We start from the raw sequence: 115,343 nt of genomic DNA on the forward strand, positions 1-115,343 counted from the left end.
CCCCGCGGAGCGGGTACTGCAGCGGCAAGCCGCTGCAAAGCGAAAGGCTCCGCTGACGCTCCGCCAAATTCCCGCGCAAGCGCGGGAATTGAATTCCGCAAGCGGAATTCTAAACGCAATACAATTCCCGCAAGCGGGAATTGTAGGCGCCCGCGCTTGCGCGGGCGCCTACGCTGGCAGCAAGGGGCGAGTGCATCACGTGCGGCACTGTGTAGCGATTGAGATTCCAGCTCACTACCCCAAGAGAGTTGACGGACCATCAGTGCGAACCTCGCACCCCCGACACCGTAACGGGCTCCGCTACGCTCCACCCGAACCGATTCCCCAACTCCCCCGCCCCCTAGCGTCATCCTCACTCATATCCAGTAGGCCTACACGCCAACCCGTCGCAATCATGCAGTATGACGACACATCAACCCGACACCGCATCCCCGCCGCACCCGAGATGCATCATACACAGCACTGTGTAGTGATTGGGAACAGAGGCACGCCACCCTCTGCCCCCAAGAAAAGCCCGCAGAAAAAATCCGAAACGCAGGAGTCGGATACCCCGGCCGCAGAACAGAACCCAGAATTCAGAACACCCGGAATACAACCAATGGAGGTACCGGAGCCGAACGGCCCCTAGGGCCGGACGGCGAAACCCACCACCAGGATCGGCCACGCCTCCGTGCTTTTGAGTGAACGTGGGTCCGAGGCATCCGTTCCTCCCCTCTTGCTGCCCCGATCGAATGGCCGCGCGTCGCCCCTGTAGCGGCCAACTCCACCCCATCCCCAGGCCCGGTGCCCCGCCACCGGCCCAGCGCGGCGGCGCCAGCCGACGCGCAGCCGACACCAGGCCGCCCCCGATCCCCGAAGCCGCCGCCCCATCCGCCCCGCACCCATTCCTCACTCATCCTTCAACCGGCGCGGGACAAGTGGCAGCAGAGGGGATGTCAGACCCCCGACCACGGGCATAACCCTTTATTGACCAGCGGGAACGTCGCCTCTCTCCGAGAGACTCGCGCAAGAGATGTTGCAAGAGAAGGCGCAGGAGTAGCCGCAAGAGAAGGCGCAAGAGATGTTGCAGGTTCCGGCGTGGGGGGTGCCCGGAACTCGTGAAGAGTGTATTATTGATTTCGAGTTCAGGCGGCAACCTGACTCAGGCTCAATCACCAACACGAGGAGCTCCCTTGGACACGGAGACCGTTGACGCGGTAAGCCGCCTCACGATCCACCTTGCTGGCGAGCACGAGACCGACGCGCATATCGGTCTGACGCTCATTCCCCTTCTCAAGATCCCTACGGCCATCATCGAATTCCGGCACCCTACCGGCGCGCGCGTTTGGTGGGAAGGCTGGTGCGAGGCCGCCGCAATGCTCGACCGGATTTTCCCCGAGCAGGTAGACGCAGGCGAATTGCGTGAGCCCGAACTCACCATCAATTCATTTGTGATCCTGGACGACGCGCCCCGCCGCGCGAAGGTCCGGGCCCGGAGTGCGGCAGTCAGCCCGGACGGAATCGGCGCACTGTCGGTGACGGTCGGAGGTCTGACGATCGCGTGCGCGTCCCGCGCCGCCGTCGAGTGCCAGGTACGCGGGTGGCGCGAGGCGTACGAAGTGCTCGCCCTTGACGGGGGGTTCGGACTGCCGTCCGCCGACGAGGTGGCCGAGCGCGTACGGGCCGACCACGCCCGCCACGGGGTCACCGAGCTGGCCACGGCCGCCGAGGAGCAGCAGGCAGGCCGGAGGCGGTAACGCGCCCCCAGGGGGCGGCCCACGGCCGCCCCCTTTCCCGGAGTCCAGCCACCGCAGAAGGGACAGCATGACCGCCACAGGACCGATCAGCCGAGGGCAGCGGGTACGGGTCGAGCGCCGACCGACCCGGAGTCTGGCCGCCATTGCGCGCGCCAGGACCGCGCATCAGCCCGAGCCGTGGCCCGAGGTGTGGGAAGGCACTGTGTTGCAAGCGGCCTACGAGGACGACGAGTTGACCGGCGTCGAGATCTACGGCAAGCGCGAGAGCACCGGCGAGACCAAGCGCGTCATGTTCCACCTCGGCCGGAACATGTTCTTCCGTACCACGGTGACGCACGCGGGTGGAATCGGCGTAACTCGCCACGTCCGGGGGGTGATCGAGGGTTGAGACCACCCTCCGGAGGGCGTATTATTGATTTTGCGGATGAGCGGCAACTCACCCGCCACCAACTCGGCAACCCAAGGCAGGGAACATGAGCGAGTACCACGACCACGTACGGCAGACCCTCGAAGGACAGAACGTCGAGCCGGGCGAGGATCTCAGCTTGGACGCGATGCGGTGGAGCCCCGCACCCGTCAGCGACGCTGAGACGGACGACGGGATGCAGTCCGCCGCCGACACGGCGCACGCGTTGCTCGACCGCGCGGCAGACGCCTACCTGTCTCTCCTGAACGCCGTTCTCGGTGACGGGACGCACCGCATGGTGGCCAACGCCAGCACGCCGCACGGCGACCTCACCGAAGGCCAGGAACTCACCGTCATCGGTGACGCAGTGGTCATCAACGAGGCCGCATCCATGCGCGTGTGCGCCGTACTCGCCGCCGCCATGGTCGGGTGCGCGACCGGTGCAGTGGTCGTGCGCACGTTCGGCCCCGACGGGTCGGAGTTCGTACGCGGCTGGAGTGTCCGCAGCTTCTGGCTTCGGCCGATCACCGCCGAGGAGATCCGGCAGGCGTACAGCGTCGACCCCGCCACCGGCGCGCCGATGACCCCCGAGCCGGGAGTCGAGTTCCGGCAGGCCGAGCGAGTACCCCGCCCCGAGGACGAGGCCGAGACGGACCGGGAGGCCAGCCGCATCGCTCCCCGGGACAACCGGCCCCCGAACCGCCGCAACTGAGCACCACCCCGCCCGGGCCGGTCGCCCGACCGGCCCGGGCGGGACCTCCCCTGCCTGACCCTGCCCTGCCTCCCGGTGTGAGCGGCAACTCACCCGGCGCCAACCCGACCAGGAGTGACCCGACATGACCGCGACCCCGCACCCCGCCAGCAGCACATACGCCCCTGCCCAGGAGCCGGCCCCGACCCCTGCCGAAGTGCCGGCGCCCACCGCCCCGACCGCCGACCTGCCCCGCAACCTGGTCCGGCTCACCTCCCAGGCCGAGGAGGCCGGATGGACGGCCACCGTCGAGACGCAGCCCGGACACTGCGCCCTGCTGCTCACCGCCCGTCATGCGGCCGGGGAAACCGTCCTGCGCTGCGTGTGGCGCCTCACCGCCCGGGGGTACCGCTGGGACGGCGCCACACTCACCCGCTACGGTCAGACGGCCGCCGCGGGCATGGCATGGCGCGCCGTGGGGGACCTGGTGGCCGCCGAGGCGCCCACCGCCCGCACACAGCCGACCACGCCGGACCTGTCCATGTCCGTGTACGGCAAGCTGGACGCGCAGCCCGTGACGGCGGAGGTCGTCTCAGCGTCCATCGCCACCACCCCGGCAGGCGAAGTCCCCGTCATGCTGCGCCCGTGGATCAAGACCACCGTCCCCCTGACGCTGTACCCGTCGCGCTCCGTGGGGCGCGACTACCACGGCGCTGACTGTCTTCTGGCTCCCGAGGGCGACAACGCCGCCCCAGACGCTGCGCCGGTCCTGTCGGTGCTCCCTGCGGACTACCTCACGTCGAACGCCGCCTATCTCGAAGAGCTCGCCGCGTATGCCGTGGCGGAAGGGCGCACGCGCGAGGAGGGGGCAGCGTTCGCCCGGTGGGTGATCGCGTCGGAGATCCTGACATTCGGGCTGTACGACTCGGCGTACGAGCGCTGGGTGCGGTCGCTCACGTGCACCATGACCGCCCACTACGCGGTGCTCACGTGGACACGGATGCACGGCGCAGCCCTGCGCCTGGAGTGCGGGTGCGGGCAGCGGCACCCCGGTTGGCCGTGGGAGGGCGCCACGGTATGGAACGACGACGGGTGCCACTACCTCAGCTTCGACGCCGTTCCCATGGACCGGATCACCGATCTGATCACCGCGCGCGGGTACCGGGTCACGGGTGAGTGGTCGCACGGCAATGTCGTCCGCCGGGTAACCGTCGAGCCGATCGCCGCTCCCCGCACCGAGACGGCGCCGGTCGCAACCGCCGCAGCGGACGCCGCGCCGTCCGACCCGGGCACGGCCGAAGCGTGGGAGTCCGACGGCAAAGCCTGCCCCGGCGTCACACCGCCCCGCGGCCCCGAGCCCGGACCGACCGCCACCCCCAACCCGCAGGAGCCCGCGCCGACCGGCGACACCCCCGCGGCCCCGCCCGCCGCGCCGACGGCCGACGAGGTCGGCAAGCTGCCCAAGAACGCGCGGATCCTGGCCGAGGCAGCGACCGCGAACGGGTGGGACGTGACCGTCACGGCCAACCTCATGCAAGGCACCCTCGTACAGGCAGTCGAGGTGTCCGGCGAGTTCCCCGCGCGCACCGGCACCCAGCACTTCACCGCCCGGTGCGTGTGGGACGGCGCCCGCTACTGGCCCTCCGCCTCGCAGCGCAACGGCCGCCACGGCGCCACCTTCCGCGAAGTGCTCGCGTGGATGCGCGACGTGCGCGCCATCAACCGCGCGGACGAGGAGGCCGGCCGGACCGTGTGGGGGCGGGACGCGGCCGAGTGGCACCGCCAGCTCTCCGACGCCGTCACCAAGATCGCCGAGGCTGCGGCACAAGCCCGGTTCGAGCATGAGCAGGTGACCGGCGATGCCGCCGAGCGCGCCCGGGCAGCTCTGGCCGACGCCGAGCAGGCGCACAGAGATGCCGTCGCCGCACTCACGCGCGCACAGCGTGCATACCGGGCGAGCGGGGGCGAGGACGCGCGGCCCCTCGCGGCGGAGCGGGACGCGGTACTGGATGCAGGCAAGCGGGCGCGCGCCGCCCTGGAGCGGGTCAAGGACGCCCCGCGCGCGGCCGCAGCCGAGGCGCTCGCCCTGGTGGCGATCACCGAGGGCGAGCGCGAGTTGCAGGCCGAGGAGGAGGCTTGGCGGGCGCGGCTTGCCGCCGAAGGGCGGGAGCCCACCGCCGCCGGATACGGGCGCCTGATCCAGATGTTCGAGGACCCCCAGCGTGCGTGGGTGGCCTGGCACGCCGAGCACGGGCGCGTCGGCGAACCGTTCCACGAGGCATACGACCGGTGGACCGAGGAGCGCCACGGCAAGGGACACCGGCCCGCATACACGCGTGCGTACCTCAACGCCAGCAGCGCCCTGAAGGCCGCGCGCGGAGCGCTCGCCGCCGCCGTCGGCACCACTCAGGGCGGACAGGACGGAGAGCGGCTCGTCAGGCTCGGCCGGGACTGGCGCCACCGCAACTCACAAAGCGCCCTGGCGTCATGGCTGGAGAGCGGCTGGAAGGCCGACGCCCGGGTCGCTGAGTTCGCCGAGCAGCACCCCGACGAAGCGGAAGCCGTGCGGGTCGCACGGCTCACCGTCGACTGCGTCGAGGACTACCGCCGCGCCGAGCGTGAAGCCTGGGAGGCCGAGCGGGCCCAGGCCGCCGCCAACTGCCCGTCCTGACACGCCAACCGGCCCCGGGCCGGTCCGAGCCCGCGACCTTGGACCGGCCCCCTTGAGGAGGCATAGCCATGCGGATGAGCCAGCGCCGCGCGGACACCCTGAACCGACGCGCGCGGTTTCTGCACCAACACCGGAAGCAACGCGGGACCTTGCCGTGCCTGGAGACCGGCGGCACCCAGGTCTACGCCTACTGGAAGCGCGGTTGAAGGCCTTGTCGTGTCCGTCCACCTGGACACCGGCGAGGTACCCGCCGACCTCATCAGCCCCGACGACACGATCCCGGTTCGGATCACCGTCAACGGTGAGGACGTATTCGTTGCCGACTAAAAGCTAAGAGTGTATTATTGATTACTCGGAGCGGGCGGCAACCCGCTCCGTCACCAATCCGCCTCGCCACAGAAGGACGCCCACATGCGCACCCATGCCACCTTCCAGCTCATCGGCGATCGATCCCACCAGTGCGACGCCACCGCCACCTACACCCACAACGACGCCCGCGCGTACGTCCTGTGCGACGGGATCGGCTCCAGCGACGAGGTACGCGCCTGGACGCGCACGGCCGCACGCCGCGTCGCCCGCGCGGCCGCAGTGCGAGCCGATGCCGAGGCTGGCCTGAGGGCGGTCTACGAGGCCTACGCCGCCGAGCCGGACCGGCACGACGAGTACGTCCGCTACGACCTGCCCGCCGCGTGCGCCGTCGTGGCCGTAGCCGTCCCCGGCAAGCTGCTCACCGTCGCCTGGTGCGGCGACACCCGCGCCTACCTCGTCACCCAGCGCGGCACCGTCCAGCGCCTGACCAACGATCACAACCTTCGCCGTGTCGTCCGGGGCAACCGCAACGTGGTCACCTCCTACCTGGGGGCGTCGGAAACCGACCAGCAGACCACGGAGCGGTACGGCCATCCGGCGATCGAGTCCGTGGCCCATGACGCGGCGGGCCGCCGCCTGCTGCTGGCGAGCGACGGCGCGTATGAGCCCGTGGAGGACTCCAACCGCACGTTGGCCGACTACCTGACCGGCTCCCCGAGGCACGCCGCGCGCAATGTCGCCGCATTCGCGGTCGGCCACGCCGGGCCCCGCGCCGACAACGCAACCGCTCTGGTCGCCGACATCCCCACCGCGCCCACCAGGTAGGCCGCGGGCTGCACGCGCCGCCGGTCCGGGCGACACCCCGGACTGGCGCACCACACCACCCCGAAAGGCGGAATGCCATGGCCGGAAAGCTCAGCAAGGAGCAGACCAAGCAGCACAACCGGGCGTGCGAACTGGTCGACAATGATCGAGACTTGACCGAGGAGGAGCGGGAATTCGTTCTCGACCACTTCCACGAATCCGCGAACACGGGGCGCACTCTGGACGGCGCATTCTTCACCCCGGCCGAGCTCGCCGGCGAACTCCGCCACGTGATCCCGGGTGACCGCATCATCGACCTGTGCGCGGGCATCGGCCGCCTGGCCTGGCACGCCCGCGACTACTGGAACCGGCGCTGGGAGCGTCTGCCGCCGCGCGAGATCGTGTGCGTGGAGAAGAACCCGGAATACGTGAGGGTCGGGCGGCGCGTCCTGCCCGAGGCCACGTGGATCTGTGCTGACGTACTGGACCTCCCCGGCATGGATCTTGGCCCCTTCGACTGTGCGATCAGCAACCCGCCGTTCGGACGGATCAAGCGCAGCACCAACGCCCCCGGCTACCGGGGCCCGCTGTTCGAGTTCCACGTCATCGCTGTTGCCGAGACCCTGGCGCGGCGGGGCGCGTTCATCATCCCGAGGGAATCGGCGCCGTTCCGCATCGAGGGCGGTTTCGTGGACCAGGATTCACCCGCGTACGACCGCTTCCACCGGGAGACCGGGATCACGCTCCGTCCCAACCCTGGGATCCCCACCGACCTTTTCCGCGACCAGTGGCGCGACGCCTCACCGGCCGTCGAAATCGTCCTGCACAACCGCGACGAAGACGAGTTGGAGGCCCAGGCCGCGCAGGCTGCCCACGCCCAGCAGTCGGCGAGTGTCCGCGCACATCGGCCGAGGGCCGCTGCCGCCGCCAGTCCCAAGGCCGCATGGGACACCAGGGCCACGCAGGACGCGGACACCTTGTTCTGAGCCGCTTGATCACACCCCGTAAGGGTGTATTATTGATTTTGGAAGCGGGCGGCAACTCGCTTCCGTCACCAACCCAGCAGGAGGACGCACGATGACCACGATCCGCCGCAACTGGACGAACCGCGTTGCACAGATCCGCGCAGCGGCCCGGTCCTGCCGCGCCTACGACTCCGCGACCGGCAACATGGTGCCCGTCGACCCGGCGCGCGCCTTCGAGGCATGGGAGACCAAGCCGCGCGCCCGGCTCACCGAGGACACCCCCGGGCAGAAGTGGACCGTCCACGTCCACTCGAACGAGTTCTACACACTCACCGCCGAGGCGCCCGCCACGTCCGAGGCGGACCCCGAACCGACCGACGAGACGCCCGCCCCCACCGGGGAGCCCAGCCCGGCCGGGGCACAGGACCGCCGCGCGGCCCGCGTCGTCACGCGCCGCAGGCGGACAGCCGTCGCCCGGGAACACAGCAGCCTGCCCGGCCACCTGCCCGCCCTGGCAGTCGATCTCGTGGGCAAGACCGTGCGCGTCAAGCTCGCCCAGGGCTACAGCCACGAGCAGATCCGGGACCAGTTCGAGCAGGAGCGCGCCCAGGCCCAGGCCGCCGGGGACACGGAAAGGATGAACGGTCTCGCAACGATGCTCGCGGTGCACGCCGTGATGGCGGAGGAGGCCGCCTCCGACTCCCCCACCGGCCCCGGCTCCAACTCACCGCAGCGGCGGCCCGCTTCCCCCCGCGCGGCACGCGAGGATGACGTACTGGCGCACATCGACTCGGTTCTGCACGACGCCGCCGTGACCGGGGACCCCACCGTCAGCGACGACGCCATGCGGTCCGTCCCGCTGGCCGAACCGGGCGAGATCATCCACGCCTACACCCGCGCTCAGGCCCTGGCGGACGGCGTCCTTGTGGCCGCCGACGCCGACTTGGCCCGGGAGGCCGGCTTCCGGGTGCCCGTCGCCCTCACCAGCGCCGTATGGGAGGGCTGCGTGGCCTGGAACGAGGGCGACAGCGAGCGGCAGGTGCCACAGGACGAACGGGGCCGCCTGTGGGACGTGCTGACCATGACCCGCCACGCGATCCGGCGCAGCGGCGGGGGCGGCGGTCAGGTCACCGTCGACCTGCGGCGGGTGCCGCGCGACGGCCGCACCCGGCAGGCCCGACCGGTCCAGCTCATCTGCGCGATCGGGCCCGGCGACCACGGAGAGCCCGTGATCACCATCATGCAGCCCGACGAGGACTAATCCCGCCCTCGGGGGCGGACACCGTCCGCCCCCTCAGGCCTGGCCGACCACACCGCCGCACTCCACCGGATGAACGGCAATGCATCCGGCCCCAACCCGCCGAGAGGGTGAACCGCCATGCCATCGATCACTTACCAACTCGCCGCCGAAGCCGCACCGCTGATGCCCGGCGACGGCTGGACTGTCCGCCCGTCCGCCGCCAGCGGAAAGGAGGGGGCCGCCCTGGAACACCCCGACGGGCGGCGTGTCGAGATCTCTCCCGCACGACGTGAGGGGTATGTCCGGGCGAGGGTCGCCTACCCGGACACGTCCTACTACCTCACGGAACACCACCGCCCCTGGACCGAGATGCGCGCCGACCGGGGTGGCAGGGCGCTGGAACAGGCCATCCGTACCAAGCTGCTGCCGGTCTACAACGAGACCTATCCGAAGGTGCTTGCGGCCAACGAAGAGTCCCGCAAGCACGCCGAGGCCCGAGCCGCCCTTGCAGATCACCTCGCGGCACTGGTCCCGGGAACCGAGGTCACCCGGTCCGAACCGTCGCCGATCGTCGAGTACCGCAAGGGCGGGACCATCGAGCGCGTGACCGCGCAGATTCTCGGCGACGGCCTCAACATCCTCACCTTCCGCTACGTCGACGACGCGGCAACAACGGCCGTCATGAAGGCCTACGGAGACCGGAAAGGCCCCACCCCCATGACCACCCCAGCAGCAGTCGCCGGCCGCGTCGCCGAGATCCTCGGCGGCGGCTGGAAGGCCGACGCCGGTCCCTGGGAGACCTACGGGCGCCTGGACGCCCCCGACACCGACACGTACACGCTCCACGTCGACGACCACGGCGAACTGTGCCTGTGGGCGAACCTCGACCCAAACGGCGAGATCGCCTCGTTCCGCGAGATGCGCACCCCGGAGGGGATCGAGGCAGTTGCCGAGGCCATCGCGGAAGCGATCCGCCAGCACCACACCGCCGCCGACCAGGAGTAAAGGCGCTTGCCCCTTCCCAAAAAGAGCGTATAATTGATTCTTGAGAGCAAGCGGCAACTTGCTCGACACCAACCGATCGCACAAGGAGCATCCGTGAGCGACACGGCAACAACGCCCATGCGGCGAGTGACACTTCGACTCCGCCAGATCCGCGTGAACCCCCTCAACGTCCGCCAGAACCTCAACCTGACCGACGCGTTCCTCAAGTCCATCGCCGCCAACGGCGTAAAGGTCCCCGTTGTGGTCCTCCCGCTGGACGACGACGGGGAGGCGTTCGAGCTCAAGATGGGGCACCGGCGCTACTTCGGCGCACGGACGACCAAGGACACCGACGAGGAGCGGGATCCGATCGAGGTTCCCGCCCATGTGCTGGACCCCTCCCTGCGTGAGGCGGGCGAGGACTTCATCGACCAGCTCATCGAGAACGACGACGACTACCGCCGAGGCCTGACCGAACTGGAGAAGGCCGACGCCCTGTTCGGCGCGGTCGACGCGGGCATGAAGCAGTCGCGGGTCGCCCAGCTCACCGGCCGGTCCCGCACCGAGGTCTCCCGCGCGGTCAAGACGGCCAAGGCGGTCGGTGAGCGGACACGTTCGGCTCTCGCCGAGGCCGGTACCTACGACCTCGACCTCGAAGTACTCGGCGTGCTGGGCGAGTTCGACGACGACCCCGCCGCCGTAGACCGGCTGCTGGAGGCCTACGCCAAGGGCCGTTTCGAGTTCCAGGTGCAGTGGGAGCGCGACGACCGCGAAGAGCAGCGCGCCCGGGAGAAGGTCCGCCCGCAGCTGCAGGCCGCCGGGGTGCGGCTGGCCGAGGACGGCGACACCCTTCCGGCCACTGCTGAGCCGCTGAGCGAGCTGGACGGCCCGGACGGCGAGCCCATGAGCGCCGAGGCGCACGCCGAGTGCCCCGGCCACGTGGCGACCTGGGCCGAGAACCCCCGCGAGCCCGGCGAGGTCGAGTACTTCTGCACCGACCCGGACCGCTTCGGCCACCGCCCGCCCCAGCAGGACGACTCCGAGGCGGACAGCGACCAGGACCAGCAGCCGCCGCAGACGGCGGGTGCGACCAAGCCGTCGGAGCCGTCCCGCGAGTACGTCAAGGCGGGCAACAAGGCCTACCGCGCCGCCGAGAAGGCCCGGCAGGGATGGCTGAAGGACCTGATCGGCCGCAAGACCGCGCCGAAGCCGCTCGCCGCGTTCATCACCGAGCAGCTCCTTGCCTGCCCCAAGCCGGTGGCTCAGTGGGTGGGCGACGCGGGCCGCCGCGACCTGGTCAAGGAGCTGACCGGCTACGACCAGCCCGCCGAGCGCGCCAAGTCGGCGACCCCGGCCAAGCTCACCCTGCTGAACTTCGCGGTGCTGGCCGCGACGTTCGAGAAGCGGATGGGCGAGGTGCGGACCTGGCGCACCGACCCCGCCGCCCGCTCGGCCGTGTACGAGCTGCGGGAGATCCGCGAGGACGCCCGCACGTGGCTGTCCTTCCTCGCCGAGATCGGCTACCCGCTCTCCAGCGTCGAACAGGCCATCGTCGACGACGAGCCCTACCAGGAGGGCGAGCCGGACGCCGCCGACACGGACGGCCAGGCCGCCCAGGACACCGAGGACACCCCGGACGGCGCGAGCGCCGAGGACTCCGAGAACGCGTCCTGACCTGCTGCCCGGGCCGGACCTGACCGGTCCGGCCCGGGCCCCTCCCCTCTTCCCTCTCTGCGCGCCGCCCGCCCGGAAGGCCTCGCCATGCTCCGCTCCGAACTCCGCCTCAACGCCTCTCTGTTCGTCGCCCAGGCCGCCGTCAGCAACCACACGGGCCTGATCGCCCGGACCGGGCTCGCTATGCCGGCCGCGCCGTTCGGCTCCCCCGCCTGGCAGCTGCCCGCCCTTCTCTCCTACCTTCACCGCCTCCACCAGGACGAGGAGGACCCCTCCCCCGAACTGTGGCGCGCGCACACCGAGCGCCCCACCGGGCCCGTGCCCCGGCCGCACATCCGCTACCAGGCCGACGGCCTGCACGATCCGGACGCGGTGTGCGTGCTCGACATCCAGCTCGGCCCGCGCGACGAGGCAACCGGCTGGCCCGCCGCCGACCTCGCCGTCATCGAGCAGGAGGAAGGCGCCTGCCCCTTCGGGCGCGTCACCCGCCGCCACGGGGTGGAAGCAATCGCCGCGTACACCGCCCAGGAGCTGACCGCCGAGCACGCGGCACTGATGGACCGCGCCCGCCGCCACCAGGAGGCCTACTTCGTACGCCTCGCCGAACTGGCGCAGCGCGCCGCCGAGTGGGCCGACAAGGTCCGCGCCGCCGCGCACGCCGATGCCGTCCACGTCCAGGCCGACCGCGCCCGGGCCCGCATCACCCGCTGACCGCCCCGCACACCCGCGCCGACTGCCGCCGTTGGAGGCCTGCGCCATGTACGCGTTCGAGCCCGTCTCTCCGACCTACGCCATCTCCGACACCATCGTCGAACACCAACTGCACGGCCGGGACCGCACCCGCGCCGACCTGCCCGGCGGCTACCGGCTGACCCTGCGCACCCGCCAGCGGCACGGTCAGCTTGAGGCCGCGCTGTTCGCGCCGTCGCCCACCGGCCCCGCCCGGATCTGCACCGCGCGCATCAGCGCGCACACCCCGACCCCCGGCATGTCGCGCATCCTCGACACGGTCACCCGCTACGCCCCGGCCCTGCCCGACGCCCGCGACGCTCATCCGCCGCTGGAGGCCGTTGCCCTCCTGCTCACCACCGGCGCCCTGTTCCAACGGCCCGGCGAGCCGGGGCTGTTCGTCCGGTTCGGGCCTGCGGAGGCCTGGCTGGAAGGCAGGCGGCTCAGCGTCACCCTGGGCAGCCCGGACAGCGGGCTCAGCCTGGTCCTGGGCGGCCCGTGGGACGCGCCGTCCACCGCCCGCCTCACCGCCGCCGTCCTGCGCGAGCTGACCGAGGCCGAGCAGCTCGCCGGCGAGGTCGCCGCGCTGCTGCAGCCCGGAGCGTGGCAGGTCCTGTCCGATCAGTGGCACCCGGACGCCGCCCTCGTCCTGCCCGCAACCCGCCGCCCGGACCCGGAAGACCCTCTCGGCCGCCGCATCTCCGGAGCGCTGCGCGAGGTCAAACACCATATGCGCGAGGAGCGGCCGGACTGGGACTTCCAGGAGCTGATCGCCGTCGAGGGCTCGGCTGTCGCGCTGCGCGTCACCGCGCGCGAGCGCGCCGTCCCCCGTCTGGTCCGCACGGTGGTGAGCGACGGCGCGCACGTCCCGGACGAGTTGGGCAACACCTGCACGACGTTCGCCCCCGCCGACCTGCCCGCACCCCCCACCTTCGCCCCGGCCCCGCCTCCGCACGAAGTCCCGTCCCTGGACCTCCACGTCGCCCCGCAGGACACGCGCTACCCGTACGGCGTGAAGCTGGAACTCGGCAACTGGGCGTATGCCCTGGAACCCCAAGCCGTCTTCTACGGGTCCGGCTGGTACCCCTTCCACAAGCACGTGACGCGCCGGGAGAAGGACCCCACCGCCCCGCTCAACGACCGCGACGTGCCCACCGGCCGCACGGTGCCCGCCCGGGTCCGGATCTCTCCCGACGTCGAGGACCGTGCCTGGGGCAACGAGTACGTCCAGCTCACCCCCGTCGACCACCGGGTCGAAGCGCGGCTGCACCTGTATGCCGGCCGGGAGAACGCCTGCACCCTGGTGCGCACCGTCACGCTGGAGATCGATCTGCGGGCGAAGCGGGTGATGCTCCCCGCCCAGATGCCCGCAGCCCTCCGCCACCAGGCAGAGGTCAAGGGCCGGCGGATCCTCGATCTGCTGCTGGCCGCGCGCCGCGAACGCCGACGAGGGGCGAGCGAGCCGCGTGCCGTCCTCGCTCCCCGGGACCGCGGCGGCCCACCCCGTGCGGACACCTGACACGGGCGCCGAACCCGTGATGACACCCGCTGCGCTTTCCGTTTCGTCCCACCGCTGGTCCGGGGCGGCAACCCCGGACCAGCCACCCCACCAACCCGACTCCAGCCACCGAGGAGGCTCCCCCGTGAACACCACCAATCCGACCGCGCATGCGTCCGCCGCCTACGACCACAGCGCTGGTCCCCCCGAACTCAGGGTCTCCGGCGAGGTCGGCGGACGGCCTGCCCTCTTCACACTCTGTCCCAAGTTCGCCGACTCCGCCGACCCCGGTCCGCTGCTGGGAGTTGCCGTGAGCGTCGCCACCCACTTCCGGATCCCGCTGACCTTCACCGCCACCTTCAAGCAGGTCGCCGGCGAGCAGTGGGAGCTGGTCCGTGTCCTGTGCAAGCAGGACGACTGGCTCGCGTCGGTCCGGGCGGTACGCCCGAAGATCGCGGAGGCCGCTGCCAGGGTCCTGCAGGAGCAGCGCGCGCAGTTGGAGCCGCTGTTCGCCGTCGCCCGTGAGCGTCAGGCCGCGTACGCCCTGGCCGAGTTGTACCGGGCGCGAACCGCGGCTGCCGAGGCTCACCGCCGCGTGGACGAAGCCGAGGACGAGTTCGGCCTGTTCGAGGTCTGCGAGGAGCGGGTCGTCGAGGTGCTCGGCCAGCTGTCCGGGCGCCCCGGTCCTCTGCCCCACTGCGGTCCTCCGGTCGTACGCGGCACCTCCTACGGCCGGGTCCTGGTCCTGTGTCCCGTCGGGCACCAGGTGCAGTCCGTCAAGGCCGAGGACTGGAGTGGCTCACAGCTCGCGGCCCGGTGTGCCGATCCCGCCTTCACCGTGACGTGCCACGGCCAGACCGGCGAGCCCCTCCCCTACTGATCCGCCCTGCCGGGTTCGGGGCGGCAACCCCGGGCCCGGCTGCGCTCACCAACCCGAAGGACTCTCCCGTGAACGCTGTGCTGACTGCTTCAGCCCCCCGGATGCTGACGCCGCCGAAAGACGCCGAAACGTGCACCTGCACGCCCGCCGTCCGCTACGCCTGCGGCCACTGCTACCACGACCAGTGCGCGGACTGCGGGTTCTGCACCATGGGCAGCTGTGTCTGCCGCTGTGAGTACGGTCTCGGCTTCCACCCGAGCGACTCGCCGGCCGGGGGACCCATGTTCTGGATCGGCGGGCACCACGCCAAGTGGCTTTCCACGTGGGGCGTGCCGATGTGCGTCTCACGCTCGACTCTGACCGGCCGTGCGACGCTGCCGCGCGCCGCAGACGTTTGGGTGTGCGATTCGGGTGCGTTCTCCGAACTCGGCGACCACGGCGGCTGGACGGTCAGTCCGTACGCCTACGTCCGGGAGCTGCGCCGGTATCGCGACGAGATCGGCCTGCTGGTCTGGGCCGGCCCGCAGGACTGGATGTGCGAGCCCGACGTGATCGCCAGAACGGGCCTGTCGGTGCGTGAGCACATCGACCGCACCGTGGGCAACTTCGTCGACCTGATGGCCGAAGAGCCCGGCGTCGACATCATCCCGACCGTGCAGGGCTGGCGCCCGGCCGACTACGAAGCCTGTTTGGACCTGTACGACAAGCGCGGCGTACGGCTGGCGGACTATCCGCTGGTCGGGGTCGGCTCCGTGTGCCGCCGCAAGTCGGTCAAGGATGTCGAGGCCGTCCTCGCCACCGTGGCCAGCGCCGGATTGCGCCTGCACGGCTTCGGCCTGAAGACCCAGGCACTTCAGACGTGCGCCGAGTACCTGGCCTCCGCCGACTCCCTCGCGTGGTCGCGCGACGCCCGCTGGAACGCGCCGCTGCCCCAGTGCGAGGGCAAGCACAAGAGCTGCTCCAACTGCGTGCACTGGGCCATGGACTGGCGCGAACGCGTCCTGTCCGTCCTGCACGCCCCCCGTCAGCTGATGCTCCCCGCCTAGGCCTGACCCTCGCCGATCGCGCCGGTCCGAGGCGGCAACCCCGGACCGGCCCCACTCACCAGCTCACCGCCCTGAGAGGACCCTTGTGATGTCTGCGTACGAACAACCGCCGCTCGATCTCGGCGCCGTCTGCCAGCGGTGGAAGAACCGCCGGCACAGCTGGAGGCCGACCAGTGAAGGTGGCTTTGATCCCGCCCGCTACCGCGTCCGCGAGATGCCGAAGCACCTGGTCCACACGGCGCAGGCCTTCGTCCGCGCCCACCACTACAGCGCCTCATGGCCCGCGGTCCGCTTCGCCTACGCCCTCATCGACACGGCACCTCCCGGGAGCAGCCTGGTGGGGGTGCTCACCCTGGGCATCCCGACTCAAGTTGCTGTTCTCACCTCGGTGTTCGGCCGACTCACCCCGTACGAGGAGTCGCTGGAACTGAACCGGCTAGTGCTGCACGACGAGGTGCCGGCCAACGCGGAGACGTGGCTGCAGGCACGCGCGTTCCGGCTGGCGGCCGCCCGCGGCGTGCGCGGGATCGTCGCGCACAGCGACCCCGAGCCCAGGACATGCCTCACCTCCGACGGCCCCGAGCTGATCTTCCCTGGGCACTACGGGACGATCTACCAGGCCAAAGGGATGGACTACCTGGGCAAGACGCGCCCGCGACGCCTGACCATGCTGCCTGACGGTTCGGTCCTTCACGACCGCGCGATGTCCAAGGTCCGCAACGGCGAGCGCGGCCGCGGCGGAGTCGAACGGCGCCTGGTCGCCCTCGGCGCCCGCCCCCGGGAGGAAGGCGAGCCCGGCCGGGCGTGGCTGGAGGAGGCCCTGCAGGCCGTCGGCGCCAGGGTCGTGTCCCACGGCGGCAACCACCGCTACGCGGCCTACATCGGACCGCGCACCGGCCGCCGGCTCACCGCCACCTCCTACCCGTACCCGAAGGCCGACCAAGGGGGTGCCGCATGAGCGCCGCACCCCGTGCCGGTCGCGACGACATCCCTCTGGTCATCAACTGGGGCCTGGGTCTGTACCGAGTTCAGCGTGTCGCATGTCGTCTGATGCAGTACAACATGGTTCTGTACCGGGCCATGAGCGATCAACTACAGGTGGCCGGTCGTCGCTGCGGGGTGTGGAGCCTGCGCCGGTGCGAGCCCGACCGTGTGGTGCCGTGGTACGCCGCGGATCCGGTGCTGGCGGGCCTGCCGAGTTTGCCGGAATTCGCTGTTCGCCTCGGGCTGCGTGCGGGCCAGGAATTTCTGATCAATTCCGATGGGCGCGTTATTCCGGAGGTGAATGCGTTCTTCGGCTCGCTGCGGATGCGGAATCGGTCGGACGGGACGCGGGAGAAGTACGGGTACGCGCTGTGCACCTGGCTGGGCTTCCTCGACGCGGTGGGCAGGGACTGGCATGCGGCCGACGCGGAGGACGTGGAGGGCTTCAAGTTCTGGCGGATGACGGACGAGGCGAATCCCCAGCGGGTGGCCGGCGGCACGGTGTCGGACAACCTTGATGCCGTCAGTGCCTTCTACGACTGGGCCGCTGCTCGCTACTCGGTACGCAATCCGGTGATGCGGGTGGTACGCCCGCGGTGTTCGCCGCGTGCGGGTACGGCGGGCGCGGCCGGGTTTGAGGCGGCGCCGCATGTGGTGCGCGACCGGGACGTGAAGTGGCTGGACCCGGGCGGCTATGCCGTGTGGCGGGATGTGGGGCTGCGGGGCCTGGACCGCGAGGGCCGGGAGGTGGCCCGGTGGCGGGGCCGCAACAGCCAGCGTGACTGTGCGTTCGCGGACGCTCTCTACGGCACCGGGCTGCGGCTGACGGAGTGGGCCAGCGTGCTGATGCTGGAGCTTCCTGGTGAGGGTTACGGCCGGGGATATGCGACGGGGCGGCTGGCGGCGGCCTGCGCCAAGGGCGGGCGGGGACGGCGGTATTGGATGCCGCGCACGGCGCTGGCGGACGCGCTCGGCTACTGCGAGGGCGAGCGGGCCGCGGCGGTGCGTCGCGCCCAGCGGGCAGGCCGCTACGAGCGACTTGCCGGGATCTGGGTGCTGCACCGGGTGCTGGGCCAGCGGCGGCTGGAGCTGGCCGACGACACGGGGACGCTGGCGCGGGTGTCGCTGGATGCGCTGAAACCGCAGGTCCGTCGCCGGCTCTTCCTTGCCACGCCGTCGGGGCTGGCGCCGGCGGCCTTGTGGCTGAACGAGGATGGTCTTCCCCGGGCGGCGCGAGGCTGGCAGCACACCTTCGACACTGCCAACGAGCGTGTCGCCCGCGCCGGCCTGGGCGGGGTGGCGGCGACCGCCCACATGCTGCGGCACTCGATGGCCCTGCGCTGGTTCTCGGTGGGACGGCTGCTTTATGAACGCCGCTTCGCCCACCTGTAGGCGGAGGAACTGCGCGACTTTCGGGCCCAGTTCGGCGACACCTGGCACCTGGTGCAGACGCTGCTGGGGCATGCGGATGTGACCACCACGATGGACATCTACCTGGAGCCGTTCCGCGAGCTGGATGTCGACCTGCTCATCGAGCACGCGCACGGCGCGGTCCTGGCCGAGCTGATGACGGAGATGTTCGCCGGCCACCGCCAGGTCATCACCGCCCCGGCGGTGGGCCGGTGAGCGGGCCGGGACGCCGGGCGGTGCTGCCCCTCGCCGGCTACCGGCTGCCGCAGCGGCTGTTCACCGACGGGGATGAGTGCCGGGTGCGGTTCTTCCCCGAAAGCGGCGGCGGGGCCGTTGACATCGATCTGTCCGTGCTGCCGGTGGCCCGCGAGCTGCGGGACTGGATGGCTTTGGGGGTGCTGGGGGTGACGGGTCCGGCTGGGACCCGCCGCACCACCAGCTCGGCCCTGGACACGGTGAACATCCTCAAGCGGTTCTGCCGCTACCTGGCCTCGCTGTCCAACCCACCTACTTGTCCGGCTCAGCTGCGGGCCGTTCATCTCGACGGCTATCTGCTGTCCGGGGCGACCACGCTGCACCGGGATGTGTCCGCGCTGCGGACCATCCTGCGGTTCGCCCCCGATCCGCCTGCGGAGTTCGCGGCCCGGCTGGCCCGGGCCAAGGCCGCCAAGTCGGATGCGCCCACCCAGAGCTACACCGAGGCGGAGTTCCGGCGGATCACCGCGCGGGCCCGGTCGGAGCTGCGGGCCGCTGCCGCACGCATCCGGGCCGCGCGCCGTCTGCTGGCCGACTGGCGAGCCGGTGTCATCGACCGGGACAGCGATCTGGGGCAGTGGGAGGCCGCCTTCCTGCTCGACTGCGTCGACCGGCACGGGGACATCCCCCGCTACGAGTCCGGCACGCCGCGCCAGCTGGACGCCGTCCGCCGGGCCGGAGGCATTGGGGCGATCGTCGAGCGCCTGCATCTGTCGCATCACGAGATCGGTGCTGCCGCGGTGCTGCTGCTCTGCCTGACGGGTCAGAACTACTCGACCCTGGCCGCGGCCACCACGGCCCACCACCGGCCCGATGCCTACGCCGGCGGCACTCCCACCGCCCAGCTCGACCTGGTCAAGCCCCGGCGCGGCAGCCGCAAGGCCGCCATGACCGTGGCCCTGCGCGACGTCCCCATCGCCCCGGATCAGGCCCGCGACGATTTGAGCTCCCCGTTCGGGGTCTACGACCTGTTGCTGGACCTGGCCGCGCCGGCCCGTGCACGGCTGGGGACCGATTCCCTGTTCGCCTACTACAGCGCCAAGGGACCCTGCGGCCGGGGCTTTCGCCAGGGCCTGCCCAAGGCACTGCTGCAGTTGTGGGGCAAGGCCACCGACCTGGTCTGCGACGCCCCGGACGCCGACGGCCGGCCGGTGCCGATGCACATCGACAGCCGCCGACTGCGCATGACTTGGCTGGAGATCAACCAGCGGCCCGTCGCCCACACCGAGAGCACGCTGGCCAACGAGTATCTGGCCCGCAACCGGGGGAACCTGGCCGAGTACCAGAAGATCGTCGCCGACGTTCTCGACCAGCAGGTCGCCCGGGCCCGTACCACGCCGCCGATCCCGGTGCTGTCCGCCCAGGACATCGATCAGGCCCGCACCGACCCCGAGGCGGTGGCCGCCCGGCACCAGCTGGACACCGCCACTCTCCAGCAGCTGATCACCGGACGCCTGGACACCGTGCTGGCTGGCTGCACCAACCCGCTGGAGAGCCCCTTCACCCCGGCGGGCAAGCCCTGCGGTGCTTCCTTCCTGCTCTGCTTGTCCTGCCCCTGCGCCCGGGCCACTACGGCCCACCTGCCCGTCCAGGTGCTGGTGCTGGACGCGCTCACCGCGCGCAAGCAGGAGATGACGCCGCTGCGCTGGGCCGAGCGCCTGGCCGAACCGGTGGCCCGGCTGACCGACCTGCTCGGGCACTACTCGCCCGTCGTCGTCGCGGACGCCCGCGCCGGGGCCACCGCGGCTGACCGCGCGCTCGTCGAGCGTTTCCTGACCCGAGGACTGGACCTGACATGACCCCCACCCCGCTGGCCGCCGCCGCACCCGCCGTCCGCCGCCTGCTGCCCGGCCCCGACAGCCCGGTGCTGTCCAGCCGCCCGCTGCGGCCCGGCACCATGCCCGCGGACCTCGCCCGGTTCCGCGAGGACCGCTGGAACCTGACCCCGGCCCTCTTCCAGGAACACGCCTCTCGCGTCTGCGTCTACTTCCACGACGTCCCGGCCGCGTTCCGTCACGTCTCCAAGGTCCTGGTCTGGCTGGTGATCAACCACAGGGACGCGGACGGAGGCGGCTTCCTTCCGGGCTTGGCGCGGCCGGCGATCCGCACCGTCGTCACCTACTGCCGTTACCTCAAGGGCTTCACCCAGTGGCTCACCGGCCGCGGCATCACTCGCTTCGGCGAGGTCACCGCCCAGGACCTGGATGAGTACGCCGCCGACATCAAAGCCGCACCCGTCTCGCACGACATGCGCGAGGACTTCCTCGCTGTGGTCGTACGCACCTGGACCCTGCGCGAGCTGCTGCCCGACAAGGACGACCGGCTTCCCCAGGCACCGCCCTGGAACGGCGAACGCCTCCAGGACATCCTCGGCCAGGGCCGCATCCGTGAGGAGAACCGCACCCCGCGCATTCACCCCGCGACCATGACCGCTCTGCTGAAGTGCTGCCTGCGCTTCGTCGAGGACTTCGCCGACGACATCATCACCGCCTTCGACGAATACAAGACGCTCTCCGCCCGCAGCAGAAGCCGGTGCGCAACCGTCCCCGCCACTGCGCCAGCGGGCAAGCGCCGACCTCAGGGCACCGTTCCCCGCCTGGCCGAAGCCCTCCTGGACGACTACCGCGCCCGGGGGCTGCCCCTGCCCGGTCGCCGCAACGCCAGCGGGGAGGTTGAGGTCAACCACTACATCCTCAGCCTCCAGCTCGGCGTCCAGATCACCGGGAAGGCCCGCCAGACGATCAGCGCCTCGGGGCTGCCCGTCGCGGACGACGCCTACCTCACCGCGCCCGTCCACGGACTGCTCGACGGCCGACCGTGGCTGGCCGCCCGCATCACCTACGAGCAGGCCCCCGTGCTGGCCCTGCACCTGAGTACCGCATGCCTGGTCATCATCGGCTACTTGTCGGGGCAGCGGCCCGGGGAGACGCTCAACCTCGAACGCGACTGCATCGAGCACGACCCGGCAACCGGCCTGGTCCTGCTGCGCGGCAAGTACTTCAAGGGCGTCCGCGACCCGGATGGCACCACGCGCGCCGAGGGCGAACAGCGGGCCGATCCCTGGGTCGTCACCGCGCCGGTCGCCACCGCCGTCACCGTGCTCCGGCGCCTGCACAGTGCGCGCCTGCTGTTCCCCAACACCCTTCTCGTCAACGGGAAATCGAAGGCCGGCTCCCTGCGCGAACGCGTCGGGCGAGCCCGCAACGACTCGCTCTGCAACAAAGACATCACCCGCCTGATCGGCTGGATCAACGACTATTGCCACGGCCACCAGCGCGATGACGCGATCCCCGCCGACCCCACCGACCCGCGCATCGCACTCAGCCGCCTGCGCCGCACCCTCGCCTGGTTCATCGCCCGCCGCCCCCGCGGCCTGGTCGCCGCCGCGATCCAGTACGGCCACGTCCGCGTCCAGATGACCCTCGGCTACTCCGGCAACTACGCCTCCGGCTTCCCCGACGACCTGGCCTTCGAGGAATGGCTCGCCCGCCTGGAAACCCTCGCAGAAGCCCACGACCAGCTCGAAGCCGGCGAACACGTCAGCGGCCCCGCCGCCGACACCTACCGACACCGCGTTGCCACATCCACCCACTTCGCCGGACGCGTCCTGCGCACCACCCGCGAAGCCCACACCCTCCTGACCAACCCCGACCTGCAGATCTTCCCCGGACAGGGCATGACCTGCGTCCTCGACCCAGCCCGCGCCGCCTGCCGCCTCGGCACGGACGAACGCAGCAACCGCCGCACGCCCGACCTCGACGACTGCCGCCCCTCCTGCGCGAACATCGCGCGCACCGACCGCGACATCGCGTTCCTGAAGGCCCGCCGCGACGAACTGCAAGCTGTCGTCGACGACCCGCTGGCCCCTCCCATCCGCCACGCCCGCGAGCAGCACGAACTCGCCCGACTCCAGCGGATCATGACCACCCACCAGGAGACACGCGCGTGAGCACCGACCGCGAAGCCGAACGCGGCGCCATCCAGGCCGCCATCCAGCGCCTGCTCGCCGGCACCCCCATCCGCTCCACCGGCGCCCTCACCGTCGTTCAGCTCGCCGCCGAAGCCGGTGTCAAGCGCTGGGTCCTCACCCACAAACACCCCGACCTGCGAAAGGAATTCGAAGCAGCCCGCGAAAGCGTCAACAAGATTCCCGCCGCATTCCAGAGCCTCCAGGCCAAAGTCGACGACCTCGAAGCCGCGAACAGACGACTACGCCAGCACAACAGCGAACTCGCCGAACGAAACGAGATCTATGCCCAAGTCATCCACGCTCTCACCACCGAACTCACCGAGCTGCGACAAGACCCGTCCCTCCCCGCCAACGTCCGCCGCCTCCCGGCCGAACCCACCAGATCACATCGGACCTGACTCCCCGGCGCCCAGGCCGAACGCGCCGCGGCCGGCTGACATCCAGGCAGGCGAGGGCTCGGCGCCGACTCCACCGCCTACCTCGCACGCATGCTCACCGACCCCGCCGCACACGGCATCGACCTCAAGCGCACCGCCGTCCTCTACACGGCCACCGGCAGCGAGTGGCCCGAAACCCGGCTGCTGTGCGAGGAGTTCATGCTCCCGCTGCTGCGCTCCCACGGCGTCAGGTTCGTGCAGCTGGCGCGGGCCGGGCACCTGAAAGCCGACGGGATCACGGTCCTGGACGACTCCCGCCACCCCGAGCAGCTGTTCGCCCGGGGTCTGTGGACGCTGTGGGACGAGCTGGAGTCCGTGGGGACCGTCCCGCAGCAGGCCGGCGTCCGCAAGTGCAGCCTTCTCTGCACCAAGTCAAGGCAGGCCAACCGTGAAGGTGGAGGCCGAGCAGATGAAGGGGGCCGTCCTACGGAACGTACGGCTTCCCCAGCAGGCCGCGGAGGACCTGAACTGCGCATTCGTCACCCTCGTGACCCGGCACCTGGCCCCACGGGACCCCGCACCGGCAGTTGGACGAGGTAGACCCTCAAACGCCGTGACCCCAGCTGTTGCAGATCTCTAAAAAGTCTTTCCGGACGTGATCGCTGCGATTCCGCTGGTCGGGCATGAGATCGGTACTTCGGTGGGAGTGGTGGGCCTGTCGGGTTGTCGTTTCCGGGTTGGTGGTGAACAGCTATCCGGTGCAGGCGCGGAGCACTATGGTCGGGCTGGCGTTCGCCGTCGGACGCGTGGGCTCGATCGTTGCGGCGTCTCTCGGTGGCCGGCTCGCCGCAGCAGAGCTCGGGCCGCGCTGGAACTTCTGGGTGTGGATTCTGCCGATGCTCGTCCCGGCGTTCGTCCTCGCGTTCGTCCGGCCCGCCAGGCCCGAGCATCAGACGGCTGTGCCGGCGACCCGCGCCGGGGCCGGCGGGCGGACGGGCTGAGCCGCGCAGAACGGGCGGCGGCCGATGTCGGCGAGGGCAGTGACGTAGCGGCGTCGCTGCCCTGCCACCACGGGCTGCGCCTCGTTGGTGCGACCGGGGTGGTCAGCCGGCTTCTTTCCGGCCCGCGATCTCTCTCAGCAGGGCGAGAGTGCGCCGCCCTCCGCGATCGGCGTCCACACTGGCGGGCACCACGGCGATCTCGTCAACACCGGCCGCCGCGTACTCGGCGAGCCGGTCGCGGACGGTCGCCTCGTCGCCCACCAGTCCCACCGCGCTCACGAGCTCTTCGGGGACCGCCGCGAGCAGCTCCTTGGGATGCGGGCGGCTGCGGGCGAAGGCGACCAGGTCTCCGAAGCCGGCCTCCGTGAACATCTCGGCGTATCCCGGTGCCGCGAGGTAGCCCACGACGCCCCGGCGCAGCTGGTCGACGGCCGAGGGGTCCGCGTCCACCGCGCCGATCACCCACGCGGTCACGGCGGGCGGGGTGCGTCCCGCCTCGGTGGCGTCCTCGCGCATCTGGTCGACGAGAGCGGCGGCCGAGCGGGGCGTGATGAGGTTGAGGACCATGCGTTCGGCGTACCGCGCGGCGGTGCGGACGGCGCTGCGGCCGAAGGCGGCGATCGCGATGGCGGAGTCCGGCGGGTCGAGTCGCAGCCGGTAGTCGTTGGTGGTGACCGTCTCGCCGTTGAACCTCGTCTTCTCGCCGTCGAGGAGCGACCTGAGCGCCTGGGCGGTCTCCCGCAGCCGGACGGTCGAGCGTTCGCGGCTGCGCCCGTGCCACTCGCCCACGACCAACGGGCTGGACGTGCCGAGCGCGACGTCCACGCCCCGGCCGGACAGGTCGGCCACCGAGGCGACACCGCGGGCGATGAGCATCGGATCCCGCACCGCGACCGCGAGGGGGCCCACCGTCAGGTGCAGGCGGCCCGCGCGGTCGGCGATCCGGGTGGCGAGGGCGAAGGCGTCGTAGGTCGCCATCTCCCCGATCCACAGGCGGTCGTAGCCCAGCTCGTCCGCGAGCTGTGCGGTCCGCAGGGCCTCGGCCGGGGGGCGGTCCTGCCAGTAACCGAGCGAGACGGCCAGTGAGGGGGTGGGGGATTCCCGGTCTGTCATGAGAACCGATTCTGTCGTGCGATCCGCGTCCGTCGTGAGATCCGCGTCCGTCATGCGATCCGCTCCAGGACGGTCGCGCTGCCGAGCCCGGCGGCGCCGCTCACGGCGATCACCCCGAAGCGTTCACCGCGGCGTTCCAGTTCGCCGAGGCAGTTGGCGGCGAGGATCGGGCCGGTGGCGGCGAAGGCGTGGCCCATGGCCAGAGTGCCTCCGTTGGGGTTGAGCCTGGCGTCGTCGATCTTCAGGTCGCGCTGGAACTTCAGGCAGGTCGCGGCGAAGGCCTCGGCGAAGTTCCGCAGAGCGTGTCGCTGGCGCGGTCGTCGACGGACGTGCGCGCCCTCGCTATCGGCTGGACCGCCGGTCCCGACTCCCTGGTATGTCAGGAGAGCATGGCAAAACGGAAACCACGGCGGGGTCGGTCAGGAGATGGTCCGGTCCCGTCCCGCCCAGAAGGGGTGTCGCAATTCGCGTTTGAGGATCTTTCCCGACGGGTTGCGAGGCAGAGCGTCAACGACCTGGACCGCGGAGGGGCACTTGTAGTGGGCCAGATGCGCGCGAGTGTGGGCGACAACGTCGGCGGGCTCGACGACACAACCATGGCGCGGCACGACGATGGCGTACGGGGTCTCGCCCCACCGCTCGGAGGGGATGCCGATGACGGCGGCTTCAAGCACGTCCGGGTGGGACATGATGGCGTTCTCCACCTCGGCCGGGTAGATGTTCTCCCCGCCGGAGACGATGACGTCCTTGAGCCGGTCCTGGAGAAACAGATAGCCGTCGGCGTCGAGATAGCCGGCGTCTCCGGTCCGGAACCAGCCACCGGGCAAGTAGGCGTCCGCCGTGTCCTGCGGCAGGTTCCAGTAGCCGCGCGTCACTCCTGGCCCGCGGGCGACGACCTCTCCGTGCGTGCCGGGAGGGCAGACGTCTCCAGTGAGCACTTGGCGGATCTCGATATCCACCCCTGGGACCGGACGGCCAGCGGACCGCAGTCTGCCGGCCCACTCGGTGGTGTGGTCCTCGGGGCCGAGGATCGTCGCCACGCCGGTGGTCTCGGTCAGCCCGTAACCCTGTGCCAGCCGGGCGCCGAAGAGCTCCTGGGCGCGAACCATGACGGATTCCGAGATGGGCGAGCCACCGTAGAGGAGCCACTCGACGCTGGAGTAGTCGGTCTGAGAGGCGGCCGGGCTGGAGATGAAGTACTGGATGAGGGTGGGCACCATGATCACGTGCGTTGCACGGTGGCGGACCAGCAGGGTGTGCATCCGGTCCGGGCTCGCCTCGGTGAACTGGACGATACGGCCACCAGCCGTGAGCGCGATGAGCGCCCATCCACCAGCGGTGATGTGGTAGTAGGGCGTGGGCACGAGGCTCACCGAGGCCGGTGAGACGTCGAACTGTGCGCCGAAGGTGTCGATCGCCCACAACAGACCACCGGCGCTGATACTCACGCCCTTGGGGCGACCGGTCGTACCAGAGGAGTACATCAGGCACAGCAGATCGTCGCCGCCGGCGTCGCGGTGTGGATCCTGCGCGGGATGGGCGCCCACGACCTCGTCGAAGGAGCTCCAGCCGAGCCACGTATCGGGATTCCCGCCCTGGCGGAAGACCAAGGTCCGGCCCCCCAGGTCTCCGACGAGTCCAGGCGGAACCAGGGGTACCAGGTATTCCTCCACCACGAGCGCGGCGGGCAGGGCGTCCTGCAGGATCCATTCCACCTCCGCCGGCGCCAGCCGGAAGTTCAGCGGGACGACGACGAGGCCTGTCTTGGCCGCGGCGAAAAACAGCTCCCAGTACTCGGTGGCATTGCGGCCGAGGTAGGCAACCCGGTCGCCGGGGACGAGCCCGGCGGCCAGCAGCGCGGTGGCGAGCGCACTGGAGCGCTCATGGAGCTCACGGTGGGTAACGGGCCGGCCGTCACCCGCCACGGCAGGAGCGTCCGGGTGAGCGGTGGCGGTCGCCCGGATCAGACTGGCCACGGTACGGGGGACGGTGACAGCCTGATCCTTTGGGCTGTCCGACGATCGCGAGGGCATGGTCATGTCTCTCCTTTGAGGCAGACTCAGGGGCCGGCGGCGGTGGGGGAAATCTGGATGGTGCGGCGGTGCAGGGCTTTGCCGCACCCGTCGCAGCGCAGCTCCGGCACGAACACGGACGAGCAGGAGCGGTGTGTCTGGATGAACGCCGGCCCTTCGGGGGCGAGGAACCAGCTGTGTCCCCAGTGCAGGGTCGTGGCGATCACCGGGTAGAAGGCTCGGCCTTTCTCCGTCAGGCGGTACTCGGCCCAGCCGGGCCGCGTTTCGGTCCGGGTCGCCTCCAGCACTCCGGTGGCCGCGAAGGCTTTGATGCGGTCGGCGATCAGGGCCGGTGGCGCACCGAGCGTTCGCTCGAAGTCGGCGAAGCGGGTGACGCCCCGGAAGGCGGCGCCGATGAGGGCCGAGGACCAGCGATTGCCCAGGATGGCCATGGTCTCCGGGAACATGCCGGCCTGGCCGGGCGTCTGGTCGGAGTCCCAGCGCCGCCGGGTCGACGCTGTCGGCACGGAGCGCTCCCAGGAGCCGCTGGGGCCCCAGACCCCGTCCATGTCACGGGCGGCGACAGGCCTCGTGCACGCGCCGCACGAGAGAACCGGCGTGAACTCCTGGGAGCATTCCGTGTGCACCATCCGGGGCAATGTGGCGGCGTGCGCGGGAACCCAGTGCCGCTCCCAGTCCCAGATGGTCAGCAGGGCCGGCCACAGGGAGCGGCTGCGCGGGGTGAGGAGGTACTCGGCCCGCAGCGGGCTGCTCTGGTAGATGTGCCTTTCCAGCAGCCCCTCTTTGGTCAGCTTGCCGAGGCGCGCGGTAAGGACTGCGTTACTGATGGGCAGCGCCGCCTTGAACTGCCCGTACCGTGTGGCGCCCAGGAACGCCTGCTGGATGAGAAGCAAGGTCCATTCGTCCCCGAGCAGCCCCAGGGTCCTGCCGATGGCATTGGGCGCGCCGGCCTTGAGGTGGGTGGGCTGCTCGGAATCCATGGTGTGCTCGTTTCCTGTCGGCTACAGATCGATCGCCTGTGCGGCGGTGTCTGCAGTGTGCCAGCGGCGCAGTTCGGCCCCGTCCGCCCAGGTGGAGTGGGTGCCACTGGAGATCCGCTCGGGCAACTTGAGCTTGCACACGGGGCCGTCCGCCACCCGGGCCGCGTCCAGCACCAGGCAGTAGGAGGCATCGGCGTTCATGTCGGTGGTGAGGGTGATCAGATAGCCGTCGTCCTCGCCGGTTGAGCCGACTCGAGGCGCCATGGCCGTCTCGCTGCCGTACACGCCTTCACCGAAGGAGATGCGCTCTTCGGTGCCCGTGACCAGGTCGTGGCGCACCAGGCCGTCGAAGAGGAACCAGGACGGCTTTCCGGTGGCTGCCCAGGCGTAGCGGTAGGGCTTTCCGGCATGGGCCGAGTTGATCATGCCGAACTCGGTGATGGTGTCGGTGAGCCGCTCCTCCTTCACCTGCCCGGTGACCAGATTCAGGCGCCAGCGGTGCAGGCGGGTCTGCAGGCGGTCCAGCGCCAGGAACCGAAAGGCTTGCGTCCACTTGTCGCCGGTGCCGGTGTCGGCCGGCTCGGGGTCGCCCTGGAAGAACCCGTCGAGCACGATCTCGTCGCCGTCCTCGTAGGCGTTGGTGAAGTGCAGTACGTACGTCGACTCGGCCTCGAACCAGCGGATCGGCTCCGCCCCTCCCCGCCGCGGGACGACGGCGAAACGGGACGGCATGTCGCGGTGCCAGCGGGGGATGTGGGCCCCTTGGGCCAGGGCCTCGGGCTGCCAGAAGAGCGGGAAGTCGTTGAGGATGGCGTAGTTCTCGGTGAAGGCCATGTCGTGCGGCAGCCGAGGTCCTGGCAGCGGCACCTCCGTGTACTGCACCAGTCGGTTGTCCGCGTCGACCACGCCGTAGTGCATGTACGGCGCCTGCTTGCTGTAGTTGAAGAACAACAGTTCGCCGGTGGTGTCGTCGACCTTGGGGTGCGCGGAGACACCCCATTCGGCGGGGAAGGCGCCGCCCCAGGTCTCCTTGCCCCGCGGCTCAGCGCTGTACGGGTCGAGACGGTAGAGGTCGCCGCACTGGTAGAAGCTGGTCAGGGCCATGCCGCGGTGGACGATGACGTCGGTGCTGGAGGCGTCCTTCATCCGGCCGCGGGCGCCCCAGCCGTCCTGCCGGGGGGCCCAGTCCGGCATCTCGGAGATGCCGGCCCACTGGGCGGATCCGGCCTCGATCTCGGCGAACAGGCCGTCCGTGCGCACGAACCGGTTGCGGTAGAAGGCCTTCCCGTCGCGGAACCCGACCACGTGCACCATGCCGTCCCCGTCGAAGGGGTGGTAGTTCTTCACCGCCGGGTGCACGGGGTTCTCGGTGTTGCGCAGATAGATGCCGTCCAGGTCGGCCGGCACTTCGCCCTCGACGACCTCCAGGTCGTCGGCAAGCCATTCGGTCGTCTGCGGCCGCCAGGGGCCGGTGCGGTAGGGGTGGTCGTCGTCCACGGGAAGCGTGGACAGCAACCGCCCGACGATCTCGACATCCATGACGTGTATATCTCCTCGGTATTTTGCGGAGCGCGGGTGCGGCCTGCGGATGCTCCGGCGTCAGGCTGCAGGGACGGACCCGACGACCAGGCTCACGGTGGTGGCCGTACTGCCGCCGAAATTGAGCGTGCCGAAGGTGCGAGCCCCTTCGACCTGGTACTCGCCGGCACGGCCGGCTACCTGGAGGCTGGCGTCCAGGAGCATGCGCACGCCGGTGGCACCGACGGGGTGGCCGCCGCCGATCAGGCCGCCGCTGGGGTTGATGGGAAGGCGTCCGCCGACCTCGATCTCGCCGTTCTCGACGGCCTTCCACGACTGCCCGGGGTCGGTCAGCCCGATGTGGTCGATGGCCATGTACTCGCTGGCCGTAAAACAGTCGTGCGTCTCCAGCCCGTCGAGCCCGTCGAGGTCCACACCGGCCCGAGCGAAGGCGTCCTGGACGGCTTGGCGGAGATGCGGCAGCAGGTAGGGATCGTTCTCGGAACGGCTCAACTTCTGCTCCAGCGGCAGGCCGACCGTGCGGTGACCCCAGCCGAGGATGCGAGCCCACGGACGCAGATGCGGGTGTCGGCGCAGGTAGTCGTCGTTGACCAGGACGACTCCGGCACCCCCGTCGGTGATCTGGCTGCAGTCGAACCGCCGCATCCGGCCCTCGACCTGCGGGTTGACCTTGTCGTCGACCTCGCCCGTGAGTGACGGGATGTCCCACCCTCGCGTCTGCGCGTTGGGGTTGCGACGGCCGTTGGCGAAGTTGACCGCGGCGATCCCACGCAGATGAGCCTCGTCCAGGCCGTACCGGTCGGCGTAGGCGTCCGCGATCTTGCTGAACATGTACGGCCACATGAAGCGGGCGTCCTGACCCTCGTGGCCCGTCCAGGCCGCGGTGCCCAGCATCTCGGCACCGGTGTCGCCCGGCACGGTCTTCTCAAGCTCCACACCGACGACGAGCGCGGTGTCGTAGGAGCCCGCGCGCAGGTCTGCCATGGCGGACAGGATGGCGATGCTGCCGGAGGCGCAGGCGGCCTCGTGCCGTGCGGCGGGCACGCCCCACAGATCCTCGCGGACCGTGGCTGGCATGGCTCCCATCTGGCCCTGCTTGGCGAAAAGCTCGCCGAACGCGTTGCCGACGTGGACGACGCCTATCTGCTCCCCCGTCATGCCAGCGCTGGCGAGGGTGGCATCGACGACCTCGCGGGTGAGGTCGGCCACGTCCTTCCCCTCACGCACCAGATTGCGCGCGAAATCGCTTTGGTAGCCGCCGAGAACCCATATGCCGGTGTCGGTCATGGTCGCTCCTTCGCGTCCTTGTGTGCCGTCGTCCCGCGGCGTGACGGCCCGTGGCTGCAGGCGCTTGTCAAAGCCGGGAAGGCATTACTACAGTTACCAGAGTAACTCTTACAAGTGAAGCTCGCTATGGTCCTTCCGCATGAGGAGCCGCCATGCTCGCGACCGCACCACCCCGATCCCCCGAGGCACTCGTCCTCGACTATGTCCGCACGCCGCGCGGCCGAGCCTCCACCAAGGGCTCCCTGCGCAGCCGTAGTCCTGTCGAGCTCGTCGTCCATCTCCAACGCCACCTCGCCGAGCGCACGAGCCTGGACACCGAGCAAGTAGAGGACGTCGTTCTCGGCTGCGCGTCGCAGGTCGACGAGCAGGGCGCCAATCTGGCGCGTACCTCGGCCCTACTGGCCGGGTGGGGGGAACGCGCGCCTGGCGCCACCCTCAACCGTTTTTGTGCCTCGGGGGTGGACGCCGTCGGCCAGACAGCGGCCCGGGTCCGTTCGGGCGATCTGGACCTGGCCGTGGCGGGCGGTGTGGAGAGCGTGTCGCGAGTCCCGATGTTCGCCGACCGCGGCCCGCTGTGGACAGACGCCGATACCGTGGGACGCATCGGCTCAGTCCACATGGGCATCGCCGCGGACCTCAACGCGACCCTCGAGGGCTACACCCGCGAGGAACTGGACGCCTACGGCCTGGAGACCCAGTCCAAGGCGGCCCGTGCGTGGGAGCGCAAGGCATTCTCCCGCTCCCTCGTCCCGCTCCCGCCCGATACCGCAGGGCTCGCCCTGGACCACGACGAGCTGGTGCGCCCGGGCACGACCCTCGAAACACTCGCCGGGCTCTCCCCCGCCTTCGCGGAGCTCGGCGCCCAGGGCCAGGACTCGATCGCGCTGAAGGCCCACCCCGTCGCGGAGCGGATCGAGCACCTGCATACCGCTGGCACCTCACCCGCCATGGCCGACGGCGCCGCCCTGCTCCTGATCGGGAACGAAGCGGCGGCCCGCCGTACGGGACTGCGGCCCCGTGCCCGGATCCTGGCCGCCGCGACGGCCGCCGTTAATCCCGTGATCATGCTGACGGCAGGGCAGAGCGCCGTCGAGAAGGTCATCGCGCGCGCCGGCCTCACGGCGTCCGACATCGACGTCTTCGAATTCGCGGAAGCGTTCTCGGCACTGTGCCTGCGCTTCCGCCGTGACCTGGACGCCGGCCCCGACCGAATGAATCCCAACGGCGGCACCATGGCCATGGGGCACGCCTTCGGCGCCACGGGCGCCATCCTCGTCGGCAGTTGCGTCGAGGAGCTGGAAGAACGCGAAGGCCGCTACGGCGTGGCGACCGTCTCCGGAGCCGCCGGGCTCGGCGTCGCCGTACTCATCCAAAGGATCTCTCAGTGAACGACCTCAAGGACCGTGTCGTCATCGTCACCGGCGCAGGAAAGGGCCTCGGGCGTGCCTTCGCCCTTGACCTGGCCGCCCGCGGCGCACGGGTGATCGTCAACAACCGCAACCGGCAGGTCGACGAGAACGGCCTCGGCCCCGCCGACCACGTCGTCCGCGAGATCCAGGCGGCGGGCGGGACAGCCGTCGCCGACCACGGCGCGGTCGAGGATCCCGCCACCGCCGACCGCCTCGTGGCCACGGCCCTGGAACACTGGGGACGACTCGACGGCCTGGTCACCAGCGCCGCCGTGAGCGGCCCGCAGATGCTCCACAGCACCACCCCGGAGAACTTCGCGAACGTCCTGGCCGTCAACGTCACAGGAACCGTCCTCGTCACGACGGCCGCCTCCCGGGTCATGCGTCAGGCGGGCCACGGACGGATCGTCCTGATCGCCTCCACCGCCGGACTGTACGGCGAGCCCACGGTCTCCGCCTACGCCGCCAGCAAGGGCGCCGTCATCGCACTCGGCCGCACGGCCGCAGTGGAGGGCGAACGCCGGGGAGTGCTCACCAACGTCGTTCTGCCCTACGCCACCACCCAGATGACCGCAGGGGCCATGGACCCGACCTATGTCGATCTCATGAGCGCGGAGTCGGTGGCCCCGCTGGTCAGCTCGCTGATCGACCCCCGCTCCACCGCCAACGGCCAGGTCATCGTCGCCGCCGCCGGAAGCATCAGGGCGGCCGATGCCATTGAAGGCGCCACGGTGCGACTGCCCGACGGCCCCCTCGACCCCAGCATCCTGGAGGGCGTGCTCAAGACCAGCCGGGATGGAGTGCAGCACACCTTCCCCGAGGCACAGGCGGCGTTCCAGGACTTCGCGGCCGACGTCGCCCAGCAGGGCTCCTCCGCGCACGAGGAGAGCACTCCGTGAACGACCTCTCCTGGGACGGCTTCGCCCTGAACCTGGTGTGGTGTGTAGTCGCCGTGGTCGTCTTCTTCGGCACGATCATGGCGGTCGCCATCCGCATCCGCAATCAGTCGATCATCGACATCTTCTGGGGACCGGGCTTCGTCGTCCTCGCGTTCGTCAGCTTCCTCGCCTCCGCCGGATCCGGCGGCGACACCACACGGCGTGGCGTGGTGCTCGCCCTCACCGCGCTGTGGGGACTACGGCTCGGCATCTACATCGCCAACCGCAACCGTGGGCACGGCGAGGACAAGCGCTACACCGCCCTCATGCGGCGCCAGACCGGATCACTCGTCGGGTTCCTCATACGCAAGATCTACGGTCTGCAGGGCGTAGTCCTCTTCGTCGTCTCGCTCCCCGTGCAACTCGCGATGTATGAGAGGTCGTCCCTCGGCCCTGTGGCCTGGACCGGTGTCGCCATCTGGGTCGTCGGCTTCCTCTTCGAGGCCGTCGGCGACGCCCAGCTGGCACGCTTCAAGAAGGACCCCGCCAACGCGGGCCAGGTCATGGACCGGGGACTGTGGGCCTGGACCCGACACCCCAACTACTTCGGAGACTCCTGTGTCTGGGTCGGACTGTGGCTGCTGGCTCTCGGCCACCCGATCGGTCTCCTGACAGTCGTCTCGCCCGTCGTCATGACGATGATGTTGCTCAACTACAGCGGCAAGGCACTGCTGGAGAAGGGGATGCGCAAGCGCCGCGGCGCCGCGTACGAGGACTACGTGGCGCGCACCAGCGGTTTCTTCCCGCTGCCGCCCCGGCGGCGGGCCCGGTATCAGCATCACCTACACCTTTGATGGCCTGCATCATGATCTATCCCGAGGAGCCCATGATGACCGATTCGATGCCCGCTCTCGTCGGCGGTGTCGCCCCCGACTGGGAGCTGCGCGACGTGCCCGTGCCGACGCCAGAGCCAGGACAGGTCCTCGTCCGCGTGCATGCCGCCGGGATCAACCGTGCGGACTTGCTCATGCTGGAAGGCACCTATAACCCGGGCGCAGGCACGAGCAGCGCCTACACGGCGGGCCTGGAGCTCGCCGGGGAGGTGGTCGCGCTCGGCAAGGGCGTAACTTCCCTCGCCGTCGGCGACCGGATCATGGGCGTGACGCTCGGCACTTTCGCCCGCTACGCACTGCTCGACCACCGCCACCTCGTCCGCATCCCCGAGCCGATGGGCTGGACCGATGCCGCCGCTCTGCCGGTCGGCCTCCTCACCGGACACGACGCCCTGGTCACCCAGGCGGGCTTCAGGGCAGGCCAAGATGTGCTGATCCTGGGCGCCACCACCGCCGTCGGGCTGCTCGCCGTGCAGCTCGCCAAGGCTCTCGGCGCCGGAACCGTGATCGGCACCACCACCTCGGCCGGCAAGGCCGACGTCATCACCAGGGCCGGCGCCGACCTCGTCATCGACACCTCCACCACCGACCTGCGCGCCGCCGTACTGGAAGCGACCAGCGGCGTCGGCGTCGACATCGTCCTCGACCACCTCGGAGGCGAGCCCTTCGCCTCGTGCCTTGGCGCAACGAGGATCGGCGGCACTGTCGTCAACATCGGCCGCCTGGCCGGACAGCACGCCACCATCGACCTCAACGAGCTGGCCTTCCGCCGCCTTCGGGTACGGGGCACCACCTTCAGCGTGCGCGGCCCCGACGAACTCGCCGCAGCCTGGTCTGCCCTCGCCACCGACGTCAGCCCCCTCGTCGCCGACGGCCGGATCGAGCCGGTGATCGACCGGGTCTTCCCACTCGCCGACGCCAAGGCGGCCGCCGACCATCTGCGCGCGAACCGCTCGGTCGGCAAGGTCGTACTCCAGGTCCCGCAGTAGCGCCGCAGCCCACCGATGGGCCGGCGGGCCGGCAGGTCCGGGTGTCCAGACCGCAATCCGAGCGTCTTCGACTGGATCGGGTGGGACCTGTGCTCCGGCGGCGCCGGTGTCGTACTCGACCTCGTCACCGGCCCGGCCCCGCTTCCGGGTTGTGCGCCATTCCGTCTACTGAACTGGTGCCCGCCGGCGGACAGGTCCTCATCGAGGTAACCGCGGCAGTGGTCAACTACGTCGACGCACTCATGGTGTTGGGGCGCAACCAGATCACGCCACCCACCCCGTTCACGCCGGGCATCGACATCGCGGGGACGATTGTCGCGGCCGGGCCCGACTGCGAACCCTTCGCGGTCGGCGACCGCGTACACGGCCTGGCCCCCTTCAGCGGATTCGCCCAGCGGGTCGCGGCGGACGAAACAGCGCTGCGCCCGACCCCGACGGTCTGCCGTCGGACCTTGCCGCCACCGCCGGCACCACATACCGGACCAAGATCGACGCCCTGACCTCAGTGGCCAAACTCCAACCGGGCGAGGACCTTGTGATCCTTGGCGCCGCGGGCGCGGTGGGGTCGGCCGCCATCAGCATCGGCAAAGCGCAGGGCGCCCGCGTCATCGCCTGCGCGTCGGCAGCGGTGGCACCGGCAGCAGCGGCCGAACCGCGGCCCACTCCGCGTCCGTCCGCCGGAGAACGCTGATGGCGAGGGTACAAGGTCAGCGAGTCCGACCTGGAGGTCTTCTACGTCATCGCCCACACCAAGGCGCACGACGTCCGCTGGGACCTCAGCTGGACTGGTCCAGCGGCAGCCGCCGCGGCACCGTTCACATCGACAACGACGGCACCCCGTTCCGCACCAGCGCCGACATGGACCGTCCGGGCTACGACTACCTGCTGGGCGGCGGTGAGTGGATCAAACGGGAGGGCTGATCGGGAGGGCTGATCCGGGCCGTGGACCGCGCCGGAACCTGCCGGAGGCCACCTCCGGCGCCCGCTCGCAAGGCCGCGGAGCACCGCGGGGGCGTGCCCACGGCGTGCCCGGGTCAGGGCACGGGTGGGCCGGGCTGTACGAGGCCCGACTGGTAGGCCATGACGACGAGTTGGGCACGGTCGCGGGCACCCAGTTTCGTCATGGCTCGGTGAATGTGGGTGCGCGCGGTGAGCGGGCTGACGGTGAGGTCCTCGGCGATCTCGGTGTTGGACTTCCCCTCCGCGGCCAGGGCCATGACCTCGCGTTCGCGGACCGTGAGCTCTGCGAGGCGTTCCGGGGGTGCGAGCTGGGTGCCGGGGGCGGGGGTGGTGAGGAAGCGGGTGATGAGGGTGCGGGTGGCCGCGGGTGACAGGAGGGCTTCGCCGGAGGCCACGGTGCGCAGGCCGGCCAGGAGGGTGTCGGCGGTGACGTCCTTGCCGAGGAAGCCGCTGGCACCGGCGCGCAGCGCCTGGGCGACGTAGTCCTCGGTCTCGAAGGTGGTGAGGATGAGGACGCGGGTGGCGGCCAGGCCGGGGTCGGCGCAGATGGCGGACGTGGCGGCGAGGCCGTCCGTCCCCGGCATGCGGATGTCCATGAGGACGATGTCGGGGTGGTGGGCGCGGGTCAGTTCCACCGCCTCGGCGCCGTCGGAGGCTTCGCCGACCACCTCCATGTCGTCGCAGGAGTCGATCAGGATCCGGAAGGTGGCCCGCAGCAGGGCCTGGTCGTCGGCGAGCAGTACCCGGATGCTCATGGCGTCTTGCTTTCTTCGGCGACGGCGGAGGAGGGCTGGAGGGGCAGCGCGGTCGTGACCTCGAAGCCGCCCTCCGGGCGGGGGCCCGCGCGCAGTTCGCCGCCGATGGAGTGGGCGCGTTCGCGCATGCCCATGACGCCGAAGCCCCGGCTCGGGGCGCCCTCGGGACCGCGGGTGGCGGCCGGCCCGTCGTTGGTGACCGTGATCAGCAGACGGGAGCCGGAGTAGGCGAGCCGTACGTGGGCGGCCTCCGCGGCGGTGTGCTTGGTGACGTTGGTGAGTGCCTCCTGCACGATCCGGAACGCGGTCAGGTCCACCCCCGGGGAGAGCGGTCGCGGCTCCCCCTCCGTGCTGACCGTGACGGTGAGTCCGGCGGACGCGCACGCCGAGACCAGCTCGGGCAGGCGGGCGAGGCCGGGGGACGGCTCCAGCGGTGCGGAGTGGCGGTCGTCGTTGTGGCGCAGGAGTCCCAGCGTGGCCTTCAGTTCCCGCAGTGCGGAGGAGGTGGTGCCGGTCAGGTCGGTGAGGATCTTCTTGGTCTGCTCGGGACTGGTGAGGGCGAGGTGGGCGGCGGTGCCGGCCTGGGCGTTGGCCAGGGCGAGGTGGTGGGCCACGACATCGTGCAGTTCGTGGGCGATGCGCATGCGTTCCTCGGTGACGCGCAGCCGTGCCTCCTCCTCGCGGGTGCGCTCGGCGTGTTCGGCACGGGCCTGCACCGCCTTCAGGTAGGCGCGCCGCAGCCGGGTCATGGTGCCGGCGGCGAGGGGCAGCAGCAGCCAGAGGAACGGGCCGATCGTCCTGAGCAGCGGCGAGACGTGGCCCATGGAACCGGAGAACCCGGCCGCGACCATCATCGCCGCCATGGTGGTGACGCCGTGGACGCGGGTGGTCCTGCGGTCGGTCTGCGTGGCCAGCCAGTAGAGCGCCGCCATGAGGGGGGCCAGCAGCAGGGGGGTGAGCAGGTACCCGAGCGCGACGACGATCACCGTGCAGACCGCGGTCACGGCGACGGCCGTACGCGGGTGGCTGCGGTGTTTCAGCAGGGCGAGGCAGGACACGCCCAGGAGAAGGAGGGCGGCCCTGTCCTGGCCGGGCGGTTCGGCGCCGGGCAGGGTGAGGTGGCTGCCGAGGGTCGCGCAGCCCATCAGCGCCAGGACCAGCACGACGTCCACGGCGAGGGGGCAGCGGTCCGCGTACTGCTCCAGGCGGTCCGTGTAGCGGCGTTCCAGGCTGGTGCCCGCGGCGGCCGGACTGGTGCTGCTGGTGCTCATCGTGCTCTCCGGTGGGTGGGCTGGGTCCATCGTGGACGCCTCCGGGTACGAACGGCGACGGGGCCGCCCGTGTCGTTGGCCACGGGCGGCCCCGGGGTGGGGCGGTGGTGTCAGGGGCGCGCCACCGCCAGGTCGGCCGCCTCGGCCGGGCCCGGGTCCGCCTCGGCGCGGCGGCTGAGCGCCTCGCCCTCCACGTCGAGGCTCGGCAGGAGCCGGTCCAGCCACTTCGGTAGCCACCAGGCCTTGTCGCCGAGCAGGGCCAGCACGGCGGGCACGATCGCCATGCGTACGACGAAGGCGTCGAAGAGGACGGCGGAGGCCAGTCCGAACCCGATCATCTTGATCATGGAGTCGCTCTCGCCGATGAACCCGGCGAACACCGCGATCATGATCAGCGCGGCGGCCACGACCACCCGGGCGCTGTGCTGAAAGCCGGACGTGACCGCCTGGCGGGGCGGCTCGCCGTGGACGTAGGCCTCCCGCATCCGCGAGACGAGGAACACCTCGTAGTCCATGGCCAGGCCGAAGACGATGCCCACCAGGAAGATCGGCATCAGGCTCATGATCGGCCCGGTCTGGTCCACACCCAGCAGTCCGGCGCCGTGGCCCTGCTGGAAGACCAACACGACCACGCCGAGGGAGGCCAGCACCGACAGCAGGAAGCCGACGGCCGCCTTGAGCGGGACGAGGAGGGACCGGAAGACCACCATCAGGAGGACGACGGCCAGGCCGACCACGACCAGGAGATACGGGACGAGGGCGGCCTGCACCTTGTCGGCGATGTCGATGTTCCGCGCGGTGGTGCCGGTGACCTCGAAGGACGCCCCGGTCGTGGACTCGACCCCGGGACGCTCGCCCCGGATGGTCTGCACCAGTTCCTTGGTCCTCTCGTCGGTCGGCGCGGTGGAGGGCACCACCGAGATGACCGCGGTGTCGCCGGCGGCGTTGAAGCGGGCCGGGGAGACGGACACGACGCCCTTCGTGGCGGCGATCTTCTCGGACACCGTCCGCGCCGCGCCCTTCGGGTCGGCGTCGCCCTTGGCGTCCACGACGACGGTCAGCGGTCCGTTGAAGCCGGGGCCGAAGCCCTTGGCGAGGTCGTCGTAGGCCCGGCGCTCGGTGGTGGAGGTCGGCTTGGCCTCGTCCCCGGGCATGCCCAGCTGCAGGGACGTCGCCGGCACCGCGAGGGCCCCGAGGCCCACCACTCCGAGGAGCAGCACGGGCACGGGACGGCGCAGCACGAACCGCGCCCAGCGGGTGCCCCCGTTGTCCCGGGTGCTCTCCTCGACACGGCCGCTCCTGCGGGCCTTCCGCGTGAGCACCGCGTTCGGCCAGAAGCCGAGGACCGCCGGGACCAGCGTCAGAGCGACGAACACGGCGACGACCACCGCGCCCGCCGCGGCCAGGCCCATCTTGGTGAGCATCGGGATGCCGACCACCGCGAGCCCGGCCAAGGCGATGACGACGGTGAGCCCCGCGAAGACGACCGCGGAACCGGCCGTCCCGACCGCCAGCCCGGCCGCCTCCTGGGCCGTACGGCCCTTGGCTCGCTCCTCCCGGTACCGGGAGACGACGAACAGGGCGTAGTCGATGCCGACGGCGAGGCTCAGCATCATCGCCAGGGTGCCGGTCGTCGTGGACAGGCCGAGCGCGTGGGACAGGGCCAGGATCGTGGCCATGCTGACGCTGACGCCGACGACGGCGGTGAGCAGCGGCAGCCCGGCGGCGGCCAGGGAGCCGAAGGTGACCAGCAGCACGACGGCGGCTATCGCGATACCGATCACCTCGGCGGCCCCGCCCGCGCCGCCGCGGGCGTTCATCGCGGTCCCGCCGGCCTCGACGGTCAGCCCGGAGTGGCGGGCCTCGTCGATGGTCCGCTCCAGGTGGGTCCTGCTTGTGTCGGTGAGGTCGTTGGACTTGGCCTTGTAGGTGACGGTCGCGTACGCCGTCGTACCGTCCTTGCTGACCGCCTTCGCCCGGAACGGGTCGACGGCGCTTGCCACCTGGGTGCCGTCGGCCAGCTCGGCGACGGCCTTCTCGACGGCCTGCTTGTTCTCGGCGGCGGTCACCTTCTCCCCGCTCGGCGCGACGAAGACGACCCGGGCGGTCGCGCCGTCGGGGATGGTGCCGGGGAAACGCTCCTGGAGCAGGTCGTACGCCTTCTGGGATTCGATGCCCGGCATGGAGAACCCCTCGTCCGAGGCCCCCGGGGCCCTGAGGGCGCCCAGTCCGACAGCGGCCAGGACGGCTGCCCAGACCAGAGCGACGTACCAGCGTCGCCGGAAGGCCAGACGGCCCACTCGATACAGGAAAGTAGCCACGGCAGGGATCTCCACATCTGGTGCCGACTGTCCGCCCAGGCTCCCCGGCGCCGGGCTGTCCTGTCGTCGTGCGCCTGCCGACATCCCCGCTACTGAGAACGCAGTACGGACCGGCCGACAGATCCTCCGCGGGTACTACGGGGGGTGCTGCCAAATCGGCCCGAGGTCTTCGTCACCCGCGGCACGCCGGCCTGGACCTCCTCCCCGAGAAGCCCAAGCGGTCAAGTGTGCTGTCCGGGGCGTTGGTGACGGGCGACACTTCGTGAGCGGTCCTTGAACGAGGTGAGGGCCTCTGGTTTCGGTGTGGACTGCGATATCTGCAACCGGCACCAGGAGGCCCTCGTTGTTCCACCGTATTGCCCCGCTGGCTGCGACCGGCAGGCTGCGTCTGGCCCGGTGTGTCGTCGAGGACGGCTAGCCGCTGCGACGAGCCGCAGAACGCCTCCAGGTCAGCCACACCACCGCAGCCCGCTGGGCAGACCGCTACCGGCCGCTGGGAGCCGCCGGGATGCAGGACCGCTCCAGCCTCCCGCACCACCAGCCTGGCCGCACCCCGGCCGCCATCGAGGAGCAGGTCGTGTGCCTGCGCCGCGAACACCGCATCGGATCGGCGCGGCTGGCCGCCCGCTGCAACATCGCCTCCTCCACCGCCCACCGCGTCCTGCGCCGCCGCCACCTGCCCGCCCTGGCCGCCACCGACCGGGCCACCGGCGAACCCGTACGGCGCTTTGAGCGCTCCCAGCCCGGCGAACAGCGAAGTCCAAAAGCTCCCGGTCCACGGGAGGGGCATCGAACGCGTAATCCATCCGTCGAGCCTTTCACGGCTCACCGGCCATCAGGTGGGGCCAGATCAACTTCGTACGTTGTGGAGCCACTTCTGAGCCGTGCCGTGGAGCCCAATGAGGTGCTTACAAACACCGCCCGAACCCGAAGCTACCCGGCCGGAGAGACAGCGGCCCCGCACCCGCCGGAAAGGCGGACGCGGGGCCGCTGGTGTCGCCTCAGCGGGAGGTGAGTTTCCACAGGTGGTTGCCGGTGTCGTCCCACTGCAGGACCTGACAGCGACGACATGTCACCCATGGACCCGGACGCCCGGCATGCGGATCTGCGTGATATCAACGGTGTGAAGTGCCAAGTTGAGCTGGCGGTCACCGCGCCTGGCCAGGCGGTGGCGTGCCCGGTCGGCGCTGGCGATCTCGATGGGAGCGGTGCAGGCATACTGGGCGAAGGCGCTGGCGGTCGGGAAGTGGGTGGGGTTCCCGGTCCGGCCCAGCGAACTCGAACTCCAGCAGTCCCGGCCCCTCCCAGCGGACGTCCGCTGCCTCCCGACCAAACCCACAAGATCACTTCGGACCTGACTCCCCGGCGCTCCGCGCCGGAGCGAGGATGCAACAGACCCGAATAGGTGACAGAGGCCTGGGCGTGGACTCGACCGCGTTCCTGGTAAAGATGCTGAAGACCCGGCCGCCCACGGCGTCAACCTGGCCCACACCATGGTGATCCACCAGATCACAGGGAGCGAGTGGCCGAACACCTACGCTCACGCCGATATCGGTAAGTCCGGCTATTGGAGTCTGCGGAATGCTTGAGCTGACTGCGGGTAGCGAACTGGAAGCCCGGCGGTTGCTCAGGGGCGACTCACGACGTGGACCACTCGGGTAGTGACGTAGCTCCAGGTGCGAAGATCCACGCTTCGACTTCGGAGGGTGGTTGCGCTCACCGCGCCCAGGCCAGCCGGGCAAATGTGTGTACGCGGTCACGCCTATCTCAGCAAATTGATTCTCACGAGCATGGGCTTGCCGAAGAGATGACCCGTGCGCGAACCCGCCCTCGTTCAGTGCTGCGGCTACCTCCTCAGGGCTCATCCCCAAGAATCTGTAACGGTCCTGAAGCCAGGCATGGTCCCCACTACTTGAGCGCGGGGCCGTACGAACATACGCTGCATACGCAGCCGTTAGGCAGCGCCGGGAGGCCGGATGGCAACGCGTGCCGGAACCATGCGGGTCGGCGACCTGCGGGTGGCGATGCTCCACTATGAGGTCGGAGCTGAGCACGTTTATGTGACCCTGATCGACGAGGACGGCCTCAGGCAGTCGACACGGTTGACAACGGTGGAGCAGGTGGCGCAGCCCGTGGAACGTCTGGCGTGGATGTTACGGGCGCCTACCCGATTTCCGCCGAGCGAACTGACCAAGACACTGCGCTCATTCTCACAAGACTGGGGGCGACGCCTGCTGCCGGCCTCGGAGTTACTTGCGGGCTACGACATCTTGGTGATCATTCCCCACCACTTCCTACACGACCTGCCTTTGCAGGTGGTGTTTATCGGGGATGCGGACGAGTGCTTGGGAAACCGGTTCGGCATCTCTTACTGCTCCAGCGCCACGCTCTTCGAGCGAGCCGTCAGCCGCAACCCAGCGCGCGTGGGAGGGATGGCGGGGTGGCGGTTTCCACTGGCGGACGGACTCCCCGAGAACGCGTTCGAAACGCCGAACTCCTGCTGTGCGGCGGGAGTCGACGTGCTCGGTGGTGATCTCCGCTACGCCGAACTGGCCAAAGCATGTGCGGATCGGTTCGCCAAGGGGCAGGTGATGCGTAGTCGGGACCAGCTCAAGTCATCGTCGGCGAAGGAGGCCGATGTCATCTGCCTGGTGTGTCACGGCGTTACCGACGTGCGGGACCACGACAACTCCGGGCTCCTTCTGACAGGACGCCCCTTTGGCCCGTACACCGAGATCTCGCTGCACCTCGGAGAGCCGTTCGCTTTCCGGGACCTGCCGTTCAGTTACCTCCCCCCACAGCTGGAGTTGGAACCCCAGTTCCAGGCGCACCCGCTGTTAGCGCAGCTGATGACGATCGCCGAGGTCAAGATGCTCGTCGAGACCCGGGCGCAGCTGGTGATGCTGCTTGGGTGTTCAACAGCGACCGGAGAGTTACGCTCCGGCGACTCCTACACCAGCCTCGCCTACCAATGGCTTCAGGCCGGCGCGGCGAGCGTGCTCGGCCACCAGTGGGAGGCCGATTTCCCCTTCGTCGCCGGATGGGTGTCGGTGTTCCTAGCCAATTGGATCGAGCGCCGACAACCCAAGGCCATCGCTGTTCGCGAATCGCTGAACCAGGTGCTCGCCGACGGACTAGTATCTCGCGACGCGCTGCACCTGTGGGGTGCCGTTGTGCTGCTCGGAGACTGGATTTAGAAGGAGATAGGCGATGTCGTCGATCTGGGATCGCTACCCGGACCTGTCCCCGCACGAACTACGGGATCTTGTGGCCGCGACTGCGCAGGTGCTCGCCGACTTCTCGGATCGGTCGGAACTGCCGACTGACCCTATCGAGATGTCCACGGGCGAGGCGGCCCGGGAACTAACAGCCTCCATCGACGTGCTGAGCGCTGGCCAGCGGGGCGTCGTACAGGAACTGCTGGAAGACGATGAGACTGCGGTCCGGCTGTGCCAGGTTGTGCTCGATGAGGTTCGCCGGTATCGGGAACTGGCTGACGCGGTGGCGAAGGCCTACGAGGAGCGCACCCGCAAGATGACCGGCGCCGAGGTCCTACTCCTGGCTGGGGCAGTGGTGGTGCTCGCCACGAGAATCAAGGAGATCAAGGTCGGCAAAGGCAAGGAGGGGACCAAGATCACCTTTTCCGAGTCCGGTGAGGCGATCAAGAAGTTCCTTGCCGGTCTGGTATCAGGCCTCTGGGGGTAGACGTCGCTGTGCCGAGTCATCAGCGGTTTATCGACACCTGCCTCGACTCCTACTGGTCGGCCCCGGCGGTTGCGCGGATGAAGGCCGAAGGGCCGGGCAGCAGGTGGGCGGCCGAACTGCGGCGGCTCAGCGAGAACGAGTCGGTGGCGCCGTTGCGCCGTCTGCTGACCGAGGTAGCCGATGACGGACTGCGTACCCTTGAGCCGATCTCCCGTTTCGTGGACGGGGATGCGGCGCAGATCACAGGCAGGCACTACGTGAGGGCAAGCGAGTTCGGCGTCGGACAACTACGGCGTAGCCCTTCCACCGCATATGTGATCACGCTGGCTTGCGTACTTGGCTGGGCCTTCTCCATAGGCGACCGGCTTACCGGCCAGCGCGACGGCATGCCCGACTTCGGGTGGGCCCACCTTCCTCACGCCTATGCGCGAGCGGCGCTCAAGGTCGGCGACGTACTCGGCGCGCAAAGGATCGTCGATACCGCCTACAACACCTTGATGGCTGCCAAGTACCACGACAACCCCGATCTGATCGCAGGCATTGTCAGGTACAGGAGCCTTGCCAGTGTAATCGGGCGAAGGCTGACGCAGGTGATAGATAACCTGGCCGACGACCTGCTCCGCAGCACACTGCACGCCCATCTGCTGGCCCTGATGTGGACGCTAGGGTTCGTACCGGAAGCCGAGAGCCTGCGCAGATCCGGGCAGCCGCCGTCCCGTCCAATGCTGCGGACGCTCATCCGGTTGTCGATGGACCGCATACCCCAAGATCCCCTGCTCCAGTACGTGTGGCTGGAGATGAAGGACAAGCCTTCGCTCGACCTGCGGGGACACCATTTCTTCCACCTGATCAACCGCCGCTATGACCAGTACCTGGCGGACGTCCTGTGGCCGACCATCCCCAGCCGTGTTTACGCTCGGACGCTGGTCGGGTGGATGGACGGCTCCCTCGAACGGGACGATTTGACCGCCTACCTCGACACGCTAGGGCTAATACGCGAGTTCGAGGAGGTCCGCAGGGACATGCCTGGCAGCTCCGATTGGTCCGTCTACATGCGGGCCACCTCGCTGGCCTACCTCTTGGCGGGCGAGCACGACTTGTTCGCCGCTGGCCCCGCGGAACAGCTGGAAGGGTGGCGGGGGCTCCTCAGCCAGGCAACGAGAATGCGCGGACGGCACCACCTAAACCCAGGCCGACCCGACCTGGGAGGAACCCTCAACTATCCGCTGTTCCACCTGATCGAGCACGATCCCATCCGAGAGCGGATTGTGAACGATCTGGAGAGCTATCGGGCCGCAGCCATGACGCTCCCGCTGGCCGTCACTCCGCCTGCCGAGCCTGCCGAGGCTGGATCCGACTTCGAGCGGCAACTGGACAGGGAGCGCACCCTCATCCGCTGGCTTAAGGGAGCCTACTTTCTCATCAACTTTGGGTTCTTGCCACAGCACTTCCGTCGGTACACTGCCCTGTCCATCGACAGCCCCCCACAACTGGATCTGGAAACCGGCCTCCGCGACTACCTCGAAGTAGAGCGGCTTCTCGGCGAACTCTATGAGCAGATGAGCACAGTGGCTCCGGACTATGCCGACCGGCGCAAGAACCCGGCCGCGAGCGTCGAGACGATCACCCGTGCCTTAAAACAACATCGCCAACAGGCGTTTTAGTTCAGACATCAGTTCAGCTCTGCCTCGATCCATTGCTGTCGCGCCGGTGCGGTGATCCCGGGGTCGTCGACCGCAGTGACGATGAGGGCGTTGTCGTAGATGGTCAAGAAGACTTGGCGCCAGCGGACTCCGCGAGTCACAGCACGCTGTAGGGACAACTGCGATCCAGAAGTGTCAGGCTGCTGGCGAGGTATCCCGTTTCTGAACCGCTTGGACACCGAGTTCAACAGCGCGCGCTCATGCTGCTGGCAGAGGGCCTGCCCGTGGATCCAGTCGTGACGCACACCTTCACTCTGGCTGAGTCCGTCACCTCCTTCGATTTACCGCCCAGGACCGTGCGGTCACCACCAAGGTGCTGCTGCACCTCTCCAAGGGCCCACAGTCCGTCAAGTCGTGTTTCTTTTCACGTAGTTGGACTACACGCTTCTCCTCAATTGCGTCTGGTCGCAATGGGTTCGGGGCCGTTATCGGACCGCGAGGACCCACCATGAGGCGAAGCGAGGCGAGGGGGACGTATGCCGATAGATCCGCAGGCAGCAGCCGAGTCGGCCAAGGTGCCGGTCGTGGAGTTCATGGTGGTGCGTTCACCGGAGACGGTGAACGCACCCGCGTCGTACCGCCAGTTCGTCCGCGATGAGATCGCCAGGGAGGCGCCGCGCACGAATGTGCCGCCGCCGGACGCTTACTCGGTGACTCGGGTCTCCCCGATCGGCAAGCTGGTCTACGAGCTGGTGTTCTGCAGCGACCTGTCCGACGTCGACTTCCCCGGCACACTCAAGCAGCGGCTGCTGGAGCTGCTGACCCCGCGCAGCCCTCACTGCGAGGGCCGCGGGACCGACCCGGGCCCGAATCGCCTTGTCCTGGAGGATCTCGAACGGCACGCGTATCTGCGGGAGAACGGTCTTTACTACATCCTGCCGGACACCCTGGACCAGTTGACCGAGCACCCGCTCATCGTTGACCTGATCAAGCTGGCCCCGGTGGTCGAACGGGCGCGTCGGCAGCAGGACATGGACGCCCTCCTCGCGGACGTGAACACCACGCTGGGCAGACCGGTCGACGAGGCAGTCTTCACCGACGGGTACACCTCGCCCGACTTCGCGGCCACTGAGCGTGCCCTCTTCGACGCCCTCTATCTGCTGTATCTGCTGCGCCACTGGACCCGGGTGGACCTCGCGGGCGTCACCGCGGGACTGCGACTGCTGCACCTGCTGGAGGCGCTCGCCTACGACGTCGTCTATGCACGTATCCTGGCGGGCGGCACAGAGGCCGCCGACCTCCTTGTGCTCGGTCACCTCGCGGCTCATGTCCCCGATCTGGCCGGCTGGGACCGGACAAGCGCTGTCTCTGGTCTTCCCCTGGTGGCCGACGCGGAGGACCTCGAGACGCTGCTGACGGCGACGCCCGTCATTCATCCCCTCTTCTCCCGACTCAACCGCTTCACCCGGCCCTTCAACGACATCAAGCCCATCGGCATCGGCGATCTGAAGGTCGTCAAGCAGTGGCTGCGCGGCTACACCGTCGGTGAGATCGCACATGTCGACAACATCCTCCTCAGCGAGTTCAAGTCGAGGGTGCACCGCCGACTGGAGAAGAGCGAGGACGTCCTGGCGTACACCAGCGAACAGCAGGACGAGTCCCAGCACGACACCCAGAGCACCGATCGATTCGAGGTCAAGCGCGAGGTCGAGGACGTGGTGAAGACGGATCTCAGCGCCACCGCGGGACTCGGGGTCAACGTCAACTACCAGGGCACCGGATACAACATCGTCTCCAGCGTGACCGGCGGCTTCGCCTACGCCCGGTCGGCGACCGAAACCGCGAAGATCGCCACCACCTACGCTCGGGACGTCGTCGACAAAGCGGTCAGCCGCATCCAGAACAAGGTCGTCCGGCAGCGCACCACTACCCGGCTGTTCGAGACGGAGGAGACCAACACCCACACCTACGACAACCGGGAGGGCGAGGAGCACATCTCGGGCCTGTACCGCTGGCTCGACAAGAACTACCGCGCACAGGTGCACAACTTCGGCCGCCGGATGATGTTCGAGTTCGTCGTCCCGGAGCCGGCCGCGTTCCTGGTCGAGTCCCGGCTGCGGGCGTTCGAGGCCAACCTGGAGATGCCGGTGCACCCCGCCGAGCCGCCCGAGGCCACCCTCCCGAAGTCCGTGCTCGACCTCGACCCGGCGACCATCGACGAACCCAAGTTCCGTGAGCTGTCGCGGACGTACGACCTCACCGAGTTCACCTACCCGGCGGAGCGGATCAAGGCCGACTTCGTCGACGCGGCCACCGGCCGCGATTACTTCAGCGACAAGCAGGTCGACTCCAACACCTGGCAGGCCCGCACCTACCAGTGCCGAATCAACGCCAAGAACTACGTCGTCGAGAACCTCGTGGTGAACGGCTACCTCTACTTCTGGGGAGCCAACGACACCAGTCCGTGGTTCAACGAGGAGAACACATTCGAGGTGTACGTCGACGGCCACCGCTACGCACACGACGTCGACAACACGGCCGAACGCTGGTTCCTCACCCCGCGCGCCTACCCGGGCACCAGCGCTCCGCCGCTGCGCGAGGACCAGGTGACCCTACTGTTGGGTTTCTGGGACGTGGCGCAGTTCGACCTCAGCGTGTTCGCGGAGCTCAGGTTGTCCGACGCGGCCCTCGCGGACTGGCGGGCCAAGGTGCACCGCCGGATCGTCGACATCGAGCAGAAGCGCGTCGACGCGGTCAACGCACTGCGCCGACAGGCGTACGAGAGCGAACTGACCTCCTACCGGGAGCGGTTGGCCGAGATCCGTTCCCTCGCCGTCAACGAGATCCTCCAGGGCCAGTCAGAGACCGCCAACCGCCAGGTCATCCTGCGGGAGCTGAAACGGCTCTGTCTGGCCGCGCTCACCAAGGAGTTCGACTCCGTCGACGGCGACGACATTCTGACCAACCTGGACGACACCGACGTACGCGCCGTCGACACCGAGTTCCGCCGCTTCAAGGTCACAGAGACACCCGACGCCCACGGCGTCCCCCAGCCGTCGGCGTCGTACGAACTCGACTCGAAGCGGGTCGAGTTCCCCGTCCCGGTGCTCGACACTGCCCGACGCAAGGGTCGTTACGTCCAGTTCCTGGAGCAGGCTTTCGAATGGCATCAGCTCGCCTACATTTGTTACCCGTACTTCTGGGCGACGCCCCCGCGCTGGGTGGAGCTGATGAACCGCAGCGACCGCGCAGATCCGTTCCTCAGCGAGTTCCTGCAGGCCGGTTCGGCGCGTGTGCTGCTGGCCGTGACACCGAAGTACGACTGTGCGGTCATGCACTATCTCGACACCGGCGAGCCGTGGTTCGGGGAGGACGCCCCGGTCATCGGCGACCAGCTGTTCATCCCGCTCTTCCAGGAGCTGCGCCGGCAGCAGGACGACCGGGCGGGCGCCGTCCCGGACGGAGAGCACTGGGACTTCACACTGCCGACCTCCCTCGTGTACCTGGAGGACAGCAGCACCCCGCTCCCGCCGCTGACCGAGGAGAAGTAGCCGTGACGGAGGCAGAGCGGGACGGCTTCGATCTCGTGCCGGAGCCCAGTCGCTATGTCGACGACGCCGCCTTGGTGTCCTCCACAGTCGAGGGCGGCGGGGCCCGGAAGGGCCTGGCCGCGGGTGAACGGCTCGACTGGGCGCGACGGGTCGCCGCCTACGAGGCTGACCTCGCCCTCGGATATCGGCGGGTCCGCGCGGGTTCCATGCCTGTCCGCCCGCGCCCACACCATCCAGTCACCGTCGACGGCCGTACCGTTGACGTGGTCTACGACGCCACGCTGGACCAGCAGGTGCTGCGCCTCTACACCGGGCACGGCTGGGCCGGTGTGCAGGCCCTGCGGGACGCGCTGGACAAGGCCGCCAAGGGGTTTCCCAGCCGGGTGCTGCATCCGTGGGACGTGGTCCGGGAGTTCGCGGAGTACGCCGTAGCCGGTCTGTGGGCGCGGGTGCGTGCCGCGCTCGTCGAGATCGACCTGCGAGCCACCGAAGATCTCGTCGTCCAGCTGAACCTCAGCGCTAACCTCGTCAACGCGGCCTGGACGGCCCTCGGCGTCAAGGCGAGCGACCGGGACGAGCACGGGCATCGGCAGTTCCCGACCTGGGGCACATCGGAGCGGATCCCGATCACGTTCTACCGGCTGACCAAGCCGGAACCGCTGCGCCAGCTGATGGCGTCGATGCCAGACGCCGTCGCGCTGCGCCGGCGGCTCGGTGAGATCAAGCAGAGCCGGGAGCACAATGCCAATGCCCTGGCCTGGGGCGCCGCCGACTTCAGCGCGGCCAACTCCCCCGGCGACGACACCACCGCCCTGCGTGTGGCGGAACTCGACGCCGAGGCAGAGCAGGCGTCCAACGAGCTAGAGGAACTGCTCCAGCGCATCCACGCTGTCACGCCCCTCGCGGCGCTCGCCGTCCCCACCCTCCAGGAACCGGTCACCGAGTGGCAGGTGCAGCAGGCCATCGGAGCCCATCTCACTGCGTTCCACGGCGAGTCAGAGCGGATCGTCGGTGACCTGCCACGGCAGGAGGGTTGGGTGGCGAAGGCTCTGCCGGACTGGGCTCCGGGCCGCCCGGTGCCGTCCGAGTACGCGGAGTGGTCGCCCGAGGTCTGGGTGCTCGACGTGGCGCTGGCCCAGAAGGGAGGCAGCGCTCGGTGTCTGAGCATGCTCACCGGGCCAGTCCTCAACCGTCTCGTCACTGCAGGCACTGTCCCCAAGGACAGCTTCACCTACGTGGTTTGGAGCCACTACCGGCGGCAGCTGATAAGACGGCTCACGGCCGAGCAGAAGAACCGCGAGTTCGTTGAGAAGATCCAGAGCCTCCTGGCCAAGGCCTACGTCCTGCTCGCGTTCGTGGCGCTGAAGGCACAGCCCAACTCGTGGATCGCCGGCCTGGCCAGCGACCTCCACGTCGGTATGCTGATGTTCCAGTGTTTCGCCGTGCTCCACCAGCTCGACCGGATCGACACACAGCTCACCACGGCGGTCGCCGCGGTCGACCGGCGGAGCGCGGCCGAGATTGCCCACATCAGCGAACTCCTCTCCGCCCGCAGCGACTTCCGCGAACAGCTCACCAAGTCTGTCGTCCTGGAGATCGCCTTGATCACCGCCGCCGATGCATGGCCGCAGTTCCAGGAGCTAATGCACGTCCGCGGCTACTACGCCGACCTCGAAACGCTGCTCGGACCATGAACCCCCTATCGGCCGACGTCTCGGCGATCGGGAAGAACGTGGAGGCTTCTCTGGCCGCGACGGTCGTCAAAGCGCTCTCCGACTACGGCGCCCCGCCGGGCTCCGCCGCGCACGCGCTGGGCCTGAAGCCGACGACGGCCCCGCAGCGCCGGAAGCTGCTGTACGACCTCCTCACCAGCGATCCGGAGACGACAGCCCGACTCGCGCTCCTGGCCAAGGTGGACACCGTACTGCGGGTGGAGGTGCCGGAACGGATGGGGAAGACGCCCCTCAGACCACGCCACTTCGGCCTCCAGACCGCCGAGGAGGTCCCGGGCCTCCTCTCCGACCGGCTCGCCCGTATGGAGACCGGGGCCGCCTCCCTCGCCGAGTTCGAGGCCGGTCTCGGCGGCTGGCTCAGCAATGTCGCCGGCTCCGTGTACTTCGAGAGGCTCGTTAAGTACGAGCCGGGCCTGGTCCGGTTCATCGACGACCTGGGGGCGGACCTCGTCCTCCTGATGAACACGGACCTCGCCGTCCGGCCGCGGGCCTTGCTCGGTGTGGACGGCAAGCCGCGCACCGTGTCACAGGCCTTCGGCGCGACCCAGCGCGTGGTGAAGTTCTCCCTCGAAGGGGCAGACGGGGTGATCCGCGAGTTCACCGACTTCGGTCGGCTCGCCCCGAACCCGGAGGGCTGGTGGGGCCTGCTGCCCGTCGAGGTGAAGCTGGAGCGGGCAGCCGGCGGGGTGGCGGGCCAGTTCAGCGAGTTCCTGCCACGCCTCGCCGTCGCCACGACACTCATCGCCGTGGTGCTTGAGGGAGGCATGGAGGTGGAGCGGCACATCAAACCGTCCCAACTGGTGTTCCTCCGCCATGAACTGGGGCAAACCGTGATCACACCCGTCACGAAAAAGCTGATCACTCGGATCGAGCAGAAGGGCCCCGTCCCAGTCAGTGACGTAGCCCAGGTGACCGACTTCGGACCGGCGTCCAGCCGGGTGAACCAGACGACGTACTACCGCGCACGGATTCTGGTCGCCCGCAGCGGCGGGAGCGGCCCCGAACACGGATCACTGGGGTGTGGCCGCGGCGGGACCAGGTGCGGGTGGTCGGCGGCGTCATCGAGAATCCGGCCTCGTCCTCGAAGACGAGCCAGGCCCCGAGCGCCGCCACGGTCCTTCCACCTGGAGCCAGGTCTCCTTCACCCAGCCGGCCACCGCGGTCTCGTCCCGCTCGATCGCGCGCCGGGCGGGGACCTGGCAGCTCCAGCCGTGCCGCTTGAGCAGGACGGCCACCCCTTGCACGGTGTAGCTCTTGTGGAAGCGGCGCCCGATCAGCGTCCTGATCCGCGACAGGGTCCAGGTCTGGTCCGGCCAACCGTGTGCCACCGGCCCCTTGGCCAGCTCATGCTCCAGCACGGCGAACAGTTTGTCGCTGAGCAGCGGCAGCGACGCCGGACCCTTGGATGCCAGAGCTGCGGTCCCGTTTTGCGACCAGGCTCTGCGCCAGCGCTGCACTGACCGGACACTGACCCGCAGATCGTGAGCGATGACCGGGTTCTCGTCGCCCTGGGCGAACCGCTCGGCCGCCTCCAACCTCAACTGCTCGCGGAATGCCCGCCGTTCGTCGGTCAGCCCGCCCCCTTGCGCATACCTCATGCCACCGGCGTACCGCAGGGATCATGAACCGTCAGCCCGCTGACACCACGCTTTGAAGGTCAGTAGCTTGCGCATGAGTTGTCGGCTGCTGATTGGCTGTCCGCCAGCCGCGCCTGGGAAGAGCCATGGGTGATCATCACTGCGCCCGAGCGTTTGAGTATCCGTTTCGCTGCTGGACGAGCTCCAACACGAGGGAGTCCAGAGGGGGCGGCAGGTCGATCGGGTGGGACCCGAGCGTTAGCGCAACCCCGTCCTCCGTGCCAGTGACCTGGTCGAGCCGGATCCGGGAGATCCGGCTCAGAGGTTGGGCGAACAGCAAGAGAAAAAGGCCCGCGACGCGGGTGGCGGTGTCAACCCCGTCTCCCTTCACGAGTCGGCGGACCTGGGACCACCGTTGATCTTGTTCGATGAGGACCATTGACGCGTCCCTGGGCGGGATCGGGATCAGGACGCGGTGAGCGTGGCGGTTCCGTACTGACCAGACCAGGAAGGTCCGGGCGAGATAGCGGACCCAGATGTCGGTGGCCAGCCAGTCGTCAATGTCGTGCTGGGTGCAGGTGGCCAGGCTCGTGCTGCGGGCCCGGAGCCATGCAATCAGCTGGATTGCGGCCTTGACCTCACGGCGGACGACAACCGATTGGTGCACCGTGACGGGCCCTATTTCGGCATCTCGCCGGAGCCGCCGCAAGTGGTGCCAGGTGGCGAAACTGCGGACGACCTGGCGCTCGCTTGGGTCCTCGATTCGGGCGATGGCCCGGGGCAGCCAGCGCTCGTCCTGACCGCTGCGCGGTCAGGACGAGACCACAGGGCCCGTCGAGCACCAGCTCAATCAGAGGGCATGACGGGGGGACCGCATGCCGAGCCATTGCTCGGCGTCCCAGGCATGGAACCGCTCTACCTCTATGAATCCTAGCTTCGCCGCGAGGCGCATCGAGCCGACGTTGGCAGTCTGGGTGGCAAGCACCACCGGCTCGCCGGGAAGGACGCCGTCGAACCAGTCGAGTGCCGCCGCGCACGCCTCGGCGGCGTATCCGAATCCCCACGCTTGCGGCAGGAACAGGTAGCCGAGATCGACCTTCCCCGCGGCAGCCGGGCGACGGTGCTCCGGTGCTCTCCTGAGCAGGATCTGGCCGATCATCGCCCCGTCGAGATCAACGACGAAACTCCCGGGCCACCGCTCGGGCACCTCAGGCATCTCGCGCTCAAGCTCGTCACGCGGCCGGGGGCCGCCGAGATAGGTGTGCACCTCTGGCGAGGCGAGCAGATCGATGAACGCCGCACGGTCCCGGGCTTCGGGCTCACGGAGTACGAGCCTCTCGGTCCTGATCGGGGCAGGGGGCCAGGCGATGGGTCCGAGCTCAGTCATGTCGGCCAGCCAATCAGCACGCTCGGCAGTGATCAAGACTCGCAGACCGATCAAGCCACCGGCCCGGGCCCCACCCTCGCCAATGGGGCGGGCCCTACAACCACGCCTGCCGGGGACGAGGTGCCTCCCGTTCTCGTGAGCATCGCCTTCGGCAGCGGCGGGCCGCCTCCCGAAGTGCCGATCTGCTCTCGGATTCGTGAATAGAGCCACCCTCCGCTATTACGCGGAGTCACCTCAACAACCAACACCAGGAGTCAAATGAGAGATCGCTACAACACAGCCAGACTTGACAGGGAAACGTTCTGCTGCTTCCCGATCTCGATGGGCGCCATGGCGGCGCACCTGGACCGGATGCGCGCGCACCCGGACATTGCCGGACGGGTGCTGCGCCTGGAGTACACGTCGGTGAGTCTCAATCCGAAGGCGAAGCTGTTCGGCCGGCACAGTCTGCTGGAGAAGTTCGACCCGAGCCGTCCCGCCGACGGTCCCGTCCTCGCGGCTTTCGAGGAGGAACTCGCATGCCCGTGGGCGTGTATCACGTGCGGCGGATTCTGCCGGTCGCGAAGGCGGACCCTGCTCGGCGTGGCCGGGCGCTGCGTTCGGTGGAGCGCGTCGACGTGGGCAGGGCAGCCGTTCTCGGCCGGCGCCTGCGCAGCGTCTCGGAGCGGCACGGGGTCTCCGTGGAGGTCGACGAGCGCTACGGGCGGGTGCGGGCGTGGGTCCACCGGCGAGGAGAAGGCCTTCCGGCTGTGGAGGAACTGATGGTCACCGCCCCGTTCCAGGTCCGGGACAAGAAGGTGCCGCACTTCGAACGGGAGTGGGCCGCGCACCGGCGGTTCCGGTCGTGACGCGGTCTGGGGTGCCGGCGAGATTGACAGCCGCCACCAAGAGCGTCATATTGATTACGCGAAAGTAGCGGCAAAAGCGGTGGGCGGCGGAAGGCACCCCCTCACGAGGGTGTCGACCCAGGGCGGCAACCCCGGCCGAACGTCCCGCCGACCACCATTCACCAACCCATCTCGCCCTCCGGCGCGTGAGCGCCGGGGGAACAAGAGGAGCAGGCCCTCAGTATAGGGCCGCCGGCAGAACCGGAGAGAGCAATGTCCAAGGCCCTGAACCCGCAGCGCCGCATCGTCGGCGGCCGCGCGGTGGTCAACCGCGACTGGATCCGCGAGTTCACCGGCGCCAGCGCCGGCACCGCGGCCCGCTGGTACAAGATCCGCCTCGAGCAGCCCGAGGAGCACCGCCACCCGGAGAAGGAGCGCATCGACGGGACCGACTTCTACGATGAGCAGCAGTTCCGCAGCTTCTACACGTGGTTCCAGCAGGAGAAGGCGAGCAAGGTCCTCAAGGCCGACCCCAAGCTGTACGAGCTCGACCCCGAGACCATCGTGTCCATCAACAGGGCCGCAGAGTTGCTGAAGTTCAACGGGCCCTCGACCATCCGCAAGTACCGGCAGGCGAATCCCGGCTACTTCCCGGAGCCCGTAGGCGAGGTCGAGGGGCCCACGGGCCGCATGATTCCCGGCTTCCGTGTCGGCGACCTGCAGGACTTCGACAAGAACCGCACCGGGGACAGGCTCGGCAAGGCCGGCCGCCGTCCCGGGCCGCAGCCCGAGGCGCCCGTCGGCCGGCCCTCCGCCCTCGAGGAGGTCCTCGCAGCCGAGCTGAGCGCCCGCGCTGGCGGTGAGCCGCTCACGGCCACACAGCTCGCCGAGCGGTTCGCCACCGAGCGCATCGAGCGCGACGGCTACCACCCGGGGCTGGCCACCGAGCTGCGCCTGCAGTACGGCGGGCCGCAGCGAGCCTGGGAGTACGTCGTCCGCAACGCCCTCGAGCATCACCCTGCGGCCGCTCCGAACCGCTCGGAAGCCGCCGACCGGCGGGCGGCCATCGCCCTGGCCGCCATGAACGAGCGCGGCGACGTCCGGGGACTTGCCTCCGACCTCGCCCGTGAACACGGAGGCAGCCGCGACGTCTGGGAGCGCGCGGTGAAAGCGGCACGCAATCTCGCCGACCCCACCGCCTGATCTGCCGCCCCACCAGCCGAAGGACGAGCCATGACGCCCAGCTATCAGCTCCGCGACACCACCACCCACCAGCTCCTCGCCCAGGGCCTGGCCGATTACGCCGCGGCCGAGGCCGCCCTGGACCGCCTCGACGACGAGCTGGAACACGACCTTGCGGCCAACGGTGAAGGCGCCGGGCGCATCAGGCTGCGCCTCGACGTCGAGAAGGTCTTCGACGGCGCTGCCGAGGTCGTCGGACACCACGTGCTCCTCCTTGGCGTCGACGATCCCGCCGACTCGCTGCCCGCGCTGTGAGCCGACGGAGATCACCCATGAACCGCGATACGCCGCGCGGGAAGCCGGTGCCTCGCTCCCACACGCTGCGCCGCGCCGTCTCACGGCTCAGGGCGACCGCGTCCCCAGCCCGCCGCCGGGATGACCGCCGGACCCGGCGGACTGCCGCCTCCGCCGTCGAGGAGCTCCTGGGCCGGTACCACGCTCGCCCGCTGCCGTACGAGCAGATGAAGCAGACCGACGTGGCAACCGCCCGCATTCCGATCGCCGCGGACCCGATGCTCGGCGATGTCCTGGTACGCGAGCTCACCATGCCCCTCTCCCGCTCGATCGGCGCATTCCCGTGGGATGCCCAACCCCGGGAACGGGGCAAGAAAGTGGGGAACTGGCTGCACCGCCACTACGTGCTGGGCAAGCGGGATGTCTACGCCCGGCTGCACCACCGCTACGTGCTCTTCGACGATCTCGATGAGGAGACCTGGCGGCTGGTCGGCCGGACGCGGTCTATGCGCTCGGCCCTGCAGAGGACCGAAGTCGTAAAGGCCGGACTCCTCGACGAACCCGCCCTGCTGGCCGCGGTCAACGCCACACTGTGGGACGTGGCCCAGCGCTGCGCCCGGCTGACCAGCCTGCGCCGTGCCCGCGAGCGCGCCGGTGCGTACGACCTCGGAGGCCTCCTGCCGGCACAGGCAGTGCAACAGACGGGCCAGGTGTCGCAGAAGCCCGGGCCTCCCTCGACAGCCCGATGGGCAACCTGGAGGACCTCGCCCGGCACGTGATCGACGCAGACGACCACTACCGAGCCTGGAAGGCCCTGCAGGAACTCGCCGGCCGCAGCGACGACTTCGTCGACCTGGCCGTCGCCGACGCCGCCGACCCCCACCACGCGGCGGCATGGGGTGTCCACTTCGCGCACGCCCGCGCCACCGCCGTGACGCTCGCGACCTCCATCGGCGCCACCAGTTCGTTCCTTCAGGACCACGGGCTCACGGCCGCCGACTGAACGAGCCTTTGACCTGCACGCCTTCCGGAAAAGGGGGTTGCACCTCCGGCAGAAAAGTGTATAATTGATTTCAGTTTCAGGCGGCAACCTGGAACGATCACCAGCCATCTCAGGAGCAGACGTGATCACATCTCCTCTCACTCCCGAACAGCGCACCGTCTACTGGACGGTGGCGGCCTACGACACGCGAGGCCGGTCCGTGTCCCGCAGCACCGGGCTGCTGTCGGTCTCGCCCGCTCGCTACTGGCACAAGTTCTGGTCCTCCCGCCCGGAGACGGCCCGGATGGAGCTCGCCGAGCACACCCTCGTCACAGCCAGCACGCTCATCGGCTTTGCCGACCTGCCTGGCAAGGGCCAGCCGACCCTGCTGCCGGAGCTACCGGCCGGCGCTCACGAGGTGAAGCGGTTCTTCAGGTTCGCTCGTGCTCTTGAGAACGGCTCCCTGACCGGCTTCGGACCGACCGTTCTGCGCACCGGCGACGACGTCCGCTACTTCTACGAGTGGACCGTCAAGAACCAGGAGCGGGCCCAGGCCGTGCGCGTCGACGTGTCCACTCTCCGGGTCCTCGACATCACGCTCACCCACTACACCCGTGAACTCCAGCTCGCCGACCTACCCGACGACGACACGACCGCGCTCATGGGACAGCTGGAGGCGGAGGGCCTGTACTGGATCCCCGTCCACGAAAGCACGGGACCGTACCTGCGCGTCCCCCTCGCCGACGGCTCCGAGGTCACGATCCGAAGGACGGGCGCCCCCGGGCGCGAGGTCGGCTACCAGCAGACGACTGGCGACCGCGGTGACTGGCTCGCCGTGTGGGGCGACTTCAACGACAGCTCCGGCGAGGTCTACCGCTCCCGCCGGGACCTGACCCGCGCCGCGGACACCGCGGCTCTGGCGGCCGCCGTACTCAAGTGCGCCGACGAGCACGGTGGTTGCCCCGTCCTCCGGGACGCGCCCCGGCAGTCCCACGCCTGAGGCGCCAGTCCAGTTCCCTCTCTGTCGGCCGGGCGCGGCAACGCCCGGCCGACAGGTCACCAACTCAGCTCACCAGGAGACGTCGCGCATGAGCAGCAGCCTGCAGCTCGGTCTGTTCCCCACCGAAGAGGGAGCCGACCCCATGACCGCCCTCGTCGCGGACGAGGTCGACATCTTCATCCTCAATCTCTCGGGCGGGAAGGACGGCCCCCGCGCCGCCGCTCTGGCTCTGGACGCTGCGCGCGCCGCCGGCGTCGAGGACCGGGTCTACACCATCCACGCCAGTCTGGGTCCCCTGGAGTGGCCCGCCGTCACGGTCGACGGCGTCCGCTACCCCGGCAGCAGCGAACTGGCGGCCCTTCACAGCCGGGCCCTGGGCGTGCCTCCGGAGCGGCACATCGAGGTCCGCCGGACCCGCGAACTGGAGGGCGAACAGGTCCCCTACGACCTGTTGACCTACATCGCCGAGCGCGGTGACTGGCCGTGGAAGGGCACGACGTTCTGCCGGAGCGACTGGAAGACCGGCCTCATCTATGGCACCTTCACCGCCATGGTCCGCTCCCGCAAGAAGCAGCTTGGCCGTCCGGTGGTCTGTGCGAACGTCCTGGGGATCAGGGCGGATGAGAGCCCGGATCGCAAGAAGCGGCCTGCGCTGCGTACGACGACGGACAACACGGCCCGCGTCGTACACGAGTGGTCCCCCGCCCACCAGGTGACCACGCAGGAGGTCAAGGACTGGACGGACGAGCAGGGCCTTCCCCACCAGTGGTGCTACGACTCCTACCCCGGTGCGGGAGATTGGAGGGGATCCAGCCGCTGCTCCTGCTCGCTGTGTGTCCTCGCCTCTCAACGGGACCTGCTGCTCGCGGTGAAGCGCCGGCCGCGACTGGCGGAGCTGTACGCCCTCGTCGAGCGGGTGCGGGGCGTCTCCTTCAACCCCAACACCAGCATGGCCGAGTTGATCGAGCGGGCCGGCCGTCCCGGAGCTCCCGATCCTGGGGTGGTCATCGAGGACGAGGGACCCGAGTTCGAGGCTCTGACGAACGCCGTCGAGGCCTCGCTGAAGAAGCCCGCCAAGCGGGCTCGCTACGTCCGCCCCGGGACCTCGGCGGACGCCCTGCCGGGCAGCTGCGACGGCTGCGCGCCAGGGAACCCCGCCGCCGCGACGGGCCAGGAGGCGTGACGTGTACACCTCTGGCCACCTGTTCAGCGGAGGCTGGGGCGACGGCCGCGGCTTCATGAACGCCGGATTCACCCAGCTCTTCGGCGCCAACCACAATCCGTGGGCCATCAAGACCGCCCGCGCCAACGTCCCGGGCATCTACACGCGCGAAGCAGCGATTCAGACGATCGACATGCGCACCCTGCCCAAGGCGGACGTCGTGGTCGGCTCGCCGACCTGCCGGGAAGCCACTCCTGCCGGCGGCAACAGCAGGGCCCGGGTGCAGTTGGAGTTCGACGTCGGCGACGGAACCCAGGGCAAGCCCAGCCGGTGGGAGCAGACGCGCATGACCGCCTGGGAGCCCATCCGGTACGTCGACGTCCATGAGCCGCTGGCCTACGTGGGAGAGAACGTGCCCGGGTTCTTCACCCGCAACCCACGGCTCTTCGACGCCTGGCTGGGGGTGTGGGACGTCATCGGTCGCCACGGCTACTACGCGACGCTGGCTTGCGTGAACTCCGCCCACGTCACCGTCGAGATGCCCGACGGCACCGTCCTTCGCCCGGTCCCCCAGTACCGCGACCGGCTCGTGTGGGTGATGGTCCGCAAGGACATCGGCAAAGTGCCCGACCTGTCGCTCCGCCCCCTCTCGATCTGCCCGAACTGCGGTCCGGTCCGAGGTGTCCAGCACTGGCCGGGCGTTCGGAATGGCCGCGGCCGCCGCATCGGTGCCTACCTGCGCAGGATGCCCAAGAGCGGCACCTCCCAGGAGAAGCGGTCGTACTACTACGTGTGCCCGACCCAGCGCTGCCATGCGCGCGTCGAGCCGGTCACCCGGGGCATCGGCGACGTCATCGACAAGACGGTGCGCGGGCACCGGTTCGGCGACGGCCGCCAGGACCGCAAGGACTTCGAGGCGTACGCGCCTGCGGCCCGCGCCGCTGTGGTGGAAGGCCACAGGCTGTTCGGCGGCAAGCCGTTCATCGTCACCCGCCGCAACCACGGCAGGGCGACGTCCCTCGACATGCCGATCGGCACGGTCACCGCACAGGGCGGCGCCCACCATTACCTCACGCGCCCGACCCCGGGTATGGACATCGACGAGTGCGAGTACCGGCCACTGACCGTTCAGGAGAACGCCCTCGCCCAGGGATTCCCCGAGCATCACGTCTTCGCTGGCGAAGAGCCCGATCAGAAACTCCAGGTCGGCGATGCCGTGCCCGTCACCGTCGCCACCTGGGCAGCTCTGCAAACGATGAAGATTCTGCCGTCGTGATGGCCGGGCGGTCCGAGTGAGCAACCCTCGTACATGAGAGGGAAAAGCTGCGGCGCCCCAGGCGGATCGCCTGGGGCGCCGTGCTGTGTCCACCAGAGGGGGATTTCAGGCCTTCAACCGTGGGCCCCTGGAACGCTCCGCCCATCTGGCGGGCCCCATCCAAGCGCGGCACAGGCAGCGCCGGAGATCGGCCCACACCGCCCGCCCTTCGAATCCGAGCAACATGTGAAGTCCCCTTTCCTGCAAAGCCGCTTGCGTACCCGTAGTTGGGGTTCCTGTCCCGTTCAGGCGAGCGGGGTGAGCAGGCCATCGCCGGGCCAGAGATCCTGCTCGGCCACGAGGCTCCCGAGGAACGCATCGATCTCGGCCAGCACGGCGGCGCGTTCAGTGGGCCCGTAGTCGATGAAGTCACGGGCTGCAGCGTCGTAGGCGCGGACGTTGCTGTGGGGGCCGGCGCAGACGAGGGCGCGCGGGATCTCGGGCAGCCCGAGGCTGAGGGCATCACAGTCTCCGTTGCGGACCAGCCCCACCAGGTCGGTGGTGACGCGCTCCCAGTCGCCGACGGCTGCCCAGTCGGCGCCTCCGCCGAGTTCGTGGGTCAGCGTGGCCAGCGGGATGATCTCGCCCGGCTGCCGTCCTTGGGTGAGGCGCTCATGGATCCGGGCGCCGTCCGGCTGTTGCACCCGCAGGTGCAACAGGGAGTCGGCGGACACGACGGTGGTGTTGATCTCCTGGGCGCCGGGGCCGGGGTAGTAGGGCTCGTGTGCAAAGAGCAGGTAGACGCCTGGGGTTCGGACAACTGGGCTGGAGTTGGGTTCAGTCATCAGGAGGCTTCCCTTCGAAGGTGACGTGCTGGGGATGGGGCGCGGTGCCGCGGCCGCCATCAGCCAGGCGTTCGGCCGGTGTGGGCCCGCCGGTTGTCCGGCGGGGCGGGGCCGGTCCGCTTCTGCAGCGCCGGCCTCGGCGGCAGAGCGCTTGATGATCTGGTCAACCTGGTGGGCGAGCTGAAGCATGAGCCGCTCGCGTGCGATGAGCTCTGCCGAGGCGACGTGGGGGGAGCGGGTCTGGAGCAGTTCGGCGGCGTCCCACAGCAGGTGCTGGCCGACCTCGGCCGAGCGGCGCAGTTCGTAGCGGTCGCTGCCGGCGGCGGCCTGGACGAGCGTGGTGTGCAGGGCGGCAAGGCGCTGCATGTAGCGGACGGCAAGGTCGCCTTCGACGATGAGGACGTGTTCGCGGGCCCGGGCGTCGAGCCGGCCGGGCAGGTGCTCGGCGAGCATCGGAGCGAGCAGCATCGCCGGGAGGGCGACGTCGACCGGGACGCCGTAGCCGATGGCGAACAGGCCGGCAATCAGGCTGAGGAGGGCGACCGCGGCGGCGGAGAGCCGCAGGGATCCGGGGACGGCGCCCAGCGCGATGCGCCGGGCGGGGCGCCTGGTCAGCCAGCGCAGGGCGAGGCGCTGGGTTCGAGTGGCGGCTGGGGTGAGCACCCCGATCTGGTGGGCAGCCTCGGGCGGGAAGCCGTCACCGGGGACGGTCCACGCGATCCAGCCCCAGCCGGTGCGTTCGTGGACGAGCACGAGCTCGCACGCGGCCGTACAGGTGTGGTCGCGGACGTGGCCGGTCCGCAGAGCGCGGGGCGTTCCTTCTCCCACCGCCTGGGATCGCGGGTGAAGGGACGCGCGTGGTGCGCCGCGGTCGGCGGCCGGGAGTGGAGCGTGTCGGTCACGGGCTGCTTCCTTCCGGTTGGTCGGTCAAGGCGGAGGCGCACGTGGTGCAGCGGCCGTCACCGTCGGGGTGGGCGCGCCGGGGGGTGGGGCCCGGGCAGGTGCGGCACAGCGGCCAGCCGAGGCAGGCCGGGCAGAGGTCCTCGCCGGGGGCGGTTCCGGGAACGCCGCAGCCAGCGCATTCAACGAGGGCCCGGTAGGTGAGGGCCTCGCTCACCGTCCGGGCGGCCGCGGAGCCGGTCACCGGCTGCGGCGGCGGGTCGTCCCAGGCGGGTGTGTCGTGGTGGCCGGCCGCGATGGCGGGCGGCGGGTAGGCCTGGGCGGCACGCAGGCGGGCGGCGATGATCGCGCCGACGGTGGTCCGCACCGGCTGCGGCAGGGGCCGGGCGGCGATGACGTGCCGCAACTGCTCGCGGCTCCAGCCGGCCTCCAGCATCACGGTCACGACCCGGCCTTGGTCGGTCAGCGCCTGCCCGGTCAACAGCAGTTCGGGGCGAGCCGCCCCGATCTCGAGCAGCAGCCGGATCCCCGGGTGCATCTCATCCGCCGCGGGCGGGGCCGACGGGGACGGCGGCGTCTCGGGCTGGTCCGTCCGTCCCGGTGCGGGCGTCGCTTCGTTGCGGCCGCACGGACGGAGGGGTCTGGTGTTCTGCTTGTTGGTCTTCTTTCTGTTGGTGTTCTTAGTGCCGGGATCAGCCAACGTAGGCTCAGCCAATCTTGGAAAACCCGACTCTGGCTGCGACCTGGGGTTTTGCAAGGCGGGCAGGTCAGTGATGAAGTACAGCGCCTGGCCGAGCGTGCCGTCGGGGTTCCGCTCGCGGGTGCGGTAGAGGAATCCGTGCCGCTCCAGCTGCTTCAGCCCCGTAGTGACCGCGTCGACGCCTTCGCGGCCGCGCCGCACCAGTTCGGCGACGGTGACCTGCCAGCCGTCCCAGTGCGTGCTGACGTACCCGAAGAGGCCCTTCGCCTTGAAGGACAGCCTCGAGTCGCGGAAGAGGCCGTTGGCGATCTGGGTGAACTGGTCAGCCGCCATCACCCCGCGCCGGATCCCCGCCCCGAAGCCGGTCTCGTGTGCGTCTTCGATCGTGAGGGTGGAGGTGGCTTCCAGGAGGGCGACGTCGAGGGTGGCGGGGCGGTCGGTGATCGAGTAGACGACTTCGCCGAGCGTTCCATTGGGACGACGCAGGCGTTCGCGGATGAGGTAGCCGTACCGTTCCAGTTCCTTCAGGCCGGCGCGTACCGCCTCCCGCCCGTCGGGGCCGACGGCGACCAGCTGGTCGAGGGTGACCTGCCAGCCGTCCCGGTGGGTGCTGACGTACCCGAAGATTCCCTTCGCCTTGTAGGACAACCGGCTGTCACGGAACAGGCCGTTGGCGATCTGGGTGAACTGGTCGGCCGCCATCACGCCCCGGCGGACCCCTGCCCCGAAGCGGCTCACCGCCGTGCTCCCGACGCGGCCCGTGCGCGGTGGCCAGGGCAGTGTGCCGCGCCCGCCGAGGCGGGGCGGTCGTCTGTCCTGGGTGCGCGGGCGTGCGTGTGATCCATGCGGTCAGCTCACCCGCCGACCCCGACCAGGCTGACGGCCATGAGCCCCGACCATCGGTCACGATCCGGCAACGGAAGGCGTCTAGCTGCCGTGGTCGGGCCTGTGGTCGGGCCGACCACGCTCCCGTCAGCCCGGGTGCGCAGTGGTTGCGCAGCCCAACTGCGCAGCCTCGGAGCCGACGTTACGCAATCGGGCTGCGCATCCGGTCGAGGGTCTTGCGCAGCCGACTGTGCGGTGCGGCTGCGCAGTTGGCTCCATGGCTTGCTGATCTTCTCTTGCGCAGGCGGGGGTTACGCGGTGCGCAGGCGTACAGCGGGGTCCGATCGGCGTGGGTCTGCGCACTGCGCTGGGGGATGCCGAGCGGCGCGTGGTCGTCCAGCAGGTGTCGGCCCCGGGGCCGTGTGCCGGATTCGATGTCCTGTCCTCCGTGCCCGGCTGGGCCGTGGTCGGGCCTGTGGTCGGGCCGACCATGACCCCGACCATGGACTTCGTGTCCCCATCGTGACCTTGGTCGGGGTCTGGTGGTCGGTGGTCGGGTCGGGGTCGGCGGGTTTTCTCAAGGTCAGCAACATCCGTTCTGACCTGGGAGTTTGACCATGTCTCCTGGCACGCAGGCCTCACAGAGCGAGGCTGCTGCTCCGATGGCGGCCGGCGCCCAGCTGGCGTCGATGCGGCGCCGCGTACGCCTCTCGCGTCTGGCGGTGCTGACCGCCATCGCGGCCGGACCCGTCGCCCTGTGCGTCGCCGTCGCCTCCACCCCGACCACGGTCCAGGCGGCTACCCCGGCCAAGCCGACCGCCGTGCGCACCGCGGCGACCGCGGCCAACCCGGGCGGCTATGCGCAGCTGTTCGTCAGCGCCTGGTTGCGCAGCAGCGCCGACGATGCGACGCGTGCGCAGGCGCGGCTTGCGCAGTCGATGGCGCCGGGTGTCGAGCTGCCCGACCCGGCTGCGGGTGCGCCCTCGAAGCCTCAGTCGGTGACGGCGGTGCGCACTGCGCAGCGCGGCGGCGGTACGTGGTCAGTGACGGTGGCTGCGCAGTACACCGACGGCTCGGTGCGGTACTACGCCGTGCCGGTGGTCTCCGACGGCGCGGGTGCTTCGTTCGCGGTGACCGGTGCCCCGGGCGTGGTGGCCGGTCCGGTCCGCGCGTCGGTGCCGAAGCCGCCGTACGGCGTGAGTGTCCCGCAGGGTGACCTGTCCTCCGCAGTTGGGGAGTTCCTTGCCGCCTACCTAACCGGCGCCGGAGAGGTCGACCGCTACCTCGCGCCCGGCGTGGCGCTGGCGCCGGTCTCCCCCGCCCCGTACTCGGCGGTGTCCGTCGAGCAGGTGTCGGCCGTCGAGGAGGCCGCAGCCGCCGAGCAGGTGCCGGCAGACGGCACAAAGGTGCGTGTCCTGGCACTGGTGGAAGCCCGGGACGTCGATGGCCGGTGGCCGCTGGCGTACGAGCTCGCCCTGAAGGCCCGCTCGGGCCGGTGGGAAGTCGCGGCGCTTCAGTCCGGAACTGCCCAGGACGGGGGTGCGCGATGACCACGGTGCACAGCCTGATGCTCGCCGGGCAGCTGGACGATCTTGGCGACAGCTGGATCAACATGTTCAAGGACTGGGCCACGAAGGGTCTTCAGGCCGGTCTGCTCGTGCTGGTAGTCGTCATCATGATCCAGAAGTTCAGCCTCAAGGCGGGGATCGGGGCCCTGCTGCTGATGGTGATCGCGCTGGGTCTGTACAACTCGCGCGACAGCCTGGCGAACATGTTCGAGGAGGAGGTGAAGAACCCCTCCAAGGGCACACCTGCCGTCCCCGGCATCGTCCAGTCCGAGCTCCCGGCCTCCCGTGAGCACTCGCCGGGTGTCGGGGGGTGGCTGTGAGCGCGGCCGCGGCGCGGGTGGGCCGCTTCTACACCGCTGCCCGCCGCCACCCCTGGGTGCTGGGCAAGGTCGCCGACTGGAAGATCCCGCTCGGCCCGTACACCCCGGCGCAGATCGCGGTCGCGGTCGGTGGCGGCTTCCTCCTGATCAAGACCATCGGCTGGTGGTCGTGGATGGGGCCGCTCCCCATCGTCGCGTGGGTCCTGGCCATTTGGGCGGTGCGCCGGCCGAAGATCGCCGGCCGTGCGCCGATGCAGGCCGCTCTGGGCTGGGTGCTGCTCGGCTGGCAGCCGAGCGGAGGGCGGATCGGTGGGCGGGCCGCCCGCGACCGCGCTGCGCGACCGCTGCTCGGTGGCTTCACCATCGAGGGCGAGCCCACGGCGGGGACCGCTGCCAAGTCCGCGCCCTCCCGTGCGGTGCGGCGGCGTGCCACCCGGCCGGCCGTCGTGGGTCGCTCGTCCGCACCCCGCCGCACCATGTCGCCGTCTGCGGCTGCGGCTGCGGGGCCGGTGTCGGGGGTGCAGCAGCTGCTCGCGCTCGCCCAGCAGAGCGGGGGTGCGCGGTGAGGGTTCCGATCCGTCACATCGCCGGGCATCTGGTGTGGTCGGCGCAGGGCAGCGTGTGGGCCGTCTACCGGCTGCACCCGGGGCCGGACGCGCAGGGCCAGCGTGAGGAGACCGTCCAGGGCACGTATGCGCCCGCCGCGGTCCGCGACGAACAGCTCGCCAAGATCACCCATCTGATCCGGTCGCTGTCCGGGACGCCGAGGTTGTTCGGGCTGTGCGCGCAGGTCGACCCCGGTGAGATCGCTCTGCGCATGATCGAGGGCATCGAGCCGGCCGAGCAGGCGCCCGGTGCGGGCCGGCACCCGTGGGTGGAGAACGTCGAGGCCACCCTGGATCTCCTGGACGACCAGGAGATGCACCGCCGCACGCTGTGGCTGGCCGTGCCCCTGCAGAGCGAATCCACCGGTCTCCACGCGTCTGCGTCCCTCGGCGCGGTGTGGGCCGAGGTCGCGTCGATGCTGGGCATGCGTCCGGCGCCGGTGGCGCGGCGCGAGGTGAGCGCCTACCGCGAGGAGGCCTCCCGGGTGGAGGCCGCGCTCGCCGGCGGGATCGCGTTCCGTCCCGCCCGCCCGGCGGAGATCGTGTGGATGATCCAGCACGCCCTGCACCGCGGCCTCGCCGAGCCGCTGCTGGCCGAGGCCGAGACAAGTGACCTGTATGGCGGGCAGATCCGGGAGGGCGTGCTGCGCTCCCCCAGCTACGCCGACCTCGGACAGGTCCGCCTGCAGGAGGGCGGCATCGACCCGGAACTCGACGACGTCGACGAACTCAAGAACGCGGGCCGGATCACACGATCCGGGCGGAAGGCCTGGTGGCGGCTGAACACCGGCTCGCCGCTCGGGCGGCGGTGGCTGCAGGTCGAAACGGACGCGGGTGTCGGCTACCAGGCGCAGTTGGCGCTGGCCGAGTGCCCGCCCGCCGTGAGCCAGGACGCGGCCGATCTGTTCGCCCAGCTGGAGACGCTCGACTTCCCCGTCGACTACACCGTCGACCTCACGCTCGTGCCCGCGGAGAAGGCCCGCGAGCAGGTGCGGCGCAAGAAGAACGAACTCATCGACCAGGCCGACCAGTACGACGCCCGCCCCACCGGCATGCCCGCCTCCCTCACCGAGGCCGCCCGCGACCTGGGCGAGTTGGATGCCCGCCTGTCGCGCACCAGCGTGGAGGTCGAGGTGCAGTCGGTGACGGTGCTGACGGTGTGGGGGCCGACCGCTGCCGTCTGCGACGCGAGGGCCCGCGCCCTGGCGGCGTTGCTCGGCGGCGCCGACTACCGGGCCGTTCGTCCGGCCGGCCTGCAGGAGGCTCTGTTCACCCTGGGTCTGCCCGGCACCGTACGGACGGGTGTGGTGCGGGAGTTCACCCAGCATCAGATCAGCGAGGACTGGGCGCTGTCGGGTGCCTTCACCGCCGCGGAGGTCGGCGACCCGAACGGGATGTTCCTCGGCATCGACCTGGATTGCGGTACCACCCGCCCCGTCATGATCAACGTGGCGGATGCACCCAAGGTGGACGCGTCCGCGTCGATGGGGATCGTCGGGGATCTCGGCGCGGGCAAGAGCGTGCTGCAGAAGCTGATCGCGGAGGCGGTGTGGGCGCGCGGCGGCTGCGCGATCTGCATCGACCGCACCCCGGTACGGGAGTGGGCGACCTTTGCCCGCACCGCGGCCAAGGGCCGCGTCCAGATCATCGACGCCGCGCAGGCCGAGGTGTCCATCGACCCCTTGAGGATGTTCGACGGGCCCGAGGGCCGCCACTACGCCCTGTCCTACCTCACCCTGCAGCTCGGCATCGGGCCCATGAGCACCAATGGCGAGGTCCTCCACCATGCCGTCGAGCAGGCCGCCGCCGGCCCGCAGCCGTCCATGCACCGCGTGCTTGAGGTCCTCGAGGATGTGGCCACGCGCGAGGCGGGCAAGCGGCAGGACGCGGCCGCCACCCTCGCCGGCCTCATCCGCGTCGTCGCCACTAACCCGCTGGCGCGGATGGTCTTCGACCCGACGCTGCCGCCGGTCCGGTTGGACGCCTCCAGCACCTCCGACATGATCGTGATCACCACGACCGGGTTGAAGCTGCCTCCCAAGCAGGCGTTCGACAAGCCGGAGGTGCTGCACCAGCAGCCGCTGGAGGCGCTGATCGGCCGTGCGGTGCTCTACCTGATCGCCGCGCTCGCCCGGCAGACCGCTTTCGAGGACCCCGAACGCTTCACTGCGGTGGTCCTGGACGAGTTGTACTGGCTCACCTCGTCCGCTGAGGGCACGGCCCTGGTTCACGAGATCCTCCACGACGGCCGCAAGCACGGCGCCGGCCTGCTGGGCGCTTCCCACGACGCCGAGGAGCTCGGCCCGGACCGCGGGTTGATGGCCTACCGGGCACTTGCCCGCACCGCGGACCGCGAACGGGCCCGCCGCGGGCTGGAGTTTGTCGGGCTCGACCCGAACGACGGCGAGCTGCTGCGGCTGGTGACCACCGGCCTGTCCCCCGTGGGCCAGAAGGGCCGGGAGGGCGAGTTCCTGTTGACCTGCCCGCGGCAGAACACCGGTCGCGTCAAGGCCTCCATCCCCCGCATCCCGCGCATCACCACGTCCATCACCACCACGCCTGGACGCCGTCCGAGCGCTGCCCGGACGTCCGTGCCGGAGCCGCTCGCTGGTGAGGCCGTGGATGCCCGTCCGAAGGAGCACGTCTGATGGCCACTTCGTCCTGGGACCGTTCTCGGCGCGTCGCCGCGGCCGCGAGCGTCCTCACCGTGATCGCCGTCGTTGCCGGCGCGGTCATCCTCGCTCTCGGGGTGGGCGTGCCGGACGCGTGGTGGCCGCACACCGGACAGGCCTTCGCCGCCGACAGCCGCACCGCACACCCAGACCCCTGCGCCGCGATCGTGGGCCCGGCCAAGGAGTACTGCGAGCGCGGCACGGCGACCACCGCTTCCGCGAAGCAGCAGGACGTGGCCGGTGCAGCGTGGAGGCTGGCGACCGCCGGTGCGGGTGTGGCTGCCCTGGTGGTGTGGCGGCTGCGGTCCACCGCTGGGCAAAGGCGGCACTGACGTGTTCCGTCCAGACCGCGCGACCTGGCGTTCGGCCGGCTTCGTCGTGCTGCTCACCGGCGTGTTCCTCCTGGTCAACACCCAGGTCGTCTACGCCGCCAGCAGCAACAGCGAGACCGGAGACCTGCTCGCCCCGCTGAACATCTACTCGTCCGAAGGGGTGCCGATCGACGGGTACGACCTGAACGCCGACGGCGGATCCATCGTCGCCTTCAGGACGCAGGCCCTGGCCTTCGCCCTTTCGGGGCTGTTCACCCTGATCCGGCTGCTGGTCGGGCTGGCCGGGTGGGCGATCGAAGTGGCCTTCCGGTTCCCGCTGTTGAAGATCCTCACCAAGCCCGCGCAGAAGGTTGCCGACACCTACGACAACGTGGTGGTCGACACCCTCGAGCTGAAGGGTCTCTTGCTGGCGTGGGCGTTCGTGTTCACGGGGTTCATGATCGTGCGTGGCCGGGTTGGCCGCGGTCTGGGCGAAATCTTCCTCACCCTGCTCATCGGGGCGATCGCTGCCTCGGCTCTCATCCGCCCCGACACCCTGCTCGCTCAGGACGGCCCGCTGGGACAGTCCCAGCAAGTGGCCGCCGAGGTCGCTCAGCAGAGCGTCAACTCCTACGACTGGGGCGGCAAGCTCGCCAGCTACGACCCCTGCGCCGGCATGGCAGGCAACGCCGAGATCAAGTGCCTGGAGCGTGAAGGCGAAGGACCGGTCTCCTCAACCGAGGTGGCACGCCCCATCCAGGACTCGATCACCAACGCTCTGATCGTTAAGCCGTACATGCTCCTGCAGTACGGACGCATCCTCGACCCGGCAAAGGACTCCGACCGTAAGGCCTACGCCATCCACCTGAAGTGGATCACCGGCGGGTACATGCCCCGCTCGACGCCCTCGGATGAGGCGAAGGACGCCTGCAGCCTGATCCACGGGCCAGGCAAGAAGTACTGCGAGCGCGACGTCGACGGCACGCCGAGCAAAACCGACGACCTCCCAGCGCTCACTCCAGGAGGCGAACTACTCGACGCCTCCCACGCGATCATCACCGACGAGGACCAGGCGTTCGCCGCGTTCCTCGGCGACATGAAGAAGGCCGGGCCGGTCGGCAAGTCGTGCGCCGCCTACGCCGAGAAGCCCACCTGGTGGCGCCTCGGCGGTGCCTTCCTGCTGCTGATCGCCGCCCTGTTCATCTGCGGCATGCTGCTGTCCAGCGCGATCGTGCTGCTCGGCACCCAGGGCATCTGCGCGGCCGCGGCGGCCGCCGGCGGCGTCACCTTTGTCGCGGGCATGCTGCCCGGGCCCGCACGCCAGAGCGTGTGGAAGTGGCTGTCCCTGTGGGGCATCGCGGTCCTGGCCGTGGTTGGGATCTGCGCGTTCATCCCCTTCTTCGGGATCGCCGTCGACGCCACCATCACCAACGGCCCCCAGTTGATGGTGGAGCGGATCCTGCTCATCGACGTCCTCGCCATCGCCGGCGCGGCCGGACACCGCCGCCTGTTGACCGGCATCACCTCCTTCGGACGGCGCATGGCCATGCGGATGCGCTACGCCAAGGTCGGCGGCACCCACATGCCCGGCGACACCTCCGAACTCGGCGCCGCGCTCGCTATGAACTCCCCCGCCGCGATGAGCGGCTACGGCGCAGGCCTGCGGGCCTTCACCGGCGGGGGTGGCGGCAGGTTCGGGATGCTCGGCACGCGGCAGCGGCTGATGGGCGCGCTCACCTCTCTGTTCGACGGCGCCAGCATGCCGGTGGACACCGGCGGGATCCTCGCCGATGCCACGGCCGAAGCCGGGCGCGGTCTGGCGCCGCTCACCGCTGCCGCGGCCGTGGGCGGGCTGGGTGCACGGCTCGGCGCCAAGGGCGCGCACTGGCTGCTGATCGGACGGCGGCCGGACAAGGAGCAGTTGGCCAAGTGGCGCAAGCCCACTGCCGACGGGGACCCGGGCGCGGGCGGTCCGTCGGACGGCGGGGACGGTGGTTCAGGCGGTGGCGCAGGTCCGCGCCGGCCCTCAGGCCCGCCCGATCGGTACCGCAACGAGCAGGGGCAGGTCGTCGACCGCAACACCGGCCAGGTGCTGCACGACCAGAACAGCGACCGCACGCTGCTGTCGACGCGCGCCCACAACCGGCTGGTCCGTTTCCGCGGGTACCGCATCCTCAACCGGGGTGGCCGGGCCGCGTATGGGGCGACGGTCGGTCTGCCGGCGAACGTCCGCCGGGCCCGGTCGGGTGGCTCGCGCTACTCCCAGGACGCCCGCCAGCAGGTGCGGGTGTGGGGCAACACCGTCCGCGAGGACGGCCGGGCGTGGGCAGACACCGGGCGTCACGTGGCCCGGACTCTGCGGGACCACGCCGACGACCGCGGAGGACCTGGTCCGTTTGTCGGCCGCCGTCTGCCGACCGCAGCCACTCCGGCCCCGTCCCCCGGCCCGGCTGCACCCGCTCGACCTGCCCGCTCCGGACGCCCTGCGCGTCCGGCCTCTGCCCCGGCACGGCCCGCGCCGTCGGCGGGCGGTGCCGCGGCGGCAGCTCCGACGCCGGAGCCGCTTCCCCGCCGGGCGGCCCCTCTCGGTCCGCCTCGGTCCGATCTCGGCGGGTCTGCCCTTCCCGGGAGCGGAGGTGCCCGCAACCGGGCGCGTGATGAGGCGCGGGCCCGGATGCAGGAGCTCATGCGGCGCACGGCGCCCGAGGCCGAACGTCTGCGCCGGGAGCGGGCCCAGCGGCAGAACGAGGACGGTGACGACGAGTGAAGCCGCCGGGACGCCGCGTCCGGCGGTGGGGATGCGTGGTGGCGCTGCTGATGTTCGCCGCCGTGTGCTGTGCCGCGCCGGTGGGGAACGCGATCAGCGCGTACGTCGCGCTGAAGACGGGTGCGCAGGACGACAGCGGGATCGCCGAGGGCGGCAGCGCCGCCGACATCCCGGCCCGGATGCTCACCGCCTACAAGAAAGCCGTCCAGCAGGTCGGCAAGTACGTGCCGAAGTGCCAGGGCATGCGCTGGCCGATCCTCGCCGGGATCGCCAAGGTCGAGTCCAACCACGCCATCGGCAGGAACATCGCCGACAACGGCGACATCCGCCCGAAGATCTACGGGGTGCTCCTCAACGGCTCCGGCCAGGGAGGCAACACCACCGTCTTCCCCGACACCGACGGCGGCAAGTGGGACGGCACCGCGAACGGAGAGCGCGCCGTCGGGCCCTTTCAGTTCCTGCCCTCCACTTGGGAGGGAATCGGCGAGGACGCCAACGGCGACAAGATCGCCGACCCGCACAACGCTGACGATGCCGCGCTCGGCGCCGCGATCTACCTGTGCGGCAACGGCCGTGACCTGACGAAGCGTTCGCAGCTGAGGGCCGCGGTCCTGCAGTACAACCACTCCAGCGAGTACGTCTCGAACGTCCTGGGCTGGGTCGACAAGTACACGGCCGCCGCCAAGGACCCGGACCTGAAGGACGTGACGGGCAAGGTCCGCACCGTCCTCGAGGCGGCACTCTCCCAGCGGGGTGTCCCCTACTCGTGGGGCGGCGGCAACGCGAACGGCAAGTCGTATGGGTTTTGCTGCTCGCCCAGCGGCAAGAGCGGTGCCGGCATCAAGGGCTTCGACTGCTCCGGGCTGACCCAGTACGCGTACGCGAGGGCCGGCATCAGCCTGCCGCGCACCGCGGCCGCCCAGGCGGGTGTCGGCGAGCGGATCCCGGCCAGTCTCGGCACGAGCGCGCTGAAGCCCGGTGACCTCGTCTTTTACGCCACCGCTCCAGGACGCGACTCCACGATCTATCACGTCGGGATCTACGTGGGCAGCGGCCAGATGGTCAACGCAGCCCGGCCAGGCACCGTCGTCCGGCTGGACGCCGTCAACGCCATGTCCGGCTACGCGGGAGGAGCCCGGCTGCTGTGACTACCACCCCGCGCTCACCACGCCTGCTGGTGCTGAGCAGCGTCATTCTCGCTGCCTTCGGCGTCGTGCTGCTGGGCATGCCGCACGGGCAGCATCCGCCGGCCTCGCGGTCGGCGTCGACGGCGCGCACGACCACGGATCCATCGGTGGTGGCTTCGCCTCCCGCCGGCAGGCCGCCCGCGGGCACGGCTCCCCTTGCGACTGTGACGCCTGCTGCCTCGACACCCTCGGCCGTCGAGTCCGCTCTGCCACCGCACGGCGAGGGCGTGGCTGGCGACCGGGCTATCCAGCGGAACCTGGAGGAGGCCTGGCCTGCCGACCTTCCCGCCGACGATGAGCGGGAGTTGCTCACCGCCGGTCGCGCGCTGCTGCGCGCGGACGCCACCGGAGTCGGCCGCGCGAAGTGGCCGGAGGTCTTCGGCGACTCGGGCCAGGCAGTGGCCCCGGCTTTCGCTACCGCTCGCTTCCGCATCCAGGCCGCGATCGCCCGCCGCGACCACAGCCCGAACAAGGCGGTGGTCCATCTGGTGTGGGCCGGCATGGACCGCGGCGGCACCTTCACCGACCTGCGCATCACCGACTGGTTCTTCACCCACACGATCAAGAAGGGAGCAGCGACGTGGACTCCGCAGCCCCGTTCCTGACCCGGGCCGATGGCACGGCCGCTGGTCAGGGACTCGGCCTCGTCACCGGCCTGGTCGACGCCGTCGACTGGCTCTACGACCACTGGTACCTGCTCGCCCTGGCCATCGCTGTGTGCTGGGGTGGGGGCGAGATGGTGGTGCGCCGGCTCGCCGCCAAGGCGTCCGCGGAGCGGATGGCCCTGGAGTTGGTCTCCACCCGGCACTTCGACCCGAGCCTGGAGGAGATCTTCCGGCGCGGTGTCCAGCTCGCCCGCGCGTCCACGGCCATGCCGTGGTGGGCGCCCCGCCGGGCGAAGGCCGTGCAGATCCGGCTGCGCGCGGACGGCAGTACGCCGCTGCGCTACCGCATCGAAGGCCCGGCCGGTGGGGAACGCCTGCTGTCCATCACGCCGTTCGGGCCGGACGTCACCGTCAACCGAGCGCGTCCGATCGTCGACGAGCCGCGGACGCACACCGTGCGCGCCGAATTCATCCTGCGTGGCAAGCTCACCTCTCCGCTGCGCGAGGTGCCCCTCACCCCCGATCCGCTGCAGCCGCTCATCGACGCCGTAGCCGACCTGCGCGCCGAGCTGGGCGACCTCGCTGAGATCCGGCTCGACATCCAGCGCGCCCCGAAGTGGGCGCTGCGGGCACGCCGCCTGCAGCTGATGGGAGCCGCACGCCGGTCCGAGCGTCGGGAGGCCCAGCGGGCCGCGCGCTGGCTGCGGCAGGACGCCAGCGGCATCGAGGACTCCCTGGGCTGGCAGCTGCAGCAGTTGCTCACGGACAAGCCCGGCACGGGCTCCGGGCGGCGGCTGGTGATGCCGACGGTGCCCCGCCGGGTCGAGCCGGCCGAGGCGCTGGGCAAGCTCGCCGAGGACGACCACCTGGTCCGCGTGCAGCTGCTGGTGATGTGCGCCTCGAACACCGAGGGCCGCGCCCAGGCGAGGCTCGCCCAGCTCCAGGCCGCCTTCGACGTGTTCGGCGGGCGTTCACGGTGGGCGATGCGCGGCTGGCGGCTGGGACCGTGGCGGATCGGCGCCGACCACTGGCCCACCAAGCGTGGGTTCGAACGCCGTTGGAACCTGGGGCACTGCCAGCCACCGCGGGCGAACTGGGTGCGGCTGGAAGAGCTGACCGGCCTGCTCAAGCCGCCCACCGTGCACTGCCGTCTGCCGGTGCTCGCCGGTGACCTGCCGACCTTCGAGTTCGGTGATCCGGAGTTGCTGCTGCAGGGCATCTACCGGGGCCCGGACGGCCGGGAGCGGCTGGTCGCCACCTACGCCGAGGAGACCCTGTTCGAGGTCGGGGTCGGCAAGGCGGGCGGCGGCAAGACGGAGCGCGCCCTGGCGCAGGCGATCGGCTGGGCCCACGCCGGCGGCGGACTCGTCTTCGTCGACCCGCACCGCGACTCCTGGCCGCGCGCCCTGCCGTTCTTGGCACACGATCACCTGATGCCGCGGATCGCCCTGATCGACCTCAACGGCCTCGGCCCCAACCCGCGGGTCAGTTCATGGAATCCGCTCGGGATGCACCACGGGCAGGCGGCGCACGAGGTCGTCGAGGCGATCGCCGACGCCTACGCCTCCGCACTGGCCTGGGACGACGCGACCGCCCCGCGGGCGCTGACCATCCTCACCGCCGCGCTGACCGTCCTGGTCGCGATCAACGAGGCGGCCTGCCAGGCCGGCCGGCCCGAGGACCAGGCCACGATCTTCCATGTGCGGGCCCTGCTCACGGACGCCGGCTTCCGCAAGGCGGCGCTCGCCGCGGTGGCGGGCGAGCTGGATGAGGAGACCCGCGCCTGGTGGCAGTCGGTGTTCCCGACCCTGCCGCCCGACGCGTTCGCCGTCGTCCTCAACCCGATCGCCCGGCTGGCCGCCAACCCCGTCACCCGTGCCTTCCTCGGCCAGCCCGTCGGGGTCTACAACATCCGCGCCGCGATGGATTCCAAGATGATCGTGTGGGTGTGCCCGGGCGGCAACGGCCCGACCGACCGGTTGCTGACCGCGTTGCTCGCCCGGGATCTGTTGCGGGCCGCGCGCTCGCGGCGCGACACCCCGGAAGCAAAGCGGGTGCCGTTCCGCCCGTACTTCGATGAGCTGATCACCCTGACGGGTGCGGCCCCGGAGACCATCGCAGCGATGTTCGAGGATCTGCGTAAGTACCGGTGCCACATCCACGGCATGACGCAGCTGCTGTCCCGGCTGCCCACGCCGGTACGACTGTCCGTAGTGCAGAACGCGTCCACGCTGGCCACGATGGCACATCGCCCACGCCACGAAGTCTCCAGCTCAGACCTGAGACAGCGGCTGGCTGCGCTGCGAGACGGACAAGATCCTCGGAGTGTGGAACCCGGCCTACGAGCCGTTCACCCACGCCGCGGCGGGCCGGGACCTCCCTGACGACGTCGGCATGGCGCCGGCGAACTACGGCGTCCACTCGAAGCCCGGCGACCAGACAACACCTACCTCTTGCTCCGCCTCGGTCCGTACAGCCAGACCTGGCTCGCCACCCACGACGCCGACCGCCTCAACACCGAGCTGGCAGGCAAGGCAGCCACCGTCCTACCGCGGCGCCGGGACCGACGCGGCAAGGCCAGGATCGGCACTCCGGACGACACCCCCTGACTCTTCCCCGGAGGACAACCAGGGCGTCCGCTCAGCGACAGTCAGGTCGGTCAGCGGCTGCACAAGATCGGCATTCGCCCCCAACAGGACCGCTCCACAGCCCTGTTCATCCTTGCCGCCGAGCTGCCCGCAGCCATCCTCGCCCGAATGCTCGGCGTCCACATCCAAGTCGCCGTCCAATGGCAGAAGGCATCCGCCGGGGACTGGGCCGCCTACGCCGCCGATGTCAGCAGCAGAGGCACAGCGACTTGACTGAGTGGCCCGGCACGACAATCGCTCCCCACTGGCAACGCACAACGCTCGGCCAGCAGAATCACGCCATGGACGCAGGACTTGCAGGACTCCTCGGTGGTGTCATTGGCGCCGCCGTCGGCGCGGTCGGCGCTACGGCATCCGCGTGGATCACGGGAAGGAAAGCAGAGCAACAGGCCAAGATCCAGTCTGAGACACAGTTAGGGCAAGCCCGCCTTCAGATAGATGCTGAACGGACTCGTGCTCTTCGAGAAGCGCGCAAGAGTGCCTACCTGGCCTTCGCCGAAGGCTGGAGCCAAGTACACGGGACGTTGGGCGAAGCGGCCCTCAAACTTGGAGGCATTGCAGCAAGCGACCCTCCTGAAGAACGCGAAGAGCGCCGCCAAACCGCCCGCCGTCTCTGGAACGAAGCACGTGCTCTGCACAGCCACCTCAGCCGCCTCATGCACGTCGTTTTCGTGGAAGGCCCCTTGCGGATGGCCGATGCAGCGCAAGCGGCAAGTGGCGCCTTGGTGTCGGATTTCAGCACAGTCATCGACTGGCTGCATGCGGTTGACCATGAAACAGAAACACCGCAACACGGGGCAGAGCAGGAAAGAGCGCACGGCGACGCATACGGCAAGCTCCTGGAGTTCCTCTATGCCGCCTCGGATACCACCTTGCCGGACATCCAGGACCGGTGAGCCTGGGAAGCTGCGGGTGCTGGTCGACTCACGGGCCGACCTCGTCCGCCGCCGCACCATGGTGATCAACCAGCTCAAGGCGTACACCCACCTCTGGCTCAACCACACCCCCGGCGACCTCACCCGCCGGCCCGGCATGACCTCACTGACCACCCTGGTGGACACCACGGACATGAGCGCACACGTCCGCCGGGTGCTGACAGAGATGATCACAGAGATCGACGGGCTGAACAAACGCATCCGCGGACTCGAGAACACGGTCCGGGAATTGGTCACCCAGCGCTGGCTGATCGTCTGCACGAGCTGACCGCTGCCCCGTCGAACTACTTGGGGTCCTCGCTGTCCCAGGGGTAGACGAAGAGGTCAGGTCGGACGCCCCACGCGTTGAGCACAGTGATCAGCTCAGACTCGTCCGTGGCGTCAGCGGACCCGAGGAGGACTGCTCCGATGTCGTAGTCGAAGCCGTCGATGCGCTCGCGGTCGTACTCCCAGTGCTCAAGGTGGAAGCTGCGTTCAGCGTTGCTGTGAACCCAGCCCTCGCCCTGAGCTTGGGCATCAGGCCCGCTCTTGTCGGGGCGGACGTCCACAAATGCCCGGCGGTCTGGCCGCGATGCCGGGACTTCCGCAACCAGCCTCCTGCCGAGACGGAGCGCGGTCAGTTTGTCCGTGGGCCAGCTCGATCCGTCGTTCATGAGGCTTCATTCTGGGCCTGGTCACGCAGGGGTGAGGAGCGGGCCAGGCGGTGACTTCTCTGGCCAGGCTGGCGCGGGCATCTGGCAGCAACGCTCGCCCATCCTTGGGCCCAGCCGGTACACATCGTCGCGGGCGCCACCGCCCACGTGCGGTCAGCAGATCATCGGGACCGGGGTCAGCGTCGAGCTCCTCAGCACCCTCTCCGTGCCCAATCCCGACCCCAGTGGGTCGGGCGACCAGTCCTCACCATGCAAAACCTCCACCGCCAGCGCACTGAGCGGCGCACCCTCAGCGAATCCGAACTCCCGCAATGTCGCACGCACCTCGGCATCCGAGAACGTCGCCGTGCCGAACGGCGTCGACCAAGGCGACTCCGAGAAGCCCTGCTCGCTCCACGACGCGGGCTTGCGGCCGAGCAGGATGTTCCGTCGGTCCTGTCCGTCGACCTGGACTGCCTGCGCATACAGCAGCACCCACAGCGCGCTCCTCGGCGGTGCCGCCTGCACCACCGCGCCCGTCGCGACCGGCACGGCGAACGGCGCGCTCACCGTGATCCCGCTGGTGTCTCGCAGCGCGGCGCAAGACAGCTGTGGCGGCGGATGCTGTACACCCGTCACACGCAACGGCGGGCCGAACCGCCCCTGCGCCGTCGACCACACCGTCGCATGCCCGACCCGCAGTTCGTACGTGTAGAAGCCGAACAGCGCTGGGTCGTCGGGACCGGTCCCGGGCGGCAGCGGCAGCAGAAAGTGGTGCGGGGAGTCGCTGGATGGAATGAGCGGTTGCATCGCGTCGAGCCCCGCCCGGTCGTCCGACTGGCCTTCCACCACTACCCTGATCCACTCCGGGTCGACCGGCATCGGCGGCTCGGCCACCGAGACAGGCTCCTCCTCCGAGACGAACCGTGGTCTGCTGAGCAGCGGGTCGGGCGCCACTGCCAGCACACGCGCAAAGTAGGCGTCGTGCGGGTCGTCCGGCGGCCGGTCCAGCTCAAGCCACAGCATGCGGCGCCGCGGCGCGGTCGACGCGTAATCGGCGGACCGCTCGTACGGTGACAGCGCGATACCGGCCGACACCACGCGCGGGACCTGTGACGGCGCTACGGCCACCGGCAGTGCGATGCCCAGGTTCACGGCCGGATCGGCGGTCGGGCTCCCCTGGAACACCGTCTCGACCCGGTAGACGGGATGCTGCACGTCCGGGAACGCACCCGGCGCCGGGTGCGGCTCCACGGCGTCGAAGAACACCAGGTCGGTAGCGCCCCGGTCCGGCTCCCCCACCCCGTCGGGCAGGTGCAGCGCCTCGGCGCTGACACTGCGCCCAGGGGCGAACGCGCCAACCGGCGTGCCGTCGCGCAGCACCGTGATGCCGTCGTACGCCACACCGTCCCACGTCCAGTCGCGGTCGAGCCGCAGCCGCACCACGCACAACCAGCGCCGCGCGAGGTCGCTCGGCGACGCGAACGCGATGCTCGCGCCGTCGGGCCCAATGAGATGCCGCAGCGCGCCCGAGCAGCCGAAGACCGTCCGGCGGCCGGGAAGTCCTCGGAAGGCTCGTCCGTCATATGCGAGACCGAGGTGAGCGGCAAGGCGGGTGGCTATGTCGGCCGGGCGCTGGCCGCCGTCCCCGCCCGCGCGCTGCGCGGCCGCGACCGGGGAGTCGACGGGCGGGTCGGGCTGGAGGAGCACCGCACTGAAGCGGTGCCCGGGGGTGTCCTGCGCGAACAGCGCGGTCTCGTCGCGCGATTCGGCGCGCAGATCGAGGGTGACAGCCGGGCCGTGACGGATGTCATCCGCGCCGAAGTACGCGAGGACGGTGTCCTCGCGTCCCCGCGCGGCCAGGCGCAGGCGCACGTCGCGCGCGGTTGGAAGAACGACCGGGCCGGTCGCGGCGGCGAGAGTGCGGGCGTCGTGGACATCGGTCCACGACAGATCCACCGTCAGCGCAGCCTCGGGATCACTCGAGAAGGCCCGCTCAGTCTCATACAGCGTGACGTATCCGCTGTCGTCGCTCTGCGGATCCTGCATGAGCCCACGCGCCTGGACAGTGATGTGCACGGCGTCGACGTCCGGGTCGGGCAACGCGGCCTCACGGCCCTCCGCACGCGCGGTCGGCAGGTCGACGGTCAGCAGCCCGACCGGGTCCGAGTAGCCGCCGGTCATCACCACCGCCGGATAGCCGAGGAGGGGGCGACGGACGGTGACTGACGTCGGCGGCTGGGCGGGATGACCGTGCGCAGCATCGTCCCGACGAAGCAGCCCCGGCCGGATCCACCTCCTGCACGCACCCGACCCCACCGGTGACATGCCCGGCACAGACGGCGTCTCCTCGACCCCGGGGGCAGCCCATCCACGGGCGGTCGGCAGGGGCGTCCACGTTGTCGAGGAGAGGCACTGGGACGGACTGCCCACCGGCAAGGGACGCCGCACCACCACCGGCGATGTGACCCCGCCACCGCGTCGTGAAACGTCCACCACCAGCCAAGTCGGCCCACTGCAGGCTCTGTTGAACCGGACCACGGTCACCCAGATCGAGGTCGGCCGCCGTCCGCTGTCGGTCTATGACGAGCTGACCGGCACCCGGCCCTTCACCCCCAACTCCCCGACAAAGGAGTCCTCTTGAGCGAGCTGACCGGCAACCGCATCCGCACCACGGCCGGCAAGCTCGGCCTGCCCCACCTGGTGGAGACCATCAACGAATACATCCGCCGCGCGGACGAGGCGAAGATGGGCTACCTCGACTTCCTCGACCGGGTCCTGTCTGAGGAGCTGGCCGTCCGTGACGACCGCCGTTTCCGCTCGGGCCTGCGGCTGTCCAAGCTGCCGCACCACAAGACGCTGGACGAGTACGACTTCTCCTTCCAGCCCGAACTCGACCCGCGCAAGGTCAAGGACCTTGCCACCCTCTCCTTCGTCGAGGCCAAGGCCAACGCCGCTCTGCTGGGTCCGCCTGGGGTCGGAAAGACGCATATCGCCGTCGCGCTGGCGGTCGCAGCCTGCCGGGCCGGCTACTCGATCTACTTCACCAGCCTCGACGACATGGTCCGCCACCTCAAGAGCGCCGAGGCCGCAGGGCGGCTGCCCAGCAAACTCGGCACCTACCTGCGGCCCAGCGTTCTCGTGGTCGACGAAGTCGGCTACCAGCCCCTCGAACGCGCCGAGGCGAACCTGGTCTTCCAGGTCATCTCCAAGTGCTACGAGAAGGGCTCCATCATCCTGACCTCGAACAAGACCTTCGGCAAAGCGCACTTGTTCCGGCGAACCCGTGCGAGGTGCCGGGGAAGTTTCACAGGTTCGACCTTGCGGAGACGACGAAGAGGGTCGGTTGTGCCTTATCTCGCCGCAGTGATGACGTAGTCGATCGCGGTTGCGACGTCCTCGGCGACATGGGTGGGCTGGTAGGAGTCCTGGGCCCACGGCTGTCGGTTCGACACCCACACGCTTCGAAGCCCGAGCGCGTCGGCGCCGGCGATGTCGGCATGCGGGGAATCGCCGATAACCCACGCGCCGGCGAGGGACGCTCCGACAGCATCCGCAGCAGCCTGGAAGATCTCCGGTTCGGGTTTCTTGCGGCCGACCGCCTCGGAGATCGCCCAGCCCTGGACGAGCTGGTCGAGTCCGGTGCGACGGATCTTGGCTTCCTGTTGGGCAGTGCGGCCGTTGGTGACGATCACGCAGGTCCAGCCATCGGCCTGTGCTTTGTCCAGGGCCGCGCGGGAGAGGTCGGCCAGTACGACGCGATCGGCAGCGCCATGGTCGAGCAGGGCGTGGATGGCCGTGGTGGGCACCGTGTCCCGGTACCGGTCGGTCATGGCCGCGGCGACATCGTGGCGGGCGGTATAGCCGCTGGCGTCGAGAGCCATCACCCACGTGAGGTCGGTGTCGGGCAGGCGATGCTCGGTGAGGAATGCGGTGACGGCCTCACGGAAGGCGGCGTCGCGGTCGACCAGGGTGTTGTCGAGGTCCAGCATCAGCAACGGCATGATCGGCAGTAGATCACGGGCGATGATCTCGGGGCAGGTGGGATTCCTGTCCAGGGTCGACGTGGTCGGCGAGGTAGATGAGTGTGGCCTGGGGGTCCATGCCGAAGGCGGCGGCGACGAGCTTGGGGTCCATGGTGTTCACCAGGTCGACGAGACGGGTGCTGCGGATCAATCCGGGGCGGATACCCGCAGTCGTCAAGTACGTGGGAGAGATAGGCGGTTGAGGCCGGGCTTCGCCCGGCCTTGGTTCCTTTGGTGACCATCACGTGCGGGTTGGCCGTCGGCCATGCCTCGCGGTGGGCCAGGCAGCGTTGCAGCACGGTCCACGAGGCGGGATCCAGCGGGACGGGATGGGGTCGCTTGCCGAGCCGGACCGTCTGGGCTGCCGGGTCGATGTCGGTGACCTGCAGCATCCGGACCTCCGTGCTGGAGGCGCCGTGGAGCAGGGCGAGCATGCCGAGCAGGGCCTCGTGCGGATGAACGTGTTCGCTGATGGTCCAGCGGCGGAAGAGCTCGCGCTGCTGGTCGAGGGTGAGAGTCCGGCCGCGGAAGCCGCTCCGTTCCTTCACCATCAGGGTGCGGGTCGGGTCGATCAGCACGATGTGCTGGGAGCGGGCGAAGCGGAAGAACTGGCGGAGTGCCACGAGTCGGCGCTTGCGGGCCTTGGGCAAGGTGGCCAGGAAGGCTTCGACGTCGTGAACGTCGACCAGGGCCCAGTCGTTCTTGCCGCGGTATGCGGTGAGGAAGCAGGCCAGGTCCCGCAGGATGCTCAGTGCGGTTTCCAGGGTGTGGTCGGTGCGGGGGCGGGTTCCGGCCCGGCGGGCCCGGTCCTGGGCCCGCATCCGGGAGGCGTCGAAGGCTGCCACGGCTGGCCGAAGTGGTTCGGGGACGGCGTCGATGCGTCGCTTGCGCCGCCCGGCGGCGAGCCGTTCGGCCTGGTCCGTGGGCAGGGCCAGGCCGCGGAGGGTGAAGAAGTCCTCCAGCACGCGGGCGAAGGACCCCATCGATCGTCCGGGTCTGCGAGATCGCTCGAGCATGGCCTGGGGCGAGTTGGAGTGCTCGTCGTTCAGCAGTCGGCCCAGGTCTGTGACAAGGCCGCAGGCCCGTGTGACGCAGAAGCGGGCCGCGACATGCGCGACGAAGTCCAGGAGCCAGGCGGGTGGGTCGGCCAGCTGGTCGCGGAGGTGTTCGCCGCGGATGAAGGGGCGTCCGGGGTGCCGTTGCCAGCAGGCCGAGCACAAGCCCAGTCCGGCATGCCGCCGCAGCTGGCCGCACTCGCGGCAGATCCGGGGCGGCTGCTTGGGCGGGCCTGGGCGGGAGCACGACCCGCACCAGCCGGTGTCCTCGCGCAGATAGCCCGGCTTGCCGCAGCGAGGGCAGGGCTGCTGGGCGGCCAGTTGCTCGGCCCTGCGGCGACAGTCCCGGCAGAGGGGGCTGTCGGCCGAGCGGACCGGATGGCCGCACTGGTCGCAGACGCGCGAGCAGGTGATGCACCTGCCGGTGTCCTCCTGGAGGACACGGTCCTTGCCGCAGGACGGACACGCCGCCTTCGCGGCCTGCTCCTGCATCCGACGCCAGCACCGGCAGCAGTGTAGGCGGTCGCGATAGCCGACCGGCCCGCCGCAGGTGACGCAGTCCCTTTGCCTCTTGCCCATGGTGATCGCCGCCGGTCACAGGGGCGGCATCGACCGGCCCCGGGCGGAGGCGGCCTGAGGAAGCTCGGCGACGGGCCGAGGCGGTGCAACCCGCTGCTCGACGGGGGTGGTGTCGACCTCGATCAGATCGTTGGGGGTGCACTCCAGCGCGGTGCACAACGCGGCCAGCGTGGTCATCTTCACCTGCGAGGGCTCCTTGGTGAACAGCGCGGACACCGATGCAGAGGACAGCTCCAGGCCAGCCTTCTCGGCCAGCAGCCGCCGCAGTTCGGTGCCGGTCCACACCTCGCGCTGGGCGGCGGCCATCCGCAGCCGCCATCGGATCTTCATGCCGTGGTGTCCTTCCCGATCAACTCGGCCAGGGTGGCGGCAACAGCCCGCTGATAGGCGTCCTCGATGAACGTCGCGGAGGGCCGGACATAACGCATGGTCGAGCTGACCGTCCAGTGTCCGAGCATCTGCTGAATGGCCACCAGGTCGACGCCGCGTTCGTAGTTGTGGGTCGCGCAGGCCCGGCGCAGGGCATGCGGGCTGAACCGGTCCGCGGGCGGGCGTCCTTCGAGCTCCATGAGATAGCGCAGCCGGTTGCGGATCGTCCCGCGATGCAGGGCTCCGCCGGACTCGTCCGCGAACAGCACAGGAGAATCAGGGAACTTGGGCCGCACGTCCTCCAGGAACCACCGCAGCACCAAGTCCAGTCCGTCGAGCATGGGCACCCAGCGAGGACGCGGCCCGGAGGTGTGGGCTCCCTTGCCGAAGCGGACGTGCAGCTTGCCGAACGGGCCGCGGGTGAAGTGCACGTCCGGCTTGTCCAGCAGCGATGCCTCCTCCGAGCGGAGCCCGGCGTGATACAGCGTCCGGAACAGCGCATAGTCCCTCGCAGCAGGCCCGTATTTCCGGGCCGTCGCGATCCGCTGCTTCATGAAGTCGAAGAACTCCGCCACCCGCTCGGGCGTCGGCGGCGGTACGAGGGCCGGGGAGTCGTCGCCGACATGGCGGGAGGCGTTGAACTCGTCGACCGGACAAACCAGCCTCACGCCGAAGGCGGCCTCGATCTCGGCCGCCTTGCGGGCCTGCAGGAACCGGTGGAACCCCTTGAAGATCTGCACGTACTCGCGCCGGGTCGACGTCGCCCGGCCCTTCACCGCCAGGTCGCCGACCACCCGGTCGATGTCCTCGGGCGTCACCTCCCACGCAGGTCGGCCCAGGGCCGCGAGGGTTCGCTCCAGCAGACCGATGTCATTGTCGATGGTCACCGGGCTGAACCCGCGCGCCCGCCAGGAAGCGACGAACGCGTCGACGCACGCGGCCTGGAACTGCCACGGGTCTGTCGCCAGGGGGTCATGCGGGACGGCCCCGCCCGCAATGACCTGCAGTCTCGCCTCGGCCACCGGCACACCTTCCTCGCGCCTGAACGGTCAAGGCAGCACCTTGAAAGCCGGGGTGCTACCGCGAGAACCAACGAGGACCGTGAGAACGGGATACGGCCAGGTGGCAGCGGCAACTCTTGTGAGGGAACAAGTGCCAGCCCCAGATGGCTGGTCAAAGACGTTCACCGATCCGCGGCTTTGCGCGGCGATCGTGGACCGGCTCACCTTCAACGCCACCCTGATCGAGACCGGCACCGAGTCCTACCGGCTGGCCCGCACCAAGGCCAAGAACAGCGGGCTCCACTGACCACCATCGTCCAGGGACGCAGCACACGCCGTGTCCCACCGCGATGGCTAGATCCAGTTCGCCCACCCGAAGGTGAAGAGGTATGCCCGCCGCAGCGCGTCCCCTCCCCGCACTCCCCGCAGGAACATGACCAGCAGTGTCGCGAGGAACAGCACGGCAAACGCTCCACCGATGCCGGCACCGACCACGGCTCCTGCCGCAAAGCCCGCGACCACGCTCACCACGATCACAATCCCCAGACCGAAGTTCGCCGCAGGCAGGTCAGCACGCAACACCTCTCGCACCGCCCCACGGGCCGCACGCATGTCGGAGTCATACCGCTCTCGCGCTGCCACCGGATCGGCTTCGGGACCCTCGGGCCACTGCTGCACCAATTCATCCCCTCTACCTGATCGAGCCGGTCCCAAATCAAGGCGCCCGACGGGGCCACACCACGACGCCCCAGCTTCACCGATTATCCACAAACCGGGGCCATCTCAACTCGCCCCGGCGGGGCCACTAGTGAACGCCCTAGTGTCCTGCGCCAGTAGTTGATCGTTAGTAGTCGTGTGACTTCTGCTGCTGGTGCGTCAGTTCCTCGTCGGGGCCCGAAACTGGAGCCGTTGCTGCTGTCTGATGACGAGCGGGCGGCGTTGGAGCGGTGGACACGTCGGGCGGCATCGGCTCAGGCCCTGGCGTTGCGGGCGCGGATCGTGCTGGCGTGTGCGGGGCGGGACGTACCGCCGATTGTCGCGGTCGCCCGGGATCTGCGGGTGACCGCGGACACCGTCCGCAAGTGGCGGCGGCGTTTCCTCGCCCAGCGGCTGGATGGACTGGTCGACGAGCCGAGGCCGGGCCGGCCGCCCACCATCAGCGTCGATCAGGTGGAAGCGGTCGTGGTCACCACGCTGGAACAGCTGCCGAAGAACGCCACCCACTGGTCCAGGAAATCGATGGCCCAGCACAGCGGCCTGTCGAAGTCCACGGTCGGCCGGATCTGGCGGCAGTTCCAGCTCAGGCCATATCTGGCGGACACCTTCAAGCTGTCGACGGACCCGCTGTTCGTGGAGAAGGTCTACGACGTCGTCGGCCTGTACTTCAACCCGCCCGAGGGTGCGGTGGTGCTCTCGGTGGACGAGAAGTCGCAGATCCAGGCCCTGGACCGGTCCCAGCCGGTGCTGCCGATAATGCCGGGCATGCCCGAGCGGCGCACCCACGACTACGTCCGAAACGGTCTGACCACCTTGTTCGCCGCGTTCGATGTCGCCAGCGGTGAAGTCATCACGGCCCTGCACCGTCGGCACCGGGCCGTGGAGTTCAAGAAGTTTCTGATCCGCATCGACAAGGAGGTTCCCGCACACCTGCAGATCCACCTGATCGTCGACAACTACGGCACCCACAAAACCCCTGCGATCAAGGCCTGGCTGGCCAAACACCCGCGGTTCGAGCTGCACTTCACCCCGACCGGTTCCTCCTGGATCAACCAGGTCGAGCGGTGGTTCGGCTACCTCGCGCACCAGATGATCCGCCGCGGCGCACACAAGAACATCCAAGCCCTGGAAGCCGACATCCGTGCCTGGGTCAAGGACTGGAACGAAGACCCCAAGCCGTTCATCTGGACCAAGACAGCCGAAGAGATCCTCGACTCCCTTGCCCGCTTCTGCCGACGGATCTCTGGCGCAGGACACTAGCCACTCGACAGGCAAGACCCGCGCGTGCTGGGAAGCGATCCAACCCCTGGCGCAGCAGGGCTGGCGGCTGTGGCACCCGGTCACGCCCACGCGTGCCGAGGCAGTCCTGCGCGGCCTCAAGAGGGTTCAGCCTCGAACGGTGGTGTGGCTCAATGAGGCCCAGACCTATCTGGGCCAGCCACGCCTGGGCGAGGATCTTGCCGCGGCCCTGCACGAGCTGCTCACGCGGCCCGACCAGAGCCCGGTCCTTGTCCTGGGCACCCTGTGGCCCGAGGCGGCAGCCCAGTTCACCGCTTCGCCTTCGCCGGGCACGCCCGACCCGCACTCGCGAACGCGCGAGCTGCTCAGCGGACGGCTGATCCACGTCCCGGACACCTTTGACGAGGAAGCCCTCAAGTCTGCACGCGCGTTGGCCCAGCACGGCGACACACGTCTAGCTGAAGCGCTCGTCTGGAACCACCACGGCCGCGTGACGCAGTGGCTCGCGGCCGGTCCTGCCCTCGTCGCCCGGTACGCCAACGCCACACCGGGGGCCCGGGCCATCCTGAACGCAGCGATCGATGCGCGCCGGCTTGGCGTGGGTGAAGACCTCCCCATCTCCTTCCTCATCGCAGCAGCGGTGGGCTACCTCTCAGACTCCGAGTTCGACCAGCTCCTGACGACTGGGCCATTAGCGCCCTGGCCGAAGCCACCCAGGCCGTCTCCACAGAACAGGTCCCGCTCGGCGCGGTACGGGCCCCCCTGGAAGCCGGGCCTTCCCAGGCTGCGGAAACCGACTGGGCATACCGTGTTGCCGATTACCTGGTCCAGATCGGCCGCACCGAGCGGCGCACGCAGTTCCCACCCGCCTCCTTCTGGTACGCCGCCTATGAGCGCCTGACGGCCTCAGACCTAGTTGCCCTGTCCACCGCTGCCTTCAAGAGCGCCCGGCTGCAGTGGGCGAACTATCTGATCCAGCATGCCGCCGAACTGGGCGGTGGTGCCATCGGTGGCTCGGCAACCCTCTATGCGCAAGCTGCCATGCGAGAGCACGCCGGTGATCGTGAGGCCGCCGAACTCCTGTACCAACAGGCCGCCAATGCCCTCGATCCCCTCGCCCTGTTCCGCCTCGCCCGGATGTACGAGCAGACAGGCGACGCCGACGGGATCGGACGCCTCGCCCAGAAAGTCGCCGACGCCGAGGGGTTCCTCCCCCTCACGGCTGCCCATGAGCAGGAGGAAGCCGGCGACCGCGAAGGCGCCGCGCTCCTGTACCAGGAGGCCGCCGAGGCCGGCCATCCCCTCGCCCTGTTCCGCCTCGTCCAGATGCACGAGCAGACAGGCGACATCGTAGGAGCTGAGTTCTTCGCCCGGAAAGCCGCTGACGCCGGCTACGCCTGGCTCTTCGATCACCCGGCCCGATGGCCCAACGGACTCGACCCTGAGGGCACACCACTCTGACCCCAGGTCTGGCTGTCCGAGCTCGACGGGGCGCAGCTGGTCGACGTGTCCCCGTTCTGGGCCAGCAGTCCGGTGCTGGTGGTATTCACGGCGGCCGGGGGGCAAATGGCATTCCGCGTCATCGACTGCCCGTCGGCGCCGGCCGACCGACGGGCAGTCACCCGCGGCGCAGCCGGCTGATCACGGCCTGCGCGGCCGCGATCGCGTCGAGGGCAGCCTGTACCGCCCGTCCTTGCGCCCTCGCTCGGGTCATTGTGGCCGCGCCGGCGTGTGTGGTGGCCTCGCCCAGCAGCTCGTCGATGCGGTGGACGACCTCCGTGACGGCTGCGGCGGCGTCGGGGGCGAAGGAGACGTCGGCACCCGCGAGTTCGTATTTCAGGGCCCGCAGCGTCTGGCAGTCGGCGATGGTCGCCATCGTGTCCGCATCACCGAGCAGTTGGATCTGCACCTGAATGCGGCGCAGGAGCTTCGCCAGCTCGGTGAGATCGTCGCGGTGGTTGTCGATGCGGCGCCAGCGGCGAGCCAGTTTCCAGCCGGTGACTGCGAGACCAATGGCGACTGCGGCGCTCAGCAGGCCGAGCAGGATCGGCGTCGTCTCGACCCCCGAGGAGGCGATGCGGTAGTGGCCGCCGGTGGTAACGCGCGAGCCGATGCCGACCAGCGGGTACCTGCTGTCCGCAAGATTCACGTCCCCTCCCGGGAATTCTCAGTTCGCTGGGTGCGAATGGTTCTACTGAGGAAGACGTCCGACACGGCATTGTTCACCAACTGCTGGTGAGAGCGCGAATACGCAGATGCGGCCCTTACCGAAGCACGGGCCGCATCCACTTTGCAGGGTGATTCAACTCGTGAAGAGTTGATGTTCTTGCAGAATGATTTTTCCGTGTGGTGGATCGTTCCCCGGTAGCTCAACTACCGGGGAACGATCCGATCTAGGGAGTGGAACCTTTCCTCCACCGAATGCATGACCCCGTAGGTCTGCTATCGATGAGGATCGGCATATGTGACGTCACCTCGCGGGTGACGTCCTACCAGTACCGTATGCTGTTGTTTTCTGCGAGTATTCTCTCCGAGTTGTACAGCCTCCCAGGAACGGGGAACAGGATTATCGTGGACTGAGGGCCCTTCGGACGCCTCAACTTTCGTGAGCTTGCCTTCCCACGGCTCCACTTTGTGCACCCTTCCACTCTTCAACCGTCAGCTTCGCGAGTTGGTCCCCTCCGGCTGCGGCGCGGATCCACCACTCGCGAGCCTCGTCTTCACGACCGAGGTACTGAGCCTTTTCCATCATCAGTCTGAGCTGGCCAGATGCAGGGTGAGGATGGCTTGGACAAGGGCGGTGATCCGGGTGGTTGAGCAGCGGAGCTTGCGGAGGAGCCGCCAGGACTTGAGGGTGGCCATGGCCTGCTCGACAAGCGCGCGGATCTTCGCGTGGGCTCGGTTCACCGACTGCTGACCGGTGGAGAGAGTCTCCCATCGCCCCCAGCACGGTGTGCGGACCGTGCCGCGGGCACCCCGGTAGCCCTTGTCGGCCCAGCACTTGATGCCAGCCCCGGCAAGGGCATCGACGATGCCGTGTTCGCGGGCCGCGCGGATGTCGTGGACAGCTCCGGGCAGGGCCGGCGAAGCCCACAGCAGCCAGCCGAAGGGATCGGCGAGAACCTGCACGTTCATGCCGTGCTTCTTGTGTTTACCGGAGTAGAAGGGCCGGTCCGCGGCGATGCGGTCGATTGGCAGGAGCGTGCCGTCCAGGAGCAGATACGCCTTCGTCGACGCGGCGCGGACGGCGTCGGCCAGGGCGGGCGCGAGGGCGGCCAGGAGGTCGACGGCCTCGGTGACATATCGGTACGCGGTCGTGGTTCCGACGCCGAATCCGGCCGCGAGCTGGGCGTAGGGGTGTCCCACCCGCAGGTGGGCAAGCGTGAGGAGAGCCTGACGGCCAGCACCCAGCCGCCGCCAGCGGGAGCCGATCACCCGACGATGCCGCCGCAACTCCTGGGCGAGGAAGCGAAGGGCGGAGCTGGACACGTCGATGCCCGACGGGTAAACAAGCACGTGAAGCCTCTGGTGAGATGGTTCTCTTGGTCGAAAACCATCTACCAGGGGCTTCACCACGTTGTCACCCAACTGCTGTGACTGAGTTCCGAACCGCTGATTCAACCGCCGCTTGGTGTGCTGCCGTAGAGCTCGCGAAGCCGGGCAGCAATGGCCCTCGTCGCGGCTTGGTTGGCGTCGAAGTACTCACGGCGATGGCCCGGATCGCTTCCAGACTCGCGGGTCCAATACATCGGGTAAGCGGCAGCTGTCAGACGATCCACCGCCTCGATCACCGGACGATGCAGCAGCAGGGCGGACTCATGGCTGCACCTCACGGTCGCATGCATGGCCGCTGCCCGTAGCTCCAGCCCATCATCGCTCTCGCGCCAGTCCAGCCCTGCAGCCTCGGCCTTCGCCTGCGGGATTGCAATCGCATTCACCCTACTCAGAAGGTCGTGAATGGCTATGTGGACGGCGCGGAGCCCTTCACGTTCAAACGCTACTCGCTCCAGGTGAGCGGCTTGCTGACGTTCCGCGCTGCGAACGTCCTGCACGTTCTGCGTCGTCCACCGGTTACGGAATAGCTCCAGCAGAAAGCTGGCGACGAAGCCGAGGACAAGCGTGACCAGGGGCAGCAGCACGTCGACCATGCTGCACACCATGGCCGCCCTGGCTCTGCGTGTCCATGGGGCTATCAGGATCAGTGATCTCCAGACGGCGAGGATCTGGCTGAGCGCAGGGCGGCCAACTGAAGCACTCAATGGCCAGCCCCGTTGCTCAGTCACAACTGCCGGACTGAGCAACGAGGTTGGAAAAGCCTCAGTCACACACGGGTGTCGCAGCCGGTCTGCTGGTGCCGGCCTACGTAGCGGTAGTGCGCCGCGAGAACAGGTGAATCACTGGTGCGGACGGTTGGAACACCGCGCTGAGGGAATCCAGGAGGGACTCTGGGACGTGGCTGGGGCGGGATGGCGTGTTGTTTCGCCTGCGGAAGCGGCTCCGATAGCTGCCCTGGCGGAAGAAGTCCATCTGACGCCCGTATTCATCCCACGGGACACTTGATTGTGACGGTGCACGAGGCCATCGCATCCGGATATGACGGCGGACGCTCCCGCACACGAGCGCTGCTCAGCATCGGTGGCATCGGGCCTGCCCTCCGCGGTCTGTACGGGAAGGGCAGGCCCGGCGTCGGCCTAACGGAGGGCCGAGCCGATGGCGATGCCGGCCACGCCGACGACGATCGCCGGGATGCCGAGCGCGGCGGCCTGCTGCCTAGCGAATCGGCTCGTCGGTGTCCATGGGGAAAGGCTCCTTCCTCAAGCGCACTTGAGGTCAAGGCGTCTCTCTCGGAGTTCAACGAGTCACCGAGTTCAACGAGTCCATTGAGTTCAATGAGTTCCAGCGTGATTGCCTCGACAGTTCTCATCCGAGGTCCAGCCTGCTGTGAACCGACTGCGCGAAGTGGGTCAGGGTGCGGTCGCTGGTCATCAGTTCGGCGGCGGCGAGGCGGACGTCGAAGTGTTCGCTGGCGCGCACCAGGAATTCGGTGCTCAGCAGCGAGTCGAGGCCGAAGTCGGTCACCGGCCGCGCGGGATCCAGTTCCTCGGGGTCGCTGTGCAGAACTGCGGCGAGCAGCCGGGCCAGCGTCCGGGTGATCGCCGCCCGGGCGTCGTCGGGTGTCATGGCGGCCAGTTCGCGCAGCAGGTCCGCGCGGCCCTCCGGGCCCGGGGCCGCGTCGGCCGGCACGAGGCCGCTGAAACGGGCCGTGCCCAGGGAGGGCAGCAGGCGGCGGGCGCGGGTCCAGCGGTAGCGGCCGATGCCCGCGACGTCGATGGCCGGGTGCAGCAGGTCCTCGGCGGTGCTGAGGGCTTCGGCGACGGTGAGGGGTTGGAAGCCCCGCTCGGCCATGGCGTCGCCGATGGCGTGGCGGGCGACGTACCCGGTCTCGCCGATCGGGCCCCAGGCGAGGGCGGTGGCCGGCTGTCCCTGGGCGTGTCGGGCGCGTGCCTGGGCCTCCAAGTAGGCGTTGCCAGCCGCGTAAGGGGCCTGTCCGATGTTGCCGACGGCCGCGGCGATCGAGGAGTAGGTGAGGAACAGGTCGAGATCGTGGTCGGCGGTGAGGCGTTCCAGCTGGGCGGCGCCCTCTGCTTTGGGAGCCAGGACGGCGGTGAACCGGTCGCCGGGGAGATCGGAAAGAGGCGCGTCGTCGAGGTGCATCGCTGCATGGACGACGCCGCGCAGCCGATGCCCGCCTGCGTCGACCGTGTCGATGACCCGGCGCAGAGCCGCCTCGTCGGTGACGTCGGCCGCGTAGGCGGTGGCATGTACGCCCCGTCGGGTCAGGTCGTCCAGGAGCGCCGGTGCCTCGGGGGTGGCCTCGCCACGGCGGGAGACCAGTGCGAGATGGCGGGCACCGTGGTCGGCCAGCCACCGCGCGGTCGCGGCGCCGAAACCGCTCAGCCCACCGGTCACCAGGTAGGTGCCGTCGGCGTCCAGGGCGGGTACGTGGGGCGCGGGTTGTACGGGCACGGGTTCGTCCAGCGGGATCTGGCCGACCTCATCGAACGTGTTGACGTGCTGATCGAAGGCGTCGACCTGATCGAACGAGAGGACCACCTTGCCGATGTGCCGCGAATGCTGCAGAACCTGAAAGGCCTCCTCCACCCGAGCGGCCGGATAGACCGTGTGCGGCAGTGGCCGGTACACGCCGCGTTCGATGTGGGGGACGAGGTCGGCGACGAGCCGGGTGCCGCGGTCGCGGTCCAGCAGTGCGTGGTCGAGGTTGAAGCCGATGAAGGTCAGGCTGCGGTCGAAGGAGCGCAACGGCAGCGTGTTGTTGAGGAAGATGTCACGCTTGCCGAGCTCGACGAAGCGGCCGTTGGGCCGCAGCAGGTCGAGTCCATGGGTGATCGCTTCACCGCTGAGGGAGTTGACCACGACGTCGACGCCCCGGCCGTCGGTGAGTTCGCGGACCTGTGGAACGAAGTCCAGGCTGCGTGAGTCGAGCACGTGCCGGGCCCCGAGGGTGCGCAGCAGGTTCCGTTTCGTCTCCGTCCCGGCGGTGGCGATGACGTGGGCACCGCGGGCGTGGGCGCATTGCAGCGCGGCCAGGCCCACGGCGCCGGCGCCGCCGTGCACGAGAACCGTCTCACCCGGAGCCACGCGCGCCTGGTCCACCAGGGCGTGATGCACCGTCAGGAAGGCGACGGGGAAGGTCGCCGCCTCGGCGTAGCTCATCCCTTCGGGGATCTTGATCAGGCCGTAGTCATGGGTGACGCCGTGCGAGGCGAGGGCTGCGGGAATGGCGCCGCAGACCCGGTCGCCGACCGCGAAGTCGCTCACGCCGGGGCCGACGGCGCGGACGATGCCGGCACCGTCGGTGCCCAGCCCACGGCTGAGCGGGCTGTCCTCCACGGCTTCGGGCGGCAGCAGCCCGTTGGCGCGCATGGGGTCGCGGTAGTTCAGCGCCACGGCGCGCAACTGGACGACGACTTCACCCGGACCGGGCTGCGGGACAGTCGTTTCCCGCCAGACCAGGCGCCGGGCAGGGCCGGGGTCGCGGGCCTCGAGGAGGAAGGGCACATCGAGGGGAACGGCGGGAGGCTCGTCGGCCGGATGCTCGACGTGCAGGGGCGTGAAGCGGCCGGCCGCCGTGAGAACGACCTCGTCCTCGGCCTCGCCCCCGACCGCGCTTTCGCTCTCGTCCGGCGTGTGGCCTGCGGTGAGCAGCTCCGCGGCCAGCCGCCGGGCGTCGTCGGCCGGGTCCGCCGCGCGGTCGAGGGAGATGCGTCGCAGTCCCAGGTCGGGCCGTTCGTTGGCCAGGGTGCGGGCGGCACCCCAGACGGCCGCGTCCTCGGGGTGCGCGGGGCGTTCCGGCGCGGGGAAAAGACCGGTGGGGCGCGTGACCAACCACACCTGTGCGGCGCGGTCGGCGGGCAGATTCCGGCAGGCGGCGGCCAGGGTGCGGAGGACACTCGCGCGATGGCCGGTCCGGGCGACGGGCTGTCGCGGTTCGGGCTCGGCCAGCAGCAGGACGATACGCGGCGCGGCCTCGGTGGGCAGTGCTGCCGTCCATGCGTCGGTGTCGGTGGGGACGGGCAGGACCGTGGCGGGGCCCAGCAGCGCGGCGAGTTCCCGGGCGGTCGGGGCCTCGGTGTCGGTCTCCGTGGCGACGAGCCAGGCCGCGCCCGGCGGGGACGGGGGGAGGACGGGCGTATCGGCCGGTACACGCGGGGTGGCGGCCACCAGAACCGAGTGGTCCGTGGGCCCCGTCTGCCAGGGGCTGGTGAAACCGCAGCGCTCCAGGAGCGGCGTCCACTCGCCGCGGGGGAGCAGCCGGGTGGTGGGGCGCAGGGTCCGGTCACTGCGCGTCCACAAGGGCTCCAGGCCGCCCAACAGCAGGGCGTCGAGCCGATCGTGGTGCTGTTCGGTCGCCATCAGGTGGCCGCCCGGGGCGAGGAGGGACCGGACGTGTCCCAGCGTGGCGGTCAGATCGGCGGTGGCGTGCAGGGCGTTGCCGGCCAGGACCAGGTCGAAGCCGCCCGGTGGGAAGCCCTGGACGGCCGGGTCGGCGTCCAGGTCGAGTGTGCGGTACTCGATGAAGCGGCAGGCGGCGAAACGGTGCCGGAAGCGGGCGAAGGAGGAGTTGGCAGGGGCCGTACACGTGTAGTGGGTGCGGTCGGCCGGCAGCATCGGCAACGCGGCGGCCGTCAGGGCCGTGGTGGTCGCGCCCACCTCCAGGACACGCAGCGGACGGTCGGCGGGCCAGTCGCGGACGATCCGGTCGAGCAGCGCCTGCACCACCCGTTGGGTGAAACGGTGCGCGGGCGAGGTCTCCTGGTGCTGTTCGAGGAAGCTCTCGCCGACGGGCAGCAGGTCACGTGCGTCGAGGGCGCCGCGCAACACGTCGGGCAGATGCCGCAGCTGACCATTGATCAGCAGCGCGACCGGGGCGAAACGGGGGTGATCCTCCAGCAGGCCCCGCAGGGACGCCTCGGGGCACGCCGTGACGCCGGTCAGCCGCCAGCCCTCCCCGTCCGTCTCGGCCAGCCCCTGCTCGACCAGCAGGGGCAGCATCAGACGCACCAGCCTGCGATGCCGGGGCGCCAGGCCCTGGCCGACCAGATCCGGCATGGTGAAGGGCCCGTCCGGTCGGGGCACCAGTCCGCGCAGGGCCGCCGCCCAGCAGTGCGCGCCGACCCGTTCCGCGGCGGCCGTGAACCGGTCGTGGCCGCTGACGTCCAGTTCCGCACGGACGGCGGCGATCCGCGCGCGGGCGGCGTGAGCCACCTCGGGCGGAGTAGGCAGCGGGGACGGCAGGGCGGGCACCGACGGGAGCGGGGCCGCGCGCAGGACGGTGCGCTGGACGGTCAGCGGGGCGTGGTCGGTGAGCAGGGCACGGCGGGTGCGGCACTTCTCGATCTCGGCGGTGACGGTGCCGTCGAGGTCCGCGTACGTGATGTCCCAGCACACCTCGTTGGCACTGCGGCTGCGTCGCCGCAGGTGGACGACGCCCTCCGGCGCGGGGGTACGCCATACCCGTACCGCCCCGAAGGCCGACGGCAGATAGCCGGCGTCCTCCCGGGTCGGCCGGTCGGCCAGCGCGACGGTGGCCTGCAAGGGTCCGTCCAGCAGCACGGGGTGGACCGTGTAGGCGTCGGTCGGGTGGTCGAGCCGGTACCACGCCAGCAGCTCGCCGTCGCCGACGTCCAGGGTGTGCAGGAGCTGGAACGCCGGACCGCACTCCAGCCCGACGCGGTGGCAGTGGGCGTAGTAGTCCGGGCCGGTGAGAGTGCGGGGGCAGCGGGCCTTGACCGCGGCGATGTCCAGTGGATCGGGGGCGCTGCTCAGCCGGGTGCGTACCTGGGCGCGGACGACCGACTGGACCTCGGCGCCGCGGGTGTCCCGCGTGCTGATGGTCAGCGCGCCGTCGGACGGGGTGACCGCGGTCTGCAGCGCGGCACCCGCCGGGTCCGGCCAGTCGATCGCGAACGGGCGGGAGATGTGCAGGTGCCGCACCTCCACCGGCCGGTCCAGCGCTCTGAGCCCGGCCGTGACAGCCATCTCCACATAGGCGGCGGCAGGCATCAGCACGCTGCCGTCGATCCGGTGGTCGCCCAGCCAGGGCACGAGCTGCGGCTCGACGGTGCCGTGCCACAGGGGGTGGGGCGCGGGCAGCCGCTCGCCGAGCAGAGGGTGGTCCAGTACTCCGGAGCCGCTGGTGTGCAGGACGAGATCCTGCGGGGTGCCGTGCCAGTGCCGGTCGCGCTGCCATGGGTAGGCGGGCAGGTCCACAACTCTGCCGGGATGCGGGAAGTGCGTCGGCCAGTCCACCTCGGCACCGGCCGCGAGCAGAGTGGCGACCGCGGCCGACACCTCGCGCGGCCCGTCCCCGTCCCGGAGCAGAGTCGGAACGTAGGCCAGGCCCGTGCGGCGCAGGTAGGGGCGCAGCACCGGGTGCGGGCCGAGCTCGACGACGATGCCGATGCCGTCTTCCGTGAGGTGGGCCATGGCCTCGGCGAAGCGGACCGGCTCGCGCACGTTGCGCCACCAGTACGCCGCGTCAAGCTCGGGCCCGGTCAGCGGGGTTGCCGTGACGGTGGAGACGAACGGCACCCGTGCCGTGCCGGGGGTCAGACCGGCGAGGGCGGCGCGCAGGGGTTCCTCGATGGGGTCCATGGCGCGGCTGTGGAAGGCGTAGTCCAGGGCCAGCTCGCGGAAGAAGACGTCACGGGCGGTCAGTTCGGCACCGAGTGCGGCCAGGGCGTCGGGGTCGCCGGCGACCGTGACGTCCCGGTCGCTGTTGATCCCGGCGATCTCCAAGGCCCCGCCGAAGCGCGCCACTTCCTCGCGGGCCTCCTCCTCGGCCAGACCGACGGCGGCCATGAGACCGCGGCCCGCCGTGGCGGCCTGGGTGCGGCTCCGCTGGGCGAGCACCAGCGCCGCCTGCTCCATGGTCAGCGCCCCGGCGGCGTACGCTGCGGCGACCTCCCCGACGCTGTGCCCGGCAACCGCAGCCGGGCGCAGTCCCTGGGCGGTCAGCAGGGCGGTCAGGCCCACCTGCACGGCGAACAGCACCGGTTGGGCGATCTCCGTACGCGCCCAGCGAGCCGCCGCGGGGCGCTCCAGCTCCTTGGCCACGGACCAGCCCAGATGCGGGGCCAGCGCGGCGTCGGCCTCTTCGACAGCGGCACGGAAGACGGCGTCACCTGCCATCAAGTCGGCGGCCATTCCGGGCCATTGGGAAGCATTGCCGGAGTAGACGAAGGCCACGCCGCCGCGCTCGGCCTTGCGGGCCACGGCACCGCAGGACGGCGTGTCGGCGAACAGGCTCTGCAGTCGGTCGGCCGCCTGCCGCGGATCGGCGGCCACAACGGCGGCACGGTGCGGGTGGGCACTGCGCCGCAGCGTGCTGGTGCGGGCCAGGTCGTAGAACTCCTCCGGGGCGATTTCACGCAGCCGCGCGGTCATCCGCTCGCTCAACTGCCGCAACGCCTTGGGGGACCGCGCGGAGATCACCACCGGCACCGGCCTGTCCGCCCGTTCCGGTCCGGGCGGCGTAGGCACGGGCACCGCAGGGGGTGGTACGACGATGGCGTGGGCGTTGGCGCCGCCGAAGCCGAAGGAGTTCACCCCGACCGCTGCCCGCTCGGAGCGGGGCAACTCCACGGGCGTCACGGTGGGAGCCAGGCCGAGCGCATCGAAGTCGATGGCCGGGTTGAGTGGCAGGGCGTGCAGGGATGCGGGTGCGATCCGGTGACGGAGCACCAGGATCGCCTTGAGCAGGCCCGCCATGCCCGCGGCTGGCTCCAGGTGGCCCAGGTTGGACTTCACCGACCCGACGGGCAGCGGGCCCACGCCGCGCGGCGCGCCGAGGGCCTGGCCGATGGCCCGGGCCTCGGCGGGGTCGCCGACCGGCGTGCCGGTGCCGTGCGCCTCGAAGTAGACCAGGTCGTCCGGGCTGATCCCGGCCTCCAGACACACCGCGCGCAGCAGCGCCTCCTGCGCCTCCCAACTGGGCAGCGTCATACCGCTGGTACGGCCGTCGGAGTTGCTGCCGGTGCCGGCCAGGACGGCGTGGATGCGGTCCCCGTCGGCCACCGCGTCCGCCAGCCGCTTCAGCACCAACACCGCGCCGCCCTCGGCCCGTACGAAGCCGTCGGCGTCGGCGGAGAAGGCAGCGCACCGGCCGCGCCGCGACAGCATCCCCGCGTAGGAGAACCCGGCGTACGAGAACGGGGTCACCAGCACGTTGACCCCGCCCGCCAGGGCCACCCGGCTGGTGCCCTCGCGCAGGGTGCGGCAGGCGCGGTCCAGTGCCACCAGGGACGAGGAACAGGCCGTGTCGACCGCCATGCTGGGGCCGCGCAGGTCGAAGGCGTACGACAGGCGGTTCGCCGCGATGGACAGGGTGGCGCCGGGCATGGTGTGCGGGCTGGTGTGGTCGTCCAGCATCGACAGGACGGTGCCGTAGGCCGGATCGGAGACTCCCACATACACGCACGTGTCGGACCCGGCGAGCGCCTCGGCCGGGACGGCCGCGTCATCCAGCGCCTCGGCCGTCATCTCCAGCAACAACCGCTGCTGCGGATCGATGTGCGCCGCTTCCTTGGGCGAGATGCCGAAGTACGCGGCGTCGAAGGACGCGATGTCGTCGAGAAAGCCCCCGGCGGCGGTGTAGCTGCGGCCCGGGCGCACCGTCCCCGGATCGACGAACCGATCTTTGGGAAACCGGTCCGGCGGCATGACCCCCACGAGGTCGCGCCCGTCCCGCAGTGCTGCCCACAGCCCGTCCAAGTCGGCGATGCCGCCCGGCAGTCGGCAGCCGACACCCACCACCGCCACCGACCGGTCGTCCCGTCCCAAAGCCATGCCCCGCCCCCTGTTGCCCCGCTTGTCCGGTCCGAGCGGGAGGACACTCCCCACGTGACCAGGCGGCCAAGGCCCGATTCACCCGCGAGTGTGACCTTAATCAGCCAGGCGAGTGATCTTTAGGTCACGGTGCGTGACCGGCCGTTACGGTGGCGCGGTGCTCGAAGCCCCGCGTGCCCGCTTGACAGCAACCGCCGTCCACCTGCCGTCCCGCTACCGGACCATGGAGGAGATCCGGGCTGGGATCGCCGCCGCCGGAAGCCCCTACGTACCGCCGCCCAGCCTGCTCGAGGACATCACCGGCGTGCGCGGCGTCCACACCTGCGAGCCAGGGGTGTGCGCGTCGGACCTCGCGGCCGCGGCCGCCCGCAAGGCCCTCGAGGACGCCGGCATGACCATCGACGCGGTGGACCTGCTGCTCTTCGCCGCCACCAGCCAGGACATGATCGAACCGTCGACCTCGCACATGGTGGCCGCCAAACTGGGCGCCACCTGCCCGGTGTTCGACGTGACGAACGCCTGCGTCAGCGTGCTCAACGCGATGGAGGTGGCCACCGCGTTCATCGCCACCCGCCGCTACCGCACGGTGCTGATCGCCTGCGGCGAAGTGGGATCCATGGTCACGCGCTGGCACGTCCCCGACCACGAGGCCCTGCTGCGAGCCATGCCCGGCTACACCGTCTCCGACGCCGGCGCCGCCATGCTGCTCACCGCCGGGCCCGCCGGGGACAACGCCCCCGGTGTGCTCACCCTGCGGTTCACCGCGGAGTCCACCGCCTGGAACGCCTGCACCGTCAGTGGTGGCGGCTCCGTGCACCCCCGTTCGCTCGACGACGAGCACGTGACCATCAGGCTCAACGGCGACCTGCTGCGCACCGCCGCCGTGGAGGGCCTTACTTTCCTCCACCAGTCGGCGGAGCGGGAGATGGAGGCGGTCCGCTCCAGCGCCTTCATCGCCGTCCACCAGATCGGTATGCCGCAGTTCCAGGAGATGGTCGACAAGCTCGCGCTGCCCGCCGACCGGTGCATGCCCGCCGTGGCCGAACACGGCAACTGCGCCGCGGCCTCGCTGCCCCTGCAACTGGTCAAGGCACAGGAGGCCGACCGCGTCGAGCCAGGGGACACCGTGGCGATGCTCGGCCTGGCCAGTGGCATGAGCTTCGGTCTGGCGCTGGTCCGCCTGTGACCGCCGAGAGCCGGCGTACGGCCGCCCCCACGCACTCCTCCGTCCTCCACCAGTTGCTGCCCGGCTACCCCGCCCGCGAGCACTGGCGGCTCGTACCGTCGACCGGCCAGCACTACCTGGACCTCGGCACGGGCGAACCGCTGCTCCTCCTGCACGGCAACCCGACCTGGAGCTACGCCTGGCGCAAACTCCTTCCCGCGCTGGCCCCGCACGCACGCTGTCTGGCCCCGGATCTGCCGGGCCTCGGCCTGTCCCAGCATCTCGCCCTGCCACGGGACCCGGCCGCCCGCTACCAGGCCCAGCTGGATCATCTGGACGCCCTCTACCAGCACTTGGTCCATCAGGAGGGCGTCCCGGCGCGGGGCTGGACATTCGTCGTCCACGACTGGGGCGGCCCGCTCGGCTTCGCCTGGCTGTTGCGCAACCCGGGCATCGTCTCGCGCCTGGTGGTCCTCAACACCATCGCCTTTCCCTGGCCAGACGGTTATCGGCTGCCGTTCTACCTGCGCTGGATCAGGGATCACCGGCCCGTCGCCGCCGCTGTCCACGCCACCAACGCCTTCGCCCGGACCACGGTCCGCGTCGGCGTCACCCACCCGCTCAGTCCCGCCGAACGGCGCGCCTATCTGCTCCCTCACCGGCGCCGGAGCAACCGCCGCGCGATCACGGAGTTCGTCCGCGCCATCCCCCGGGGCGACGCGGACCAGGCGTGGCGGCTGCTCGAACCGTCCGCCGAATCCGACGACTTGCGACGGATCCCGATGTTCATCGGATGGGGCATGCGGGACCCGGTCTTCACCCCGCTGGTCCTCACCGAGTGGACCCGCCGCCATCCCCACGCCGTCGTCCGCCGCTACCCGAACGCCGGCCACCTCGCCATGGAGGACGCCGGGGACGAACTCGGCGTCGACATCCGTGCCTTCCTGCAAGGACAGCGATGACCACCGCACAGGACAGCATCTTCGCCCGCCTGACCCGGCTGAGCGACCACGCCGAGTCGGACGCCCTGATCCGCTGCTCCGGCGCTCGCGCATCGCAGACCATCACGGCGGCCCAACTCCTGGACGGCTGCCGCCGCACCGCGGACATCCTCCGGGCGGCGGGAGTACGACGCGGCGACAAGGCCGTGGTCATGACCCGCGACGCCTACGAACTCTTCGTGGCGGTCAACGGGTTGGCCCTCCTCGGTGCCGTCCCCGCCCTGATCGAGCCCCGCGCCGAGGTGCGGCGCTGCCTGGACGAGATCGGACCCGGCGTCTTCATCGGGGAACGTTTGGCCCACGTCGGGCGCAGAGCCCTGGGCTGGGGCCGCGGCCACATCCACACGGCCCTGGTCACCGGCGGTCGATTCCCCGGCCAGGACCGGCTCTTGGGGCACAGTCTGCCGCTGGCGGTCGCCGATGGAAACGGCCACCGCCCACCGTCCCTCGCCCCGGCGCCGCACGACGAGGACCTGGCGATGATCGCCTTCACCTCCGGCTCCACCGGCCGGCCCAAGGGAGTGGAGTACCGTCACGCCAGCATCGTCGGGCAACTCACCGCATTGGCCGCCGTCCTGCGGCCCGAACCCGACGACGTCCTTCTCTCCTGCTTCCTGCCGATCGCCCTGTTCGGCCCGCTTCTCGGCATGACCACCGTCGCTCCGCAGATCAACCATCTGGCCCCGGCGCGCACGCCCCCCGGACACATCGTCGGCCCGCTCCTGCACCACAGGGCGACCGCCGTCGTGGCCTCACCGGCCGTCCTCCGGCTCATCGCCGGCCACTGCGCCCGCAACGGCCTGACGCTGCCTTCAGTACGCAAGGTGCTGTCCTTCGGCGCGTCACTGCGCCCCCACCTCGCCGAGGCCCTGGCCAAGGTGCTGCCCGCCGAGGCGGAGATCCTCAGCGTCTACGGCGCCACCGAATGCCTGCCCGTCGCCGCCATTGACGCCGGCGCTCTGCGCGAGCTGCGTACCGAGCCACCGCCGGGCCACAGCGGCACCTGCCTGGGCCCGCCCCTGCCGGGCATCGAGGCGCGCATCCTGGACGCCGACGCCACCGGACTGGGGGAGATCGCCGTCGCGGGCCCCGTGGTCAGCCCCGCCTATCACGCCCGCCCCGACGCCACCGTCACGGCCAAAACGGTCGCCGACGGCACACTGTGGCACCGCACCGGCGACCTGGGACGCCTCGACGACGAGGGCCGCCTGTGGTACCTCGGCCGCAAAGCGCACCTCGTGACCGGAGAGGGCTTCACCCTCACCACCGAGGACGTCGAGGCCGCCGCCGACACCGCCTCGGGGGTCCGCCGCACCGCCCTCGTCGGCGTCGGCCCCGTCGGACGGCAACAGGCGGTCCTCTGCGTCGAGCCCGAGCCCGCCACGAGCAAGGACGCGATCCTGGACACGTTGCGTGCCGCCCTCGGCAGCCATCGGGACGGCCACCGCATCGGCACCGTGCTGTTCCACCCTCGCTTCCCCACCGACATCCGCCACAACTCCAAGATCGACCGTGCCCGGCTCGCCGCCCGCGCCGCCAAGCGTCTGCGGAGCAGCGGGCGATGAGCGTCCTGGTCACCGGTGGAAGCGGCTTCCTCGGGCAGGAGATCTGCCGTCAACTCGTCGCCCGGGCCACCCCGGTCACGTCCCTCAGCCGCCGGCCCAGCCCCGCCCTGGAGAGACTCGGCGTGCGGCAGCACCAGGGAGACCTCGCCGACCCGGCCGCCGTCTCCCGCGCGGTCGCCGGCTGCGAGGCCGTCATCCACAACGCCGCCCTCGCCGGCGTCAGCGGCCCTCTTCTCCCGTACTGGAACACCAACGTGCGGGGCACCCGCAACGTCATCGACCAGTGCCGCGCCCACAGGATCGGCACCCTTGTCCATACGTCCACCGCCAGCGTCGTCTTCCAACCGGGCGGCCTACGGAACGCCGACGAACGCCGCCCCTACCCCCGCAGGCACCTGGCCGCCTACCCCCGCACCAAGGCCCTGGCCGAGGCCCTCGTCCTGGCCGCCAACGGCCCCGACCTGGCCACCGTCTCCCTGCGCCCGCACATCATCTGGGGCCCCGGCGACCCGCACTTCGCACCGGCCCTGGCACGCGCCGTGCGCGCGGGCCGCCTGGTGATGCCCGGTGACGGCACCAACCTCGTCGACACCACCCACCTGCACACCGCCGCCCACGCGCACCTGCTCGCCCTGGACCGACTCCAGCAGGGCCGCCCCATCGGGGGCCGCTCCTACTTCATCACCCAGGACGACCCCCGCCCGCTGCGCGACATCACCGCCCACTTCCTGCGCGCGGCGGGCCTTCAGGCGACCTGGTGCACCGTGCCGACGCCTCTGGCCCAGGCCGCCGCAGCAACCTGCGACACCTTCCTGTGCCTGACCGGACGCGCCCGCACACACGCGCTCAGCCGCTTCCTCGTCGCCGAGCTGGTCCATCCCCACTGGTTCAGCATCGCAGCCGCACGCCGCGACCTGCAGTTCGAGCCACCGATCACCTTCGACGCGGGGATTGCCGCGCTGTCGGACCCAGCACCACCGGCAGCGCGGTAGCTCCGCCCCTTCAGGTGGATCCTCCGGGCGGCCGACTGACGCCTTCAACCAGCACCCCGACCAGGATTTCCGAGCCCGTGAGCTGCACGAACTCCTCGGCATGCCCACCGACGAGGCATCGGTCAACGTCACCCGTGCTCGTCTCGGACGACTCGTCCGCCAAGGCTTCCTCACCCAACCCGGACGAGGTCGCTACCGGAAACGGACTTAACGTCCACTCAGAACTTGCTGAATGCCTCGCCCGACGAAGCGTACGGCCGTAGGAACGGCGGGTTCGTTGAGGGTTCGATGCTCTTCCGTGCTTGGCGGGGTGGTCGTCAGGGGCGGATCTGGGTGACGCGCCACAGGCGGCGAGGTAGCTCGCCTTCCTCGAAGGCGTGGACTTCGCTGAGGGTCCAGCCGTCGGCGAGGGAGTCGACGAGGTGACGGGGAAAGAAGTGCACGGCGAAGCCACCGTGCTCGTAGATGTCGTCGCCGTATGGGGTTCCTGTGCCGTAGTGGGCGTCGCCGGTGTGACGGACGGTGTAGATGAACACGCCGCCCGGGCGGAGGACGCGCCGGACGTCACGGACCAGGGCGTGGATCTCCTGGGTGGACAGGGCCATGCACAGCAGCATGTGGGCGTAGACGGCATCCACGGAGGCGTCGGGCAGCCGCAGTGGCTCGCGCACGTCGTGAACAGCGGTGGTCACGCGCTCGGCCAGACCCTGGGACTGGGCAGCGTCCTTGAGCTGTTCGAGGCCAGCGGCGCTGAAGTCGGTCGCCTGGATGGTGAAGCCCTCATGGGCGAAGTACAGGGCGTCGCGGCCATGTCCGGCGCCGAGTTCCAGTACGTCCTTGGCGCCGTTGGCGTGGAAGACCTCGGCGGCGTGGATGGCGGGTGCGGAGGGCTCCTGGCCGTACATGCCGGGGTGGGTGCCGTAAGTGCTCTGCCAGTGTTCCTGCTGGGCGCCGGCGAGGTCGCCGTCGTGGTGCTGCATGGCGTCTCCCGTCGGGGCTGTTGGGCCGTGTTCGTCTGGCGTCACGGTGGATCTTTCCATGCGGGGCGGCGCGGCTCAGCAGCAGGAGCAGCCGGGCTGGCATCCGCACGTGTCGGCCTGTGCGGCAGCGTGGGTGAGCTGGGCGGAGGGAGCGCAGCAGCCCTCGCCGCGCCAGGCGTCGCGTCCTTCCTTGACCGCGATGGCGGCGATCACGAGGGCGGCGATGGCGTGTAGTGCACCGGCCACGCGTTCCCAGCACTACCATCCGACCGTAGACGGTCACTGACAGCCCGGCACCGCAGAATTCCAGAAGCGAGCGAACCGTGCACTCTTCCATCCTTCGCTGACAACACCAGATCTCTTCGGAGCTGCATATCGACTACCAGCCGTGCGGAGTCCCGTCACAGGGAGGTGTCGGTGACGGCCGTACTCGGCCCGCCCGCGGTCATTGTCGGTGAGTCATCCGGTTGTGCCAGTCCTACGGCATCGGCGCGCTCGTCGGCGGCGGCCCCATCCTCAGCACGGGCGTCGCTCGCTTCCTTCCCCGGCAACCGGGAGCGGTGCGGTACGTCGGCTCGAACGGCCGTCGTGCCCGGTGGTCGGTGTGCGTCGGCGGTTCTGCTTGCGCAGCAACAAGGCCCAGTAACCGGCGGCGGCGCAGACTCCGAGAACCGTGCATGAGGCCCACAGGGCGTCGGGGCCGAAGCGGTCGATGACGATGCCGGCGCACAGGGGTGCGGCCATGGTGGCTATGGCCCACGACAGCGCGTGGACGCCCTGGTAGCGGCCTCGGGCGGTGCTTGGAGAGAGCCGTGCGATCAGGCCCATGTTCACCGGCGAGTGAACGATTTCGCCGAGGGTCCACACGACCACGGCGGTGGCGTACACGGCGGCGCCGCCGGCGAGCGCGTTGAGGCCGAAGCCGCCTGCGCACAGCAGGGAGGCCATGACGAGCGGACGGCCCGGGGCGGGACGCTCGAGTCTGCGGCCGAGCGGCAGTTGCAGAGCGACGATGAGGATGCCGTTCAGACTGATCACCAGCCCGTACTGGGCCGGGGTGAGACCGTCCCGGTCCATGGCCACCGGCAGTCCGACAGCCGCCTGCTGGAACACCGTGATCAGGAGGAAGGACAGGCCGACGGCCGCAAGGAACGGCCTGTCCCGCAGCACCATCCGCAATCCGGTGCCTTTCTGCCCCACGGCTTGTTCCCCGGTGTCCGCCGGGCGGGCGCTGGTCTCCGGCAGCCTGGTGGCGATCACGAGCGCGGAGAGCAGCGTCGTTGCCGCCTCGATGAGGAACAGCCACCGGTATCCGTAGGAGGAGAGGAATCCGGCGCTCGCCGCAGCCACCCCGAAGCCGATGTTGATCGCCCAGTAGTACAGCGAGAACGCCCGCACCCGGTCCGCCGGCGGAACCACATCAGCCATGACCGTCTGCACTACCGGGCGGGAAGCACCGCTCGCCGCTCCGGCCGCACACGCGAGCAACGCGATCAGCAGGGGCGTGGACGCGAAGCCCAGGGCTGCGGTCAGCCCGGCCGCCGCCACCTGCGTGGTCAGCAGCGTGGCACGCCGCCCCACCCGGTCGGCCAGCATTCCGCCCACCAGTGAAGCCGCCGCGCCTCCGGCTCCGAAGAGCGCTGCGACCAGTCCCGCGAAGCTCGCCGAGTAGCCGCGCTCCGTCGTCAGATACAGGACCAGGAATGGAGCGACGAAGGAGCCGAGGCGACTGATCAGAGTGCTCGCCCACAACCACCAAAAGGGGCGTGGTAGCCCAGGAGCGGCCTGTCTCATCTGCCGGTTCCCGCAGCGATGTGAAGGGAGGCGACTGCAGGGTGGTCGGCACCTGTGGGTGGCAAATTGACCGCCCCGGCCTCGGCAAGGTCCCGGCGCCATGCGGCCTCGTCGGCCAGAGCATCGGCCAGCCGGTACTGGCGGACCTGCGGCGTATCGGACAGAGCCTCGGCGGCTTCGGCGACCGATACAGGGTGGAAGCCGAGCCGCTCCCACCAGGGTCCGGCGCCCGTGGAGAACACATACGCCGTACGTCCTCCCAGCGCAGCCTCTTCCACGAGGACGCGCTCAGCCAGCCGCCTGCCGGCTCCGCATCCCCGAACATCGGAACGCACCGCGACGCTGCGCAGCAGCACGCAGTCGCCCTGCCGCTCCAGGCCCACGCTCACAGCCGGGCCGGCCGCATCCCTGGTGAGCCAGTACCGAGTGCCGGGTGCGAGGACGTCCTGACACGACAGGCCCTGGCCCGCGAGGAATGCCATGAGCTCCTCCCGGTCCTGCGGCCGTGCCTCGGGCAGGGACAGGGGCTTGGCGTAGCAGCGGCTGAGCGTCTTGTGCTGGTAGGGCGGGTAGTTGGGGATCGGCGTGTAGCCGGCGCGGGTGTACAGCGCGATGGCTTCGGGCTGATGGACGGCCGTCTCCAGACGTATCTCGCCGTGGCCGAGGGCAGTGGCCATGCGTTCCGCCTCGGCAAGAAGACGAGCGGCGATACCCCGGCCGCGAACCTGTGGCGCGACGTACATGCGCTTGAGTTCTGCGGCCGTGTCCGGGGACGGGAAGGGCTGCAGGGCGCAGCAGCCGACCGGCCGACCGTCGACCACGGCGAGCAGGAACCGGATGGCGTGGTGGAGGTGAGCGCCACCGGTGCAGGGCTCGTCCGGGTAACGGGCCGCGAGGTCGGCGTCGAGGTCGCGTACCAGTCGCAGCACCCTCGGGTCGTCCACCTTGACGGCGGTGATGATCGGGTCGTGTGAGGTCACAGGTCGCGGTTCCCTTCGAGGATCAGGTCGAGCTGGGTTTCCAGGACGCGCCGCTGGAGGTCGGGAGGGTAGGCGTCGGGGTCGGTCACGGCGTTCAGTGCGAGACCGTCAAGACACGCCACGAGGCTGCGCACGCGCGTTTCGAGCTCCGCGCCTGCCCGATGGTCCGGGCAAGCGGCCCGCACCAGAGCGGTAAGGCGATCGATCCAGGAGGCGTGACTGCGAGTGTGCTCGGCCAACAGGGCAGGATCGCTGCGGGTGCTGAGGAGGAACTGGGACCAGACAACGGCCTCCAGGTACCGCACCTCGTCCAGCGGCAGGGCCTGCTCGGCCACGACGTACAGGGCATCGCGGGCACTCCCGTCGGCGGGAAGGCCGTCGATCCGAGCCGCCATCCGACGGTGCATCTCGGTGCGGGCGTGGGCCAAGAGTTCATTCTTGCCCGCGAAGTAGTGCGTGACCATCCCCGTAGTGCAGCCCGCCGCGGCCGCGACCGCACGCAACGTCAGCCCCTCCAGGCCACTGTCCGAAACGACCTGCCATACCGCTTGCGAGATCGCCTCTCGCCGCTCTTCGTGGTCCACCTGTCGGGGCATCGGCCATCCTCTTTACGTAACACCTGTTGCGTAACATACGTTACGCAACGTTGCCCGTCAAAACCAGAGGAAGTCGACCTGTCCGGCAGCGGGTCTTCATGTCCATCGCTGAACCGATCGCTGTCGTCGGGCCGACTTCCTGGCGATGTGGACTCCGTGGGTTCCTTCTGGGAACTCCTGCGGGTGGGCCGTGACGCTGTGGGTCACGTGCCTCCCGGCAGATGGGATCCCGACGACATGCTCGCCCTGGAGCGGGAGGCGTCCCGCCCGCCTGTGTGGCGGGGAGGCTTCCTTGACGGGGAACTCGGCGCGTTCGACGCGGAGTTCTTCGGTCTCAGTCCCGAAGAGGCGGAGCTTGTCGATCCGCAGCACCAGTTGCTGCTCGAAGTGGCGTGGGAGGCGTGTGAGCACGCGGGGCTGCCCGCGGTCTCGCTGACGGACACCGTTACGGGAGTGTTCGCCGGGCTGTGCAATCCGGATCACGCCGCCTACGTCCCGTGGCTGCCCAGCGGTGGCGGACCGTACTTCGTGACCGGGAACCAGTTCGGGACGGCCGCCGGACGTCTCTCCCACGTCGTGGGCCTGCGCGGGCCGAGCATCGCTCGTGGACACCTGCTGCTCTTCCGGGCTGGTGGCCACGCACTACACGCTGCAGCCGCCAGCGTGGCTGCGAAGCGATTCAGGAGCATGGTGATGCTCCTACGATGATCGAGGCCTGGGACAGGTCGGGCCCCATGAGGGGTGAAGCTACCGGCTCGGCAGCAACGCGGTGATGAGGTCGGCGAGTTCGCAGGGGGTGCGGTCGTCGATGTCGATGATGTGGGCGGTGGGGCCGGTGGCGGCCACCGTGTCAACAGTTCGCGCGGAGCCGGGCAAGGCGCCCGGACACGGTGAGTATGGCGTGGTCGTCGGTGTTGAGGTCGGTCTTGGCCACCATGCGCTGTTGAGACGACATAGCCGCGGAGTTCACCCGTCCGTGGAGGCGCGTGGACCGCGTTCTGCGGCCCGCCGCTGCTACGGTCGGTGCTCCTTTGCTGATCACGACATGGGGAGAGGGACATGGTCGGCGCCGCCATGGCGGAGGTCCCGCACGCGGTGGAGGTGGCGATCGTCGGCGGCGGGCTGTCCGGTCTGGCCGCTGCCATCACACTGCGCAGTGCGGGCTTCAAGGACATCGTCGTGCTTGAGAAGTCGGGCCGGCCCGGCGGCACCTGGCGCGACAACACCTACCCCGGGTGCAGCTGCGACGTACCGTCCCTGCTGTACGAGTACTCCTTCGCACCGGGGCCCTGGACGCGCTCCGTCGCCTCCCAGCCCGAGATCCTCGGCTACCTTCAGGCCACCGCGGCCGAACACCACCTAGACGACGTGATCCGTTTCGGCATCGAGGTCCAAGGCGGCCGTTGGGACCCGAGCGGCCACTGGCACCTGCGTACGAGCGCGGGCGACATCTCCGCCCGCGCAGTCATCATGGCCACCGGCCCGTGGAACCGGCCCCGCTACCCCGACCTACCAGGCCTGACGGCCTTCCCCGGCGCGGTGTTCCATTCCGCCCGCTGGGACCACGGGGTCGACCTGACCGGCCTCCGGGTCTGCGTCATCGGCAACTCGGCCTCCACCGTGCAGTTCCTGCCCGAGCTCCAGCGCCGGGCCGCGCAGGTCGACATCTTCCAGAGCACAGCCCCGTGGGTGCTGCCCAAACCGGACTACGCCCTCCCCCGCAGCCTGCGCCACCTGCTGCAACGCCAGCCCGCGGTACGCCGGTTCGTCCGCGCGCTCCATGCCCGGCTCCAGGACACCATCGGACTGGCCCTGCGCCACCCGCAGTTGCTTCCGCCCCTGGAGACAGCAGCCCGACTCCACCTGCGTCGCGCCATCCCCGACCCCGGGCTGCGGCAGGCCTTGACCCCCGACCATCGCCTCGGCGCCCGACGACTGCTCATCTCCGCCACCTACTACCCGGCCCTGCTCTGCCCCAATGTCCGCTTGAACCCGACCCGTGCCGTCGTCGTCGACAACCGCACCATCGTGGGTGCCGACGGACGACGCCTCGACGCGGACGCCGTCATCCTCGCCACCGGCTTCCACGTCGGCGATCTGCCCCTGGCCCCTCGCCTGTACGGCACGGACAACCAGAGCCTGGCCCAGACCTGGAGCGACGGACGCCACGCCTACCTGGGCACGAGTGTCAGCGGCTACCCCAACCTCTTCCTTCTCCTTGGCCCGAACATCCTCAACGGCACCACCGCCGTGCCCACGGTCCTGGAGGCCCAACTCCGTTACATCACCGATGCACTCAACCGCCTGCGCCATGGCAACACGGCTCTCGATGTGCGACCCGACGTCGAACGCGCCCACAACCTCGCCGTACAGAAAGCCCTGAAATCCACGGTCTACGCGACCGACGAGTCCAGTTACTACTTCAGCACGCCCGGCCTGAACACCTTCTGCTGGCCATGGTCCACCCGCCGCCTGCTGCGGCAGCTCCACACCTTCGACCCGGATGCCTACAACTGGTCTGCTGGCCTTTTGCCTGCGCAAGGCAGCGGTGCGGCCACCGGCCGGCCCCACCCACGCCCTGCCGTGCGTACCGGGTTGCCCAGCCAAGGCAGCGGACTCACTCCCGGGTCCCGCCGGACGGCGGAACGCTAGGAGCGTGTCTCACTAACGAGCAACCCTCCTGCGTCTCGTGATCTTTCGTAGGGATGGCCCCGAAATGCGTGGCGGGGATGGGCTGTTCGAGACCGAGCCGGTCGAAGTGCAGCGGACGCCGGGCCCTGCGGCAGCGGTGGACAAGACGTTCCGGACGCTCGATCTGCATCACGTCCTGCTGCTGCCACCGTCTCTGGACAACTGGCTGCCCAAGGGCCACCTCGCCCAGTTCACCAGCGACTCCGGGTTCCGCGACGAGGTTGAGGCCGAAGAGGCCCTCGCCCGGGGCCAGTTCCTCGCCGAGATGGGCGCCGACAGCGACCGCCCGGCGCTGGCCGGCCCGGCCGGCGACGAGGCCGAAGCCCGGATCGCCGAGTTCGCCCGCCACACCGTCTTCGACGGCCAGGTCGTCACCGACGAAGCCCGCCTGCGCCGCATCGTGGCCCGCCACGACCCGCACATGTACCCGGGGACCTTCGTCACCTGCGTCTACAACCCCGACCGCGCCCTGTGCCGCACGTCCAAGCTGAGCGCGGGGCTCAGAGGGGCGGGCACAGTGTCGCCGGTCGGGCGCCTGTCCATGGGTGAGTGGGGCTGCCGCATGGACAGGCGTGACCGTGGGCCTCAGGCCGCTTCGTGGAAGGGGTAGTCGGTGTAGCCCTCGGCGCCTGGCCCGTAGAACAGTTCCGGTCGCGGCTCGTTCTCCGGGTGGCCGCCCTGCCAGCGCTCGACCAGGTCGGGGTTGGCGATGAGGGCCCGGCCCACGGCCACGGCGTCGGCGTGGCCGGCCTCGATCTGCTGGAGCGCCTGCTCGCGGGTGGTCTGCCCCCCGCCGAGGGGGCCGTTGTTGACGATCAGCTTGCCGTCGAAGCGCCGCCGCAGCTCCTGCACCAGGTCGCCGCGGCCTCGCGCGAACCACCGAAAACCGAAGTACGTGCGCAGATCCCGGACTGACTGGCTGACTACGGCTTTGGCCAGCTGCCCAATGCGAGGTTCGCGACTTGCAGCAGCTCAGGGCGGGAACTGCCACTCGCGGCCTGGACGGCAAGCCCATTGGCGACTGTTCTCAGGTAGAGCGCGAGAAGATGGGGATCTGTGGAAGGCGGAAGGTCACCGGCGTCCACCGCCTGTTGAAACCGGCGCGTCAGATGGGCTATCCCGTCCTCACGCCATGCGATGAGTGCGTCTCGGACTGGGCGGCTGTCATCCCCGGTGGCCAACGCACCCTGCACGCCAAGGCAGCCCGTGGGGAATCCCGGCATGGTTGCCGCCTCGACCGTCCCGTGGAGCACGGCAGTAGCCACTGCTGCACTTGTGGGCTCTGCCATGGCTCGGGCGAAGTAGGCGGTCAAGCCCTCGGTGTAGCGCTCCAGCGCCTTGTAGAAGAGATCTTCTTTGCTGCCGAACGCCCGGTACAGGCTGGGGCGGCTGATACCCATCGCCTCGGTGAGGTCGTCAAGGCTGGCGCCCTCGAAACCCTTTGACCAGAACACCAGGACTGCACGATCGAGTGCCTCGTCGATGTCGAACGCGCGAGGCCTGCCGGGAGGGACCGGTGTCGTCGAGGTCATTTCTTCATCCTACTCCTTCGGTACCGATCGGTACGGATGTGCTAGAGTATTTTCGTACCAATCGGTACGCTCTACAGAGGGGTGGCATCGTGTCACAGACCGTACTCATCACTGGCGGAACTTCAGGCATCGGCTTGAGCCTCGCGCAATCCTTCGTGGAGCTCGGGGCGTCTGTCGTCGTCTGCGGGCGTTCGCAGGCCGCGCTTGACCGCTTCGCGCAGGCACACTCGCAGGCGCTGGCCGTGCGGGCCGATGTGACGAACCCAGCTGATCGGGCAGCGTTGCTGCAAGCAGTCGCTGATCGCTTTGGGCGTCTGGATGTGTTGGTCAACAGCGCCGGTACGTTCGAGGAACGAGACTATGCAGCCGGCAAGAACCCCAATGCGACTCTCGATGCCGAGGTGGCGTTGAACCTCACCGCCCCCATCCACTTGACGGGTGAAGTGCTCGAGCGGTGGCCAGAGCCTGACGCGATCGTCTTCATCACCTCAGGGCTCGCTCTGGTCTCGCCCACTCGCGCGCCTACCCACGGCGCGGTCAAGGCCGGCCTGCACGGCTTTGCGGACGGCCTGCGCCGTCAACTCGCCCCGCAGGGCACCCACGTCCTCGAGGTCCTCCCACCGCCCACGGACACGCCCATGATCGCCGGAGCCACGGGGAAGAAACTGGCTCCCGAGCAGGTGGCGGCGGTCACGATGAAGGCTCTTCGGCGGGGGCGGAACATGGCATTCCCCGGTCAGACAAAAGTCATGCCCGCCATGCTGCGCATCGCGCCGGGCACACTACGACGCGTCGTCGCCAAGCTCTGAAACCCCATAGAAATCCTCCAGGCGGCTCACGCCGCCTCGCGCAACGTCCACCGGGTGCCGCACCTGGACAACGAAGCCGTCCACGCCGTACTGCGCGAGCTGCGCGACCGCGATCCCCACCACGCCATTCTGGTCGTCACCGAAGGCCTCTTCCCCATGGACGCCGACAGCCCCGACCTCGCCCGGCTCCAGGACATCTGCCACGAGTTCGAGACGACCATCCTCGTCGACGTCGCCCACGACCTCGGATCCACCGGCCCCGCAGGGCAGGGCCAGATCGGGATCCAACAGCTCGCCGGCCAAGTCGACCTGGTGATGGGCAGCTTTTCCAAGACCTTCGCCTCCAACGGAGGCTTTGTGGCCACTGCCTCGCCCGCCGTCCGAAGCTACATCGAGACCTACGCCACCTCGCACGTCTTCTCCAACGCCTTGTCGCCCGCCCAGACCGCGGCAGCCAACGCCGCATTGCGGATCGCGATGTCCCCGGAAAGGAGCACGGCTGCGCCGGCAGACACTCGGCGCCGCGTCGGCACTGCGTGAAGCTCTGGCCGACCACGGACTGCCCCCCTGGGCAACCCGGGTCCGATCGTTCCCGCCGTCATCGGCGACGAACGCGTAGCACGCCTCACACACCGTAATCTGCGCCCGCGCGGCGTGGCGGCCATGGTCGTCGAATACCCCGTGGTGCCAAGCGGCTCCGCCAGACTGCGCCTACAGGTCATGCCGTCCCACACGCCGGAACAAGCCGGGCAGGCCGCCGCCGCGATCGCCGCCGCGGTGTCCGAGACCCGAACCGCCATCGACAGCCTCGACGCCGCTTCGGACCTCGCCCGCCCCGACTCGCGCTGAAGCGTCCCAGGATGAGCGGCCTGCCGGCGTTCGACGCCGTCGTTGCGGACCGGGTGGAATTCCTGACCCGCCACCTCCTGAACAACTGACCGGCCCGTTCCGGATTGAAAGGATTTCCCATGCCCAAATTCCCCCTCCACCTGGTTCCTTCCCGCAGAGCGCTGACGACCGGGCGCTTCATCGTCGCGGCCACCCACTTGTTCACCCCGCGGCTGGCCACGCGGGCTTTCCAGCTCACGGCCAGCGGTACCCCCGCGATCCCCTATGCGCGGATGTTCGCGATCCGCAACGCTGCGCTCGGGCTTGGACTGCAACGGATGGACAGTTTCACCCGGTCCCAGCAGCAGCAGTTCCTTGCGGTGAACATCGTCATGGACTCGGTCGATGCCGCCGCTTTCCTGGCCGCGGGCCTGCGGGGCGACGTCAGCCGTAATTCGGCCATGCTGTCGGCCGCCGTGGCCCTTTCTGCGGTGGTAGCCGGTACCACGGCCCTCATCGAGCACAAGCAAGCGGCCGCCCAAGAAACGGAGCCGACAGCGACGGCGCCATCGGACAGCGACTGGGAGTGACCGCACCGGCGTGGCACCGCAGCTGATCCACCGCACCGCCTCCATTGGCTGGAGGTTGCCGAGGACGGGTTGGCGGTCTCTGTCGCGTTCAGCATCGGGTGGATGAGGTTCTGGCGATGACGTGGACGACGGTGTCCGCTGCCGTCGACGCCGACTTCCACCACCACTCGGGTTCCACCAGTGTCACGTTGAGCGTCTCCCGGCTGCGCCACCCGGCGGAGAACGACCAGCCTGTCCAGGGGTGGCCGCGCTGGCCAGGAGCGAGGAGGCTGGCGACCGTGCCGCTCGCCGCCCGGGTGGGAGTGGTGGTGCGGCCGGTGTATTGCAGGCGGCCGTCATCGTCGTACCTGCCGAGCAGCAGGCTGCTGGGGGCGGCCAGGGAGCCGGTGACCGCGCCGACGATCGCCTCGGTCGTCTCGAGGACCTTGTATTTCTGCCAGCCTCTGACCGACGGCTCGTACACGCCGTCCAGCCGCTTGAAGATCACGCCTTCCATCCCGACCGACGCCCACGTGTGTAGGCCTGCAGGGTGGGATCCGTGGAGCGTGCGATCTCGTCGAGCAGGGCGGCGTTGGGGCAGCCGTCCTCGA

103 protein-coding genes and 4 pseudogenes (1 of these 107 running past the window's edge) are annotated in these 115,343 nt (G+C 69.9%); 70 read left to right on the forward strand and 37 right to left on the reverse strand.

Annotated features, from left to right (window positions below):
• Positions 1-1,172 precede the first annotated feature (1,172 nt).
• The 22 genes from ACIBW9_RS36585 to ACIBW9_RS36690 all read left to right on the forward strand — a co-directional run bounded on the left by ACIBW9_RS36585 (position 1,173) and on the right by ACIBW9_RS36690 (position 23,630).
• Positions 1,173-1,736 (forward strand): hypothetical protein, encoded by a 564-nt coding sequence (locus ACIBW9_RS36585; RefSeq protein ID WP_398961437.1) that lies wholly within the window; start codon positions 1,173-1,175, stop codon positions 1,734-1,736.
• A gap of 67 nt (positions 1,737-1,803) precedes the next feature.
• Positions 1,804-2,124, forward strand: a complete 321-nt coding sequence (locus ACIBW9_RS36590; RefSeq protein WP_398961439.1) for a hypothetical protein — start codon at positions 1,804-1,806, stop codon at positions 2,122-2,124.
• 85 nt (positions 2,125-2,209) lie between these two features.
• The gene (locus ACIBW9_RS36595; protein ID WP_398961441.1) at positions 2,210-2,854 is read left to right on the forward strand and encodes a hypothetical protein; all 645 of its coding nucleotides are present in this window, start codon (positions 2,210-2,212) and stop codon (positions 2,852-2,854) included.
• A gap of 124 nt (positions 2,855-2,978) precedes the next feature.
• Positions 2,979-5,504, forward strand: a complete 2,526-nt coding sequence (locus ACIBW9_RS36600; protein WP_398961443.1) for a hypothetical protein — start codon at positions 2,979-2,981, stop codon at positions 5,502-5,504.
• A gap of 68 nt (positions 5,505-5,572) precedes the next feature.
• A complete protein-coding gene (locus tag ACIBW9_RS36605; RefSeq protein WP_398961445.1) occupies positions 5,573-5,710 on the forward strand; it encodes a hypothetical protein in 138 nt (45 codons plus the stop codon).
• Between the two features lie 205 nt (positions 5,711-5,915).
• The gene (locus ACIBW9_RS36610) at positions 5,916-6,638 is read left to right on the forward strand and encodes a PP2C family protein-serine/threonine phosphatase (RefSeq protein WP_398961446.1); all 723 of its coding nucleotides are present in this window, start codon (positions 5,916-5,918) and stop codon (positions 6,636-6,638) included.
• A 77-nt stretch (positions 6,639-6,715) separates the two neighbouring features.
• Positions 6,716-7,603, forward strand: a complete 888-nt coding sequence (locus tag ACIBW9_RS36615; RefSeq protein ID WP_398961448.1) for a methyltransferase — start codon at positions 6,716-6,718, stop codon at positions 7,601-7,603.
• A gap of 91 nt (positions 7,604-7,694) precedes the next feature.
• On the forward strand, positions 7,695-8,843 hold the full coding sequence (locus ACIBW9_RS36620; protein WP_398961450.1) for a DUF6573 family protein: 1,149 nt from the start codon (positions 7,695-7,697) through the stop codon (positions 8,841-8,843).
• 117 nt (positions 8,844-8,960) lie between these two features.
• Positions 8,961-9,827, forward strand: coding sequence for a hypothetical protein (locus ACIBW9_RS36625; protein WP_398961452.1), 867 nt, complete (start codon positions 8,961-8,963; stop codon positions 9,825-9,827).
• A gap of 93 nt (positions 9,828-9,920) precedes the next feature.
• Entirely contained in the window at positions 9,921-11,480 is a 1,560-nt protein-coding gene (locus ACIBW9_RS36630; RefSeq protein ID WP_398961453.1) for a ParB/RepB/Spo0J family partition protein, read from the forward strand.
• A gap of 87 nt (positions 11,481-11,567) precedes the next feature.
• Positions 11,568-12,191 carry a hypothetical protein gene (locus ACIBW9_RS36635; RefSeq protein WP_398961455.1) on the forward strand — a complete coding sequence of 208 codons (624 nt, stop codon included), beginning with the start codon at positions 11,568-11,570 and terminating at the stop codon, positions 12,189-12,191.
• Between the two features lie 46 nt (positions 12,192-12,237).
• The gene (locus tag ACIBW9_RS36640) at positions 12,238-13,728 is read left to right on the forward strand and encodes a hypothetical protein (protein ID WP_398961456.1); all 1,491 of its coding nucleotides are present in this window, start codon (positions 12,238-12,240) and stop codon (positions 13,726-13,728) included.
• A gap of 124 nt (positions 13,729-13,852) precedes the next feature.
• Positions 13,853-14,587, forward strand: coding sequence for a hypothetical protein (locus ACIBW9_RS36645; protein ID WP_398961457.1), 735 nt, complete (start codon positions 13,853-13,855; stop codon positions 14,585-14,587).
• 68 nt (positions 14,588-14,655) lie between these two features.
• Complete coding sequence (locus tag ACIBW9_RS36650; RefSeq protein ID WP_398961459.1) at positions 14,656-15,633, forward strand: hypothetical protein; 978 nt, start codon at positions 14,656-14,658, stop codon at positions 15,631-15,633.
• 88 nt (positions 15,634-15,721) lie between these two features.
• Complete coding sequence (locus ACIBW9_RS36655) at positions 15,722-16,591, forward strand: hypothetical protein (RefSeq protein WP_398961460.1); 870 nt, start codon at positions 15,722-15,724, stop codon at positions 16,589-16,591.
• A complete protein-coding gene (locus ACIBW9_RS36660) occupies positions 16,588-18,009 on the forward strand; it encodes a site-specific integrase (RefSeq protein ID WP_398961462.1) in 1,422 nt (473 codons plus the stop codon). Before ACIBW9_RS36655 ends, ACIBW9_RS36660 begins: the two co-directional genes overlap by 4 nt.
• 51 nt (positions 18,010-18,060) lie before the next feature.
• Positions 18,061-18,243 carry a hypothetical protein gene (locus tag ACIBW9_RS36665; RefSeq protein ID WP_398961464.1) on the forward strand — a complete coding sequence of 61 codons (183 nt, stop codon included), beginning with the start codon at positions 18,061-18,063 and terminating at the stop codon, positions 18,241-18,243.
• Positions 18,240-20,081 (forward strand): hypothetical protein, encoded by a 1,842-nt coding sequence (locus ACIBW9_RS36670; RefSeq protein WP_398961466.1) that lies wholly within the window; start codon positions 18,240-18,242, stop codon positions 20,079-20,081. The genes ACIBW9_RS36665 and ACIBW9_RS36670 overlap by 4 nt, the downstream gene beginning before the upstream one ends.
• Complete coding sequence (locus ACIBW9_RS36675) at positions 20,078-22,231, forward strand: hypothetical protein (protein WP_398961467.1); 2,154 nt, start codon at positions 20,078-20,080, stop codon at positions 22,229-22,231. Before ACIBW9_RS36670 ends, ACIBW9_RS36675 begins: the two co-directional genes overlap by 4 nt.
• Complete coding sequence (locus ACIBW9_RS36680; protein WP_398961468.1) at positions 22,228-22,650, forward strand: hypothetical protein; 423 nt, start codon at positions 22,228-22,230, stop codon at positions 22,648-22,650. Before ACIBW9_RS36675 ends, ACIBW9_RS36680 begins: the two co-directional genes overlap by 4 nt.
• 90 nt (positions 22,651-22,740) lie before the next feature.
• Complete coding sequence (locus ACIBW9_RS36685) at positions 22,741-23,229, forward strand: hypothetical protein (RefSeq protein WP_398961469.1); 489 nt, start codon at positions 22,741-22,743, stop codon at positions 23,227-23,229.
• A 137-nt stretch (positions 23,230-23,366) separates the two neighbouring features.
• Positions 23,367-23,630 carry a hypothetical protein gene (locus ACIBW9_RS36690; protein WP_398961470.1) on the forward strand — a complete coding sequence of 88 codons (264 nt, stop codon included), beginning with the start codon at positions 23,367-23,369 and terminating at the stop codon, positions 23,628-23,630.
• A 102-nt stretch (positions 23,631-23,732) separates the two neighbouring features.
• Here the strand turns inward: ACIBW9_RS36690 and ACIBW9_RS36695 are convergent, their stop codons facing one another.
• Genes ACIBW9_RS36695 through ACIBW9_RS36720 form a run of 6 tightly spaced genes read right to left on the reverse strand, consistent with a single transcriptional unit; the run spans position 23,733 to position 30,582 of the window.
• On the reverse strand, positions 23,733-24,743 hold the full coding sequence (locus ACIBW9_RS36695; RefSeq protein ID WP_398961471.1) for an LLM class F420-dependent oxidoreductase: 1,011 nt from the start codon (positions 24,741-24,743) through the stop codon (positions 23,733-23,735).
• Between the two features lie 50 nt (positions 24,744-24,793).
• On the reverse strand, positions 24,794-25,126 hold the full coding sequence (locus ACIBW9_RS36700) for a hypothetical protein (RefSeq protein ID WP_398961756.1): 333 nt from the start codon (positions 25,124-25,126) through the stop codon (positions 24,794-24,796).
• 36 nt (positions 25,127-25,162) lie between these two features.
• Positions 25,163-26,782: a long-chain-fatty-acid--CoA ligase gene (locus tag ACIBW9_RS36705; RefSeq protein WP_398961472.1), complete on the reverse strand. Its 1,620-nt coding sequence runs from the start codon at positions 26,780-26,782 to the stop codon at positions 25,163-25,165.
• Positions 26,783-26,802: 20 nt separating this feature from the next.
• Complete coding sequence (locus tag ACIBW9_RS36710) at positions 26,803-27,756, reverse strand: winged helix-turn-helix transcriptional regulator (RefSeq protein ID WP_398961473.1); 954 nt, start codon at positions 27,754-27,756, stop codon at positions 26,803-26,805.
• Between the two features lie 21 nt (positions 27,757-27,777).
• Positions 27,778-29,295, reverse strand: a complete 1,518-nt coding sequence (locus ACIBW9_RS36715; RefSeq protein WP_398961475.1) for a carotenoid oxygenase family protein — start codon at positions 29,293-29,295, stop codon at positions 27,778-27,780.
• A gap of 60 nt (positions 29,296-29,355) precedes the next feature.
• Positions 29,356-30,582, reverse strand: a complete 1,227-nt coding sequence (locus tag ACIBW9_RS36720; protein ID WP_398961477.1) for an acetyl-CoA acetyltransferase — start codon at positions 30,580-30,582, stop codon at positions 29,356-29,358.
• Positions 30,583-30,734: 152 nt separating this feature from the next.
• Between ACIBW9_RS36720 and ACIBW9_RS36725 the strand changes: the two genes are divergently transcribed.
• The 6 genes and pseudogenes from ACIBW9_RS36725 to ACIBW9_RS36750 all read left to right on the forward strand — a co-directional run.
• The gene (locus tag ACIBW9_RS36725; RefSeq protein WP_398961479.1) at positions 30,735-31,970 is read left to right on the forward strand and encodes an acetyl-CoA C-acyltransferase; all 1,236 of its coding nucleotides are present in this window, start codon (positions 30,735-30,737) and stop codon (positions 31,968-31,970) included.
• Positions 31,967-32,890: an SDR family NAD(P)-dependent oxidoreductase gene (locus ACIBW9_RS36730; protein ID WP_398961480.1), complete on the forward strand. Its 924-nt coding sequence runs from the start codon at positions 31,967-31,969 to the stop codon at positions 32,888-32,890. The genes ACIBW9_RS36725 and ACIBW9_RS36730 overlap by 4 nt, the downstream gene beginning before the upstream one ends.
• The gene (locus ACIBW9_RS36735; RefSeq protein WP_398961481.1) at positions 32,887-33,723 is read left to right on the forward strand and encodes a DUF1295 domain-containing protein; all 837 of its coding nucleotides are present in this window, start codon (positions 32,887-32,889) and stop codon (positions 33,721-33,723) included. Before ACIBW9_RS36730 ends, ACIBW9_RS36735 begins: the two co-directional genes overlap by 4 nt.
• A 35-nt stretch (positions 33,724-33,758) precedes the next feature.
• Positions 33,759-34,751, forward strand: a complete 993-nt coding sequence (locus ACIBW9_RS36740; protein ID WP_398961483.1) for a zinc-binding alcohol dehydrogenase family protein — start codon at positions 33,759-33,761, stop codon at positions 34,749-34,751.
• A 176-nt stretch (positions 34,752-34,927) separates the two neighbouring features.
• Positions 34,928-35,251 carry an alcohol dehydrogenase catalytic domain-containing protein gene (locus ACIBW9_RS36745; protein ID WP_398961484.1) on the forward strand — a complete coding sequence of 108 codons (324 nt, stop codon included), beginning with the start codon at positions 34,928-34,930 and terminating at the stop codon, positions 35,249-35,251.
• Between the two features lie 200 nt (positions 35,252-35,451).
• A pseudogene (locus ACIBW9_RS36750) lies at positions 35,452-35,672 on the forward strand (transcriptional regulator); the annotation flags it as partial.
• A gap of 113 nt (positions 35,673-35,785) precedes the next feature.
• Here ACIBW9_RS36750 and ACIBW9_RS36755 read toward each other — a convergent pair.
• From ACIBW9_RS36755 to ACIBW9_RS36765, 3 genes are all read right to left on the reverse strand, one after another.
• Positions 35,786-36,466, reverse strand: a complete 681-nt coding sequence (locus ACIBW9_RS36755) for a response regulator (protein ID WP_398961486.1) — start codon at positions 36,464-36,466, stop codon at positions 35,786-35,788.
• Complete coding sequence (locus tag ACIBW9_RS36760; protein ID WP_398961488.1) at positions 36,463-37,737, reverse strand: sensor histidine kinase; 1,275 nt, start codon at positions 37,735-37,737, stop codon at positions 36,463-36,465. Before ACIBW9_RS36760 ends, ACIBW9_RS36755 begins: the two co-directional genes overlap by 4 nt.
• Positions 37,738-37,847: 110 nt before the next feature.
• Entirely contained in the window at positions 37,848-40,058 is a 2,211-nt protein-coding gene (locus tag ACIBW9_RS36765; protein ID WP_398961490.1) for an MMPL family transporter, read from the reverse strand.
• Positions 40,059-40,401: 343 nt separating this feature from the next.
• Between ACIBW9_RS36765 and ACIBW9_RS36770 the strand changes: the two are divergent.
• Positions 40,402-40,857 (forward strand): annotated as a pseudogene (locus ACIBW9_RS36770) (helix-turn-helix domain-containing protein); the annotation flags it as partial.
• A gap of 273 nt (positions 40,858-41,130) precedes the next feature.
• Here the strand turns inward: ACIBW9_RS36770 and ACIBW9_RS36775 are convergent.
• Positions 41,131-41,553 (reverse strand): transposase, encoded by a 423-nt coding sequence (locus tag ACIBW9_RS36775; protein ID WP_398961758.1) that lies wholly within the window; start codon positions 41,551-41,553, stop codon positions 41,131-41,133.
• A 481-nt stretch (positions 41,554-42,034) separates the two neighbouring features.
• On the opposite strand from ACIBW9_RS36775, the gene ACIBW9_RS36780 reads away from it, so the two are divergent.
• The 3 genes from ACIBW9_RS36780 to ACIBW9_RS36790 are packed head-to-tail and all read left to right on the forward strand — an operon-like array spanning position 42,035 to position 45,427.
• Positions 42,035-43,255, forward strand: coding sequence for a CHAT domain-containing protein (locus tag ACIBW9_RS36780; protein WP_398961492.1), 1,221 nt, complete (start codon positions 42,035-42,037; stop codon positions 43,253-43,255).
• Positions 43,256-43,268: 13 nt separating this feature from the next.
• Positions 43,269-43,763: a hypothetical protein gene (locus tag ACIBW9_RS36785; protein WP_398961494.1), complete on the forward strand. Its 495-nt coding sequence runs from the start codon at positions 43,269-43,271 to the stop codon at positions 43,761-43,763.
• 8 nt (positions 43,764-43,771) lie between these two features.
• Complete coding sequence (locus ACIBW9_RS36790; protein ID WP_398961495.1) at positions 43,772-45,427, forward strand: hypothetical protein; 1,656 nt, start codon at positions 43,772-43,774, stop codon at positions 45,425-45,427.
• Between the two features lie 8 nt (positions 45,428-45,435).
• Here the strand turns inward: ACIBW9_RS36790 and ACIBW9_RS36795 are convergent, their stop codons facing one another.
• Complete coding sequence (locus tag ACIBW9_RS36795; protein WP_398961496.1) at positions 45,436-45,711, reverse strand: hypothetical protein; 276 nt, start codon at positions 45,709-45,711, stop codon at positions 45,436-45,438.
• Between the two features lie 231 nt (positions 45,712-45,942).
• Between ACIBW9_RS36795 and ACIBW9_RS36800 the strand changes: the two genes are divergently transcribed.
• Complete coding sequence (locus ACIBW9_RS36800) at positions 45,943-48,957, forward strand: hypothetical protein (protein ID WP_398961497.1); 3,015 nt, start codon at positions 45,943-45,945, stop codon at positions 48,955-48,957.
• Positions 48,958-48,959: 2 nt separating this feature from the next.
• A complete protein-coding gene (locus ACIBW9_RS36805; RefSeq protein WP_398961498.1) occupies positions 48,960-50,651 on the forward strand; it encodes a hypothetical protein in 1,692 nt (563 codons plus the stop codon).
• A gap of 563 nt (positions 50,652-51,214) precedes the next feature.
• Here ACIBW9_RS36805 and ACIBW9_RS36810 read toward each other — a convergent pair.
• From ACIBW9_RS36810 to ACIBW9_RS36820, 3 genes are all read right to left on the reverse strand, one after another.
• Positions 51,215-51,505 (reverse strand): hypothetical protein, encoded by a 291-nt coding sequence (locus ACIBW9_RS36810; RefSeq protein WP_398961500.1) that lies wholly within the window; start codon positions 51,503-51,505, stop codon positions 51,215-51,217.
• A 243-nt stretch (positions 51,506-51,748) separates the two neighbouring features.
• Positions 51,749-52,288, reverse strand: a complete 540-nt coding sequence (locus ACIBW9_RS36815) for a winged helix-turn-helix domain-containing protein (protein ID WP_384822226.1) — start codon at positions 52,286-52,288, stop codon at positions 51,749-51,751.
• An 829-nt stretch (positions 52,289-53,117) separates the two neighbouring features.
• Positions 53,118-53,654: a GNAT family N-acetyltransferase gene (locus ACIBW9_RS36820; RefSeq protein ID WP_398961761.1), complete on the reverse strand. Its 537-nt coding sequence runs from the start codon at positions 53,652-53,654 to the stop codon at positions 53,118-53,120.
• Positions 53,655-54,172: 518 nt separating this feature from the next.
• On the opposite strand from ACIBW9_RS36820, the gene ACIBW9_RS36825 reads away from it, so the two are divergent.
• The 8 genes from ACIBW9_RS36825 (at position 54,173) to ACIBW9_RS36860 (ending at position 60,377) form a co-directional block, all read left to right on the forward strand.
• On the forward strand, positions 54,173-54,502 hold the full coding sequence (locus tag ACIBW9_RS36825; RefSeq protein ID WP_398961501.1) for a hypothetical protein: 330 nt from the start codon (positions 54,173-54,175) through the stop codon (positions 54,500-54,502).
• A 252-nt stretch (positions 54,503-54,754) separates the two neighbouring features.
• The gene (locus tag ACIBW9_RS36830; RefSeq protein WP_398961503.1) at positions 54,755-55,684 is read left to right on the forward strand and encodes a hypothetical protein; all 930 of its coding nucleotides are present in this window, start codon (positions 54,755-54,757) and stop codon (positions 55,682-55,684) included.
• A 30-nt stretch (positions 55,685-55,714) separates the two neighbouring features.
• The gene (locus ACIBW9_RS36835; protein WP_398961505.1) at positions 55,715-55,978 is read left to right on the forward strand and encodes a hypothetical protein; all 264 of its coding nucleotides are present in this window, start codon (positions 55,715-55,717) and stop codon (positions 55,976-55,978) included.
• 17 nt (positions 55,979-55,995) lie between these two features.
• Positions 55,996-56,736 carry a hypothetical protein gene (locus tag ACIBW9_RS36840; protein WP_398961507.1) on the forward strand — a complete coding sequence of 247 codons (741 nt, stop codon included), beginning with the start codon at positions 55,996-55,998 and terminating at the stop codon, positions 56,734-56,736.
• A complete protein-coding gene (locus tag ACIBW9_RS36845; protein WP_398961509.1) occupies positions 56,733-56,960 on the forward strand; it encodes a hypothetical protein in 228 nt (75 codons plus the stop codon). Before ACIBW9_RS36840 ends, ACIBW9_RS36845 begins: the two co-directional genes overlap by 4 nt.
• A gap of 121 nt (positions 56,961-57,081) precedes the next feature.
• On the forward strand, positions 57,082-57,939 hold the full coding sequence (locus ACIBW9_RS36850; RefSeq protein WP_398961511.1) for a hypothetical protein: 858 nt from the start codon (positions 57,082-57,084) through the stop codon (positions 57,937-57,939).
• Positions 57,940-58,027: 88 nt separating this feature from the next.
• Positions 58,028-59,122: a phosphoadenosine phosphosulfate reductase gene (locus ACIBW9_RS36855; RefSeq protein ID WP_398961513.1), complete on the forward strand. Its 1,095-nt coding sequence runs from the start codon at positions 58,028-58,030 to the stop codon at positions 59,120-59,122.
• A 1-nt stretch (position 59,123) separates the two neighbouring features.
• The gene (locus ACIBW9_RS36860) at positions 59,124-60,377 is read left to right on the forward strand and encodes a DNA cytosine methyltransferase (RefSeq protein ID WP_398961515.1); all 1,254 of its coding nucleotides are present in this window, start codon (positions 59,124-59,126) and stop codon (positions 60,375-60,377) included.
• A 284-nt stretch (positions 60,378-60,661) separates the two neighbouring features.
• Here the strand turns inward: ACIBW9_RS36860 and ACIBW9_RS36865 are convergent, their stop codons facing one another.
• Both ACIBW9_RS36865 and ACIBW9_RS36870 read right to left on the reverse strand, forming a co-directional pair.
• Positions 60,662-62,029 carry a hypothetical protein gene (locus ACIBW9_RS36865; protein WP_398961517.1) on the reverse strand — a complete coding sequence of 456 codons (1,368 nt, stop codon included), beginning with the start codon at positions 62,027-62,029 and terminating at the stop codon, positions 60,662-60,664.
• Between the two features lie 70 nt (positions 62,030-62,099).
• A complete protein-coding gene (locus tag ACIBW9_RS36870) occupies positions 62,100-63,539 on the reverse strand; it encodes a hypothetical protein (protein WP_398961519.1) in 1,440 nt (479 codons plus the stop codon).
• A 704-nt stretch (positions 63,540-64,243) separates the two neighbouring features.
• Between ACIBW9_RS36870 and ACIBW9_RS36875 the strand changes: the two genes are divergently transcribed.
• The 12 genes from ACIBW9_RS36875 (at position 64,244) to ACIBW9_RS36930 (ending at position 77,512) form a co-directional block, all read left to right on the forward strand.
• Positions 64,244-65,176 carry a conjugal transfer protein gene (locus ACIBW9_RS36875; protein ID WP_398961521.1) on the forward strand — a complete coding sequence of 311 codons (933 nt, stop codon included), beginning with the start codon at positions 64,244-64,246 and terminating at the stop codon, positions 65,174-65,176.
• Positions 65,173-65,514 (forward strand): hypothetical protein, encoded by a 342-nt coding sequence (locus ACIBW9_RS36880; RefSeq protein ID WP_398961523.1) that lies wholly within the window; start codon positions 65,173-65,175, stop codon positions 65,512-65,514. Before ACIBW9_RS36875 ends, ACIBW9_RS36880 begins: the two co-directional genes overlap by 4 nt.
• Positions 65,511-66,080: a hypothetical protein gene (locus tag ACIBW9_RS36885; RefSeq protein ID WP_398961764.1), complete on the forward strand. Its 570-nt coding sequence runs from the start codon at positions 65,511-65,513 to the stop codon at positions 66,078-66,080. The genes ACIBW9_RS36880 and ACIBW9_RS36885 overlap by 4 nt, the downstream gene beginning before the upstream one ends.
• Entirely contained in the window at positions 66,077-68,767 is a 2,691-nt protein-coding gene (locus ACIBW9_RS36890) for an ATP-binding protein (RefSeq protein ID WP_398961525.1), read from the forward strand. The genes ACIBW9_RS36885 and ACIBW9_RS36890 overlap by 4 nt, the downstream gene beginning before the upstream one ends.
• Positions 68,767-69,123 carry a hypothetical protein gene (locus ACIBW9_RS36895; protein WP_398961527.1) on the forward strand — a complete coding sequence of 119 codons (357 nt, stop codon included), beginning with the start codon at positions 68,767-68,769 and terminating at the stop codon, positions 69,121-69,123. The genes ACIBW9_RS36890 and ACIBW9_RS36895 overlap by 1 nt, the downstream gene beginning before the upstream one ends.
• A 1-nt stretch (position 69,124) precedes the next feature.
• On the forward strand, positions 69,125-71,869 hold the full coding sequence (locus ACIBW9_RS36900; protein ID WP_398961529.1) for a hypothetical protein: 2,745 nt from the start codon (positions 69,125-69,127) through the stop codon (positions 71,867-71,869).
• Between the two features lie 38 nt (positions 71,870-71,907).
• On the forward strand, positions 71,908-73,017 hold the full coding sequence (locus ACIBW9_RS36905) for an NlpC/P60 family protein (RefSeq protein ID WP_398961531.1): 1,110 nt from the start codon (positions 71,908-71,910) through the stop codon (positions 73,015-73,017).
• A complete protein-coding gene (locus ACIBW9_RS36910) occupies positions 73,014-73,661 on the forward strand; it encodes a hypothetical protein (RefSeq protein ID WP_398961533.1) in 648 nt (215 codons plus the stop codon). Before ACIBW9_RS36905 ends, ACIBW9_RS36910 begins: the two co-directional genes overlap by 4 nt.
• Positions 73,637-76,045, forward strand: coding sequence for an ATP/GTP-binding protein (locus tag ACIBW9_RS36915; RefSeq protein ID WP_398961536.1), 2,409 nt, complete (start codon positions 73,637-73,639; stop codon positions 76,043-76,045). The genes ACIBW9_RS36910 and ACIBW9_RS36915 overlap by 25 nt, the downstream gene beginning before the upstream one ends.
• 69 nt (positions 76,046-76,114) lie before the next feature.
• The gene (locus tag ACIBW9_RS36920) at positions 76,115-76,270 is read left to right on the forward strand and encodes a hypothetical protein (RefSeq protein WP_398961537.1); all 156 of its coding nucleotides are present in this window, start codon (positions 76,115-76,117) and stop codon (positions 76,268-76,270) included.
• A gap of 320 nt (positions 76,271-76,590) precedes the next feature.
• Complete coding sequence (locus ACIBW9_RS36925) at positions 76,591-77,205, forward strand: hypothetical protein (RefSeq protein ID WP_398961538.1); 615 nt, start codon at positions 76,591-76,593, stop codon at positions 77,203-77,205.
• 16 nt (positions 77,206-77,221) lie between these two features.
• The gene (locus ACIBW9_RS36930) at positions 77,222-77,512 is read left to right on the forward strand and encodes a hypothetical protein (RefSeq protein WP_398961539.1); all 291 of its coding nucleotides are present in this window, start codon (positions 77,222-77,224) and stop codon (positions 77,510-77,512) included.
• 16 nt (positions 77,513-77,528) lie between these two features.
• Here the strand turns inward: ACIBW9_RS36930 and ACIBW9_RS36935 are convergent, their stop codons facing one another.
• Both ACIBW9_RS36935 and ACIBW9_RS36940 read right to left on the reverse strand, forming a co-directional pair.
• Positions 77,529-77,897 (reverse strand): hypothetical protein, encoded by a 369-nt coding sequence (locus ACIBW9_RS36935; protein WP_398961540.1) that lies wholly within the window; start codon positions 77,895-77,897, stop codon positions 77,529-77,531.
• Positions 77,898-78,050: 153 nt separating this feature from the next.
• Positions 78,051-80,066 (reverse strand): hypothetical protein, encoded by a 2,016-nt coding sequence (locus tag ACIBW9_RS36940; protein ID WP_398961542.1) that lies wholly within the window; start codon positions 80,064-80,066, stop codon positions 78,051-78,053.
• Positions 80,067-80,202: 136 nt separating this feature from the next.
• Between ACIBW9_RS36940 and ACIBW9_RS36945 the strand changes: the two genes are divergently transcribed.
• Together ACIBW9_RS36945 and istB are read left to right on the forward strand one after the other, a co-directional pair.
• A complete protein-coding gene (locus ACIBW9_RS36945; RefSeq protein WP_398961543.1) occupies positions 80,203-80,520 on the forward strand; it encodes a hypothetical protein in 318 nt (105 codons plus the stop codon).
• Complete coding sequence (istB, locus tag ACIBW9_RS36950; protein ID WP_398961545.1) at positions 80,517-81,254, forward strand: IS21-like element helper ATPase IstB; 738 nt, start codon at positions 80,517-80,519, stop codon at positions 81,252-81,254. The genes ACIBW9_RS36945 and istB overlap by 4 nt, the downstream gene beginning before the upstream one ends.
• Here the strand turns inward: istB and ACIBW9_RS36955 are convergent.
• The 4 genes from ACIBW9_RS36955 to ACIBW9_RS36970 form a co-directional block, all read right to left on the reverse strand.
• The gene (locus ACIBW9_RS36955) at positions 81,230-81,880 is read right to left on the reverse strand and encodes an HAD family hydrolase (RefSeq protein WP_398961547.1); all 651 of its coding nucleotides are present in this window, start codon (positions 81,878-81,880) and stop codon (positions 81,230-81,232) included. The two genes, istB and ACIBW9_RS36955, sit on opposite strands and share 25 nt — an antisense overlap.
• Positions 81,868-83,448, reverse strand: a complete 1,581-nt coding sequence (locus ACIBW9_RS36960) for a site-specific integrase (RefSeq protein ID WP_398961549.1) — start codon at positions 83,446-83,448, stop codon at positions 81,868-81,870. Before ACIBW9_RS36960 ends, ACIBW9_RS36955 begins: the two co-directional genes overlap by 13 nt.
• A 102-nt stretch (positions 83,449-83,550) precedes the next feature.
• Positions 83,551-83,865: a helix-turn-helix domain-containing protein gene (locus ACIBW9_RS36965; RefSeq protein ID WP_398961551.1), complete on the reverse strand. Its 315-nt coding sequence runs from the start codon at positions 83,863-83,865 to the stop codon at positions 83,551-83,553.
• Positions 83,862-84,926, reverse strand: a complete 1,065-nt coding sequence (locus ACIBW9_RS36970) for a tyrosine-type recombinase/integrase (protein ID WP_398961553.1) — start codon at positions 84,924-84,926, stop codon at positions 83,862-83,864. Before ACIBW9_RS36970 ends, ACIBW9_RS36965 begins: the two co-directional genes overlap by 4 nt.
• A gap of 145 nt (positions 84,927-85,071) precedes the next feature.
• Between ACIBW9_RS36970 and ACIBW9_RS36975 the strand changes: the two are divergent.
• Positions 85,072-85,212: pseudogene (locus tag ACIBW9_RS36975) on the forward strand (ATP-binding protein); the annotation flags it as partial.
• Between the two features lie 47 nt (positions 85,213-85,259).
• Here the strand turns inward: ACIBW9_RS36975 and ACIBW9_RS36980 are convergent.
• Positions 85,260-85,583 carry a hypothetical protein gene (locus ACIBW9_RS36980; protein WP_398961767.1) on the reverse strand — a complete coding sequence of 108 codons (324 nt, stop codon included), beginning with the start codon at positions 85,581-85,583 and terminating at the stop codon, positions 85,260-85,262.
• Positions 85,584-85,760: 177 nt separating this feature from the next.
• On the opposite strand from ACIBW9_RS36980, the gene ACIBW9_RS36985 reads away from it, so the two are divergent.
• The gene (locus ACIBW9_RS36985; protein ID WP_398961555.1) at positions 85,761-86,882 is read left to right on the forward strand and encodes an IS630 family transposase; all 1,122 of its coding nucleotides are present in this window, start codon (positions 85,761-85,763) and stop codon (positions 86,880-86,882) included.
• Positions 86,883-87,021: 139 nt separating this feature from the next.
• Positions 87,022-87,762: a hypothetical protein gene (locus tag ACIBW9_RS36990; protein ID WP_398961556.1), complete on the forward strand. Its 741-nt coding sequence runs from the start codon at positions 87,022-87,024 to the stop codon at positions 87,760-87,762.
• Positions 87,763-87,773: 11 nt separating this feature from the next.
• Here the strand turns inward: ACIBW9_RS36990 and ACIBW9_RS36995 are convergent, their stop codons facing one another.
• The 5 genes from ACIBW9_RS36995 to ACIBW9_RS37015 all read right to left on the reverse strand — a co-directional run bounded on the left by ACIBW9_RS36995 (position 87,774) and on the right by ACIBW9_RS37015 (position 99,230).
• Positions 87,774-88,274, reverse strand: a complete 501-nt coding sequence (locus ACIBW9_RS36995) for a hypothetical protein (protein WP_398961558.1) — start codon at positions 88,272-88,274, stop codon at positions 87,774-87,776.
• 205 nt (positions 88,275-88,479) lie between these two features.
• Entirely contained in the window at positions 88,480-89,010 is a 531-nt protein-coding gene (locus ACIBW9_RS37000; protein ID WP_398961560.1) for a hypothetical protein, read from the reverse strand.
• 602 nt (positions 89,011-89,612) lie between these two features.
• A complete protein-coding gene (locus ACIBW9_RS37005) occupies positions 89,613-90,377 on the reverse strand; it encodes a transposase family protein (protein WP_398961562.1) in 765 nt (254 codons plus the stop codon).
• Between the two features lie 101 nt (positions 90,378-90,478).
• Positions 90,479-91,009 (reverse strand): hypothetical protein, encoded by a 531-nt coding sequence (locus ACIBW9_RS37010; RefSeq protein ID WP_398961564.1) that lies wholly within the window; start codon positions 91,007-91,009, stop codon positions 90,479-90,481.
• Positions 91,010-91,781: 772 nt separating this feature from the next.
• A complete protein-coding gene (locus ACIBW9_RS37015; RefSeq protein WP_398961565.1) occupies positions 91,782-99,230 on the reverse strand; it encodes an SDR family NAD(P)-dependent oxidoreductase in 7,449 nt (2,482 codons plus the stop codon).
• A 157-nt stretch (positions 99,231-99,387) separates the two neighbouring features.
• Between ACIBW9_RS37015 and ACIBW9_RS37020 the strand changes: the two genes are divergently transcribed.
• From ACIBW9_RS37020 to ACIBW9_RS37035, 4 genes are read left to right on the forward strand one after another with little or no spacing between them, the layout of a single operon-like run.
• Entirely contained in the window at positions 99,388-100,416 is a 1,029-nt protein-coding gene (locus ACIBW9_RS37020) for a 3-oxoacyl-ACP synthase III family protein (RefSeq protein ID WP_398961567.1), read from the forward strand.
• On the forward strand, positions 100,413-101,357 hold the full coding sequence (locus tag ACIBW9_RS37025) for an alpha/beta fold hydrolase (RefSeq protein ID WP_398961569.1): 945 nt from the start codon (positions 100,413-100,415) through the stop codon (positions 101,355-101,357). The genes ACIBW9_RS37020 and ACIBW9_RS37025 overlap by 4 nt, the downstream gene beginning before the upstream one ends.
• Complete coding sequence (locus ACIBW9_RS37030; RefSeq protein WP_398961570.1) at positions 101,354-102,961, forward strand: AMP-binding protein; 1,608 nt, start codon at positions 101,354-101,356, stop codon at positions 102,959-102,961. The genes ACIBW9_RS37025 and ACIBW9_RS37030 overlap by 4 nt, the downstream gene beginning before the upstream one ends.
• On the forward strand, positions 102,958-103,953 hold the full coding sequence (locus ACIBW9_RS37035; RefSeq protein ID WP_398961572.1) for an NAD-dependent epimerase/dehydratase family protein: 996 nt from the start codon (positions 102,958-102,960) through the stop codon (positions 103,951-103,953). The genes ACIBW9_RS37030 and ACIBW9_RS37035 overlap by 4 nt, the downstream gene beginning before the upstream one ends.
• A 317-nt stretch (positions 103,954-104,270) precedes the next feature.
• Here the strand turns inward: ACIBW9_RS37035 and ACIBW9_RS37040 are convergent, their stop codons facing one another.
• The 5 genes and pseudogenes from ACIBW9_RS37040 to ACIBW9_RS37060 form a co-directional block, all read right to left on the reverse strand.
• Positions 104,271-104,933 carry a class I SAM-dependent methyltransferase gene (locus tag ACIBW9_RS37040; protein WP_398961574.1) on the reverse strand — a complete coding sequence of 221 codons (663 nt, stop codon included), beginning with the start codon at positions 104,931-104,933 and terminating at the stop codon, positions 104,271-104,273.
• A gap of 75 nt (positions 104,934-105,008) precedes the next feature.
• Positions 105,009-105,158, reverse strand: a pseudogene (locus ACIBW9_RS37045) (cation transporter); the annotation flags it as partial.
• Between the two features lie 291 nt (positions 105,159-105,449).
• Complete coding sequence (locus ACIBW9_RS37050) at positions 105,450-106,685, reverse strand: MDR family MFS transporter (RefSeq protein ID WP_398961576.1); 1,236 nt, start codon at positions 106,683-106,685, stop codon at positions 105,450-105,452.
• A 38-nt stretch (positions 106,686-106,723) separates the two neighbouring features.
• Entirely contained in the window at positions 106,724-107,707 is a 984-nt protein-coding gene (locus ACIBW9_RS37055) for a GNAT family N-acetyltransferase (protein WP_398961578.1), read from the reverse strand.
• Entirely contained in the window at positions 107,704-108,303 is a 600-nt protein-coding gene (locus tag ACIBW9_RS37060; RefSeq protein WP_398961580.1) for a TetR/AcrR family transcriptional regulator, read from the reverse strand. Before ACIBW9_RS37060 ends, ACIBW9_RS37055 begins: the two co-directional genes overlap by 4 nt.
• Here ACIBW9_RS37060 and ACIBW9_RS37065 point away from each other — a divergent pair.
• The 3 genes from ACIBW9_RS37065 to ACIBW9_RS37075 all read left to right on the forward strand — a co-directional run bounded on the left by ACIBW9_RS37065 (position 108,283) and on the right by ACIBW9_RS37075 (position 111,604).
• On the forward strand, positions 108,283-109,011 hold the full coding sequence (locus ACIBW9_RS37065; protein WP_398961582.1) for a beta-ketoacyl synthase N-terminal-like domain-containing protein: 729 nt from the start codon (positions 108,283-108,285) through the stop codon (positions 109,009-109,011). The two genes, ACIBW9_RS37060 and ACIBW9_RS37065, sit on opposite strands and share 21 nt — an antisense overlap.
• Before the next feature lie 351 nt (positions 109,012-109,362).
• Positions 109,363-110,955, forward strand: coding sequence for a flavin-containing monooxygenase (locus ACIBW9_RS37070; protein WP_398961584.1), 1,593 nt, complete (start codon positions 109,363-109,365; stop codon positions 110,953-110,955).
• A 64-nt stretch (positions 110,956-111,019) separates the two neighbouring features.
• Positions 111,020-111,604, forward strand: a complete 585-nt coding sequence (locus tag ACIBW9_RS37075) for a hypothetical protein (RefSeq protein ID WP_398961586.1) — start codon at positions 111,020-111,022, stop codon at positions 111,602-111,604.
• On the opposite strand, the gene ACIBW9_RS37080 is transcribed toward ACIBW9_RS37075, so the two are convergent.
• Together ACIBW9_RS37080 and ACIBW9_RS37085 are read right to left on the reverse strand one after the other, a co-directional pair.
• Positions 111,580-111,846 carry a hypothetical protein gene (locus ACIBW9_RS37080; RefSeq protein ID WP_398961588.1) on the reverse strand — a complete coding sequence of 89 codons (267 nt, stop codon included), beginning with the start codon at positions 111,844-111,846 and terminating at the stop codon, positions 111,580-111,582. The two genes, ACIBW9_RS37075 and ACIBW9_RS37080, sit on opposite strands and share 25 nt — an antisense overlap.
• A gap of 71 nt (positions 111,847-111,917) precedes the next feature.
• Complete coding sequence (locus tag ACIBW9_RS37085) at positions 111,918-112,526, reverse strand: TetR/AcrR family transcriptional regulator (RefSeq protein ID WP_398961590.1); 609 nt, start codon at positions 112,524-112,526, stop codon at positions 111,918-111,920.
• 89 nt (positions 112,527-112,615) lie between these two features.
• On the opposite strand from ACIBW9_RS37085, the gene ACIBW9_RS37090 reads away from it, so the two are divergent.
• The 4 genes from ACIBW9_RS37090 (at position 112,616) to ACIBW9_RS37105 (ending at position 114,753) form a co-directional block, all read left to right on the forward strand.
• Entirely contained in the window at positions 112,616-113,335 is a 720-nt protein-coding gene (locus ACIBW9_RS37090; protein ID WP_398961592.1) for an SDR family NAD(P)-dependent oxidoreductase, read from the forward strand.
• A 12-nt stretch (positions 113,336-113,347) separates the two neighbouring features.
• The gene (locus ACIBW9_RS37095) at positions 113,348-113,875 is read left to right on the forward strand and encodes an aminotransferase class I/II-fold pyridoxal phosphate-dependent enzyme (protein ID WP_398961769.1); all 528 of its coding nucleotides are present in this window, start codon (positions 113,348-113,350) and stop codon (positions 113,873-113,875) included.
• Positions 113,876-114,055: 180 nt separating this feature from the next.
• A complete protein-coding gene (locus tag ACIBW9_RS37100; RefSeq protein ID WP_398961594.1) occupies positions 114,056-114,184 on the forward strand; it encodes a hypothetical protein in 129 nt (42 codons plus the stop codon).
• Positions 114,185-114,303: 119 nt separating this feature from the next.
• Entirely contained in the window at positions 114,304-114,753 is a 450-nt protein-coding gene (locus ACIBW9_RS37105) for a hypothetical protein (RefSeq protein ID WP_398961596.1), read from the forward strand.
• 88 nt (positions 114,754-114,841) lie between these two features.
• Here ACIBW9_RS37105 and ACIBW9_RS37110 read toward each other — a convergent pair whose 3' ends face one another.
• Positions 114,842-115,240, reverse strand: coding sequence for a hypothetical protein (locus ACIBW9_RS37110; protein ID WP_398961598.1), 399 nt, complete (start codon positions 115,238-115,240; stop codon positions 114,842-114,844).
• A protein-coding gene (locus ACIBW9_RS37115; RefSeq protein ID WP_398961599.1) for a hypothetical protein crosses the window boundary here: on the reverse strand, positions 115,237-115,343 show its end. The gene runs 430 nt beyond the window's last position; 107 of the gene's 537 nt are visible here — the last part of the coding sequence; the start codon falls outside the window, past its right edge; it ends in the stop codon at positions 115,237-115,239. The genes ACIBW9_RS37110 and ACIBW9_RS37115 overlap by 4 nt, the downstream gene beginning before the upstream one ends.

Origin of the sequence: Streptomyces sp. NPDC049541 (assembly GCF_044465725.1) — a bacterium.
Taxonomy (GTDB): domain Bacteria; phylum Actinomycetota; class Actinomycetes; order Streptomycetales; family Streptomycetaceae; genus Streptomyces.

Coding starts and splice junctions, on each gene's coding strand:
- ACIBW9_RS36590 (WP_398961439.1), top strand. CDS start 1,804: ATGACCGCCACAGGACCGATCAGCCGAGGGCAGCGGGTACGGGTCGAG.
- ACIBW9_RS36595 (WP_398961441.1), top strand. CDS start 2,210: ATGAGCGAGTACCACGACCACGTACGGCAGACCCTCGAAGGACAGAAC.
- ACIBW9_RS36600 (WP_398961443.1), top strand. CDS start 2,979: ATGACCGCGACCCCGCACCCCGCCAGCAGCACATACGCCCCTGCCCAG.
- ACIBW9_RS36605 (WP_398961445.1), top strand. CDS start 5,573: ATGCGGATGAGCCAGCGCCGCGCGGACACCCTGAACCGACGCGCGCGG.
- ACIBW9_RS36610 (WP_398961446.1), top strand. CDS start 5,916: ATGCGCACCCATGCCACCTTCCAGCTCATCGGCGATCGATCCCACCAG.
- ACIBW9_RS36615 (WP_398961448.1), top strand. CDS start 6,716: ATGGCCGGAAAGCTCAGCAAGGAGCAGACCAAGCAGCACAACCGGGCG.
- ACIBW9_RS36620 (WP_398961450.1), top strand. CDS start 7,695: ATGACCACGATCCGCCGCAACTGGACGAACCGCGTTGCACAGATCCGC.
- ACIBW9_RS36625 (WP_398961452.1), top strand. CDS start 8,961: ATGCCATCGATCACTTACCAACTCGCCGCCGAAGCCGCACCGCTGATG.
- ACIBW9_RS36635 (WP_398961455.1), top strand. CDS start 11,568: ATGCTCCGCTCCGAACTCCGCCTCAACGCCTCTCTGTTCGTCGCCCAG.
- ACIBW9_RS36640 (WP_398961456.1), top strand. CDS start 12,238: ATGTACGCGTTCGAGCCCGTCTCTCCGACCTACGCCATCTCCGACACC.
- ACIBW9_RS36655 (WP_398961460.1), top strand. CDS start 15,722: ATGTCTGCGTACGAACAACCGCCGCTCGATCTCGGCGCCGTCTGCCAG.
- ACIBW9_RS36660 (WP_398961462.1), top strand. CDS start 16,588: ATGAGCGCCGCACCCCGTGCCGGTCGCGACGACATCCCTCTGGTCATC.
- ACIBW9_RS36675 (WP_398961467.1), top strand. CDS start 20,078: ATGACCCCCACCCCGCTGGCCGCCGCCGCACCCGCCGTCCGCCGCCTG.
- ACIBW9_RS36685 (WP_398961469.1), top strand. CDS start 22,741: ATGCTCACCGACCCCGCCGCACACGGCATCGACCTCAAGCGCACCGCC.
- ACIBW9_RS36695 (WP_398961471.1), bottom strand. CDS start 24,743: ATGACAGACCGGGAATCCCCCACCCCCTCACTGGCCGTCTCGCTCGGT.
- ACIBW9_RS36705 (WP_398961472.1), bottom strand. CDS start 26,782: ATGACCATGCCCTCGCGATCGTCGGACAGCCCAAAGGATCAGGCTGTC.
- ACIBW9_RS36710 (WP_398961473.1), bottom strand. CDS start 27,756: ATGGATTCCGAGCAGCCCACCCACCTCAAGGCCGGCGCGCCCAATGCC.
- ACIBW9_RS36715 (WP_398961475.1), bottom strand. CDS start 29,295: ATGGATGTCGAGATCGTCGGGCGGTTGCTGTCCACGCTTCCCGTGGAC.
- ACIBW9_RS36720 (WP_398961477.1), bottom strand. CDS start 30,582: ATGACCGACACCGGCATATGGGTTCTCGGCGGCTACCAAAGCGATTTC.
- ACIBW9_RS36725 (WP_398961479.1), top strand. CDS start 30,735: ATGCTCGCGACCGCACCACCCCGATCCCCCGAGGCACTCGTCCTCGAC.
- ACIBW9_RS36740 (WP_398961483.1), top strand. CDS start 33,759: ATGACCGATTCGATGCCCGCTCTCGTCGGCGGTGTCGCCCCCGACTGG.
- ACIBW9_RS36755 (WP_398961486.1), bottom strand. CDS start 36,466: ATGAGCATCCGGGTACTGCTCGCCGACGACCAGGCCCTGCTGCGGGCC.
- ACIBW9_RS36760 (WP_398961488.1), bottom strand. CDS start 37,737: ATGAGCACCAGCAGCACCAGTCCGGCCGCCGCGGGCACCAGCCTGGAA.
- ACIBW9_RS36775 (WP_398961758.1), bottom strand. CDS start 41,553: ATGGTGTGGGCCAGGTTGACGCCGTGGGCGGCCGGGTCTTCAGCATCT.
- ACIBW9_RS36780 (WP_398961492.1), top strand. CDS start 42,035: ATGGCAACGCGTGCCGGAACCATGCGGGTCGGCGACCTGCGGGTGGCG.
- ACIBW9_RS36785 (WP_398961494.1), top strand. CDS start 43,269: ATGTCGTCGATCTGGGATCGCTACCCGGACCTGTCCCCGCACGAACTA.
- ACIBW9_RS36800 (WP_398961497.1), top strand. CDS start 45,943: ATGCCGATAGATCCGCAGGCAGCAGCCGAGTCGGCCAAGGTGCCGGTC.
- ACIBW9_RS36810 (WP_398961500.1), bottom strand. CDS start 51,505: ATGGCGGAGGAACACCAGTTGGGACGGTTTGATGTGCCGCTCCACCTC.
- ACIBW9_RS36815 (WP_384822226.1), bottom strand. CDS start 52,288: ATGAGGTATGCGCAAGGGGGCGGGCTGACCGACGAACGGCGGGCATTC.
- ACIBW9_RS36820 (WP_398961761.1), bottom strand. CDS start 53,654: ATGACTGAGCTCGGACCCATCGCCTGGCCCCCTGCCCCGATCAGGACC.
- ACIBW9_RS36825 (WP_398961501.1), top strand. CDS start 54,173: ATGCCCGTGGGCGTGTATCACGTGCGGCGGATTCTGCCGGTCGCGAAG.
- ACIBW9_RS36830 (WP_398961503.1), top strand. CDS start 54,755: ATGTCCAAGGCCCTGAACCCGCAGCGCCGCATCGTCGGCGGCCGCGCG.
- ACIBW9_RS36835 (WP_398961505.1), top strand. CDS start 55,715: ATGACGCCCAGCTATCAGCTCCGCGACACCACCACCCACCAGCTCCTC.
- ACIBW9_RS36840 (WP_398961507.1), top strand. CDS start 55,996: ATGAACCGCGATACGCCGCGCGGGAAGCCGGTGCCTCGCTCCCACACG.
- ACIBW9_RS36855 (WP_398961513.1), top strand. CDS start 58,028: ATGAGCAGCAGCCTGCAGCTCGGTCTGTTCCCCACCGAAGAGGGAGCC.
- ACIBW9_RS36875 (WP_398961521.1), top strand. CDS start 64,244: ATGTCTCCTGGCACGCAGGCCTCACAGAGCGAGGCTGCTGCTCCGATG.
- ACIBW9_RS36880 (WP_398961523.1), top strand. CDS start 65,173: ATGACCACGGTGCACAGCCTGATGCTCGCCGGGCAGCTGGACGATCTT.
- ACIBW9_RS36895 (WP_398961527.1), top strand. CDS start 68,767: ATGGCCACTTCGTCCTGGGACCGTTCTCGGCGCGTCGCCGCGGCCGCG.
- ACIBW9_RS36925 (WP_398961538.1), top strand. CDS start 76,591: ATGGACGCAGGACTTGCAGGACTCCTCGGTGGTGTCATTGGCGCCGCC.
- ACIBW9_RS36935 (WP_398961540.1), bottom strand. CDS start 77,897: ATGAACGACGGATCGAGCTGGCCCACGGACAAACTGACCGCGCTCCGT.
- ACIBW9_RS36945 (WP_398961543.1), top strand. CDS start 80,203: ATGCCCGGCACAGACGGCGTCTCCTCGACCCCGGGGGCAGCCCATCCA.
- ACIBW9_RS36955 (WP_398961547.1), bottom strand. CDS start 81,880: ATGCCGTTGCTGATGCTGGACCTCGACAACACCCTGGTCGACCGCGAC.
- ACIBW9_RS36960 (WP_398961549.1), bottom strand. CDS start 83,448: ATGCAGGAGCAGGCCGCGAAGGCGGCGTGTCCGTCCTGCGGCAAGGAC.
- ACIBW9_RS36965 (WP_398961551.1), bottom strand. CDS start 83,865: ATGAAGATCCGATGGCGGCTGCGGATGGCCGCCGCCCAGCGCGAGGTG.
- ACIBW9_RS37010 (WP_398961564.1), bottom strand. CDS start 91,009: ATGGTCGACGTGCTGCTGCCCCTGGTCACGCTTGTCCTCGGCTTCGTC.
- ACIBW9_RS37015 (WP_398961565.1), bottom strand. CDS start 99,230: ATGGCTTTGGGACGGGACGACCGGTCGGTGGCGGTGGTGGGTGTCGGC.
- ACIBW9_RS37030 (WP_398961570.1), top strand. CDS start 101,354: ATGACCACCGCACAGGACAGCATCTTCGCCCGCCTGACCCGGCTGAGC.
- ACIBW9_RS37035 (WP_398961572.1), top strand. CDS start 102,958: ATGAGCGTCCTGGTCACCGGTGGAAGCGGCTTCCTCGGGCAGGAGATC.
- ACIBW9_RS37040 (WP_398961574.1), bottom strand. CDS start 104,933: ATGCAGCACCACGACGGCGACCTCGCCGGCGCCCAGCAGGAACACTGG.
- ACIBW9_RS37060 (WP_398961580.1), bottom strand. CDS start 108,303: ATGCCCCGACAGGTGGACCACGAAGAGCGGCGAGAGGCGATCTCGCAA.
- ACIBW9_RS37070 (WP_398961584.1), top strand. CDS start 109,363: ATGGTCGGCGCCGCCATGGCGGAGGTCCCGCACGCGGTGGAGGTGGCG.
- ACIBW9_RS37075 (WP_398961586.1), top strand. CDS start 111,020: ATGCGTGGCGGGGATGGGCTGTTCGAGACCGAGCCGGTCGAAGTGCAG.
- ACIBW9_RS37085 (WP_398961590.1), bottom strand. CDS start 112,526: ATGACCTCGACGACACCGGTCCCTCCCGGCAGGCCTCGCGCGTTCGAC.
- ACIBW9_RS37100 (WP_398961594.1), top strand. CDS start 114,056: ATGCCGTCCCACACGCCGGAACAAGCCGGGCAGGCCGCCGCCGCGATC.
- ACIBW9_RS37105 (WP_398961596.1), top strand. CDS start 114,304: ATGCCCAAATTCCCCCTCCACCTGGTTCCTTCCCGCAGAGCGCTGACG.